The sequence below is a fragment of the Enterococcus raffinosus genome, assembly GCF_019175485.1.
Classification (GTDB): Bacteria; Bacillota; Bacilli; order Lactobacillales; family Enterococcaceae; genus Enterococcus_A; species Enterococcus_A raffinosus.
Genome location: NZ_CP072889.1, coordinates 921,698 through 1,037,040, shown reverse-complemented (window position 1 = coordinate 1,037,040; position 115,343 = coordinate 921,698). Strand labels below are relative to the sequence as shown.

The 115,343-nt window shown below is 40.8% G+C and carries 108 protein-coding genes (2 of these 108 running past the window's edge); 20 read left to right on the top strand and 88 right to left on the bottom strand.

Translation table 11 applies throughout. The features are described 5' to 3' along the window. The 5 genes from J9537_RS19605 to J9537_RS19585 form a co-directional block, all read right to left on the bottom strand. Positions 1 to 11 carry the beginning of an ROK family protein gene (locus J9537_RS19605; RefSeq protein WP_218257456.1) on the bottom strand. 856 nt of this gene lie to the left of the window's left edge, so 11 of the gene's 867 nt are visible here — the first part of the coding sequence; its start codon is at positions 9 to 11; its stop codon lies off the left edge, out of view. A 234-nt stretch (positions 12 to 245) separates the two neighbouring features. After that, complete coding sequence (locus J9537_RS19600; protein ID WP_028020655.1) at positions 246 to 2,480, bottom strand: alpha-galactosidase; 2,235 nt, start codon at positions 2,478 to 2,480, stop codon at positions 246 to 248. Beyond that, the gene (locus J9537_RS19595) at positions 2,477 to 2,935 is read right to left on the bottom strand and encodes a hypothetical protein (protein WP_028020656.1); all 459 of its coding nucleotides are present in this window, start codon (positions 2,933 to 2,935) and stop codon (positions 2,477 to 2,479) included. The genes J9537_RS19600 and J9537_RS19595 overlap by 4 nt, the downstream gene beginning before the upstream one ends. Positions 2,936 to 2,950: 15 nt before the next feature. After that, a complete protein-coding gene (locus tag J9537_RS19590) occupies positions 2,951 to 4,252 on the bottom strand; it encodes a PTS sugar transporter subunit IIC (RefSeq protein WP_028020657.1) in 1,302 nt (433 codons plus the stop codon). Positions 4,253 to 4,353: 101 nt separating this feature from the next. After that, positions 4,354 to 5,394, bottom strand: coding sequence for a LacI family DNA-binding transcriptional regulator (locus J9537_RS19585; RefSeq protein WP_028020658.1), 1,041 nt, complete (start codon positions 5,392 to 5,394; stop codon positions 4,354 to 4,356). A 238-nt stretch (positions 5,395 to 5,632) separates the two neighbouring features. On the opposite strand from J9537_RS19585, the gene J9537_RS19580 reads away from it, so the two are divergent. Beyond that, on the top strand, positions 5,633 to 6,040 hold the full coding sequence (locus J9537_RS19580) for a YjdF family protein (RefSeq protein ID WP_028020659.1): 408 nt from the start codon (positions 5,633 to 5,635) through the stop codon (positions 6,038 to 6,040). 102 nt (positions 6,041 to 6,142) lie between these two features. Here J9537_RS19580 and J9537_RS19575 read toward each other — a convergent pair whose 3' ends face one another. The 9 genes from J9537_RS19575 to J9537_RS19535 form a co-directional block, all read right to left on the bottom strand. Further along, on the bottom strand, positions 6,143 to 7,006 hold the full coding sequence (locus J9537_RS19575; protein WP_028020660.1) for a DUF6544 family protein: 864 nt from the start codon (positions 7,004 to 7,006) through the stop codon (positions 6,143 to 6,145). Positions 7,007 to 7,113: 107 nt separating this feature from the next. Beyond that, on the bottom strand, positions 7,114 to 7,884 hold the full coding sequence (locus tag J9537_RS19570; RefSeq protein WP_028020661.1) for a DUF1295 domain-containing protein: 771 nt from the start codon (positions 7,882 to 7,884) through the stop codon (positions 7,114 to 7,116). Further along, positions 7,881 to 9,698: a DegV family EDD domain-containing protein gene (locus J9537_RS19565; protein WP_028020662.1), complete on the bottom strand. Its 1,818-nt coding sequence runs from the start codon at positions 9,696 to 9,698 to the stop codon at positions 7,881 to 7,883. The genes J9537_RS19570 and J9537_RS19565 overlap by 4 nt, the downstream gene beginning before the upstream one ends. A gap of 6 nt (positions 9,699 to 9,704) precedes the next feature. Beyond that, positions 9,705 to 10,109, bottom strand: coding sequence for a DUF2177 family protein (locus J9537_RS19560; RefSeq protein WP_028020663.1), 405 nt, complete (start codon positions 10,107 to 10,109; stop codon positions 9,705 to 9,707). A 14-nt stretch (positions 10,110 to 10,123) separates the two neighbouring features. After that, positions 10,124 to 10,513 carry a hypothetical protein gene (locus J9537_RS19555; protein ID WP_028020664.1) on the bottom strand — a complete coding sequence of 130 codons (390 nt, stop codon included), beginning with the start codon at positions 10,511 to 10,513 and terminating at the stop codon, positions 10,124 to 10,126. A gap of 52 nt (positions 10,514 to 10,565) precedes the next feature. Further along, positions 10,566 to 11,174, bottom strand: coding sequence for a DUF2922 domain-containing protein (locus J9537_RS19550; RefSeq protein ID WP_028020665.1), 609 nt, complete (start codon positions 11,172 to 11,174; stop codon positions 10,566 to 10,568). Positions 11,175 to 11,221: 47 nt separating this feature from the next. Further along, complete coding sequence (locus J9537_RS19545; RefSeq protein ID WP_010743781.1) at positions 11,222 to 11,605, bottom strand: hypothetical protein; 384 nt, start codon at positions 11,603 to 11,605, stop codon at positions 11,222 to 11,224. 538 nt (positions 11,606 to 12,143) lie between these two features. Then, positions 12,144 to 12,419, bottom strand: coding sequence for a helix-turn-helix domain-containing protein (locus J9537_RS19540; protein WP_028020666.1), 276 nt, complete (start codon positions 12,417 to 12,419; stop codon positions 12,144 to 12,146). Next, positions 12,416 to 12,775 (bottom strand): type II toxin-antitoxin system RelE/ParE family toxin, encoded by a 360-nt coding sequence (locus tag J9537_RS19535; RefSeq protein ID WP_028020667.1) that lies wholly within the window; start codon positions 12,773 to 12,775, stop codon positions 12,416 to 12,418. Before J9537_RS19535 ends, J9537_RS19540 begins: the two co-directional genes overlap by 4 nt. Positions 12,776 to 12,962: 187 nt before the next feature. Here J9537_RS19535 and J9537_RS19530 point away from each other — a divergent pair, with 187 nt between their 5' ends. Then, positions 12,963 to 13,433, top strand: coding sequence for a MarR family winged helix-turn-helix transcriptional regulator (locus J9537_RS19530; RefSeq protein WP_028020668.1), 471 nt, complete (start codon positions 12,963 to 12,965; stop codon positions 13,431 to 13,433). A gap of 96 nt (positions 13,434 to 13,529) precedes the next feature. On the opposite strand, the gene J9537_RS19525 is transcribed toward J9537_RS19530, so the two are convergent. The 3 genes from J9537_RS19525 to J9537_RS19515 are packed head-to-tail and all read right to left on the bottom strand — an operon-like array spanning position 13,530 to position 15,469. Further along, a complete protein-coding gene (locus J9537_RS19525; RefSeq protein WP_028020669.1) occupies positions 13,530 to 13,712 on the bottom strand; it encodes a hypothetical protein in 183 nt (60 codons plus the stop codon). Between the two features lie 15 nt (positions 13,713 to 13,727). Further along, positions 13,728 to 14,615 (bottom strand): glycosyltransferase family 8 protein, encoded by an 888-nt coding sequence (locus tag J9537_RS19520; protein ID WP_148405783.1) that lies wholly within the window; start codon positions 14,613 to 14,615, stop codon positions 13,728 to 13,730. Then, on the bottom strand, positions 14,615 to 15,469 hold the full coding sequence (locus J9537_RS19515; RefSeq protein ID WP_028020671.1) for a glycosyltransferase family 8 protein: 855 nt from the start codon (positions 15,467 to 15,469) through the stop codon (positions 14,615 to 14,617). Before J9537_RS19515 ends, J9537_RS19520 begins: the two co-directional genes overlap by 1 nt. Before the next feature lie 299 nt (positions 15,470 to 15,768). On the opposite strand from J9537_RS19515, the gene J9537_RS19510 reads away from it, so the two are divergent. Beyond that, complete coding sequence (locus J9537_RS19510; protein WP_028020672.1) at positions 15,769 to 16,581, top strand: Cof-type HAD-IIB family hydrolase; 813 nt, start codon at positions 15,769 to 15,771, stop codon at positions 16,579 to 16,581. Positions 16,582 to 16,630: 49 nt separating this feature from the next. Here J9537_RS19510 and J9537_RS19505 read toward each other — a convergent pair whose 3' ends face one another. Together J9537_RS19505 and J9537_RS19500 are read right to left on the bottom strand one after the other, a co-directional pair. Then, positions 16,631 to 17,272, bottom strand: a complete 642-nt coding sequence (locus tag J9537_RS19505; protein WP_028020673.1) for a carbonic anhydrase family protein — start codon at positions 17,270 to 17,272, stop codon at positions 16,631 to 16,633. Positions 17,273 to 17,308: 36 nt separating this feature from the next. Continuing rightward, entirely contained in the window at positions 17,309 to 18,232 is a 924-nt protein-coding gene (locus J9537_RS19500) for an alpha/beta fold hydrolase (RefSeq protein WP_028020674.1), read from the bottom strand. A 103-nt stretch (positions 18,233 to 18,335) separates the two neighbouring features. Between J9537_RS19500 and J9537_RS19495 the strand changes: the two genes are divergently transcribed. Beyond that, a complete protein-coding gene (locus J9537_RS19495; RefSeq protein WP_028020675.1) occupies positions 18,336 to 18,704 on the top strand; it encodes a YccF domain-containing protein in 369 nt (122 codons plus the stop codon). 87 nt (positions 18,705 to 18,791) lie between these two features. On the opposite strand, the gene J9537_RS19490 is transcribed toward J9537_RS19495, so the two are convergent. Then, positions 18,792 to 18,962, bottom strand: a complete 171-nt coding sequence (locus J9537_RS19490) for a hypothetical protein (RefSeq protein WP_187373419.1) — start codon at positions 18,960 to 18,962, stop codon at positions 18,792 to 18,794. Positions 18,963 to 19,031: 69 nt separating this feature from the next. Then, entirely contained in the window at positions 19,032 to 19,286 is a 255-nt protein-coding gene (locus J9537_RS19485; RefSeq protein WP_010743792.1) for a TfoX/Sxy family protein, read from the bottom strand. 294 nt (positions 19,287 to 19,580) lie between these two features. On the opposite strand from J9537_RS19485, the gene J9537_RS19480 reads away from it, so the two are divergent. Then, on the top strand, positions 19,581 to 21,032 hold the full coding sequence (locus J9537_RS19480; RefSeq protein WP_028020676.1) for a helix-turn-helix domain-containing protein: 1,452 nt from the start codon (positions 19,581 to 19,583) through the stop codon (positions 21,030 to 21,032). Between the two features lie 71 nt (positions 21,033 to 21,103). Next, positions 21,104 to 21,640, top strand: coding sequence for a prolyl-tRNA synthetase associated domain-containing protein (locus J9537_RS19475; protein WP_028020677.1), 537 nt, complete (start codon positions 21,104 to 21,106; stop codon positions 21,638 to 21,640). Positions 21,641 to 21,787: 147 nt separating this feature from the next. Here J9537_RS19475 and J9537_RS19470 read toward each other — a convergent pair whose 3' ends face one another. Then, entirely contained in the window at positions 21,788 to 23,689 is a 1,902-nt protein-coding gene (locus J9537_RS19470; RefSeq protein WP_218257455.1) for a fibronectin type III domain-containing protein, read from the bottom strand. Between the two features lie 494 nt (positions 23,690 to 24,183). On the opposite strand from J9537_RS19470, the gene J9537_RS19465 reads away from it, so the two are divergent. Continuing rightward, a protein-coding gene (locus J9537_RS19465) for an IS3 family transposase (protein WP_376713219.1) occupies positions 24,184 to 25,604 on the top strand; the annotation gives its coding sequence in 2 pieces (ribosomal slippage) (positions 24,184 to 24,661 and positions 24,661 to 25,604; 1,422 coding nt in all). 85 nt (positions 25,605 to 25,689) lie between these two features. Here the strand turns inward: J9537_RS19465 and J9537_RS19460 are convergent. Continuing rightward, complete coding sequence (locus J9537_RS19460; RefSeq protein ID WP_028021120.1) at positions 25,690 to 26,640, bottom strand: hypothetical protein; 951 nt, start codon at positions 26,638 to 26,640, stop codon at positions 25,690 to 25,692. Between the two features lie 181 nt (positions 26,641 to 26,821). On the opposite strand from J9537_RS19460, the gene J9537_RS19455 reads away from it, so the two are divergent. Together J9537_RS19455 and J9537_RS19450 are read left to right on the top strand one after the other, a co-directional pair. Continuing rightward, entirely contained in the window at positions 26,822 to 29,389 is a 2,568-nt protein-coding gene (locus tag J9537_RS19455) for a transglycosylase domain-containing protein (protein WP_028021121.1), read from the top strand. Between the two features lie 64 nt (positions 29,390 to 29,453). Beyond that, positions 29,454 to 29,888 carry a hypothetical protein gene (locus tag J9537_RS19450; RefSeq protein ID WP_028021122.1) on the top strand — a complete coding sequence of 145 codons (435 nt, stop codon included), beginning with the start codon at positions 29,454 to 29,456 and terminating at the stop codon, positions 29,886 to 29,888. Between the two features lie 58 nt (positions 29,889 to 29,946). On the opposite strand, the gene J9537_RS19445 is transcribed toward J9537_RS19450, so the two are convergent. The 8 genes from J9537_RS19445 to ptcA form a co-directional block, all read right to left on the bottom strand. Then, on the bottom strand, positions 29,947 to 31,341 hold the full coding sequence (locus J9537_RS19445; RefSeq protein WP_028021123.1) for a glycoside hydrolase family 1 protein: 1,395 nt from the start codon (positions 31,339 to 31,341) through the stop codon (positions 29,947 to 29,949). Positions 31,342 to 31,463: 122 nt separating this feature from the next. Then, positions 31,464 to 32,426 (bottom strand): LacI family DNA-binding transcriptional regulator, encoded by a 963-nt coding sequence (locus J9537_RS19440; RefSeq protein WP_218257454.1) that lies wholly within the window; start codon positions 32,424 to 32,426, stop codon positions 31,464 to 31,466. A 63-nt stretch (positions 32,427 to 32,489) separates the two neighbouring features. Next, complete coding sequence (locus J9537_RS19435; RefSeq protein WP_218257453.1) at positions 32,490 to 34,787, bottom strand: glycoside hydrolase family 3 N-terminal domain-containing protein; 2,298 nt, start codon at positions 34,785 to 34,787, stop codon at positions 32,490 to 32,492. Next, the gene (locus tag J9537_RS19430; protein WP_028021125.1) at positions 34,780 to 36,114 is read right to left on the bottom strand and encodes a PTS sugar transporter subunit IIC; all 1,335 of its coding nucleotides are present in this window, start codon (positions 36,112 to 36,114) and stop codon (positions 34,780 to 34,782) included. The genes J9537_RS19435 and J9537_RS19430 overlap by 8 nt, the downstream gene beginning before the upstream one ends. A gap of 166 nt (positions 36,115 to 36,280) precedes the next feature. Next, on the bottom strand, positions 36,281 to 37,210 hold the full coding sequence (gene arcC, locus J9537_RS19425; RefSeq protein WP_028021126.1) for a carbamate kinase: 930 nt from the start codon (positions 37,208 to 37,210) through the stop codon (positions 36,281 to 36,283). A gap of 9 nt (positions 37,211 to 37,219) precedes the next feature. Then, positions 37,220 to 38,317 carry an agmatine deiminase gene (gene aguA / locus J9537_RS19420; RefSeq protein ID WP_028021127.1) on the bottom strand — a complete coding sequence of 366 codons (1,098 nt, stop codon included), beginning with the start codon at positions 38,315 to 38,317 and terminating at the stop codon, positions 37,220 to 37,222. Next, positions 38,271 to 39,692 (bottom strand): APC family permease, encoded by a 1,422-nt coding sequence (locus J9537_RS19415; protein ID WP_028021128.1) that lies wholly within the window; start codon positions 39,690 to 39,692, stop codon positions 38,271 to 38,273. The genes aguA and J9537_RS19415 overlap by 47 nt, the downstream gene beginning before the upstream one ends. 115 nt (positions 39,693 to 39,807) lie before the next feature. Beyond that, positions 39,808 to 40,827 (bottom strand): putrescine carbamoyltransferase, encoded by a 1,020-nt coding sequence (ptcA, locus tag J9537_RS19410; protein WP_028021129.1) that lies wholly within the window; start codon positions 40,825 to 40,827, stop codon positions 39,808 to 39,810. 272 nt (positions 40,828 to 41,099) lie between these two features. Here ptcA and J9537_RS19405 point away from each other — a divergent pair, with 272 nt between their 5' ends. Further along, positions 41,100 to 42,065, top strand: coding sequence for a helix-turn-helix domain-containing protein (locus tag J9537_RS19405; protein WP_028021130.1), 966 nt, complete (start codon positions 41,100 to 41,102; stop codon positions 42,063 to 42,065). A gap of 16 nt (positions 42,066 to 42,081) precedes the next feature. Here J9537_RS19405 and J9537_RS19400 read toward each other — a convergent pair whose 3' ends face one another. After that, positions 42,082 to 43,059, bottom strand: coding sequence for a GumC domain-containing protein (locus tag J9537_RS19400; RefSeq protein ID WP_028021131.1), 978 nt, complete (start codon positions 43,057 to 43,059; stop codon positions 42,082 to 42,084). A 306-nt stretch (positions 43,060 to 43,365) separates the two neighbouring features. On the opposite strand from J9537_RS19400, the gene J9537_RS19395 reads away from it, so the two are divergent. After that, on the top strand, positions 43,366 to 44,760 hold the full coding sequence (locus tag J9537_RS19395; RefSeq protein ID WP_028021132.1) for an amino acid permease: 1,395 nt from the start codon (positions 43,366 to 43,368) through the stop codon (positions 44,758 to 44,760). Between the two features lie 80 nt (positions 44,761 to 44,840). Here J9537_RS19395 and J9537_RS19390 read toward each other — a convergent pair whose 3' ends face one another. The 3 genes from J9537_RS19390 to J9537_RS19380 all read right to left on the bottom strand — a co-directional run bounded on the left by J9537_RS19390 (position 44,841) and on the right by J9537_RS19380 (position 47,824). Continuing rightward, a complete protein-coding gene (locus J9537_RS19390; protein ID WP_028021133.1) occupies positions 44,841 to 45,959 on the bottom strand; it encodes an AI-2E family transporter in 1,119 nt (372 codons plus the stop codon). 210 nt (positions 45,960 to 46,169) lie between these two features. Further along, positions 46,170 to 47,333 (bottom strand): aminotransferase class I/II-fold pyridoxal phosphate-dependent enzyme, encoded by a 1,164-nt coding sequence (locus tag J9537_RS19385; RefSeq protein ID WP_028021134.1) that lies wholly within the window; start codon positions 47,331 to 47,333, stop codon positions 46,170 to 46,172. Further along, positions 47,330 to 47,824 carry an Lrp/AsnC family transcriptional regulator gene (locus J9537_RS19380; RefSeq protein WP_010743813.1) on the bottom strand — a complete coding sequence of 165 codons (495 nt, stop codon included), beginning with the start codon at positions 47,822 to 47,824 and terminating at the stop codon, positions 47,330 to 47,332. The genes J9537_RS19385 and J9537_RS19380 overlap by 4 nt, the downstream gene beginning before the upstream one ends. Before the next feature lie 237 nt (positions 47,825 to 48,061). On the opposite strand from J9537_RS19380, the gene J9537_RS19375 reads away from it, so the two are divergent. Beyond that, entirely contained in the window at positions 48,062 to 48,391 is a 330-nt protein-coding gene (locus tag J9537_RS19375; protein ID WP_010743814.1) for a hypothetical protein, read from the top strand. 81 nt (positions 48,392 to 48,472) lie between these two features. On the opposite strand, the gene J9537_RS19370 is transcribed toward J9537_RS19375, so the two are convergent. From J9537_RS19370 to J9537_RS19355, 4 genes are all read right to left on the bottom strand, one after another. Then, positions 48,473 to 49,021 carry a hypothetical protein gene (locus tag J9537_RS19370; protein WP_028021135.1) on the bottom strand — a complete coding sequence of 183 codons (549 nt, stop codon included), beginning with the start codon at positions 49,019 to 49,021 and terminating at the stop codon, positions 48,473 to 48,475. A gap of 97 nt (positions 49,022 to 49,118) precedes the next feature. Further along, positions 49,119 to 50,093, bottom strand: a complete 975-nt coding sequence (locus J9537_RS19365; RefSeq protein ID WP_028021136.1) for a TMEM175 family protein — start codon at positions 50,091 to 50,093, stop codon at positions 49,119 to 49,121. An 88-nt stretch (positions 50,094 to 50,181) separates the two neighbouring features. Then, positions 50,182 to 51,090 (bottom strand): DMT family transporter, encoded by a 909-nt coding sequence (locus tag J9537_RS19360; RefSeq protein WP_028021137.1) that lies wholly within the window; start codon positions 51,088 to 51,090, stop codon positions 50,182 to 50,184. Positions 51,091 to 51,286: 196 nt separating this feature from the next. Beyond that, positions 51,287 to 53,677 (bottom strand): Xaa-Pro dipeptidyl-peptidase, encoded by a 2,391-nt coding sequence (locus tag J9537_RS19355; protein WP_218257452.1) that lies wholly within the window; start codon positions 53,675 to 53,677, stop codon positions 51,287 to 51,289. A 211-nt stretch (positions 53,678 to 53,888) separates the two neighbouring features. On the opposite strand from J9537_RS19355, the gene J9537_RS19350 reads away from it, so the two are divergent. Then, positions 53,889 to 54,164, top strand: coding sequence for a zinc ribbon domain-containing protein (locus J9537_RS19350; protein WP_028021139.1), 276 nt, complete (start codon positions 53,889 to 53,891; stop codon positions 54,162 to 54,164). 207 nt (positions 54,165 to 54,371) lie between these two features. Here the strand turns inward: J9537_RS19350 and J9537_RS19345 are convergent, their stop codons facing one another. The 7 genes from J9537_RS19345 to J9537_RS19315 all read right to left on the bottom strand — a co-directional run bounded on the left by J9537_RS19345 (position 54,372) and on the right by J9537_RS19315 (position 64,387). Next, positions 54,372 to 54,737, bottom strand: a complete 366-nt coding sequence (locus J9537_RS19345) for a PqqD family protein (RefSeq protein WP_010743820.1) — start codon at positions 54,735 to 54,737, stop codon at positions 54,372 to 54,374. Then, a complete protein-coding gene (locus tag J9537_RS19340) occupies positions 54,730 to 56,649 on the bottom strand; it encodes an OPT/YSL family transporter (RefSeq protein ID WP_010743821.1) in 1,920 nt (639 codons plus the stop codon). Before J9537_RS19340 ends, J9537_RS19345 begins: the two co-directional genes overlap by 8 nt. An 85-nt stretch (positions 56,650 to 56,734) precedes the next feature. After that, positions 56,735 to 58,153 carry a dipeptidase PepV gene (pepV, locus tag J9537_RS19335; RefSeq protein WP_010743822.1) on the bottom strand — a complete coding sequence of 473 codons (1,419 nt, stop codon included), beginning with the start codon at positions 58,151 to 58,153 and terminating at the stop codon, positions 56,735 to 56,737. Between the two features lie 621 nt (positions 58,154 to 58,774). Continuing rightward, positions 58,775 to 61,393: a pyruvate, phosphate dikinase gene (ppdK, locus tag J9537_RS19330; RefSeq protein WP_218257451.1), complete on the bottom strand. Its 2,619-nt coding sequence runs from the start codon at positions 61,391 to 61,393 to the stop codon at positions 58,775 to 58,777. 189 nt (positions 61,394 to 61,582) lie between these two features. Next, on the bottom strand, positions 61,583 to 62,083 hold the full coding sequence (locus tag J9537_RS19325) for a YehS family protein (protein ID WP_028021141.1): 501 nt from the start codon (positions 62,081 to 62,083) through the stop codon (positions 61,583 to 61,585). Positions 62,084 to 62,191: 108 nt separating this feature from the next. Then, positions 62,192 to 62,563: a DUF1304 domain-containing protein gene (locus J9537_RS19320; RefSeq protein WP_028021142.1), complete on the bottom strand. Its 372-nt coding sequence runs from the start codon at positions 62,561 to 62,563 to the stop codon at positions 62,192 to 62,194. 75 nt (positions 62,564 to 62,638) lie between these two features. Continuing rightward, a complete protein-coding gene (locus J9537_RS19315; RefSeq protein ID WP_028021143.1) occupies positions 62,639 to 64,387 on the bottom strand; it encodes a glycoside hydrolase family 13 protein in 1,749 nt (582 codons plus the stop codon). A gap of 644 nt (positions 64,388 to 65,031) precedes the next feature. Between J9537_RS19315 and abc-f the strand changes: the two genes are divergently transcribed. After that, positions 65,032 to 66,525: a ribosomal protection-like ABC-F family protein gene (gene abc-f / locus J9537_RS19310; protein ID WP_028021144.1), complete on the top strand. Its 1,494-nt coding sequence runs from the start codon at positions 65,032 to 65,034 to the stop codon at positions 66,523 to 66,525. 44 nt (positions 66,526 to 66,569) lie between these two features. Here the strand turns inward: abc-f and J9537_RS19305 are convergent, their stop codons facing one another. The 13 genes from J9537_RS19305 to J9537_RS19245 all read right to left on the bottom strand — a co-directional run bounded on the left by J9537_RS19305 (position 66,570) and on the right by J9537_RS19245 (position 81,321). Next, positions 66,570 to 67,157: a DUF3841 domain-containing protein gene (locus J9537_RS19305; RefSeq protein ID WP_187373416.1), complete on the bottom strand. Its 588-nt coding sequence runs from the start codon at positions 67,155 to 67,157 to the stop codon at positions 66,570 to 66,572. Next, positions 67,133 to 67,690: a DUF3841 domain-containing protein gene (locus J9537_RS19300; RefSeq protein ID WP_028021146.1), complete on the bottom strand. Its 558-nt coding sequence runs from the start codon at positions 67,688 to 67,690 to the stop codon at positions 67,133 to 67,135. The genes J9537_RS19305 and J9537_RS19300 overlap by 25 nt, the downstream gene beginning before the upstream one ends. Positions 67,691 to 67,732: 42 nt before the next feature. Then, positions 67,733 to 68,431: a GntR family transcriptional regulator gene (locus J9537_RS19295; RefSeq protein WP_028021147.1), complete on the bottom strand. Its 699-nt coding sequence runs from the start codon at positions 68,429 to 68,431 to the stop codon at positions 67,733 to 67,735. A 201-nt stretch (positions 68,432 to 68,632) separates the two neighbouring features. Continuing rightward, positions 68,633 to 70,096, bottom strand: a complete 1,464-nt coding sequence (locus J9537_RS19290) for a glycine betaine uptake BCCT transporter (RefSeq protein ID WP_028021148.1) — start codon at positions 70,094 to 70,096, stop codon at positions 68,633 to 68,635. Between the two features lie 62 nt (positions 70,097 to 70,158). Further along, positions 70,159 to 71,478 (bottom strand): betaine reductase selenoprotein B, encoded by a 1,320-nt coding sequence (gene grdH, locus J9537_RS19285; protein WP_148405764.1) that lies wholly within the window; start codon positions 71,476 to 71,478, stop codon positions 70,159 to 70,161. Positions 71,479 to 71,528: 50 nt separating this feature from the next. Then, a complete protein-coding gene (locus J9537_RS19280) occupies positions 71,529 to 72,854 on the bottom strand; it encodes a glycine/sarcosine/betaine reductase component B subunit (protein WP_028021151.1) in 1,326 nt (441 codons plus the stop codon). 96 nt (positions 72,855 to 72,950) lie between these two features. Then, complete coding sequence (grdD, locus tag J9537_RS19275; protein WP_028021152.1) at positions 72,951 to 74,108, bottom strand: glycine/sarcosine/betaine reductase complex component C subunit alpha; 1,158 nt, start codon at positions 74,106 to 74,108, stop codon at positions 72,951 to 72,953. Between the two features lie 4 nt (positions 74,109 to 74,112). Continuing rightward, positions 74,113 to 75,648 carry a glycine/sarcosine/betaine reductase complex component C subunit beta gene (grdC, locus tag J9537_RS19270; RefSeq protein WP_218257450.1) on the bottom strand — a complete coding sequence of 512 codons (1,536 nt, stop codon included), beginning with the start codon at positions 75,646 to 75,648 and terminating at the stop codon, positions 74,113 to 74,115. 80 nt (positions 75,649 to 75,728) lie between these two features. After that, positions 75,729 to 76,193, bottom strand: a complete 465-nt coding sequence (gene grdA, locus J9537_RS19265; RefSeq protein ID WP_148405765.1) for a glycine/sarcosine/betaine reductase complex selenoprotein A — start codon at positions 76,191 to 76,193, stop codon at positions 75,729 to 75,731. A 43-nt stretch (positions 76,194 to 76,236) separates the two neighbouring features. After that, entirely contained in the window at positions 76,237 to 76,554 is a 318-nt protein-coding gene (gene trxA / locus J9537_RS19260) for a thioredoxin TrxA (protein ID WP_028021156.1), read from the bottom strand. 50 nt (positions 76,555 to 76,604) lie between these two features. After that, complete coding sequence (gene trxB / locus J9537_RS19255; protein WP_148405766.1) at positions 76,605 to 77,534, bottom strand: thioredoxin-disulfide reductase; 930 nt, start codon at positions 77,532 to 77,534, stop codon at positions 76,605 to 76,607. 577 nt (positions 77,535 to 78,111) lie between these two features. Next, complete coding sequence (hypD, locus tag J9537_RS19250; protein WP_028021158.1) at positions 78,112 to 80,514, bottom strand: trans-4-hydroxy-L-proline dehydratase; 2,403 nt, start codon at positions 80,512 to 80,514, stop codon at positions 78,112 to 78,114. Positions 80,515 to 80,541: 27 nt separating this feature from the next. Beyond that, the gene (locus J9537_RS19245; protein WP_028021159.1) at positions 80,542 to 81,321 is read right to left on the bottom strand and encodes a 4Fe-4S cluster-binding domain-containing protein; all 780 of its coding nucleotides are present in this window, start codon (positions 81,319 to 81,321) and stop codon (positions 80,542 to 80,544) included. 177 nt (positions 81,322 to 81,498) lie between these two features. Here J9537_RS19245 and J9537_RS19240 point away from each other — a divergent pair, with 177 nt between their 5' ends. Continuing rightward, the gene (locus tag J9537_RS19240) at positions 81,499 to 82,041 is read left to right on the top strand and encodes a helix-turn-helix domain-containing protein (protein ID WP_028021160.1); all 543 of its coding nucleotides are present in this window, start codon (positions 81,499 to 81,501) and stop codon (positions 82,039 to 82,041) included. A 74-nt stretch (positions 82,042 to 82,115) separates the two neighbouring features. On the opposite strand, the gene J9537_RS19235 is transcribed toward J9537_RS19240, so the two are convergent. From J9537_RS19235 to J9537_RS19210, 6 genes are all read right to left on the bottom strand, one after another. After that, positions 82,116 to 82,439, bottom strand: a complete 324-nt coding sequence (locus J9537_RS19235) for a PTS lactose/cellobiose transporter subunit IIA (protein ID WP_028021161.1) — start codon at positions 82,437 to 82,439, stop codon at positions 82,116 to 82,118. Positions 82,440 to 82,554: 115 nt separating this feature from the next. After that, a complete protein-coding gene (gene celB / locus J9537_RS19230) occupies positions 82,555 to 83,910 on the bottom strand; it encodes a PTS cellobiose transporter subunit IIC (RefSeq protein WP_028021162.1) in 1,356 nt (451 codons plus the stop codon). 26 nt (positions 83,911 to 83,936) lie between these two features. Then, positions 83,937 to 84,266: a PTS sugar transporter subunit IIB gene (locus tag J9537_RS19225; protein WP_010743834.1), complete on the bottom strand. Its 330-nt coding sequence runs from the start codon at positions 84,264 to 84,266 to the stop codon at positions 83,937 to 83,939. Positions 84,267 to 84,289: 23 nt separating this feature from the next. Further along, entirely contained in the window at positions 84,290 to 85,243 is a 954-nt protein-coding gene (locus J9537_RS19220; protein WP_028021163.1) for a glycosylasparaginase, read from the bottom strand. 162 nt (positions 85,244 to 85,405) lie between these two features. Next, positions 85,406 to 86,707 (bottom strand): M20 family metallopeptidase, encoded by a 1,302-nt coding sequence (locus J9537_RS19215; RefSeq protein ID WP_028021164.1) that lies wholly within the window; start codon positions 86,705 to 86,707, stop codon positions 85,406 to 85,408. Positions 86,708 to 86,743: 36 nt separating this feature from the next. Next, positions 86,744 to 87,475, bottom strand: a complete 732-nt coding sequence (locus J9537_RS19210) for a GntR family transcriptional regulator, LSA1692 subfamily (protein WP_028021165.1) — start codon at positions 87,473 to 87,475, stop codon at positions 86,744 to 86,746. A 260-nt stretch (positions 87,476 to 87,735) separates the two neighbouring features. Between J9537_RS19210 and J9537_RS19205 the strand changes: the two genes are divergently transcribed. Both J9537_RS19205 and J9537_RS19200 read left to right on the top strand, forming a co-directional pair. Then, positions 87,736 to 88,479: an epoxyqueuosine reductase QueH gene (locus J9537_RS19205; protein ID WP_028021166.1), complete on the top strand. Its 744-nt coding sequence runs from the start codon at positions 87,736 to 87,738 to the stop codon at positions 88,477 to 88,479. A 195-nt stretch (positions 88,480 to 88,674) separates the two neighbouring features. Then, complete coding sequence (locus tag J9537_RS19200) at positions 88,675 to 90,768, top strand: LTA synthase family protein (protein WP_218257449.1); 2,094 nt, start codon at positions 88,675 to 88,677, stop codon at positions 90,766 to 90,768. A 43-nt stretch (positions 90,769 to 90,811) separates the two neighbouring features. On the opposite strand, the gene J9537_RS19195 is transcribed toward J9537_RS19200, so the two are convergent. From J9537_RS19195 to J9537_RS19165, 7 genes are all read right to left on the bottom strand, one after another. Beyond that, positions 90,812 to 91,606: a Cof-type HAD-IIB family hydrolase gene (locus J9537_RS19195; RefSeq protein WP_028021167.1), complete on the bottom strand. Its 795-nt coding sequence runs from the start codon at positions 91,604 to 91,606 to the stop codon at positions 90,812 to 90,814. Continuing rightward, on the bottom strand, positions 91,603 to 92,541 hold the full coding sequence (locus tag J9537_RS19190; RefSeq protein WP_028021168.1) for a glycosyltransferase family 2 protein: 939 nt from the start codon (positions 92,539 to 92,541) through the stop codon (positions 91,603 to 91,605). The genes J9537_RS19195 and J9537_RS19190 overlap by 4 nt, the downstream gene beginning before the upstream one ends. After that, on the bottom strand, positions 92,534 to 93,448 hold the full coding sequence (locus J9537_RS19185; RefSeq protein WP_028021169.1) for an AraC family transcriptional regulator: 915 nt from the start codon (positions 93,446 to 93,448) through the stop codon (positions 92,534 to 92,536). The genes J9537_RS19190 and J9537_RS19185 overlap by 8 nt, the downstream gene beginning before the upstream one ends. Before the next feature lie 138 nt (positions 93,449 to 93,586). Continuing rightward, positions 93,587 to 94,186, bottom strand: a complete 600-nt coding sequence (locus J9537_RS19180) for a short chain dehydrogenase (protein ID WP_028021170.1) — start codon at positions 94,184 to 94,186, stop codon at positions 93,587 to 93,589. Between the two features lie 6 nt (positions 94,187 to 94,192). Beyond that, positions 94,193 to 94,672 carry an isochorismatase family protein gene (locus J9537_RS19175; protein ID WP_028021171.1) on the bottom strand — a complete coding sequence of 160 codons (480 nt, stop codon included), beginning with the start codon at positions 94,670 to 94,672 and terminating at the stop codon, positions 94,193 to 94,195. A 181-nt stretch (positions 94,673 to 94,853) separates the two neighbouring features. Beyond that, positions 94,854 to 95,042 (bottom strand): CsbD family protein, encoded by a 189-nt coding sequence (locus J9537_RS19170; RefSeq protein WP_010743845.1) that lies wholly within the window; start codon positions 95,040 to 95,042, stop codon positions 94,854 to 94,856. Positions 95,043 to 95,122: 80 nt separating this feature from the next. Beyond that, on the bottom strand, positions 95,123 to 95,290 hold the full coding sequence (locus J9537_RS19165) for a hypothetical protein (protein ID WP_010743846.1): 168 nt from the start codon (positions 95,288 to 95,290) through the stop codon (positions 95,123 to 95,125). A gap of 74 nt (positions 95,291 to 95,364) precedes the next feature. On the opposite strand from J9537_RS19165, the gene J9537_RS19160 reads away from it, so the two are divergent. After that, complete coding sequence (locus J9537_RS19160) at positions 95,365 to 95,544, top strand: hypothetical protein (RefSeq protein ID WP_028021172.1); 180 nt, start codon at positions 95,365 to 95,367, stop codon at positions 95,542 to 95,544. 80 nt (positions 95,545 to 95,624) lie between these two features. Here J9537_RS19160 and J9537_RS19155 read toward each other — a convergent pair whose 3' ends face one another. The 14 genes from J9537_RS19155 to gad all read right to left on the bottom strand — a co-directional run bounded on the left by J9537_RS19155 (position 95,625) and on the right by gad (position 109,441). After that, positions 95,625 to 96,362, bottom strand: coding sequence for a sugar isomerase domain-containing protein (locus J9537_RS19155; protein WP_028021173.1), 738 nt, complete (start codon positions 96,360 to 96,362; stop codon positions 95,625 to 95,627). Beyond that, on the bottom strand, positions 96,363 to 97,613 hold the full coding sequence (locus J9537_RS19150; protein ID WP_028021174.1) for a PTS ascorbate transporter subunit IIC: 1,251 nt from the start codon (positions 97,611 to 97,613) through the stop codon (positions 96,363 to 96,365). 4 nt (positions 97,614 to 97,617) lie between these two features. Continuing rightward, positions 97,618 to 97,899: a PTS sugar transporter subunit IIB gene (locus J9537_RS19145; RefSeq protein ID WP_028021175.1), complete on the bottom strand. Its 282-nt coding sequence runs from the start codon at positions 97,897 to 97,899 to the stop codon at positions 97,618 to 97,620. Next, positions 97,899 to 98,345: a PTS sugar transporter subunit IIA gene (locus J9537_RS19140; protein ID WP_028021176.1), complete on the bottom strand. Its 447-nt coding sequence runs from the start codon at positions 98,343 to 98,345 to the stop codon at positions 97,899 to 97,901. Before J9537_RS19140 ends, J9537_RS19145 begins: the two co-directional genes overlap by 1 nt. After that, positions 98,342 to 99,982: a BglG family transcription antiterminator gene (locus tag J9537_RS19135; protein WP_028021177.1), complete on the bottom strand. Its 1,641-nt coding sequence runs from the start codon at positions 99,980 to 99,982 to the stop codon at positions 98,342 to 98,344. The genes J9537_RS19140 and J9537_RS19135 overlap by 4 nt, the downstream gene beginning before the upstream one ends. Positions 99,983 to 100,166: 184 nt before the next feature. Continuing rightward, a complete protein-coding gene (locus J9537_RS19130) occupies positions 100,167 to 101,360 on the bottom strand; it encodes a MalY/PatB family protein (RefSeq protein ID WP_028021178.1) in 1,194 nt (397 codons plus the stop codon). Continuing rightward, a complete protein-coding gene (locus tag J9537_RS19125) occupies positions 101,347 to 102,393 on the bottom strand; it encodes a M42 family metallopeptidase (RefSeq protein ID WP_028021179.1) in 1,047 nt (348 codons plus the stop codon). The genes J9537_RS19130 and J9537_RS19125 overlap by 14 nt, the downstream gene beginning before the upstream one ends. Further along, entirely contained in the window at positions 102,377 to 103,459 is a 1,083-nt protein-coding gene (locus J9537_RS19120) for a M24 family metallopeptidase (protein WP_218257448.1), read from the bottom strand. Before J9537_RS19120 ends, J9537_RS19125 begins: the two co-directional genes overlap by 17 nt. A 59-nt stretch (positions 103,460 to 103,518) precedes the next feature. Next, complete coding sequence (locus tag J9537_RS19115) at positions 103,519 to 104,868, bottom strand: PTS sugar transporter subunit IIC (protein ID WP_028021181.1); 1,350 nt, start codon at positions 104,866 to 104,868, stop codon at positions 103,519 to 103,521. A gap of 15 nt (positions 104,869 to 104,883) precedes the next feature. Next, the gene (locus tag J9537_RS19110) at positions 104,884 to 105,222 is read right to left on the bottom strand and encodes a PTS sugar transporter subunit IIB (RefSeq protein ID WP_028021182.1); all 339 of its coding nucleotides are present in this window, start codon (positions 105,220 to 105,222) and stop codon (positions 104,884 to 104,886) included. A gap of 18 nt (positions 105,223 to 105,240) precedes the next feature. Next, entirely contained in the window at positions 105,241 to 105,567 is a 327-nt protein-coding gene (locus tag J9537_RS19105) for a PTS lactose/cellobiose transporter subunit IIA (protein WP_028021183.1), read from the bottom strand. Positions 105,568 to 105,571: 4 nt separating this feature from the next. Then, positions 105,572 to 107,497, bottom strand: a complete 1,926-nt coding sequence (locus tag J9537_RS19100) for a BglG family transcription antiterminator (protein ID WP_028021184.1) — start codon at positions 107,495 to 107,497, stop codon at positions 105,572 to 105,574. Positions 107,498 to 107,699: 202 nt separating this feature from the next. Beyond that, positions 107,700 to 108,017, bottom strand: a complete 318-nt coding sequence (locus J9537_RS19095; protein ID WP_010743853.1) for a DsrE family protein — start codon at positions 108,015 to 108,017, stop codon at positions 107,700 to 107,702. 23 nt (positions 108,018 to 108,040) lie between these two features. Next, on the bottom strand, positions 108,041 to 109,441 hold the full coding sequence (gene gad / locus J9537_RS19090) for a glutamate decarboxylase (protein ID WP_028021185.1): 1,401 nt from the start codon (positions 109,439 to 109,441) through the stop codon (positions 108,041 to 108,043). Positions 109,442 to 109,708: 267 nt separating this feature from the next. On the opposite strand from gad, the gene J9537_RS19085 reads away from it, so the two are divergent. Then, entirely contained in the window at positions 109,709 to 111,475 is a 1,767-nt protein-coding gene (locus tag J9537_RS19085) for a Na/Pi cotransporter family protein (protein ID WP_218257447.1), read from the top strand. Positions 111,476 to 111,610: 135 nt separating this feature from the next. Next, entirely contained in the window at positions 111,611 to 111,868 is a 258-nt protein-coding gene (locus J9537_RS19080; protein ID WP_028021187.1) for a hypothetical protein, read from the top strand. A 44-nt stretch (positions 111,869 to 111,912) separates the two neighbouring features. Here J9537_RS19080 and ade read toward each other — a convergent pair whose 3' ends face one another. Both ade and J9537_RS19070 read right to left on the bottom strand, forming a co-directional pair. After that, the gene (gene ade / locus J9537_RS19075; protein WP_028021188.1) at positions 111,913 to 113,652 is read right to left on the bottom strand and encodes an adenine deaminase; all 1,740 of its coding nucleotides are present in this window, start codon (positions 113,650 to 113,652) and stop codon (positions 111,913 to 111,915) included. Between the two features lie 331 nt (positions 113,653 to 113,983). Beyond that, positions 113,984 to 115,343: the 3' portion of an FGGY-family carbohydrate kinase gene (locus tag J9537_RS19070; RefSeq protein WP_028021189.1), read on the bottom strand. It continues 86 nt past the right edge of the window; only the last 1,360 of its 1,446 coding nucleotides appear in the window; its start codon lies beyond the right edge, outside the window — the gene reads right to left on this strand; the stop codon is at positions 113,984 to 113,986.

Genomic DNA, 115,343 nt, shown 5'->3' with positions numbered 1-115,343 from the left:
GCACCAATCATATTTTCTCTTCCCTTCGATTTATTTACATTATATAGACTAAGTTATTATATGTCTATACTTTTATAAATAAAAATCCAGTCATACTATTGTACAAACCATACTTATAGAGATAAACCTTATAAGAATAACGTTTCTTCTCGATAAAGGATAAAAATTAACCTTCACGATAAAAATCATGAAGGTCAACTTATGGAATACGACACTAAAGCTGAAGAAGTAGAAAAAAATTTCTCTCATTCATCCCTTTGCAGCTCATAAATAAATGATTGATAATCTCCCATCACTTGTGCTTTATCCTTATTAACACTATTAAATTGATACGGCTTTCTAATCCCCATTCTTTTCAACACACTACCGGATAGCTTTTCACCATTTACGAGGTAGCTTTCAGTCTCTTTTAGAAATGGGAGCTTCATGAACTCTCGATTACTGCTGTTCGCTTCAGTTAAAATACGGTAGAAACCAATCATCCCTTTGCCGTTCTTTTCATCGAAAACTGCCCAGCCATATTCATTGGGACGATCGAGAATGTCCGTCAGCTGGTAAAACCTACCGAAAGTTAGCAGTCTTTGATTCTTTTTATAAAAGGAGATATCTTTTTTTATCTGTGCCTGTTCTTCAGTAGAAAGCTCAAACAAATTCAGCTCATAGCCTAAAGGGCCAAACAGTGCTGCATTCGTTCGCATCTCTAAAGAAGTGTGACGATGGACTTGATGATTAGGCGCAGCTGAAACATGGTTGCTAAATGATGATAAAGGATACCCTAATAACGTTCCTGATTGAATGGCTAAACGCTCGACTGGATCACTGTCATCACTTGGCCAAATCTGAGGGCTATAAAAGAGGATTCCAAGATCATATCGTCCGCCTCCTCCGGCACAGCCTTCAATTAAAACATGTGGAAACTCTGATAATATCCTTTCGTACAGGCGATAAACACCCAGTATATAGCGGTGGAAAAATTCTGACTGATGGATTCCCTGCTGTTTTAAATACGTCGAATAGGCTTGAGTAATGTTACGATTCATATCCCACTTGATATAGTCCAATTTTGTCGAAGAAATAATTTTTCTCATTTGCTGGTAAATGTTTTCCACCACCTCTGGATTGGAGAAATCAAGAACATACTGACCTCTGCCAATAGCCACCCGTGAAGAATCCGTGTGTCTTACCACCCATTCAGGGTGAGTGTTGTATAAGTCGCTGATTGGCGAAACCATTTCTGGTTCAAACCAAAGGCCAAATTGCAATCCTAAATGATGAATACTCTCTGAAAATGCGGCTATTCCTTTTGAGAACTTTCTTGGATTTTCATCCCAATCACCAAGCGAAACCCGATCATTGTCGCGCTCTCCAAACCAGCCGTCATCGACAACAAAACAATCGATACCTAATTTTTTTCCTTTATCAGCTAAAGCTAGTAATTTATCCTGATCGAAATCAAAGTATGTTGCTTCCCAATTATTAAGAACCACAGGTCGTTTCTTTTGGTACCAGGTCGGATTGATGACGTGCTTCTCAATAAATTGGCCAGTCTCGTGCATAAGACCGTTCAAGCCCTCCGCTGAATAATGCAATAACAGCTCCGGCGTCTCAAACGTTTCATTCTGCGCTAACTCCCAAGAGAATGAACTCGGATGAATCCCTAGCATCATGCGTATGTTGTTCCATTCATCAACCTCTGTTTGTGCTAAGAAATTTCCCGAATATATCAAATTCGCTGCATACACATCGCCTTGATTATTAGAAGAACATTCTGGCAGTAGGGCGACAAAAGGATTATGCTGATGACTGGACGCCCCTTTTAACGAACCAATACTAACCGTCCCTTGTTCTAAAGAGTGTCGCTTTATGTGTCGTTCTTTTAGCCAGGCGCCAGAAAGATGAAGAAACTCAAACTGCTGATTTTTCATGTCTAAAGCGCCACTTAAAAATCGAAGAACCTGTCGCTTGTTTGCTCCAAGATTGGTAAGCTTTTGCCCGCGAGAAACGGTTCCTTGGTTTTCAAATATTGAGTAAGTCACTTCTAACCTTAACTGATTGAAAGAATCCTCAAGACAAAACGTTATACTTTCAACCTGCCCCTCTTCCGCAAATGTTGCTGGAACGCCCAACTCTCTTTGTTTTTTCTTTTTTATTGTATGAGAAACATATTGGAAGTCTAAATATAAGCACTCCTGTTCCTCTGAAACCTTCAGTATGCCTTCTTTAAAATCCGAGGTTCCATAAACAGGGACTTCCTGATATTGATCTTGTAAGCTAAAATTCGGAATTGCCGGACTGAACTTGACCGTCCCGGCAGACTTGCTTTCTGTTGATGCCATGTATTGAATGTCCTCAATGGTAATCTTTCCCAGACTTCTTCCAAAATAGACATGTCCTAGGTGACCATTTGGCAAAACATTGATCACATAACTAATCTTTTCATTTCGCAGATGAAACATGTTTTTACTCAGAAGTTCAATCACTTTGCATCATCCTCTTTTTCATAACATTGTTTTTCTAGGTAAACCATCCTCTTTTTCATCCCTCTGTTATAAAAGAATTTGTACACAAAAGCTAGAAAGATAAAACTATACTGGTTTCTAGCATGGGTAAACGCGTTCTTTTCGGTATATATCACCTGTGTCTTAGAATCGGAACGCTCATCTATCCGATATTTTTGAGTGATTGTTCCTTTGCTATGAGAAGTGAGTAATTCAATTTCATTCTCATTAAGCTTTGATAATTGAATAGAGGCAGGAATGCTCGTTGCTCCAAGCTTTGAAGGCATAGAGAGAGTAACTGCCGCTCCTTCATTTAGCCCTTTTCCTACGTAACCCTTTGAGCGGAAATAAGTTTCCTGCTCTTTTCGAATAACCTCATATACTCGCTGCTTGCTTACGTCTATCTGGTATTTATAACTTAGTGTATCGATTCTCAACGCTCATTCCTCCCCTTACTCTGCCGCAGAGTGGGTCATTTCCAGGTCTTTCTCTTCTTTCAAGTACTCCCTATCCATCACAACAAGGAAAGGTACCCAAATTAGAACCATCACAGCTAATGTTACTGCTTGTAAAATAGCCCCCGCTATTGAGCCAGTCCCTATCCAACCAGAAAGAAATACTGGAGTGGTCCACACAACTGTAGCGCCAATCGGTCTGGGAACAAGTCCCATATAAATAGCAAGATAAGAAATCGTCGTTGATGCCAATGGCGCAAGTATCCATGGAATAAAGGCAATTGGGTTCATTACAATTGGCAGCCCAAAGGTCATTGGTTCAGATACATTAAAAATTGACGGCGCAATAATTGTCTTCATTAACTTCTTCATTCGAATAGAACGCGCAATGAAAAAGGCCATGGTGATCGAAATGCCTAATTGTAAGCCCTGATTGACAAATACCCCCATAAAAGTCGTATTAATAATATGAGGAAGCTCAGAAGCCCCCGCTTTATATGCTTCATAGTTCTCAATAGCTAAAGCGTTCATAATTGGATCGATTACGGCATTGACAACCAACGTTCCATGAATCCCAAACCACCAGAAAAATTGCATACAGAATACAGCAATCAACACTGCTGGTAGTGTACCTCCAAGCCCCATCAATGGTTTTTGAAGAATTTGATAAACAAAATCAACTGCGTTGCCCCATTCTGTAAAGGTAAACAAATAGCGGATAATATTAAAAATGAATAGTGGGACCGCCCCTGGGATAATCGCTACAAATGATTGTGCAATCATTGGAGGAACAGAATCCGGCATTTTGATAGTGATTCCTGCCGCGCTGATTCTTGAATAAATAATCGTCGCAATCATTGCTGTCACGATACCAACAAACATACCTTCCGCACCTAATTTTGATATTGGAATGACTGTCCCTAATTTCTCCTGGCTACTGAATGGCAACAACATCAAGAAAGAAGATAACGAAATTGCTCCTGCAAATAACTTCGGCTGTCCGAATTTATCTGCGAGCTGATATCCGATACCAAAAACGATAAAGAGCGTTCCAACACTCATTGTCGCATTTCCGACTGGACCAAAAAAATCATTCAAAAAAACATTGACGCCTTCCGGCAGCTTATCGGCAAAGCCAAAGGTTGTCGGAAAATTTTGAATAATGATCATGATGGAGGCGAACATGGTCGCGGGAAACGCTACCATAAAGCCATCACGAAGACTTAATAAGAACTTGTTGTCAGCAATAATTTGTGCTAATGGAACAATTTTTGCGGCCATTTTATCTAAGAACTTCATTTAAAACACTCCTTTATTAGTATGTAAACGTTTACTAACATCAGTATAGTTGTTTAGTTAACGTTTACACAAGTAAAAAAATAAAAAAGTTTGAAAGAACCTCAAACTTCTTTATCCGCGATATCTTTTACTGAGTCACGGAGCACTAACTCGCTTGTACAAATGACTCGGACGGGCATTGCTCTAACATTCAATAATTTTCCACGAACTAACTCTACACCAATTTTCCCCACTTCTTCTGCATTTAATTTCACCGTAGATAAAGATGGTGACATGAACTTTGCCATCTCAATATCATCAAAACTAATAATTGAAATATCGTCAGGAATAGACAACCCCGCATTTGTTATTGCTTTGTAGACACCGACAGCCATAGGATCGCTGGCTACCACGATAGCGGTCGGTCTCGGCTCCATCTGCACTATCTGATTGCCAAGCTCTAGCCCAGTATCTGGAGACCATTCCCCCTGTAGTACATTTGTATATTCATCAAGATGGTTTAAAATCATCCATTGTCGATAATTTTCAGCACGAATCTCCTCTTTATAATAGACGACCTCTCCGTCAAGAGCGACCTTACTTCCCAAGCCGCCGACAAAGGCGATATTTTTATGCCCCTTGCTCTTTAATAAGTCAAGAATTTCATGTGTTTTTTGGGCAAAATCCGTTTGAACACAATCAAACTCCGCATATTCTGAATAGGAATCAATTAATACAATATTATCATTAATCTTTTGGATTTCCTTCAAGGCAGCTAACGTCATCTCTCCAATAATTACTACGGCACCATATTTTTTTAGCTGGTAAACTTCTTTCTTTTTATCGCGCATTGAAAATGCCCGAAAGGTTTTTAAGCGCCATTTTTTTGCCTCCGACTCCACGCCTTTTCGGATAAACATAAAATAGGGGTCACTTTTTTCATCATCTATTTGATGACGTGTTATAAGAGCAATCGTGTTCTTATCCCCCACGTCTCGATTTTTTCTATTTTCGTTTTTCGAATAATTCAAGCTAGTCGCTATTTCAATTACTCGTTTACGTGTATTTTCGTTAATACTAAACGTTTCATCATTATTGAGGATTCTAGAAACACTCGCGGCTGAAACCCCGGCTAATTTAGCAATGTCTCTGATGCTAGCCATATATACCCTCCTGTCTTTTTACTGTTTACTAAACTATCTATAGAGTAATGACCCTGGAATGAAATGTCAAATAGCTATTCATCAGCTTTATTGACACGCTTGTATTTCTTCTCAAAGCTAGTAAACTAAAGACAAGCATAAAAACACATGGTGGTTGGTAGTCCGCCGCATGAAAATGTCAGTAACCTGCCCTCCCGGGTTGTCCCTTGCTTGAAATTCATTTAAGGGAGGTGTCATCATGAAGTTGACGATCTACTTCGATGGCAGTTTTTGGTGCGGCTTGGTGGAAGCTGAATTCGACGGTCATTACCAAGCCATTCGATATGTCTTTGGTCCAGAGCCAAAGGATGCGGATATTTTCGCATTTATCGCGACGCGCTTGCCTAAATTATTATCGCAGTCAGGAACTGTTTCTTCTGAAAAAAAGCCGGAGAAAAAAGTGAATCCGAAGCGAATGCAACGATTAATCAATCGTGAAAAGCGGCAGCCAGTGGTTTCGACCAAAGCGCAGCAGGCTATCAGCGATTTGAGAGCAGAGGCTAAAAGTGAAAGCAAAGTTCGGCGTCGGCAGAAAAAAATAGCAGATGCAGAAGCTCGTTTTCAGCAAAGGCAAGTCAAAAAACGCGAAAAGCATAAAGGACACTAAAAATAATTTCTAGGAATATTCTGGTTTTATGCGAATTTCCTTGAAAGAAAGTACAAAAAACGAGGTATTACTCTCGTCATTGAGAGTGATGCCTCGTTCTGTTTACGCTTGTTTTATTTCCGCTACATCAACTGAGTACTTCACGTCAATCTGATCGCTAACAAAATAGTTATCGATTCCTTCTGGCAGCCTCCAATTAACACTGACACAACCAGGTCTGCGGTACGGTTGATCACTTTCGTAATTTTCATACAGAACAAACCAAGGGATTAATGAGGTGCCCTTTCCATTTTCGTCCATGTATCGATCCTCAGTATCAAAGCGAACAATGTCCCCAGAATCATCAAAGGTAAACCGCCCTTTTGCGTTCACGCCATTCCATTTGATCGTCCCTTCGATCGTGCGTTCGTCATGGGTACGCCACGTCACGTAATCCTGTAAAAATAGGCTTGGCAGAAAAACTGCGTCAGCCAAGGACGTAATCAGCTGTCCCTGATCCATCTCCGGTCCAGTTGAGTGAAATAATTTGAAATGTTTTGCCAACACTCCGATCATCGCGCCGCGACCATTCTGGACTTGATCTGTCACTTGGATGGGAAGCCCAAACATCCGCGCCTTCAAGAAGGCATAGCGATCGGGTCTTTCGACAAAATTAACCTGACAAAACTCAATTGGGATCGGGGCCTTGTCCGCAGCTATTCGAAACCTCGTATGCCCAAAGCGAATAAACATGTTCCGCATCAATGGTTGATTCACGTACCCATTCTTCCTGAGGTATTTTTGCAGCAGTGGCGGCAGCTCCGCTATCGCCTCTTCAGTAATCATTTGTGGTTCCTCTGAAACTGGTTCCTGTCGAAAAGAAGATTCAACCTCCGCCAAATACTTTTTCCAGGCAGTACCACCCGGTAGAAAAAAATAAAGAACGATTAATGCAATAACAAGTAATAAGCAGCCTAGAAACATCATTCATTGTCCTCTCCTTCCTTCCCCCTAACTATACCTGAAATCATAAAAAGAACCATCCGCCCAAGGACGTAGAAAAGCAGCCGATAATCTCGACTGCTTTTCTCCAATTAAATCCCTTTTTTTCCAATGAAAGGGACAAATTTCGGAGTTTTATTCGCATACGTTTGATATCCGGGCTTCTCTTTATTTTTCTTTTCTAGCAGTGGGACACCTGAAATAAAAAGCAATAACAGCGTAATTGTGACAGGACCGATAATCCCCCAGAGGTTGCGTGGCTCATTCAAACTGATCAAGAAAATTCCCCACCAGCTCAATGCTTCTCCAAAATAATTTGGATGTCTCGTTAAAGACCATAGACCTGTCGTCAGCAGTGTTCCCTTTTCAGCATGACGTTTAAATACCGTTAACTGATAATCTCCAATAGTTTCAAAGGCAAAACCGATCCCCCAGACGATGATTCCTAGCCAGTTCCACCAATAAAAAGCTTTTTCTGAGCCAGTCACAACTAAGAAAATCGGTAGTGCTACCACACATAAAAGAACCCCTTGCAAAACAAAAACATTGAGATAGGCTTTTAATTTGGCATACCGTTTCCCCCACCGTTTACGCATATTCACATATCGGTAGTCTTCCGGCTTTCCAATATTTCGTTTCGCCAGATGAAAGAACAGTCTGAGCCCCCAAACAGTCACAAGAATCACCACAAAAGCCGCCGCTGTTGTTTTCTCAGGCATCAATAAATAGCCCACCAACGCAACAATGACAAAACCAATTCCCCACGCCAAATCAACGATAGAATTATTATGAAGTGCCTGTGCCAGAAAAAATAAGGCCGTGAAATATATAAATAGAATGACGACTATTGACCAAACAATCATCCTTTTTCATCCCCTTCCATTTCATACGCTACCGCTATGCTTCCTTCTCCGGCGCTCATGGCAATTACTGTTGAGCTATCCGTAATAAAGCTTGGTGGAAATCCAAGCTGCTCAGTAAGTTTTCGTCCCCAAAGAATGGCTTTGTCTTCGTTACCCACGTGAATGATTGCATATCGCTTAAGTCCGTGCTCATTATTAACCTTTACCAATTTACGGAAGATTTTTCTTTCGTTTCCGTGCCGACTCAAGGCGAAGCTGCTCAATTTCCCTTCACCATACTCATCCAAGCTGACGATCGGCTTCAAATTGATTCCTTTTGCGACCCTGCCTACTGCTTGAGGAATTCGTCCAGAACGGATCATGGGATTTAAGTCATCTACACTTACTAGAATCTCGATCTCTTCTCTTTTTTTTGCAAGTCGTGACTTCAACGTCTTAAAGGGAATTCCTGCTTGAATCCATTCATTTGCCTGCATTACTAACAAGCCTTGCGCTGCAGAATTCTGTCTAGAATCAATGACCTCAATTGGGATTGCGTGCTTCCGCTTGGCTGCTTCCTTCACTGTAAAATAGGTCCCGCTTAATTTACCTGCGACAGTAATTACTAGGATTGCTTCATACCGAGTCTCCAGGAAAGAAAAAAGCTGCTCTACAGTTTTTAATGCTGGCTGTGAACTGGTCGCAGGCTCTTCCGTCTGCTTAGACAGCGTAAGAAATTGCTTCGTTAGAAGGGTAATCTTGTCGATATAACTAGTATCGCCCATTAAGATATTCATTGGTAAAACGTGAATTTGATGATCCAGCAGGTACTCCGCTGGAATATCTGCGATAGAATCAGTCACTAACGCAATAGGGGCCTTTCGACGCTGATTGACTTGGTATTGCAATAGCATATCATCCGCCTTTTGCTGTATAGGTTTTCCAACACTACTTAAATAGCCTAAAACCTCTGCAGGTTGATTGGAATGAATATGCACACGTGCCTTGCCTCGGTTTACTGCGACAATCAATGAATCGCCAAAAGAGCGAAGATTATTCTGCAATTCTTCTTTAGTCAACGTCACATGATCGAGTAGAATCTCTGTACAATACCGATAAACAGGCTCTTCAGTATGCATATGTGTCTCCATCGATCGCTCGATAGAAACCGTACTAATTGCAGACTGTACTAAGTGCAATGCCGGCTTTTTAGCCACAAGAGCCTCTGTGAAGCCTTCGAGAAATAGGTAGAAGCCTTTCGCTCCCGCATCAACGACTTGATTTTTTTTCAGAATCTTCAATTGATTCGTGGTATTATCTAACGCCTGCTTCGCCTTAATCAAGGCATGGGGCAATAATGTCTCCAAAGTAGCGAAGGAGTCACTGACATCCAAAGCTTCCGCCCAAGAACGGATCACTGTAATAATCGTTCCTTCTACTGGTCGTTCAATAGCTTGATACGCCTCTGTGATCGCTGATCTTACACTTTGAACAAAACTTTGTACAGTCTCCTTCTCTTCCATCTGCAGTAGATGATTGTATATGCCATTAAAGTATTGAGCAAAAATAATCCCTGAATTTCCTCTTGCTCCTAACAAAGAAGCATCCGCTACCTGCTCAAAAACCTCAACGACCGTACTGCTTTCCTCGGATGTCTCCTCCAAAATAGTTTGCATCAGTGATGCTAAGTTGCTGCCGGTGTCCCCATCCGAAACAGGAAAAACATTTATCTGATTCAGGACTTGCTTCTCATTGATTAGCTGGATCGCTCCTTGATGAAAAGCAAAAAGTAATTTCTTCGGATCAATGACTGAATTTGTTTGACGAACTTCCATCTTCTGTTACCTCCAGTTGAACTGCTGTGCTACATAAACAGTGACTCCTGACACTGCGGCTGTAACAGCTGTACCCCAAATTAAATCCACACCGGTAATGAAGGCTGGCCAATTATTCAGAGTCGCCAAATTGGTCAAATCGTACGTCCCGTAACATAACAACCCTAAGAACCCTCCTGCGGCCACCGCATAAAATAGACTATCCTTTTCTAAAGCAGGAGTAACGATAAAAAAGAGAATTCCTATCAAGTAAAGCAAATAGAAAAGCACAGCGGGTACAATCTTTGTCTGTCCCATCAAATGCCCCAAATGATCCTGATACATTCGTCGCGCAAATACAAGTAGCCAGAATAAATCCAAGACTAGAAAAGTTGTTGCCGCTACACCGAATAATTTCAATAGATTTCCCATGTTGTTCGCTCCCTTTAAAATAAGTTTTTGAGATCTCTCTCAATGATTAAATTGATCGTATCACTCTTCAGAAAAAGCAAAAAAACATGTGCCTGATCACTTGATAAAATTCGACAAAAAAACCTTAATAACACTACTATCACCTCTTCTTTCAAAATTATCTCAAAAAAAGCAAAAACAGATGCGCCTATTTCAGACTCATCTGCTTGACAAAATTTCTTATTTGATAACGAATTATGCCACAATTCACGACAAAGAGCCCACTGTGCTAGTGGACAAAATTTTTTACTATCAGCATTTATGACAGAAGTAAGCCGTTTTAAGAAATTTCGGCTTATTCCAGAAGAAGCTACTTCTGGAACATCGATTATTCGAGAACGGAAGATGTGATAGGACTTTTTCACACCTTCTTCCTCACCCAACGTTGGATTTTCGATAAGAATTCAGCATTACACGCTATTCTCGTTTTCGGATGCGCTCAAGTAGTCGCTTTCGCTTTCTCGAAGGGGCAGCAGGCAGTGTCTGCTGGATGTGTGTGGATGACACATTTTTTTCCTTCAACTTTTCTGTCAAGATTATCCGCGCTGGCTTCTCCTCATCCTCTATCTGAATGTTTTCCAACGTATACGTGTCCGGCATGCACGCTGAAATCAAAGACAGTGCTTGCTCCTGTGTCATTTCTCTTGGGTCTATTTCTTCCGGCAATTCGATTTGCTGGATCAGCATTCCTGGCTCAAGCCTTTCTTCTCGAACAACAAAATCCACCGTCTGTGGGCTTTCTTCCGCTATATCTGTTAATTGTGTCCCTTCTTTCTCCAGTTGAGCCGTCTCTGATCCTTCATCAAGGGTTTTATTAAACAGTTCTGTCTCAATGGTTTCAATCAAGGTCGCATGTTTGACCTTCTTAAATAAGCCGACACCCTTTTTTTCAAATAGGTTCAGCTTGGTTAATTTTGTTAAAGAGGCTTTTATTTCTTCCCCAGTCTTCGTAGGGTCAAAGTGTTTAATTCGCAAATGCTGGGATTTGCCATCGCTATTTTCAAATTCTGCATCTAATGTGAACATCGCTTTCTTCCTTTCTGATTTTTTCGTGTATTGCACTTTTTATCTCATCATGATTCCGCTACTCTCGCGAATGGTTCCTTAATCAATTGCGAATAAAGCGCTTTTATTTTGTCAGAAACAAATGTTTTCGCTGGAAATAATTTTACAGATAACAGACGCCATTCCTTTTTATCGAAGTATTCGGCAAAATACCCATAGAAACGCCGCATCAAAGCCGTTGAACGCATATGCAAAAAAATGTATTGCACGAGATCCTTCAGCAGCAGTGAAAAATCTCCTTCACACAATTCATCCCTTACCTGCAACGCAACTAAGAATTGAATCGTTCCATTGCTATCATGAGTTTCTTTGAAATAATGATTTATCCGTTTTTCCAACGTTCCTCTTGTTAACTGGAACAGCTGTTGCCGAGTTAAGCCATAATCTTTCATGGTCTCCTCCATTTTGATAATTACTTTCACCTGAGAGCTCTACACAACTAAAATAAGCCCTTTTTTACGGATTTTGCAATTCCAAAAGTTTTATTTGAAATTAACATAAAGGACTTGTGACTATGAATAGGATTTAATCGAGTTTTTGCTTTCAATAAATAACGATGATACTTTCATTTCTAATTTTTTATAACGTAAACACCCTTTAATAGAGTAATTTGCTGCAAGGCTCCACTACTAGCTAGTGACTTAAGATGCCAGTTCTCACTTTGTTCAAGCCCTATTGGTTATATCACCTTTGCTGGTTTTACCACTCTTTTCTCCTTAAAAAGGTCTTCATAATCTGAGACACTCAATACGCTTAGTAGCTACTTTGTAACGCTAGTGAAGAGATTTTTCCGTATAACTTTTAACTTCCATCCTCCGTAAAACAGCTGGTTTTCTGTTTCGCACGTTTGCCGATACCTGCAAAAAAACCAAACGATACTATCCTTCGCTTGGTCACTTACATGAAATATTCTTTTGTATTCACTTCAATCTATTTGAACTCAACATGCAGCTCTTTTCCAACTTTTGTTGCAATCTCATATAGAATATTTAGGCTGGGATTCATTGAGCCATTTTCAATTCTTGCAATCGTTGATTGAGGCTTTCCGACTTTCTCAGCTAATTCACGTTGCGTCACACCTAGTTCTTCTCGCAGTTTCGTCAAAGCAATAGCGATATCTAAACGTTGTGCTTCTTTTTCATATTCATCAGCAAATGTGGCGCTTTCCACTTTCTTCTTACTGATGAGGTCATCAATCTTACTCATCGTAGTTCTCCTTTCTCATACTGTGCTCTGACACTTTTTGCATGCTCTATCTCTGTTCTCGGTGTCTTTTGCTGTTTCTTAGTAAAACCATGTGTGATCAAAAACTCATTCCCGATTTTCTGAAAATAAATCGCTCGTTGAATGTTCTTACCGACTTTTGAGCGCAACTCGTATAAATCCGTCTCAAGTTTTTTCACCCACTCCATTCTCTGCGCTACCAGCAATCCATGCTCTTCTGTTTTACTGATTATCGCTAACAACTTAGCAGAATCTTTTTCAGGTATCGAATTTAGAAAATCTTCAAATTCACTTGTTCCGTCTTTTCTCCTAATGAAATCAAACTGAGGTTTATCCATATACATATGATAGCATATTCGCTATCGTATGTATATGGTCCTTTCTCTATTTAAAAATAAATAGCGACTATTCTCTCTTTCATTTTAAAATCATCGGTTCAGCGGATGTCTTTAATTTATTTCGGTAACCTGATAAAATATAGGATGAAGCAATCCCTACTATTCTGCTTATAGGAGTTATGAATCCATGGACGAAAAAGAATTAAATGTAACTGTTACCCAAAAATACTTTGATTTGAACGACTTATTTACGCAATTCTTCCGCGAAAACGCTCGTGGTCCCTTCAAGTTCGAAAACCGGAATCGTGGTCAGAGCCAAATTTTAGCGATTATCCGTGAACATGGAACGATCTCGCAAAAGGCGCTTGTTAGCCAGCTCGATATGCGCCCACAATCAGCCTCTGAAATGATTCGCAAACTGGAAAAAAAAGACTATATCACACGTGAAAAATCGCAGGAAGATCGACGTGTCATGAATATCCATTTGACTGCTCGCGGAAAAATCGCCGCTCAACAGAGCGATGACTTCCAGCCCGTTATACTGGATGTTTTAAGTCACGAGGAAAAGGAACAATTCGACCATATCTTGACCAAATTGATCAACGAGCTTGAACCCCAAGTCAAACACAAGCCTCGTGATCAGCGGGGCCGTCCATAACAGCAAAAAAATAAGCCTTAGAAGATTATTTTTCTTCTAAGGCTCTTGTCTATCTCATCGGGCCATACCAGACTTTCGCTGATAGGCCTCAATCAATTATTTATTTTTTCGATTGTTAAGCTTCTTTGTGATGAAACCAATGATAAAAACAGACAGAAGCTTCATTAACAATGAACGAACTGCGCTATTTTTTTGCGTAGATTGTTTTCTATTTGATTTATTCTTAGTAGAAAAACGACTTTTTGGTTGTTCCCACTTACTTTTCATCTTAGTCTTCATAAATGCGCTCCTTCTTTAGCCTAGTTTTCTTGTTGAAGCTGTGTTCAGCGAGGCCTTCTCACCCTCATCATCCTCTGTAAATGCCGTTAATTCTTCGTATTCTTCATAATACTTTTTCAACGAAGAGGTACACTCTTTACTCCAAGGTTTGATATGTCCAGAATAATGGATGATCTTAGGGTCGCGTCGGGTTTGAAAATATTCCTTTTCCCCCTCTGGATCTGGATGTTCAACTTCACGCTTCATGATATAGCTTTGGGCATTCCATTTTGGATGCAGTTGCAGCCATTGATCGTGGAGGATCGCATTTAATGCGTCTTGATCATGGAATTTCAATTTTTCAGGATTGTCGTGAATGTACCGCAGGACGCGTTTCGTCACGTTTTCCGAAAGCCATTTTTCCATGTTGATCAGCATAAAGCCCGAATTGAAATATTTTGTTGAGTCACAAGCGACAGCCATTTTCTCTAGACGATGATGGAAGCCAGCATCTTCTACCGCAGCTAAGATATAACCGGATAGATCAACCTCCCACAGCTCGGAAATATCCGTCAAAGCGATCATGTCACAATCAAGATAGAGAATTCTTTCAAGACCTTTGTCTCGGAATAATTCTGGAATCGCGATGCGATAATACGCGGTTTCCGGGATACGATCACTCTCCACCGCATCTGCAAAATACTTTTTATCAATCGTCATAAAGTGCAAGGATGCATCGTATCCTTTAATTGTTTCTCGCATTAAGCGTTTATTTGCAATCGTGATCTCATCATCAATCACGTAAAAATCAAAATTTTCCGTAGGTTGCTCAGCATTTTCTAGGACTGAAACAAATAATGCAGATACGTGTTCAGCGAATGCGTCGTTGCAGCTTGATACTACCGTAATCTTCTCTTTTTTCATCATTTTACCCTCACCGTCTTCATCAATATACTTTTATTTAATAGCTCCATGTACAAATCCTGATAAGGATGTCCTGCTAACGTGTTCCAAGGCTTGTCATGGCCTGTGAAATGAACGATGGCTGGATTTTCCCGTCCTTCTTTATATAAATCATCGTAGTGTTTTGTTGGTGCTGGATGCTTGTCGAAAATAAGCGACGATTGCATATTCCAGCGCGGATGGAATGGATGCCATTGTTCATACAGCACCGCATTTAACGCGTCTTGGTCATGGTAGATAATCTTATCGCCATGTTTTTTTAGATACTCAATGGTTTTTTCGGTAATGTGCTGTTGGTTCCAGCGCTCTACGTCAATGACCATTACGCCTGAATTAAAGTAATAATCTTGGGAGTCTACACCTAAACGTTCTAATGCTTTCGTTTGACCTGGATCAATAATAGCGCCGATCGTTTTTCCATCTAACTCTTGTTGATACAATTTCTGGATATCATCGAGAATCAATGTATCCGAATCAATATACAGAATTTTTCGATAATTTTTACCAGCCAGCATCTTAGGCATGGAAATTCTGAAGTAAGCAGTCGTTGTAATATGGTCGCTTACTAAAAAGTCTTCATAAACTTCCTCATCGACTTTCACATATTGAATAACAGCCGCCTCTGAATGTTTGTGGGCGGTTTCGATTAACTTTTTCTTACTTGAAACGGAAAGATCATCGTCAATAATAAAGAAACGAATTGGTGTAGTTTTTGAAGTATTGTCCAGCAATGTTGCAATCATTACACTCAGATAAGGAGCGTAATTTTCGTCAGCTGCTGTGACTACAGGGATTTCCTCAATTTTTGAGAACATATTCTTTCACTCCTATCTCATTTTTTCATATGTTTAATAACAGTTGTTTACAGATTCCAGACTAGACGCCTGACGGAAAATAATCAAAATTAATGCTTTGACACCCCTCTCATTTCTTCAAAAAATCGATGAAAAGACTTGTCATTTGCATCTTCTTGACAATTATTAATTTTTTCTAAAGAATAGTTTTAAATTCTTGCATATAGTTTGAACTTGTAATCACATGAGCGTTTAATTGTTCATTTTCTGAAAATTGGACTACTCTTATACTAGATTAATGAAAAAAAGGACGGATAGAGATGAAATTAGCAGCAATAGATCTCGATGGCACCTTACTGAACAGAGAGGGTGTCGTATCAGAGGAAAACGCGAAGGCGTTAAAAGCATTTGATCGTCAAGGAGGAACTGTTGTACTAGCAACAGGCCGTTCTATTCAATCAGCGAAAGAAGTTTTTGCTGAGTTAGAACTTAGTGGCTACACCTTAGCCTCCAACGGCGCATACGTTGCCCGAATCGAAAAGGGAGAAATTCAAGATGTATTAAAAAGCTATACTATTCTTCCAGAAACGGTCAACACAGCGTTTTCTCTTGCGATGAAAACGGAGGTGACGGTGGTAGCAAGTCGCGCGACTCAAGACGACCGCATCTCCTTTGCCCAGGATAAGAATGAAGTGAACAGTCCTTATTATGCGCAATTCAATTTGAAAGAATCAAAGGTTGAGGAGCTTTTGGAACAGATAGAACAGGAAGAAATCAGCTATTTTAAGCTGGCCTTTACTGATGGGGATACTAGCAAATTAGTAAAACTGCGTTCACAATTAGAAAAAAAGCAAATTAACAGCTCTTATTCCGATAAATATTGGCTGGAGGTCATGGCTGAAGGAGTAAACAAAGGGGCTGCCCTCAAATTTTTAACAAGCTATTTAACCATCGACCTCGCAGATGTACTGGCCTTTGGGGATCAGGAGAACGATCTAGAGATGCTGAAGCTTAGCGGCAAGAGTATCGCGATGGGAAACGCTGCTCCTGCAGTAAAGAAAATCGCTGATACCCTAACGAAAACAAATGAAGAAGCTGGCGTCGCTTATATACTAAACGACTATCTCTCTTGAGCTTTTTAACCGCAAAAAAAGTCGCTGCCAGAATGATCTGGCGGCGACTTTATTCGTTATAGCTTAATACTTTGCGCTCATTCATACATTGGCAATCACGATTATTTTTTCCATGAATAGAAATAAATCGTTGAACCTGCTCCTCAGAGACTTCTACCGTGTTTTTCAAGACATACCATTCTACACCTTCCGTCAAAGGCGGAGTCGTTAACGAACCAATATAGTGATAATAGCTTTTATCCTTAGGAATCAATTCTGAGACAGAGAAGGTCCCTTCCCCTTTTTCCTGCTCATACTGATTCAAGACTTGCTCAAAATCAGGGTTAAAAACGCCAATTTCGTAGAACACCCCCATCACACCTAATTGACCGTTGGGTGCTTGGAAAAGAAAGTGCCCTTCCAACGGAAAGCTCTTCCCATTGAGACGGTGCTCGGAGTCTGCGTGAAAATGGACTTGGACAAATTGAAACAAGCGATGGTTGAAACATGCCTGTCCCGCTGCCAAAAGTTGCAGATTCTGCCCATTATTTAGAAACGTAGCAGTGGATTCCGAAAAATTTACTTCTATAGTTGCAAGAGTATCATTGTTTTCAATTTGAGTTGTTTGGATATCGATAGGTGATTGGCGATGACCTCCCTGAGGTGCCCAATCTTCTTGGTGACAATAATCAATCAAAAATTCTGCCTTCATATGATCCCTCAATTACCTAAAATTTTTACAATGATATCATTTTTCAAAAATATTTTCCATCCATTTGCAAATATCATGAAAAACTGTAAGTTTTTGGGGTTCATTTAAGAGCTCATGGCGAGCTTTTTCGTATAGCTGAACGGTTACCTTCTCTACACCAGCTAACTGGTATGATTTCGCTGCCGCCATTACTCCTTTACCGTAATCACCCACAGGATCCTCTTTACCAGATAAAAAGAGCATTGGCAGCTTTTTAGGGACTTCTTTCAAAAGCTCCGGGTCTTGCGCGCGAATAATCAAAGAAAAGAGCTCCTGATAGCCACTTAGTGTGAATAAAAAGCCGCACATGGGATCGGCGATATACTTATCCACCTCTTCTGATAGACTGACCAGCCAGTCTTTATCGGTTCGTTTGTGAGTGATTCTGCGATTCATGTTTCCGAAAGCAAGCTGATCGATCAACTTACTAGGATGCTTGTCTCCTTGGATTTTACTTAGCAGATTCGCAGAGGTTCGACCAAAACGAGTTAACCAGATCGGCTGCTGACCGGTTCCGACGACAATCACACCTGCTATTTCATCAGCGTATTCATAAAGATAATTTCTCAATACAAAGGAGCCCATACTGTGCCCCAGTAGAAAAAAAGGCAATTCTGGGTATTTTGCTCTTCCCCACTGGCTTACTTGATACAAGTCCTGAACCAACCCATGTTTGATCGTCTCATCATGGAAATAGCCGTGAGGGTTCTCATTCACAGAGGCACCATGTCCTAAATGGTCGTGACCGATTACTGCAATGCCGTGGTCATTCAAATAATTCGCCAATGGCTCGTATCGCCTCAAATGTTCAGCCATTCCATGCGTCAATTGCAAGACTGCTCGTGGTTCTTCGCACGACCAATGATAGCCCTGAAGTACTGTTTTTTGATCCACGGAGTATAATTCAAATGTTTCTGCCATGATTGTCTCCTTTCTAAAAAAACGTAAATTATCGAAATCCATCTAAAGTTGGAGGTAACTTTTCTTAAAAATGGTACACTTAAACAAAATGGAGGAATGACTTATGTCTTGTATAGGAAATATCATTTGGTTCATCTTCGGCGGTTTGATCGGTGGATTGACTTGGTGTCTCGCCGGCATTTTATGGTGTATCACCATTATCGGTATTCCAATCGGACTGCAATGCTTTAAGTTTGCAAGTCTGAGCTTTGCCCCCTTTGGTAAGGATATCGTGTATCACACCACGGGAGTAAACTTTATCGTCAATATAATTTGGTTGATTGTTTCGGGGGTTCCTTTGGCGATCGGTCATCTATTCAGCGCTGCTTTGCTATGTGTCACCATTATTGGTATTCCCTTTGCTGCACAATCCCTCAAGCTTGCTCGCTTAGCTCTGATGCCTTTTGGCGCCCAAATTGTCTCCATTCGCTAAGAAGGCGGCGGGCACTTATGACTACTGTCAAAATTAGTGTAAATCTATCGTTAAAAAAAGAGGAACGACAGCTGTCTTCCTCTCTTTTTATCCAAAAATTAAGTATATCAGACCTGCTACAATCAAAATCAAATTCAGCGTTACCTGAATGTTCACCATCAAAGGGGTCACATTCTTCTTTTTCCGGCGGGCAAGATTGATAAAAATATTATATGCGCCGACAAGGATAACAAAAATCACTAATGCGATTAAATACAAAAAGCCACCTTCTTTTTTGTATTTAGTGTAACGTGAATTATTTCTCGCAGCAAGCAAAGCCGCTAAAATCTAATCTAATTTTTTGAAGAAATCACGCAGCTCTGCTTTTCGGCGCTCACTTAATTCTCGCTTAGGAATATCCTGAATAGCTCCTTCTAGTCCGTACAATAAATGCAAGCATGCCCCATCATCTACTAGATGACGAATCTTTAAAAATGCCGCCTCTGTTCCTAACTCCCGCAATTGATCCGGCGTTGTAATTCCTACCTGCTCCAACTTTTCCTCATTTACTACACCAATATTTTTCATTTCTGAGATTTTCATCGCTGACTCCTTACTCCTTTTAGATTCATTATACCTTAGAATAAAAGCGGAAACGACCGCTTTCATAAAAAGTTCGAGAAGTCATGATTTTTTCCAAATATCCTTACAGGATAAGAAAACTTAAATAATATAACTTGAGTTATTTTTAATAAAAGCGAGTTTTTTATGAATTCTTTAGAAAAAGACTTTATTTTTCGCCATTTATTAGGTTATTATTTGTATTAAATGATATTTCGATTTATTATATAAAATGATGCGATTAATTTTTATTAAATAAGAATGGAGGGATTACTCATGCTGGGAATGGATAAGAATACGTTATTAAAAATTCAGATCATTGATACATTAGATGGTCTGCAAGTGCCAATTTCTTTGAAGGAATTGCAGGAAAAAATTGGCTATGCCAGCCTCGGCACGATTCGTGTGAACTGCAAAGAGCTACAGTCTATCATTGAAGAGCTTTATACAGAAAAGGACTATTCTTTGAAGCTTCGCATGGATAATGGACGTGGAATACAATTGGATCGTTCCTCCACTAACCTCCAATCCTTAACCAGTTACCTGTATCAGCATGATCTCGCCTGTGAAATCATTCGCGACATTTTAACTCGACGGAAAATTTCTGCGATTCAATTCTGTATGGATAAGAATATCAGTGAATCAAAATTACGTCGAAAAATCAAAGAAATCAATAAAGAGTTGACGGATTACAACCTCTACATCTCATGCTCGACAAAGATCAGCCTGAAGGGACGCGAAGTGGACATTCGCCGCTTTTATTATATCTTTGTTCGCGGTTTATACCATCAATTCACTCAAGTAGAATGGATTAATACTGACAGCTATACGCAACAGGCGAATCAAATAGAAGAATACTTAAAGCTTCCCCATAACCCAACAAATCTGGAGATGATCTGCTTTTGGTTATTGATAACGAACAAATCTCTCAGTAAAAAAGGGGAACTCGTTTTTAACACTATCGAACTTGAAAGATTAAATCGCTTTAAATATCCGAAAAAACCAGGCTTTTTAAAAACTTGGAACACCAATGAATGGCGTTTTTTCCTGTATGCGATATACAGCTCATTGTTAAATGATTTTGAGCTTCAACCGAAAAATTCTTCCAGAGAACTTTTTTTCAATCAAGCTACTGCCCATTGGATCGGCTCTTTTTCTGCTCATTTCCGACAATTAAGCAGTCGCGAGCAAAGATTTGTTGGTCGAAAAATCAAACAGCATTATGCGGCGTTGTCTTTCTTCCGTTTAAATGATCCAATGATTGATGAGCTTAGAAACAGCGTAGCGTTAAACCACGTACAGCAGCAGTTTCCTTACTATTATCGACGCTTTGAAGCTTTTTGGAAAGACTTTATTCAAGCGATACCAAGTTATGATCATCGTCAATTACGTGTCTATTCGTTCCTGACCTGTGTAACACTCTATTCATTAGAAAACTGCCTACCGAAAATCTCGGTGTATGCGTTTTCTGAACATAGCGATCTCTTCAGCATTTTCATTCAAGAAAAGATCAATTTACACTTTAAAAACCGATATCATCTAACTTTCGTGGAAACACCGCAAGAGGCTCAGCTAATCATCGGAACCTCACCGACTTGTAAAAATTTCATCTCTGAAGGTCAAGAATCCGTGATCATTCGTTCGAATATCACGACTACGGATTTCATGGATATTGAAGTAATACTTGATCGTTTAGTAAAGAAAGATTTGGCTCAATCAGAGAAATAAATGAAAATATATTGTGGATTCGATTAAAAAATAGTATCGTAGTATGTATTACAGACAACAAGGAGGCCGTCATGGTTTACGTTAGCGAGATGCAGACTACCCCACCAACCGAATTTGGATCTGAATTAGAGGAAAAGACCTACGAAACACTAGCAAAGCTTGAAATTCCTTTTTATCAAGTGGCTACGGGCGAAGCATTGACGATGGAGGACTGTATCGATATCGATAATCGTTTAGGGATCGAAGTCGTTAAAACCATCTTTTTATGCAATCAAAAGAAAACCAAGTTTTACCTGTACATTACACCAGCCGACTTCAAGTTCGTCACAAAGGACTTCGGTAAGAAATTAGAAATTCCCCGAGTGTCATTTGCTTCAGCGGATTTACTGAAAGAACGCTTAGGCGTCATTCCTGGTGCAGCAACAATCTTCGGCTTATTGATGGACCCAGAACACGAGATTCAGCTGGTCTTCGACAAATCAGTAGCCGAACGAGAATGGTATGGCTGTAGTTCTGGGTCTGTCACCAATTATATGAAGGTGAAAACAGCGGATCTATTTGAGAAATTCTTGCCATATACCGGCCATGAGGCTCTTTTCATTGATTAATGAACAATAAAAAAGTGTTAGGAGACCCCTCTCCTAACACTTTTTTTGGACGATCTTCGCTGCATGAAGGTATATTAAAAACAGCGATTTCTTTTTTTTGATTGACGTTTTAGCGCCTCATTCTAATCTGACTGCTTTTTGGTCGGCTTACCATTTTACATATGCACAGCCAATTTCTTTCATTGGTCCGGTGATTTCTTTTCCGCCATCATAGCCAACAGCTTGAATTGCAAAATAGTACGTTCCTCTAGATAGGCACACTTTGCTTAATGTGTAATCCAAGTAGTAACCTTTACCAAATGAACCATTCATATATTTCGCATAGCGAACATCAATCGTTTTGTAAGCAGAGGTATATTTTCCTGAGCTCGTCCGACGATACACACGAACTTTTGTATAATCTGTTGGTTTCTTCGTTCCTAAGAAGATTTGTGCCCCATAGTAGCGAGTTGGAATGCAACCGCATTTAAGGTAATTCTTAACACAGCCCTTCAAGTCCGTACCAATATCTTTTTTCTTCAAGGTTGTCGCACAGCTTGGTCCCCATTGCGGACTCACCCAGTTGCTCCATTGACCATAATTTGCCTTAACCCAGTAGTAGTAGGTCGTGCATTGGTTCAAGCAATCATCTGTGTAGCTCATTTCAGAGCCGTCTTGTTTGCCGGCAACTGTAATCGCAGTTGCTTTGTTGATGTTGTTTGTTGTACTGCGGTACAATGTATAGCTTGTTGCGTAACGTGTTGACGCATTGTCACTCTTCGTATTTGTCCATGTTACTTTGATCGCCTTATCAGAAACGGCGGTTGCTTTGATCGATGGGTTCAATGTCGTTCCGCAAATAGTAAATTTACCGACATTCGAACTGCTCACTGTTTCGATCGTGTATGGGCAAATTTTCGGACGTTTTACCATTACCTTATAGCAATAAGTCGTATTGTGATTCAACTTGGTATCATTATACGTGGTTTGTCCTTTTACCGTAGCGATTTCTTTAAAGTCTTTTGAATTATAGTCGTTGCATTTTTTTGTCGCGCGGAAGATTTTGTATTCTGCATCGCTGCCTTTTGATTCCCAGCTTAGCTTCAACCAATGGTGCTGTGTTTCAGTTACACAGACATTTTTCACTGCATCCCATTTTTCTTTGTAGTTATTTTGGTTACATTCTTTTCCGTCATGCTTTTTATCGCAATCTTCGTCATGCTTCCAGTTATGGTTGCAGTTGTGGCCGCTATGCTTTTCATCGCAGTCTTTTCCATGCTTCCAGTTGTTTTCGTTACAGTTGTGACCGCTATGGTTTTTGTCGCAATCTTTCCCATGCTGCCATTTGTTTTCGTTACAGCCGTGTCCGCTATGCTTCTTATCACAATAGTCGCCATGCTTCCAGTTTTTCTCATTACATTTTTTACCACTATGTTTCTTGTCGCAGTAGTCGCCGTGTTTCCAGTTGTTCGAGTTACATTTTTTTCTACTGCTGTGCTTAGTATCACAGTCTTTGTCGTGTCTAGATGAGCTGTATGTTTGCACAGCAGCTGTTTGTTCTTCTGTTGTTTCTTCTGTCACTTCTTCTGCTTTTTCTTCAGTTACTACTGAAGGTGCTGCTGCGGCTTCTTCGATTTGATCATCACTAGCTTTTGTGGCAACGTCTTGATTAGCTACTGGACCAGCAGCTTCTTGTTCCTTACCCTCGACAACAGCTGACACTTTATAGTAGTAAAGATAATCAGCCTTCAGAGTCCCATCGGTCTTCAGCTCCGTATAAGGATCGACCGCATAGGTAGTATCACTCTTCAGTGTTTGAATATGTTCAAAATTTCCATCTTGCTCTTCTGCTCGATAAATCTTATAGCTGTCGGCATCTTCGACTTTATCGAACTGAATTACTGTCCATTTCTGCGTATCATTATGTTTGACTGTCAGATTCGCAGGAACGTTTCCCTCATCTGCTGCAAAAACTTGTGCTGGTATCCCTAACGAAGACACTGTCATAATCAACAGCGTTACCAACGACATGATCCCCTTTAACTTTTTCATTAACCCTTTTCTTTTCATTTCGCTCTCCTTTTCGTTCTTTGCCCTATGCAAAAATGCACAACAAATAAACCTACCCTAACGATTGAAACCACTGCCTTCAAAAGGAAGACAGTAGTCGATTTTTTTCGGAGTTTGTTTTTGGCCAAAAACAGAAGCACGTCTCATATACCACCCCCCATCAAGTAAAAAGCATACCAACAAATCTGTTGGATTACAGGAATTGCTCTCTCATGTTTCCCCGCCTCTAAGAAATGTGATCTTTGGGTAATTTTCCTGTTAAACAAAATATAACAATAATTGTGATATATTTCTATAATCTCTCAAAATTCAAAAAAAATATTTGGATTATGACGAAATATTTTTGCGAAACACCATATATTTTATAATATATTTAATATTATGATTGCTTTTTACGGTTTTATCCTAAAAAATAAGACCATCCACATGGATGGTCTTTGAGCCGACCCCCAAAAGTTAGACCAAAATCTAACTCTTGGAGGTCGGTACTTTTTATGGCTAAATATAGTTTTGAATTCAAATTGAAAGTCGTTCAAGAATACTTAGATGGGAAAGGAGGTTATAGCTATTTAGCAAAGATACATTCGGTTAAGGATAGGAAACAAATACTAGATTGGGTGAATTCCTACCGGGAATTTGGCGAAGAAGGTCTTCTCAGAAAACGTAAAAATGCGAATTATTCTGTTCAATTTAAGTTGGATGCGATAGAGTTATATCAAACTAGTGAGCTGTCTTATCGTGAAATTGCCAATGTACTTAAAATGAATAATCCGTCTCTCATTGCCAGTTGGATGAGAAAATTTCGGGATGATGGTATCGATGGACTCACAAAAACGAAAGGACGTCCATCTACCTTGGCTGAGAAAAAAGAACAGAAAAAGAAGCGTTCAATTGAGTCAACACCGGAAGAACGAGACCGTATTAAAGAATTAGAAAAACAAGTGCGTTCCCTTCAGATTGAGAATGCCTTTTTAAAAGAGCTGAGGAAGCTGCGAAAACAGGAAGCCCAACAAAGACGAACGAATCAATCGCACGAATCATCAACAGCCTCCGAGGATCATTCAAATTAGTTGAGCTTCTTGAGACGTTAAACTTTCCTAAAGCGACGTTTATGTACTGGCAAAAACGATTTGACAGAGACAATCCCGATCAAGGAATCGAAGCCGAAATGCTTCGTATTCGTAAAGAACATAAAAATTATGGCTGTTTACGAATGACGAATGAACTAAAAAATCGCGGATTTCATGTCAATAAAAAGAAAGTTCAACGTTTGATTCGAAAGCTAGGGATCGAAGTCCGTTCCTACACACGTAAATCACGTCGCTATAATTCTTATCGAGGAAAGATTGGAAAAGTGGCGAAAAACCGGATTCGTCGTCATTTTTATACGAGTATTTGTCATCAAAAAATTACGACAGATACAACAGAATTCAAGTATTTTGAAATAGATACCAAAGGCGTGATCCGACAAAGAAAGTTATACCTAGACCCGTTCATGGACATGTATAATAGCGAGATTCTTTCGTACCGCATTTCAGAAAAGCCGAATGCCTTGGCAATTATGGAAGGTTTAGAAGAAGCGATCGCGATCACGGCTGATTGCCCCTATCGTCGCACCTTCCATTCTGATCAAGGTTGGGCTTATCAAATGAAGTCCTATCGGCAAAAACTAAAGAAACAGAAAATCTTTCAAAGTATGTCTCGCAAAGGAAATTGTTTAGATAATTCAATCATGGAGAACTTCTTCAGTCTTCTAAAACAAGAAATCTTTCATGGGGAAACCTATCACAGTTTTGATGAACTAAAAACGGCGATTGATGACTATATCTATTACTACAACAATCACCGGATGAAACAGAAATTGAATTGGAAAAGCCCTGTTCAATTTCGAAAAGCTGCACAGAAAGCGGCGTAATTGCCATGTTAACAAACAAAAAACGGAGTAGATTTCTCTACTCCGAAATAAGTCTAACTTTTTGGGGTCACTTCACTTCCCATAATTACTGCTTATTAATAGAAACAATTTTTTGTTGTAGGCGATCATAGACGACTACAAAGGTAGCCACGTCCTTTTCAGAAGTAGGTACTCGGAAGTAATAATCCGATTGCCCATCTGTGGGTGTATTCGTATGATAAAAACCAGAAAGATACGCATGAGCAATATCTCCCCGAGTATCCTTGAATAAATCAAAGAACCCATTTTGATCCGTCACATTGATGCTTTTTTCCAACGCTTTGAATTCTGTCTGATTGCTGTCCATTCCCGCTTTTTGCATTTGACGGTAAAGCTGAGTATCTGTTCCGCGTCGTACCAGTTCCGTCCATGCCGTTTCAAAATCTGCCGACTTATCTAAATAAGTATCCTCTTTGGTGATGACCGACTTTACCTCGCTGCCGTCTTCAGCGGTTAATTCGTTCAGCTCCTTTTGGTTATAACGTATGTTAATGGTGTAATCGTGACGCGAACCGCTAGTATCGGTAAAGCTCCAAACCTGTCGCTGCGTCGTCATCGTCTGATCGTCTACAAGACGCTGCCCAAATCCAACTAAACTGACACTGACAAAGCCGCTTTCCTCCGAACTCACCATCGGATAAATTTTACGATAAAGGTTAAAGATGTTCTTCCCGTCTTTCGCCTTCCCGTAGACTTTTTCTATCGCGTCAGCCATCGCTTGAGAGCTTGAAAAGCTGTTATTGTCTTCAAATGCCTTATTCAATGCATCGATTTTCTCCGTTTGTTCTTCTAATAATGACTGATCGTTGACATCCTTCAACGCCAATACGTTTAACTTCGGTAGTTCTTCCTTTTTCTTTACCTTGTCATCGCTGGCAAAAACACTAAAGGGTATCGTGAATTGCGGAAAATTGCCGCTTAAAACGATCCCAAATGTCCCAACAAACAAAGCGGCCAGAATCCCCCAAAAGATCAACCATTTTTTCTTTGTCTCCATAGGTCACCTCATCTCCTTTACATTGTGGCGACAAATTAAGCAAGCGTCAAGTATTTCTAGTGAAATTCAGCCTATTTTTATGAAATAATCTAAATTTTTTCTTGGAAAAATATGAATATGATAGTTATTCTCGTCATTTTCTATTACACTAGAGGAAATGATTTTTTAAGGATAGGCGGATATGGCAAACAGACAAGAACGACATCAACAAAAAAAAGAAAAGAGAATAAAACCCACGAGGAAAAAGACGGAACGGGGAAAACTATCCCGGTCCACAAAAATCTCCTTGAGTATTTTAGCGGCGATGCTCTTAGTAGTGGTCGCAGGGACCATTTTCTTCTTCCAAAAATATGGAAAAGAAGTCACAGCGGCGATTGATGCTGGGGAAGAACATGCGGCGAAAATCCAAGAAAGTGACTTTAAGCAATACCATCCAACGACGATTTTGGATAAAAATGGGCAGGTTCTCAAGGAATTAAAGACCCAAGAACGGGACTACATCACCTATGACAAGATGGACCCTCTCGTCTCTCAAGCATTGATTTCTATCGAGGATAAACGATTTTACGACCACCACGGGGTAGATACCCAAGGGCTATTGACCGTTGGGATAAATGCAGCGACTGGACGCGGTGTCCGTGGGGCCTCTACCATCACTCAGCAGCTAGTAAAAAATATTTACTTAACGCCGGAGGTTTCTATTTCACGGAAGATCGAAGAAATGGTGATGGCCCAAGCACTAGAAAAACGCTTCACCAAACACCAAATTCTAGAATATTATTTGAACAATGTGTACTTCGGTCATGGTGCCTATGGGATTAATGCTGCGGCAAAGGTCTATTTTGGTAAGTCCATCAATGATACCAGCCTGCTGGAAAAAGCAACGCTTGTAGGGATCACCAATAACCCGGGAATTTTCGATCCTACGACCAATAAGAAAAATGCGTTAAAACGGGCGAAGCTAATTCTTAAACAAATGAATCAGCAAGGCTACATCACTAAAGATCAATACGACAAGGCTGTGGCGGATGATATTTCGGCGAAAATCCACAGCAACGCGTTGAACAATCAGCTAGACAATAACGAAGTCGCTTTGGCAGTGGACAATGCCACCAAGATTTTGATGGGACAGCAGGACTTCCGTTTCCAATACCAATTTGATTCCAAAGAAGAAGAGGATCGCTACAACGAAGAGTACAAATCTGCGTACAACAAAGTATATCAGCGAATTCTTTCCGGCGGTTATCAAATCAGTACCAACATTGACCCCGCTTTGCATGATCAATTGCAAGGGATCGTCAGCAACGTCATGAATGCTTGGCAGGATCAAAATGGGGAAAATAATTTTTACACTAAACAGGCGGCTATGACAGTCATTGACAATCAGACAGGAGACGTGGTGGCAAGTATTGGCGGTCGCGGTGAAGAAGGCAACCACTATAATCGAGCCTTTCTCTCCTATCGTCAGCCGGGATCGGCGATTAAGCCGTTGGTCTCCTATGCTCCCGCCTACGAACGGGGGTTGTTAGAAAGCAGTGCCGTTTCGGATGATCGACCAAATAATACGTATCCAAACAATGTATACAACAGTTCGAAAGGAAACCTGACATTACGCAATGCCTTGGCGATTTCCTCCAACGTCGTCGCCTATAAACTGGCTGATGAAAACCGGAATGAATTGAAGGAACCGGTGTATCAGCCATTGGCGCAAATGCAATTTACCGGACTCGATGTGGAAGACGATAACCCAATCATCGCAGTGGGCGGAATGACCTATGGGGCGACCACGCAAGAAATGGCCAGTGGTATCGCAACATTAGTAAACCAAGGAAATTACCGCGCACCCATAAATATCCAAACGATCAAGCGCAAAGACACAGGGCAGGAAATCTTCTCGCAAAATGACATCGCTCAACAAAAGGTTTACAGCGATGATGCGGCGTACTTGACCATTGATACGATGAAAGCTGTTCATCAGAACGCTGACGGAACCGCTGCTGGATTAACCTTGGCTCATAATCAATATTGGGCTGTCAAAACGGGAACGACGGATGAAGCGAAGGATCTGTGGACCGTCGGAGCGACCCCTTACTACACAGTAGCGGTCTGGGCCGGTGATGACACGCCTCAGCCACAGGACAACACCAGCGTAGGACAAGCAACAAAAGAAATCTTTAAGCAAACAATGGATCTTCTGAATAATGGCAAAGAAGATGTTGATTTTCAGATGCCGTCTTCGGTACAAAAATCCGGCGGTCAGCTAGTTACCCGTTCCAGTCAAACCAAACAGGTATTGGCGACACGGAAAAATGCGCTGCAGACAGCCACGACCAACATTGATACCTTAGCTAAGCAAAAGGCCAATGAGCTAACAGCAGCGAAGCTGAGCACACCAATGGTGGAAGAAGCCTCCACCTTTAGCAACCAATTGATTTCTGAGCGAATCGATACGTTGAATCAATTTGAAATCATCGTGACCGATACACAGGATAATTGGCAAACCTTTGATCAATATGCACAAGAGGTCTTCGCCCTGGTTCAGCAAGTCGAGCCTTCTGGCGGCACTCTTTCAGAGCAATACACCAGTGTCTATCGTAACAAAGAAGCCGAGTACGCCCACGAAAAGGCTGCTCGTGATTCTGCCATCAACACGGTCAAGGATCAAATCAATGAGACAAAAAATCAAAGCAAGGACCTTGATAAGCGGATCAATGAGCTAAAGAAACAGCTTGAAGAGGAAAAAGATTAAAGAAACAGTCGCCAAATCGGCGACTGTTTTACTCTACTTATACTAGGAGAAAGGACTGAAGTCGATGGAAAAAGTTTATGCACTCTTAACCGCAAAGGATACGAAAGAAGCCTTGGCTAAGTTCAATCAATTGCAAACAGAATGTCTGAACGAACCCATTTTCGCGGATAAGCTGGAACAATTTCTACCTGCCCTTAAAACGGAAGCTTCGTGTGGGCGAGGACGCACCTTCAAATTCTTTATGATCAATGCCCGCTGGGATACGCAAGGCGTCATCGAGAAACACTTGGAAGATATTTTAGGCGTTTTGGACGATTCTAAAGCCCCAGTCGTACGTCAATGTATTCCCTATTTGACCTATTTAGCTAAGGCAAAGCCCAAAACAATTCCCCACATTCGCCACAAGCTAGAAAATTTGACCCTCGATCACTATAAAGAAAGCATGCAGAGCTTGATTCAGCGAGACATTGAGAAGATATTGCAAACATTGATTATATAGACAAAAAACTCCTGAATACTTGGACGATTGTTGCCAAGTATTCAGGAGTTTTCTCTTTTTAGCGTTCCACGTTCTCAAAACCGTTTCTTTGGATTGTTTCTGCCATCCAGAAGCTGGACTTTTTAGGCACTCGCTTATACTCTTCTTCTAGTTCAACTCGGTAAAAACCATAACGATTCTTGAAGGCATTCAACCAGCTCCAGCAATCGGAAAATGTCCATAAATGATAACCAAAGCAATTGGCGCCTTCTGTGATCGCTCGATGCAATTCTACTAAATGGTCTTTTATAAATTCGATACGGTAGTCATCTTGGATGATCCCTTCTTCATTTTCAAAGACCTCCTCTTGAGAGACACCCATGCCATTTTCAGAGATATACCACGGAATTTCACTATAATCATTTTTCAGCCGCATCGCGATGTCGTAGATGCCCTTTGGATAAATTTCCCACCCTCGATGAGGATTAATCTGTTTTTCAGGCCAATCATACCCTTGATACAGATCCTGCGGTCCTTCTATTGTTGCTTTCATCTCTTTTGATACAGCTTGTACGCGTAATGGCTGATAATAATTACAGCCAATGAAGTCAACGGTATTTTTTGAAAAGAGCTGCTTATCCCCCTCGTTTGTCTTAGGCAATAAGTCTGAAGTTTTCAACATATCTACAAATTCCTCAGAGAAACTGCCCTTAACAGCGCAATCTAAAAAGCTTCGAATACACAGATGATCTGCCCATTTAGCGGCTTCCCTATCCTCTGGTGACTCACTTTTAGGATAAACCGGCGATAAATTCAAGATAATCCCTATCTTCCCATCCTTGAGGGCGGCTTTTCGGAAAGCCTCTACCGCTTTCGCATGAGCCAGCATCGTATGGTACCCTACTTGCAAAGCACGCTTAAAATCTCGCACTCTCGGCCAATGAGCATCCCCATAATACCCGCATTCAATATGCACCAGCGGTTCATTGAATGTCGCCCATTTTTTTACAATATCACCAAACTGCTCAAAAGCCACACTAGCATAGTAGGCAAAAGAATCCGCAGATTCTCTAACTTCCCAGCCGCCCTTCTCCATCAACCACCAAGGCATATCGAAATGAAATAGATTGATTATCGGCTCGATCCCATTATCAATAAGCGCTTGAAAATAGGCACGATAAAAGGAAACAGCTTTGGGATTTAAGGTCTTCCCATCTGGCAGTAATCGTGTCCAAGCAATTGATGTCCGATAAGAATTCAGGTTCATTGCCTTCATATTGGCGACTTCTTCCCGATACATTTCATAAAGGTTTGACGTATTTTCTGGTCCGACCTGATCATAAAAGGCCTCTGGCTCCATTTCAAACCATTTATCCCAAGTCGAAGGACTTTTCCCATCCTTCAACGCAGCTCCTTCTGATTGCGGTGCGCTTGTCGCTGCTCCCCATAAAAAATCTTTTGGAAATTGATGCATAAATAACTCCCCTTTTTAATAAGTTTACGTTTTTCGATTGCTTCTGTTCATAAAAACAGCGACTCATCTATTTATGAATCGCTGCGATATATTCTCTGTTTAGATAGGTTAAGAACGGGCAATTACAGTCCAAAAATCTCATTCTCAATAATTTCTTCTTTCCCTGCCTCCGCGTCTTCATTCATTCGATCTAGCAGCAGCTGTGCAGCGCGTTGACCAATCAGCTTAGTAGGTGCTTTGATCACAATCCGATTCTCCAACAGCGCAGCCATCTCACTCGTATAGTCATAGTGAGCCAAGACCAGCTCCCTTTGATCGGATGAGACTGAGGACAGATACTCAAGGACTCCCGTCATCATATTGTAGTTGGTCACTATCAGGGCCGTTATCTCTTTAGCGATCAATTTCTTTCCGCCTCGATACCCGCTGATCCGAGAATAATCGCCATATTCAATTTCTAATGACACCTCAGGATGATTCGCAATTGCCTCTTTCGCTCCCGATAAGCGTTCCCTTGCCACATAATCATTTTGCGGGGCCGCTAAAAGGCCAATCTTTGTATGGCCTTCCTGAATAAGATGCTCTACTACTTCATGGACGCTTTTTCGGTCCGCTACCTGTACACGATCCACGCCCGGCAGCTGAATTGGACTGTTTATAGTCAGTACAGGAATCGGCAGCTCGGCTAAGCGCTCCATTCCGTCCCAATCTTGTTCTGACATAAACACAATCAACCCATCCACCGCATGCTGGACAAGATAATCAATTTTTTGATCAACCAGAGAAACGTCACCCTTGAACCCGCTTAACAAAACAGAATAACCATTTTGCTCCATCACACCTTCAATCGCACTGACAATTTCAGCACCAAATTGACTGGATATGCTATTCATCAAAAGGCCGACAGAAAAACTGCGATTGTTCTTAAGCCCTTTAGCAATGATATTTTCCTTGTAATCCAGCTCCTTGATGGCAGCAGCAATTTTTTTCATATTTTGTTCTTTCAGCTGATGACCATTAAGATAGCGCGAGACACTTCCTAATGAAACACCCGCCAACTCAGCAACTTTTCGAATAGATGACATCTGATCGATTCCTTTCCTGTTCTGCTATTGTTACTGTCTGAAAAGTTAACTAGACAAAGAGAATCAGCTAGTAAGCGACACTTCCTGCGATAGCTCCTGCACCATAATTCGACAGCTCTCCGCCTGCTTATAGTTTCCATCGAAATCTGTAAAGCAAAGCGCCTCTAAAGGAACACTAAAGGTTACCTCTGTTGACTCATTCGGTGCCAATTCTACCTTGATAAATTCCTTCAACAGCTTGTGTCGTTGAATCACGGCTCCACCCAGTAAACGAACAAACACGAGCACCGATTCTTTCCCAGCAATTTCTCCGTCATTTTTGACAGTAAGACTTATAATTATTTTGTCAGACTCTGGGGTGACATGCAAGTTCTCATAGGAAAAACTCGTGTAACTCAATCCATAGCCAAACGCATGTAGAGGTGCCCCCGGCTCATCATAATAATCGTCTTTTTTTGAAGCCGCTCGTTGATAGTAATAAACGGGCAATTGTTCTGAATTCAGTGGATAGCTGACGCTTAAGCGACCACTAGGATTGTTGATACCCAGCAAGGTTCGAGCAATAGCGCCTCCTCCTTCTTGACCAGGAAACCACCCAACTAAAACAGCGTCAGAAAGCTGTTGAACCTCTTGAAGATCATAGGTTCTGCCCTGGATCATCACAGTTACAATTGGTATTCCTATTTCTTTTAGCTTTCTTAGTAACGTTAACTGCTCCCCACCCAAAGACAAGGAAGCCACATCTACATTTTCGCCAGAATCCATGTTAATTCCTTTAGAAGAAACAGCGCCATTGTTTAAAAATTCCATATCGAAATTCCGTGCGCTAGATCCGCCCAAAACAATGAGAATCGTATCTGCGCCTCGACAGACTTTTATCGCTTCTTCAATTTTTTCGTGCTGGTTCTCCTTGTTGCGCACCTCACAGCCTTCTGCGTAAACAACTTCTGATTCAGAAAATGCCTGTTTCACTTGTTGATAGATTGTTTTCTCAGCCATTTCTGACGACTGCGGTGCTGAATAATCGCCTAATAGCGCATAGACACTATCTGCGTTTGGACCTATTACAGCTAATTTTCTTATAGACCGATCCAGTGGAAGAAGACCATTGTTTTTTAGCAGCGTCAATGATTCTTCAGCAGCCTGAGCATTGATTTTTTTTGCAGCACTGAGTACTTTCGTCAGTTTCTGGCTAGGATCCTTTACAAACGGCTGCTCGAATAACCCTAATAGAAACTTGATACCTAAAACGCGGGCACAGGCGGCATCAAGAGCCGATTCCGTAATTTTTTTTGCTTTTACTCCATCAGCGATCTGCAAATATGTTTCGTCCCACAAACTCAAGTCAACACCAGCCTGCAATGCAGCATTGGCACTGGTTACCTTGTCAGAAAAAACATCCTGTAATCGATCTAGCGCAATTCCGTCAGCCATGACGATTCCCTGATAGCCCAACTGCTTACGCAGGATGTTTTGGAACAATTGCCTATTGATATGACAAGGAACACCGTCCACATCGTTGTAGGCTGCCATTACTCCTACGGCATTTCTTGTACTTGCTAGTAAGGGAAAGTACACGTCTTGAAATTCTCTTCTTCCAAGCGTCACAGTTCCAGAGTTATGTCCCCCTAGCGCCTCTCCTTGTGCAATACAATGCTTTAATACCACTCCGATTTGATCCGGTTGTCGATTGATTTCATCAACGGTAAGATCGAGATAGCTTTTTTCATCTGTGATTAAATCCCCTTGAAAACCTGCAACTACCGCTTCGCTCATTTTTGCGGCTAGTATCGGATCTTCTCCAAAGCATTCTTCCGATCGTCCCCAGCGTGGGTCCTTCACTAAATCCAACGTCGATACAAGTGCTAGGTGAACACCTTTAGCTGCAAGCTCCTGTGCCATTAACTGACTGGATTTTTTCGTAAGCTCTGTATTGAAGCTGTTTCCGCGTCCGATATTGGTTGGATAAGACGTTCCCTCTAGTCCTTGGTGACCATGAGGACATTCTTCCACGAGTAGAGCCGGGATTTTCCAGCGGGAATGATTGATCACATATTCTTGTACTTGGTTGGCAAGCTTCCAGCTATCTGCTGCAGCTATCCCATTTTCAAATCCTACCTTTGACCATGGGTCGGCACGAAACAGGCCGTATAAGGCCCCCAATCCTCCGCCCCATTCTACATGTGCTTTGAATTTGTCTGTTAACGAGACCTGTCCATTCGCCTTCTTTTCATAGCATTCCCAGCCATACAGGTGTTGATTCACCTGACCCGCTTTTTCTTCTATACTCATTCGGCTTAACAGATCCGCCACACGTTCTTTAATAGGCAGGGCTGGATCTTGGTACGGATACTTACTCAAGCAATTCTTCTCCTCTCAATTGAGCTTCCTTATTTGATGCGATCACAAAAGGCATAAATAAGAAAACATCCAATACGATTAGTAGTATTGTCAAAACACTCGCCATGATATTTCCACCTGTTGCGATAAAGGACTGAATCACCGGTGGTGTGATCCACGGTGCTGCTGCCACTGTTTTTCCTACTAAACCGATACTTGTAGCAAAATAGGCGATAATCAAATTAATAGACGGGATAATCGCACAAGGAATCATAAAGATTGGATTCATCACGACTGGCAGGCCGAACATCACTGGTTCTGTAATATTGAACATGCAGGTAGTCAATCCAAGCTTCGCTACTTGACGTTGATCCTTTCTGCGAGATACCCAAAGAATAGCAATAACTAAAGGAAGAATACAGCCGCCTCCGCCAATCAAGCCAAAAGCATTGGCAAAGGGCTCGGTAATAATATTTGGGATATCCTGATGATTTTGAAAGGCCAGCATATTTTCTTCGATTGACTGCAGCATCGGTGCTTGCTTGATTGGTGCCAAGATACTAGAGCCGTGCATTCCAAATACCCAAAGAAAATCAGAAAAGAATTGAATGAACAGCATTCCTGGTACAGATAGTACAAATCCTTTTAATGGCGTTTGAATGGCTAAATTGATCAAATCGGGAACATTTAACCCCGTCGCTTTCTTCAATACAAAAACGAACAGTCCAAAAATCAACACAACGAGTACTTCTGGAACCAAAGAGTTGAATGACGTTGCAACTGCTGGAGGAACACCATCTGGCATTTTTATTTTCAGCTTTTTGAATTTTGCGAACCGAACAAACAGCTCGGTGCTCACTAATGCGCAGATCATTGCAGTTGCTAAGCCGGAACTAGAGGTTAAGGCTTGTGAGAAGACGCCTCCAACTTCAGCTGTAGCACCATCAGCAAGAGTCACTAAGGTATTTACAGGCATTAAAATAAACATAGTCGCTAAGCTTAATACCCCAGCGTGAACAGAATTGAAGGCTGGATCATCAATCGCTTTTGATTGAACATAAAAATTTGCTAGATTCACACCAATATTGTAACAAACGATGATCGCTAAAATACTCATTGTCCCATTGTTAACAATGACAGCCAATTCTGACAAAAAACTCAAATCAACTATTTTCTGTACGGCGGCATTCGAAAAAATTAAGGCATTCAATAAGACCATGAAGGATGCGGCCATTACTAACGGCATCGTAATAATAAAGGCATCACGAATGGCCAGAAGATGACGCTGATTATTGATTTTTGACACAATCGGCAATAATTTCTCAGACAGCTTATCTACGAGATTCATAATAAAACTCCTAACTATTTTCTTTTTTGAACCGGTTCAAAAAAAATAATAGCAAACGATTTCAATAATTACAATAGGTTTTGAAAAATAATTGAACCGGTTCAATTATTTTGTAAAAAAACTCGTATACTGGGTGATATTTACCAAGCATACGAGCTTTGATTCTTTACATTTGTACCGTCGTTCCACTATTGCCCTTCACTGCTTCTGACGCTTGTTCTAGAGAAGCTATAATGGCTTGTCGACCGGCTTTTGATTCAGCGAAGTCGATAGCGGCTTCGACTTTCGGCAGCATACTGCCTGGAGCGAATTGTTTTTCTTCGATATATTTCTGCATATCCGCTACACTAGTTGTTTCTAGTGCTTTCTGTTCTGGCTTGCCGAAATTGACGAAGACATGATCTACCGCAGTTAAGATAATGAACACATCCGCATCGATCAGTGCCGCCATTTTCGCTGCCGCGAAATCTTTGTCGATGACTGCATCGACGCCTTTATATCGGGTACCTTCATATACTACCGGAATGCCTCCTCCACCACAGGCGATCACGACTTGCCCCGCGTCGACGAGGGTTTGCAGACTGACTTTTTCGTAGATATCGACAGGTTTTGGTGACGGCACTACACGGCGCCAGCCTCTTCCCGCATCCTCTACATAGACATCCTCCGTTTCGTCCATCAGTTTTTTGGCTTCTTCTTCGCTGTAATAGCCTCCAATCGGTTTTGTCGGATTAGAGAATGCTGGATCATTTGGATCTACTACCACCTGCGTCAGCATGGACACTACCGGAATGTCTGCCATTCCTCGTGACACCAATTCTTCATCAATCGCCTGTTGCAGGTGATAGCCAATATAGCCTTGACTCATCGCTGTACATTCTGGAAACGGCATCGTATCCTCTGGTTTTTGGCTGGTTTCCTCAAAGGCCAAGCGGATTTTGCCGACCTGTGGGCCATTCCCATGAGCGATGACCACATGATGTCCTGCTGTGATCAGATCCGCGATGGATTTTGCCGCTAATTCAGCTTTGGTTAATTGTTCATTGGCAGAATTTCCTAATGCGTTTCCGCCCAATGCGATAACGATTTTTGACATGGGTCTCTCCTATCTTTGTGGCTGCTGCTGCGTAATACAGTGAATGTTTCCGCCGCCGTAGACGATCTCAACTGTATTTACACCCACAATTTCTTTATCTGGGAAAATCATTTCTAATTGTTCTAATGCGAGAGCATCGTTTTTGTCTCCATATTGCGGCACGATTACTCCATTGTTGGTGATCAAGAAGTTCATGTAAGAAGCGATACAGATGTCGCCGTCTTCACGCGGCATCGTTCCTTCTACATAGTCAATCTTGAAATTGCCGTCAATTGTCACTGTTTCGATTGGGCAGCAAATCTTGTGAACTTTTAGCTTGCGGCCTTTAGCATCTGTCATTTCATTTAGACGTTTGTATGCATCCTGAGCGGCTTCATAAAATGGACTGTTTTCATCTTCTGTATAGATACATGCCACTTCACCTGGTCGAACAAAGCAGGCAACGTCATCCACATGCCCATTTGTTTCCTCTGGATCGATCCCATCACCCAACCAAAGAACCTTTTCACAGTTCAAATAATCGCATAATTTTTGTTCGATCTCTTCTTTACTCATGTGAGGATTGCGCCCTTCACTTAGCAGACACATTTCCGTCGTTAACACCGTACCTTCTCCATCTACGTGGAAAGAACCGCCTTCTAAAATGAAATCATCTGTGCGATAAGAATCCACATGTTCAATTTCACAAATTTTTTGTGCCACTAAATCATCTTGATCCCATGGGAAGTACAAGCCGTCGACAAGACCGCCCCAAGCATTGAAGCCCCAGTCGTTCCCACGTAATTCTCCTTTGCCGTTAATGACAAAGCTCGGACCACAGTCACGAATCCAGGCATCGTTGTTGGACATTTCATAGACCGTAATCTCTTCCGGTAATTGACGACGACAGTTTTGGAATTGCTGCTGAGAAACCACCACATTCATCGGTGTGAATTTGCTGATCGCTTTTGCTACCTCTGTGAAGGCTTCCTGTGCTGGCTTGCCACCATCACGCCAGTTATCTGGACGCTCCGGCCAAATCATCCAAACCTTTTCCTGTGGTTCGTATTCGCCAGGCATTCTAAACCCGTCTTGTTTCGGTGTTGTCTTTTCGATTCTCTTCGCCATTGTAAATTACTCCTTTTTTCTTGATTTTTTTCACCCATATAATCGCTTCACCAAAGAGTGTGAAGACGACAGCTCCGATCGTAATCGGTAGTTGTTGACTTAACGTTTCAGCATCAAATTGCAACGGCAATGCGGTAAAGATCAATGAAATCACGATCATAATCATTGGTAATGCAACCAAAAGCTTCAAGAAACCATCGCTTCCGCCCACTCTGAATGGTCGTGGTGTATCTGGATCAATTTGACGTAATTTGTAAAATGCTGGAAAAACTGGTACATAGGACATTAAGAACATTACGAGGTTCAATGAGAAGAATGCCCAGAATAAATCTTGATTCGGTAAAATCGGTGCAATCACAACGACAACTGAAGCAACCACTCCATTCATAATTGCCGCACCAATTGGCATCTCATCTTTTCCGCCACGTTTCGCGAAAATTTTTGGCATATCGCCATTTTCAGCTGCGTAACAAGCGGTATTGTTAACCCCTAAGGACCACGAAATCATGTTACCGAACAACGTCAGTAAGAACAGGAAGGCCATCGCAATAATGAACCAACCGCCAGTTGACCCCGTCAATAGCTTGAAGCTGTCCATCAAGCCGCTACCGGTACTGATTTGATCCGTTGGAATCGCCACACCGATCCCGAATGCTGAGAAGATATAGATCGCCGCAATCACTAAACCACCAGCGATAATTGATTGCGGAATTTGTTTCTTAGGATTTTCCATATCATCCGCAAAGGTACAAATAACCTCAAAACCTAATAAGTTAAAAATGATAACCGAAATAAAGGATAAGCTGTTCAGATCAAAACTTGGCAGCATCGAAGACAAGGTAAACTCATTCGCCGCGCCTTTTGTAGCAAATGTATATAGTCCTAATGCCCCGATTAAGATCGCCAACAGCATCTTAATCACTGCCGCACCATTTAAAATCCATACACTGTCAGCTACTGGATAAAAGCTAATCCAAACAATGACCCAAATAAAGACCAACTCAATCAAAATAGCTGGTAGAGTTGAAAATTCAATCCCTGTGATTGTTGTTAATAAATCTGGGCAAACAACAGCTAGTGAAGCTAGCCATAGCGGATAGTTAATCCAATAGTACCAAGATACCCGCGACCCCCAACGATGCCCGAACGCTTGAGTCACCCAGTCATAAATCCCACCATCACCAATATACGTAGTCCCTAATTCTGAAGAAATCAAACCATAGGGTAAAAGGAACGCGATCAGTAGGAAAATCCACCAAAAAAACTGGGAATTCCCGATCGCCGCAACCGGCGCCGCTGCCTCTGCCACGAATACGACACAGATAACGGATAATATTGCACTCATCAAACTAAATTTTTTCTTTTTTTCTTCCATTTTTTCTTCCTTTCCGGTAGAAACAGGGATTGAGGATCGCCTCAATCCCCGAATGGAAATAATCTTGATGATTTTTACATAAAGCTGCAGATCATTTCCGTCCTCACCTCTGAGTCTATAGTGCTTTGCCTAAAAAGACTTCCAAGTCTGCTTTGGCTGCTGCTTTTTTCTTTTCATCAATTGGGTTCTTCTCTGCATAATCGTGCATCAAGTACACCAGCAAGCCGCGAATCGAAGTCAAGCGATTTTCTGCTTCATCGAAACAAATTGAATTTGGTCCATCCATCACTTCATCGGTTACTTCTTCTCCTCGAGTTGCAGGTAAGCAATGCATGAATTTCGCATCTTTGCCGGCACGAGCCATCAACTCGTCATTTACTTGATATTTTGGATAGAACGTGCTCATGCGCTCTTCTTCTGATAGTTCTGCTTCATATAATCCATACCATACATCGGTATAAACGAAGTCTGACCCTTCAATAACCTCGATTTGATCAGAGACAGTATATGAACCGCCAGATTCTTTGCAAATGGCATCTAATCTTGCACGATGGTCTTCATTCAATTGGAACCCTTCTGGACCAAATTGTACAAATTCCATGCCCATTTTCGTTGCGACTAAACCTAATGAGAAACATACTTGTGTCGCATCGCCAATGAAGGAAACTTTGCAGTCCTCGATTTTTTTGCCTTCAGGTAAATGCTCGATCATTGTACAAAGATCGCCTAATTCCTGTGTTGGGTGATTAAAATCGGACATACCGTTAATGACTGGAATCGTCGCATTGTTTGCCAAGTCATAGACACTATGATGACGTTCTACACGTGCCATTAAAATATCGACTAATCGAGAAAGTACACGACTTGTATCTTCAATCGTTTCGTGTCCGCCTAATTGGATTTGTCCTGGTGCTAGATATTCAGCGTGTCCGCCTAATTGCGTCATCGCTGTTTCAAATGAAACTCGAGTTCTCGTAGAAGATTGTTGGAAGATCATGCCTAACACTTTATCTTTTAATAATGGCGGATAAAAACCGTTCTTAATAGAAGCTTTGATTTTCAATGATAAATCAACGATGTACTGAATCTCCTCCTTCGTGTAATTTTCTGTTGTAATAAAATCTCTCTTTGCCATGTTGACGCCTCCTAAGTAATTTGTTTGCTTTACATCCCATACTTTAGAGATAAAATCCCAAGTTTACGATAAGCTAAAGGATGTAAACGCTATCATTTAGCTTATCACCTGTTTTAAGCTGGTTTATTTTTGGATGTAAACCTTTTATTTTTCAAGGGTTTAGAAAAGTTTAGGTAAAAGTTTAGCGTATTTTGACACGAAGAGAGAATAAATGATGTTATACTTAAGTTGAGAAATGAGATTTTTGATTCTAAAATGAAAGGGGATTCAATATGATAGCTATCTTCGTTTATAATATTCTTTTGATCATTCTATATTCCATCACTATGGCGTTTGCAATAAATTCCTATCTAAAAGAAAAGAACAAGCTGTTTTTGCTGATCAGTCTCTATTTGGCCTTCTTCATTTTTGACAATATCATTATTTATATGACCGAGTTCATCAACTCCTTCGCTCAGAGCTATGACCAAGCGTTTATGAGTGCACCTGCTGTCAAGACCATCATTTTCATGGGAAATGCCTTTTTCTCTGTCTCAATTATTGCGGAATTACGAAAAGAAAAACTGAAAACACTCCATTATGGTTTATTAATCATCTTAGCAGTATGGATGATCACCACGCCATTAATGCCCAACTCAGCCTTTAAAGTCTGGCTTTATTATTTGGGGAATCAAGTGTTTCTCTTCTATTTAGGCTTTTATTGCTGGCGCGGCACAAAGAAAGAGCTTCCTGACTTAAACAAAGGCTATTTAAAGAAACTCGCGATCATTAATATCCTATTTAGCATCTTAATCGTGATCGAGGACAGCTTCGTCATCTTCAATGTTGATCAATATAGCTCGCTTGCTACGAAAATCAATAATCGGAGCCTCTCAGAAGATATTTTTTCTATCATCGTTTGTCTGTTACTGCTGCACTTCTTCTTGAAGGAGCGTCAAGTAGATGGAGAAACGTCACCAGAAGAACAAGAACAATCGATTCTGATCCAAAGATTTTGCCATGCTCACCAATTCACGCAAAGGGAAACAGAAATTTTTGAATTGCTGCTGTTCCATCATACCAATCAGGAGATCGCCGATCAGCTCTTCCTCTCATTAGGAACGGTCAAAACGCATGTCCACAACATTTTTATTAAGCTGGAGATAAAAAAGCGAACGCAGATTTTCGCATTGTTTGAGGACTTTCAGGCCTCTTCAAATGAAAAGATGACACTAAAAAAGAGCAACGACTTTATGTAAAGTCGCTGCTCTTTTTTTAGTCTCCATCTTGATGATGCTCCGCTGAAGAACTGGAGCTTGAGCTTGATGAGCTAGAGGATCGAGAAGAATCGGACTCTCGCGAACGAGACTCTGACTCCGATTTTTTCCGAGAAGACTCATCATTTTTGCTATCTTCGATCGAATCGAGGATCTCCTTATAGGAATCATAGGTCTCCTGCTTCTCAGCAAAATCTTTTTTCAGTTCATTTAGTTCTTTTGTTCGTTCGGCTAGTGCCTTCGCTTGGCGTTCCTGATAGCTTTTCTCTGCTGCCGCCATTGAAGCATCACTTTGCTGAATCTGAGCTGCAAAGCTGCTGTTCTCGTTGGAGAGTTGATTTTTGACTGGTTCCAATTTATCTAGCAATTGCTGCTTGTATTTTCCATCAGGTAAAACGGCTAATGTTTTCACGCCAGCTAAATAATCAGACAAGGTCAAGCTGTCTCCCTTATTCAGCAGATTCGTCACGTCGCTCTCCGCATTCGTAAAATCCTTCGACTGAGTCTCCGCAATGCGTAAAAGCATGCTGATATCTTGTCCCCAGTCCTTATCCTTCGCGGTACTTTCACTCAATTGGTCCTTCAAATTTTTAATCTTTTCCTGTTCAGGGTCTTTCAAAATTGGATGTGCAGACAAGTCTAATCCATTTAACACGTCACTTTCAAAAAGCTGGTTCAATGCCTCTTGAATCTCAAAGTTTTTCTTAGCATGGTCAATGTCTTCTAGCGTTTGACTCTCACCTCGTTGATTTTTTACCTCTGTCGACAGATCATCAAACGCATCCTTTGAGATGTCCGCTTTAAAATAGCCTGCCTTTTGATCTTCATACAGGTCGGCTAAACGCTCATTCAGCACTTTCTTGGTCTCTTTTTCTGACTGGATCATTTTCTCTTGGTAGATGTGATAGCTTGCAAAACTTACGGCGCCAAACACAACCAGTCCTAATACTACCCAACCGATTGTTTTTTTGTTCAAACCGGCTCCCCCTTATTTGTTTTAGTAAAGTCCTTTTTCGAAAAGCACGAAAAAGAACGCTTCATTTGATGTTCCATTCTCTCTCGATTAATCTTGTAAAAAAATCTTGGCAATTTGTCAATATTATAGCATTTTAATCCTGGCAAAGTACAAGTGATAGGAAAAACTTTAGTAACTCTTTTTATTTTTATGTTATTTTACAATTATTAGAAAATTCCAGTTCTTCAGCGTACTCACAGAAAATGTTTCACCCTCAGATTGGTTTCTGATACACTCATTCTATTCTTAAAAAAAGGACTGATTCTATTGGAAACACATGAAGAATTGGATAGAGGATTGAAAAATCGCCATGTCCAATTAATTTCAATTGGGGGCGCTATTGGTACAGGACTCTTTCTCGGCGCCGGAAAAACCATCCAGCTGACTGGTCCTTCCATTCTTCTTTCATACACTATCACCGGCTGTATTATTTTCTTGATCATGCGAGCACTGGGTGAACTGATGCTCTCAAATTTAAAATACCATTCATTTTTAGATTTTATCGCAGATTATTTAGGAAACAAAGCGGCTTTTGTCACTGGCTGGACCTACTGGTTTTGTTGGATCGCCATCGCCATGGCGGACCTGACCGCGACTGGGATGTATGTCAGCTATTGGCTGCCAGATATTCCTCAATGGTTGCCGGAAATCATTGCGTTAGCTTTACTACTCGGTTTGAATCTTGTCGCCGTAGGACTTTTTGGTGAAATGGAATTTTGGTTTGCCTTGATCAAGGTCGTTGCGATCATCGCTCTCATTATCGCTGGCGCTTTTATGATCTTTACCGGTTTTAAGACTAGCGCAGGTTCCGTGCGGATCAGCAACCTATGGCAGCATGGCGGCTTCTTCCCAAAAGGAGCAAATGGCTTCATGCTCTCTTTTCAGATGGCGACCTTTGCCTTTTGTGGTGTTGAACTGGTGGGACTGATCGGCGGAGAAACCTCTGATCCTAAATCCGTACTGCCTAAAGCAATCAATACGATTCCGCTGCGTATCATTTTATTCTACCTAGGATCACTTTTCATGATTATGTCAATCTACCCTTGGTCAAGCTTGTCTGCGGATCAAAGTCCCTTCGTTCAAGTCTTCTCCGAAATCGGAGTTGCGGTAGCGGCCTCGATCGTCAATTTAGTTGTCCTTAGCTCTGCCATGTCTGCCTGCAACAGCGCCATCTACAGTACAAGTCGGATGGTTCGCTCGTTGGCACAAGAAGGCAGTGCACCGAGTCGATTTACAAAATTAACACGCAATCGTGTGCCAGGAAATGCGTTGGTTTTCTCTACACTCGTCATTTTTCTCGCGGTTGTCATGAATTTCTTTGTCCCAAGTCGGATCTTTACAATGATCAGCTCGATTGCCACCATCTGTTTTCTCTTTATTTGGGGAATGATCGTCTTTACCCATATGCGCTATCGGAAAACAAACTCGAAATTGGCGAAAAAAAATACATTTAAACTACCACTTTTTCCCTATACGAACTATCTAGTCTTTTTATTTCTCGCCTTCGTTTTGTTCGTTCTAGCATTGGCGGAAGATACCCGGGAAGCACTGATCTTCTCACCCCTCTGGTTTCTTGCTCTTTTGGGAATTTACCATGTGAAATTCGAAAAAAGGAAACCGATATTCAATAAAATTTTTCATCTTTTTGACAACCAAAAGTGAAATCAGTTATTTTTTCTATATATACCACTTACAATAAAGATAGCCCTCCAAGTTTATAAACTTGGAGGGCTATCTTATTTTTACCCTTCTCCGCCATCCTTGAACAGATGACTTTCTCGGCGAAGTTGGTAGATTTTATGAATGTTGATAATCAATGTTTTGATCACTGCATAAACGGGAATGCAGATCAACATCCCGACTATACCAGCGACACTTCCCGCACCGATTAAAACAAGAATAATCGTTAATGGATGGATGTTCAATGACTTGCCAAACAGCAAGGGTTTGATCAAATTCCCATCTAATTGCTGAATCACCAACACAGAAAGGACCATATAAAGCGCCTGTAACGGCGAAATAAATAATCCAACGATGATTGCTGGCACCGCCCCGATAAAAGGACCGACATAAGGAATGATGTTTGTAATTCCGCAGAATAACGCCAACAGCAAACTATAGGGCTGCTTAAAGATCGTCATAGCAATAAAGCTTAAGATTCCAATAATGAAAGCATCTAGAACCGTACTGCTGATATACGCAGATAAGGTTTCATTCAATTCTCGTACCGTTTGACGCAGTTCTTTTCGGATAGACAATGGAAAGAATTGCGATATAGCATCCAAAAACTTATGCCCATCCTTGAACATAAAGATCAAAATAAAAGGAACCGTGAACAGCAACACGAAAAATTTCATCGCAAAGCCAACGATCCGTGACAAGCTAGACGTCACACTGACAATTCCTACTTTGATCAAATTATTAATCGTCAAGTTAGCTGAAGCAAGCTGTTCCTCAAGATTAAAATTTTTGAATTCATCACGCTTAGCCAGCTCGCTGAGCCAACGACCTGATTCTTCTGCATAAACAGGCAGGTTTTGCGTTAGTTGAACGGTTTGCTCAATGACCTTCGGAACGGCGTTCATCATAATCAGAACAATGATAAAGGCGATGACAATAAAGGACAGGAGAAAACCTACAACCCGCGGCAAACCGCCTCTTTCTTCTAAAAATACAACGATAGGATCGAACATATAGTAGAGAAAACCCGCAACTAATAGTGGCAGAATGATTGCAGAAATCATCCCCAACACTGGTTCGAAAATGTTAGGCATTTGCAGTAAAAAATAAATACCAATAATAGTCAAGACAATCTCCGCTGTCCAAAAGAATAACTTCGATTGTTTAAAACGTGTCAGCATAAACGCCTCCTTAAAAATTCTTATCCCCCAAGGATATGGCTTCATCTTATCATTTCTTGCAACAAGTAAGAATGCTTTTTGTAAAATTAAAGCAGAAGTTTTACAGAAAGTACAGAAGTTCCCAATAAATAAGAAATTTTATTTTCTTCAGCTAGAAATGAACTGCATTTTAGTCTTAAAAAAAGAAGCGGAATACTCCGCTCCTCCTAGTTATTTCAATCGCGTCACAAAACGCTCCAAACGTTGAATCGCTTCTTTTAATTCATAGATCGAATAGGCATAGGAAAGGCGTAAAAAGCCTTCGCCGCTTTTTCCGAAAGCCGAACCGGGAACGACGGCCAACTTTTCCTCATCCAATAGACGCAACGCAAACTCCTCACTGGTCAGCCCGAATTGACTGATTTGCGGGAAGAGATAAAAAGCGCCCTTCGCCTTATAGCATGGCAAGCCCATCTTCTCCAATGCATGGTGCAGATAGTTCCGCCGTTCTTCATAAGACAGACGCATCGGTTCTACCGTCTCCTGCCAATTGTTCTTCAATCCCGCTAGTGCTGCGTATTGACTAGCTGTTGGTGCTGCCATGATCGTGTATTGATGCAGCTTCAACAATTGCTCCATAAACATTTCTGGACCGGCCATAAAGCCCAAGCGCCACCCTGTCATCGCAAAGCCCTTAGAAAACCCGTTGATGACAATCGTCCGTTCACGCATCCCAGGCAATTCAGCAATACTTGTAAAAGGCTCATCATAAACCAGTTCCGCATAAATCTCATCTGAAATGACTAGTAGGTCGTGCTTTTTCACGACATCTGCGATCTTAATCAATGCCTCGCGATCCATCGTACCGCCTGTCGGATTGTTGGGATAAGACAAGATCAAAATCTTGCTTTTATCGGTCAATACCGCTTCCAACTCTTCAGGGGTCAGCATAAATTGGTTCTCTGCTTTCAGATCGATTGTCACTGGTGTCCCGCCAACGATTTGTGTGATCGGCTCGTAGCATACAAAGCTCGGTTGAGGAATAATCACTTCATCACCTGGATCAACAAAGGTACGCAGCGCAATATCGATCGCTTCGCTTCCTCCTACTGTCACCACAATCTCAGTCTTGGGATCATAAGCAACCTTGTTCCGGAAAAGCAAATAATCACTGATTTTTTCACGTAATTCGATTAGACCAGCATTCGCGGTATAAAATGTTCGTCCCTCTTGGATCGAACGAACTCCTTCTTGGGTCATGTGAGAAGGCGTATCGAAATCTGGTTCCCCTACTCCTAAAGAAATCGCGTCTGGCTGTTCTGATACGATATCAAAGAATTTTCGAATACCTGAAGGTTGGATATCCGTGATTTTTTTCGTTAAGAAATTTCTCATGGGCTCACCTGAATTCTAGGGTCGGAGTCATCTTGATACATATCAATGCCCCACTCCTTGTATTTGTCTAGCAAGAAATGCGTCTGCGTCCCTGAAACATCAGGAATCGACGCTAGATTGGTAGAGATAAATTTCGAGATTTCTTTAATATTCCGCCCCTGCAGCAGCAAAATAAAATCAAAGCCGCCGCTGACAAAGAAGAAGGATTTCACTTCAGGGAATTTACGTACCCGTTCCGCGATTTCACGATAGCCATCCTCCCCTTTTGGAATCGTTTGTACCTCAACTAACGCTTCAATCCAATCATCCTCTACTTTATCCCAATCAATCAAGGCCCGATAGCCGCAAATAATTTTTTCTTCTTCCAGTCGTTTGATTTCTGCAGAAACGATCACTTCATCTTCGCCTAGCATCACCGCGTATTCTTCCATACTTAACCGACAGTCGGATTCGATCAGCTTTAATAATTGCTTGCGTTTACTTTGTTCCATATGAACGTCTCCTTCAATTCACCTATTTATTAGGTAGTTTTAATCTTTCATTTATTATTCCCAAAAAAATTTAAACTGTCAAATAATTTTGAAAATTTGTTCCTCTCACTATAAAATTTCTTTATCTATGGAAACTATCATAAAAAAAACATTTTTTTATAACACAAAGAGGCGGTTTCATAGTACAATAAACTGGATGAGCAACAAGAAAAATGCGTTGAGGCAGGAGGATTGGGAATGGAACAAGTAGTTGAGCTTTTTATTGAAAAACAGCGGCAGCGGTTAGCAGATGGCAAGATTCGCCAAGAGGAGTATGAGGCGTTCTTGGATGGGATCAATGATGCCCTTTCATTTTTAGGGATGCATTATGTGAATGGGTCGGAAACAGTTGAGAAGGATGATCGAAAGCCCGCAACCTTTAACGAGATCGAAGAAAAATATAAGAAATTTCGCGAAGTGGCGATGTACAAGAACAGCTTCTTGCGCGTGTCAGATATCATTAAGCATTCCGGTGAAATGACTGATGAACTGAAGAAGATCACCAACACAATCAAAGAAGAGCTTTAATAACCAACCTTAAAGAAGCGAAATCTCGCTTCTTTTTTTATAGCTCATTTACAAAAAATAGACCTAGCGAACCCGCCAGGTCTATCCCTTCATCAATAACTCATTATAAAATGCTTGTCCAATTTCCTTCAGTTCACTTTTATTAAAGGATTTCACGATCCAAGTAGGCATAGGGATTTCGACTGTGGCATAAATCAAAATCATGACCTGAATAAAAGCCTGTACGTTCAATTGATCAATCGCTTTTCGCAAACGTCGAGCAGGCTCTAGTAACTGACTTTCCATTTTCCGCCCTCGATACTCACGATAAATCCTTCGTCCCTCTTCTGCAGCCAACGAAAACAGCGGCTGTTCCTCCGCAATCGCCTGTAAACTTTCCTGTTTATAGCGATCATAGCTTTGCTGCCATTTCAAAAGCTCACCATAGACGACTTCGATTTTCTGTTGACGAACCGTCGCCAGTGCGCTATAAAAATCAATCGGCAGCTTTTCAACACGCCGTTCCCGTTTGATCCAAGTAGCTAAGGTGGATTGAGGAATCCCTGCAAGTTTGCCAAATTGTTCAACAGTGATGCCTAGATCGCGACGAATATACATTTTAATTGGATGTTCAATGAATGCTCTTGTCATTTTGCCACCTATCTCTCCTGCGATATTTATACTTCATTATATAATTAAGACTAAAAAAATACCAAGGCGAAATGTCTCTCACATCTCGCCTTAGTCCTTATTTTTCTTCTTTTCGTCCTAAGCGTCGATTTGTCCTATCCTTCTCCTGATTTAAACGCTGCTCCGTCTTTGTCTTTTCCTGATCTAGGCGACGCTCCGTCATTTCCTTCTGAAAGGTCATCCGCTGCTTCTGTTTTTCTAAACGGTCGATCTCATTTTCTACTCGCCGCCGTTCCTTTTCATCCAATGAAGATAGACGCTGTTTCCGATCATTGATCTCATTATTGATACGGCCTTCCCAATCCGCCATTACTTGCTTCCAACGGTCAGGATCCTGATCCTGATTCGCTATCAATGAATCTCGTAGTAATGTTGAGTAACGGCGCATCGAGTTCCCCCAGACTTGATTCCGATCCTGAAAATAATCGGCTTGCTGCTGATCGTCCAAAGCAGCAACCAGATTGTCCTCCTCGCGATCAATAATGTTCTGCAAGAAGGCTAAAATCGGTAAGATCAGATAGATGATCAATGCTGGTCTTACGTAAAATAAACCAAAAATCAAGACGAGAACCCGAAAACCAATAGCCAGTAAATCTTGCTTGTTCAACTCATTGATTCGCCGTTTCCGCTGCTTCTCTTCTTTAAATGCTTGAGCTGTCAAGGCTACTATCAAACGACGCATGATTCCTGTAACAATCAATGTCAAAACACCATAAATCAAGAGCGTTTGCTTTGTTGTATCCTCAATTAGCAACCGCGTAGCCGATGGAACTAATGACAAGAAAAATAGCAGCAGTAAATAAATGACTAGCTCTTTATTCTTCACCTGATCGATTTTGTTAAAAGCATACCCCGTCTGAAACCACAGATTTGCTACAAAACAAAAACTTATAAAGTAAATTCCCACCGCTCTAAATAACGAGTACAGATCAACTGCCCCATTTGCAGCAGTCTGAATCGGCAACTCTAAGACGATGATCGTCAATATAATCGCAATGATGGCATCGCCAAAAACAACCACGCGCTCCTTCATCTATTCCACTTCCTTTTCGTTCTTCTGACCTATCATATACCAAGTAACTAAAAAAGAATAACGATAAGGGGAGCTTATGAAATTATTTTTACTCGACCCGTTCCTTCTTTGGCAAAACCTGTTTATCTGACAAACGAGTCAGCAGGAGAACAGAACCAATAACGACTGCAAAACCAATGATTTGAACGGCGACGAAGTGACTATTAAACAAAACAACACTTACTATCGTCGCCAAAATTGGCTCTACCACTGTCAATACACTTGCCAGCGAAGCCTCAATAAAACGTAAGCTCGATAACTGAAACAAAAAGGGCATTGCTGTTCCGAAAACAACGATACTTGCCACTAAAGCAAGCGAATAACCATCCATTTGAAATTCCGGATGCCAAATCGGGCGAATGGGTTGAAAGGCCACCCCTGCAATGAGCATGCCCAAGCCAGCAATTCGCATCTCGCCATACCTTACCAGTAGCTTTCGCGGCTGCAGCGTGTAAAATGCTAATGTGACCGCTGAAGCCATTCCCATTGCAAAGCCCATCGTTGAAATATTCAGTGTCTGAAGATTTCCTTCCGCCACAATCAAAAAAACACCGACGAAAGTCGCGACCATCAATAGGCCTTCTAAAACATTGATTTTCTTTTCCTTATTAAAGACCAAAAAAATAAAAATGAAGATCGGACCTGTAAATTGCAAAATCGTTGCAATCGCAGCCCCGCTATATTGAATTGCCTTAAAATACGTATACTGCACCCCTAACATGCCGATCAAAGAAAATAGCAAGAGGCCCATAAAATCTCGTGCCGAAAATTTTCTTCGCGGAGCCTTTGTTTGAAATGCATTTAATCCTGTTAATAACACTCCCGCCGTTAAAAGACGGACACTCGCCAGCCACTCTGGCGAAACCTGATATTCTTCAAAAAGAATCTGACACATGATTCCCGACAGCGCCCATAAAGCCCCCGCCGAACACGCTAAGCCAATCCCCCTAAGCTTCATTGTCTGCTCCTTTACTATGGATCTAATGATAATTTGCATTCTCTCATTTTACCGATAAATAATTATTACTTTTTAAATGAAAATACTAGGTGGAACAAAGAATTCTCTTCATTATAGCATTCATATACAAATCCTCCAGATCCTTTTTTGCCAAAAAAACAAGCCCAATAATTTGGGCTTGTTAGAAAGCGTTTACTTACTCCCCGATCGGCAAAATCAACTGTGAATCTGCTAACTCTAGAGTATAGGTGATATCCTGATTGCCACGAACCGTCATTCCAAAGTCTGTCCCATAAACGGCTAGACCGATTTGACGCCCTGCTGGTAGATGATACATCGTCGGATGAAGAGCCACTTCCACCTCAACGAATTCATTCGCCTTCAGATCATCATTTTTCCAAGGGTTTTCACGATTCTGTAAATTAATGTGGCCGCGACTGATCAGCTTGTAATCATCCTCTGCGCCAAGCTTAAATTCAACCAAATTATCCTCGCGCCAATTTCTGCCTAATGGCAACCCATGGAGAGCCACTACATCTGGCACCGGCTTCAAACGTTTTGCCGTACCGAAATCAATCAACTCAAAGCTTAACATTCCAAGATCCACACTAGAGGCAACCTTGATTTTCACCTTTGGCCGACCATTTAAAAAGATTGCTTCATTTAAAGCTTCAGTCTTCGCTAAATAGCGATGCCCGCTCATGGCGCCGTCTTCCTTCAATTCCTTCTCCCAAAGATCAATATTTTTTGTATAGCTTTGGTATTGTTTTTCCGGTAATTGATCATTGAAGGAAACTTGACCTGACACAGTGTTTTCAGATAATTCCTTTTCACCTAGGTGATACACTTTTTCACTTACTGGAGTCCAGTCCTTTAGACTTTCCCAAATTTCTGGAGTGGTATTGTTTTGATAAACGATATCAGGCAAGATTTCTTTGGCTTTGTTTTCCACACCATATAGTTTATGACTCAGCCATAAGTTCATCATATCTTGGAAATCCAATGACGGCATATTATTGATATAAATGTGCTGTCCTTGATGAAGAATCAATTTCTTCGCCACTGGCACCTCTTTCAAAGCATCCCATAGATCAGCGACCTGACGCGGCTTCACGTTCCAGTCATTCAATCCATGAACCATCACCACATCGCATTTGATGTCTTTGATAAACGGCAGATAATTGCGTTCATCCCAGAAGGTGTTGTAATTGCCTGTCTTGCGATCCTGCAGCTCCGCCATCTCCTTTAAATAATCTAAGAAAAATTTCTTGCTGTGAAGGTAGTCTCCGGCGTTACGCATCTTGCTGAAGGTCTCGATTGCCAGCACATCCGCGTCCTCTCCCGGGAAGCCGCCAGGTGCGATGACTAAGCCGTTGTCACGATAATACTGATACCAATCAGAGATCGCCGCTTCCGAAATAATTGTCTCAAGTCCATCCACTTGGCGGGTCGCACATGCCGTCGCTAAGGTCCCTAAGTAGGATTTCCCAGTCATCGCAACTTTTCCGTTACTCCACCAGGCTTTAATGGCGATATTATCGGTCCGATTGGTAAAGGCGCGACGATTGCCAGCCAACCATTCAATATAAGCTACCATCGCCGTCGTTTGTTCAACAGAGCCGCAGGTTTGAATCCCGTCAGAGTCTCTCGTTCCGATCCCTGATCCATACACTACCGCAAAGCCGCGAGCCAAGAAGAAATCATTCAAGCTATGGTTATTCTCGCGAACAAAGGTTTCGGTCGCATGAGTCGCTTTTCCCTTCACTTCTCGTTCAGCAGGTAAATCTGGCTTTACTGGTTGGTATTGAATTTCTTCATAGGTTGTTTCTGTCGGTTCTTTGCGTTCTAATGGCACATTCACATCATAGGTCAATTCTTCACCAGCAGGACCATTCACTCCTTGGCTATAAGGACTAGCGGTAAATAAAGTTGCGACCTGCAGCCCTGCTTCTGTTTCTGCTGGTCGTAAAATTTCTAATTTCAAAAGATCACGCTTGCCATCTTGATCCGTATCTAACGGGGCTTCCACATAGACAACTTCACGGATCAGGCGTGAGGTATCAAAGACCGCTTGTGCTTTTCCATTGAAGAAGAACGGCTTGCTGACTTCTTTATCCTGGTAAAACCCTTCAGAAGCTAATTTATCTAAATAGTTCAACCCATTTTTCGTATGGCTGGTTAATAACAAATACCACGCCTCAATCACTGTATTTTTATCGGAAAAATCGCCGTCGATCATGGAAATACCAATTTTTTCAGCCTCATCAAGAACTTTTTTAGGCTCGAAATCAATCGTCGGTTCGAAATCCAACTGCTGCAACCCCATTGTATAAAAAACTTCCTTAGTCAAAGGAGTATTCATCTGATAAAAAGCGGCTAGATCTGTCGTTTCGTCTGCTAAGAAATTGCCCAGCTTACTAATAAATCCGCTCTCTTCCTTCACAGTTAAAAAGCTCTTACGTAAAAATTCAAACCACAGTTTCGTAGCGTCTTTTGCTGAATCGATTGTCAGAAAGCCCGCCTGGGTCAACTCCTTCTTCGCTTCTTCAAGTGAGACACGTTTTAAACCAAATTGATTGATTTTCATTTACTTCTCTCCTTTTTCATCTTTGCATTTATTCCAGATAAAGCAGCTGCAGCATCATTTTTCTTCATCACTCGCTCAAAAAAAATAAAGACAATAGAAAAGCTGTATTAGTTCTGCTTTTTTTCTGATAAAATAATTATAACAAATCCTTTTGACCGGTTTGTTAAAGTTTAATGAAAACGATTACCAGTTTTATTAAGGAGGATGACCAATGACAGAAATGACTTATTGCCAAAGCTGCGGGATGCCCTTAACCGAAGGAACACACGGGACTGAGCATGATGGGGCAAAAAGCAGCGACTACTGTCTATATTGCTACAAACATGGGGCTTTTGTAGATGACCTCACCATGGAGGATATGATCACTATCAGTATTAACCATATGAAGGAAGCAGGAATCTTAGCAGAACAAGGAAAAACCGAAGAAGAAACGTTAGAATTTTTGAACAGCTTCTTCCCAGATCTGAAGCGCTGGAAAAAAGCTTAAACGGCTTAGATAATTTATTGAACTCTTGAAAAAGGTGAAGTCCGATCAACTAAAATTGATTGGTCTCCACCTTTTTTCTAATAATAGTGTGGATAGCGGCAAGATGCCCACGAATATGAACAACGATTAAAGAAAAATGATTAACGTAAAAAAATCTAACAATAAAGGAAAAAACCACTTCAAGCGGATTGCTTGAAGTGGTTTTCCCTATACTAACTCAATATATTTTTCATTCTTCTCTAAATGATGTAAATAAATCAATAATCGATCGTACAACTGATTATTGGCTTCCTCGATGGCTGCGCCAAGGTTTTCGCCAATTTCTTTGACTGTACGCTTCCCATCAATTTGTTGAAGAATAAAACTGCCATATTTGTCCAGCTCCATCTCAGTGGTTTCTGGAATCTTGTAATGAATCTTGCGTAAGACTCGTTGGATCCAGGCATTTTGTTCCGTGATAACAAAGACGATGCCGTCACGTACTTCATAATGCAAGCCTTCTTTGATGCGATAGACACGTTCTAACAGCTCTTGTGTTTCAGGGTTCACAGCATTTGGCTGTTGATTAGTCATTGTGTTTCACTTTCTTCACACTTAACAACGGCGCAATGATTGCAACGATTAAGATCGCTAGCAATAAGAATGCGGACCCGTTAGACCCTAAGAAGCCAGTTGGTGTTCCAGGTGTTACGACACCAGTTACTTGTAAAATAATTCCGATCAATCCGATGATTGAACCACCAGCGATTAAACCAGATGACAAGCTGACACCTAAAGTAATACGTTCTTCTGCAACTTCTTCTGTTTCCTTCTTGTTCAATACATCAATCAATTGACGGATCAACGCACCAACTAAGATGATTGAAGTTGTTGAAATTGGTAAGTAGAAACCAATCGCAAATGTCATGATTGGGACTTTCATGAAGTGTAACACGATCCCCATAACTGCACCTGCAATTACCATGTGCCATGGCAATGAACCAGATGTAATACCTGAAGTCAATGTTGCCATTAAGTTCGCTTGAGGCAAACCAAATGGAGGGTTCGAACCAGTGATCGCTAATTGTGGAGATAAGATCACCATCATACCAGTAACGATAACCACACCGACAATATTAGAGATTAAGAAGTAGCGACGGCCTTCGTTGAAGTTTCCGCCCATTACGAAAGTAACTTTTTGTGATTGTGAATAACCACCAGCTACTGAAATTGCAAGTACGATAAATGTACCAAACATTAATAATTGTTGTGTGTTTTCAGCTGAAGTCCAGCCCATCATAACAAAGACTAAGGTCAAGATTACCATTGAAGCGATCGTCATACCAGATACTGGCAAGTTTGACGTACCGATCGTACCAGTCAAACGGCCTGCAACGATAACGAACAGGAAGCTTAAGATAATTGACAATAGACCACCAACAAGTGCCATTGCAACACTTCCAGTAATGATGAAGCCCATTACGATACCGATAACCGCACCAACGATTAATGGAAGCATGCCGCCGCCTTCTTGTTCAACTCCATCTTTACGACCTTTTAAGGTTGCAGAGATAGAAGAAATGATGGTTGGGATCAGTTTGATCGCGCCGATCAATCCACCAGAAATCATCATACCTGCTCCGATGTATTTAACATAAGAACCAGAGATGACAGCGAAGTCTGATGCACTCAATAATTGAGCCGCATTGTCCCAGACATGGGCATTGCTGTTAGCCATTTCCATGAAGTAACCAAGTAATGGAGCGATCGCGAAGTTCGCTAAGATTGAACCAGCAAACATCAAGACAGAGACATCCATCCCAACGATGAATCCGATACCCGTTAATAATGGGTTTACTTCTGTTTCAAATTTCCATTTATAGAAGCTTTCATTGACATAGCTGATTACATTGTTCATAATACCGAACACTGAACCTGTTAAAGCAGTTAAAATCCCACCGATACCAAAACCGATACCCATGTATTTCAATGAGTCGCCACCAGTATCAGAAGCAACCAATGTTTCAGAAATAGCCATTGCTTCAGGGTAAACTAATTTACCGTGTTCACTAACCAACATGTAATCTTGAACGATTGAGAAAACACCGACACCTAGTAAAACAGCACCGATACCTAACCCAACACCTTCGATGAAGTTCACCTTACCGCCAACTAAAATTACGGCTGGTAATACGAAAATCATCCCTGATGCGACAGATTCCCCACCACTTGACATCAATTGCAATAAGTTCTTCCCTAAAATAGTTTTAGGTTTTACAAATAGAGCGACTAGCCCTGATCCAATAATTGCACCTGGGATACCTGCGGCTACAGTCAAACCAGCCTTCATACCTGAATAAGCGGTTGATGCAGCGAATAGCGCAGCTAGCAAAATACCTAAAATCATGATGATTGGTGAGCCTGATTTTTTAGGCTTATCAGCTACATACGGGACATAATCTTTCCCTGCTACTCCACCAAAAGCGTCTTTTGAGAGTTTTTTCATTATCTTTGAAATTCCTTCCTTACTATCTTTTCCCCAACGAGATGAGGAATCCTGTAAAGACAGGATTCCTGTCTCTCATTACCGACTATTTAACTAAGCGATAAATAGCGTCAGCATAAATAGCTGTTGCTTTGAACAAGCTATCAATAGGCATAAATTCGTTTGGCTGATGCATTACGTTTTCTTCCCCTGGGAACATCGCGCCGTATGCGACACCACGTTCTAGGATTCGACCGTAAGTACCTCCGCCGATTGATTCTTCGTGGCCTTCAAGACCCGTATGTTCTTCGTAAACGTCCAATAAGGTTTTCACTAATGGATCACTTGCTGGAACATAATGAGGAGTTTTCACGTCACCAATGATCGCGATTGAAACGTCTGCAGCTTTAAGGACTTCTTCCATGTTAGCTAAGATGGTATCTTTGTCGATGCCTTCTGGATGGCGAACGTTGATCGTAATCTTCTTGTCGCCTTCTGCAGTATAATCGAACAAGTTCGCTGATGAAGTCGTTTCACCCATTACATCGTGTTTTGTGTAAGCATTGATTTTCTTACCGTTGTAATCTAAGTGAAGGTATTCAGCGGTTGTTTGAATATAGTTGGCACCATTGCCGTCTAGGTTGTAGTCAGCTAAGAATGCTGCTAAGAATGTTGCAGAGTTTACACCGAATTTAGGTTCTTGTGCGTGAGCACCTTTACCAATCACTGTAATAGTGATTTCGCCGTTACTTTCCGCGAACTCGCCTTTGATTTCAGATTTTTCAACAAATGCATCAAATGCAGCTTTCATGTCTGCAACTTTTGCTTCGTTGTTAACCTTAAGTACAGCTGTTGCATCCCCTGGTACCATGTTGGTCCGCAAGCCTGATTTGAAGCTTACAAGATCAAAATCGCCAGCTTCAGCGTTGTCTTTGTTTGCGAAAGTCACTTCATAAGATAAGATTCCTTTTTCACCGTTGATGATTGGGAATTGTGCATCTGGAGAAAAACCAACTTTTGGCATTTCTTCCACTTCCATGTAACGATGAATTCCAACCCATTCACTTTCTTCGTCGGTACCGAAGATAAAGCGAATTTTTTTAGAAATCGGTAATTCTAAATCTTTGATGATGCGCATTGCATAATAAGCAGCGATTGAAGGTCCTTTATCATCGGCTGACCCACGTGCGTACAATTTCCCATCTTTGATCACTGGTTCGAATGGATCTGTATCCCAGTTATCATCGACAGGAACCACGTCAACGTGTCCTAAAAGACCAAACATTTCTTCTCCGTCACCGTATTCGATATGGCCGGCTACGTTTTCGATATTTTTCGTAACGAATCCGTCGCGATCGCCAATTTCTAATACTTTACGTAATGCGGCAGCTGGTCCAGGTCCAAGAGGTTCTTCTTTTGTTCCATGTTCCACGTCGCGAATACTGTTGATACGAATAAGATCGCCTAAGTCTTTCAGTAAGTCGTCTTTGCGTGCTTCTACTTCTTTTTGCCAATCAATTGTCATTGTTTAATCCCTGCTTTCTTTTTTTTGTAACAAGTTCAAGAACCTGTTAGATTCATTAGAAAGATCATGTCTAAATATAGTTTTCAAATTTTGACAGCTTAGAATAACCTTCTTAAAAAGACGAATTCACGGTCCCTTTTGAGGATGCAATACGTCAAAACAATCAACGGAAAAGACCGCTCATGAATGTCAAGATGTTATTCTATGATTCCTAATTCCGCAGTTTGTTTCACCTCCCAAGTCAGCATTATACCGTATTTTTATTCATAAGTCATTGTGAAAAAACCATCATTTAATAGAAAAAAGTTGATTTTCATTAAAAATAAAGTTTTCTCGTAAAGAACCTTTGTTATTCAAGCTAATCAAAAAAAAGAGGCTATTTTATTGTGACATGACATATTTAAAGTCTATAAGAAGTATAACGAAGGTTGTATCCGTTTACAAATTATATTTCATTAATTTAACTGCTTTGTTTCTCATTTATTTGTTATCTATTATTAATATTAAATTTTTGAATTTTCCAGATAATAACAAAAAAGAAACAACCTATCGAAAGGCTGTTTCTCTTTAAAATCATTTTGTTTTTTAACCAAAAACTCATATTACTGTTTTTTTATTTTCCTACTGGTCGTTCACTGCGGCTTGTGCCAATGTCATCTTCGCCTGCGGAATTCTGAATGGCGAACAAGAAATATAATCGATCGCTAGATGGTTTAAAAAGGCAATGGATTTCGGATGGGCCGCTGCTTCACCGCAAATACCAATCTTCAGCTTCGGATTGACACTTCTTCCACCTTCTATCGCAAGTTTCATCAAGGCACCGACCCCTGCTTCATCTAACACTTGGAACGGATCATCCGCAAAGATTCCCGTTTCCATATATTGATTGATGATTCGTGGTGAGTCATCACGGGATAGCCCTAAAGCCATTTGAGTCAAATCGTTGGTTCCAAAGCTGAAGAAGTCTGCATGTTTCGCGATTTCAGCAGCCACAAAACAGGCTCTTGGAATTTCGATCATCGTTCCGATTTGATAGTCCAGCACCTGTTTATACTCTTTCAGGCTTCTTTGAATCGCCTCTTCGATAGATGCACGAACACGAGCAAATTCCTCTGCATCAATCGTAAATGGAATCATGATTTCTGGTTGGATGGTAAACTCATTTTCCTTCGTTACCTCGCAGGCGGCTTCAATAATGGCCTCAGCCTGCATCTGATAGATTTCTGGATAGGCCACACCTAATCGAAGCCCGCGGAAGCCTAACATTGGATTGACCTCTGCTAGATTATCCGTTTTGCGTTTCACTTCATTGAAAGTCTTGCCTAGCTCTTTTGCTACTTCGCGGCACTCGTCTGCACCTTTTGGTAAGAATTCGTGCAATGGGGGATCCAGCAAACGAATCGTTGTTGCTTTGCCTTTGGCTGCTTCATACATAAACTTGAAGTCTTGCTTTTGCACTTCTTTTAGATTCTTCAATACTTCTACACGTTCCTTCAAACTATCCGCCAAAATCAACTGACGGAATTGCAGCAAGCGGCTCTTTTCAAAGAACATGTGCTCTGTCCGTGCCAAACCGATACCGACTGCGCCTAAAGCCATCCCGGTTTCGATATCATTCGGTGTTTCCGCATTGGCTCGTACCTTGATTTCCGCGTGTCGATCCCAAATCACATGCAGCTCATCCAGAGCCACTGTATTGGTCACTTCCTCCATTGGTATTTCACCAAAATAGATATTGCCACTTGTTCCATCAACAGATAGAATGGTTCCCTCTTCGATTACCTTGTCTCCGACAGTTGCTTTATTTTCTTCTAATACGTCTAAACGCTCACAGCCAACTACTGAACAAATGCCCATTCCGCGAGCAACCACCGCCGCGTGGGAAGTCATGCCGCCACGACTAGTAATAACCGCTTCGCTGACTGCGATCCCTTCAATATCCTCTGGAGATGTTTCTTCTCGTACCAATACCAGTCTTTCTCCGCGGGCTTTGGCCTCGGTCGCTGCTTCGGCAGTAAAATATGCCGCTCCTGTTGCAGCGCCGGGGCTAGCCGCTAAGCCGGATAAAAATGATTCATGCAGTTTTAGTTCTTTTTCATCAAAGTTTGGATGCAGTGCTGCTTCCAAATCCTTCGCTTCGATTCGGCTGATTAGTTCTTGTTCGTCAATGATCCCTTCTTTATAAAAATCCAATAGGATGGTTAATGCTGCTTTTGATGTACGCTTCCCACTACGAGTTTGCAGGATAAATAATTTTTCCCGTTCAATGGTAAATTCAACATCCTGCATATCATGGTAATGCTTTTCCAAGTTCTCGCAAATCGTTTTTAATTGTTGGAATTGTTCTGGCAATTCATCCGCTAAAACTTGGATCGGTTTTGGTGTTCGTACACCGGCAACCACATCTTCTCCCTGAGCGTTGATCAAGTATTCCCCGAATAGACCGGGATCGCCTAACGATGGGTTCCGTGAGAACACTACCCCGGTGCCCGAAGTATCCCCAAAGTTTCCAAACACCATCTCCTGAATGTTTACGGCAGTTCCCAAATCATCGCTGATGCTGTGGAGACGGCGATAGGTTTTCGCACGCTGATTGTTCCAGCTTCCAAAAACTGCTTCGATTGCTAGATACAATTGCTCAATCGGATCCTGCGGAAAATCACGCTGCAGTTTCTTACGGTAGATTTCTTTGTACTCGCTTACAATTTGTTTCCAATGCTCTGCTGTCAGTTCATTATCGAAAGACAGGCCATTCACTTTTTTTAAAGCAGTAATTCGATTCTCAAAGTCGCTATTGTCCATTCCCATCACGACGTTTCCGAACATTTGCAGCAAACGACGATAGCAATCATAAGCAAACCGTTCATTCTGGCTATTTTCAGCTAAAGCTGCTACGGTTTGATCATTTAAGCCTAAATTCAAGACAGTATCCATCATACCCGGCATCGAAAATTTAGAACCGCTTCGGACGGAGACCAACAAGGGATTCTCCAGATCACCAAATTTTTTCCCTGTTTTAGCAGATAGAGTCTCAACAGCCTCCATCACCTGATCCTTCATTTCTTCAATCAGTTGATTGCCATGATTCAAATAATATAAGCATGCTTCTGTTGTAACCGTGAAGCCGGTTGGCACTGGTAGACCTAATTTTGTCATCTCAGCAAGATTGGCTCCCTTGCCGCCTAATAAATCCTTTTGTTCTTTTGAACCTTCTGAAAATAAGTAAACCCAACGATTCATGCGCTTCTCCTCTTAAAATAATTTTATTTAACCTGATTCCAGTGTAATACGATGATTATATAAAGTCAATAAGATGTTTATATAATTTTATTACGCACATATAAGCCGTGTTAAAAACCATTCTCTAGAATTGATTTGAATCTAGGTATAAAAAAAGACCTCTCTCCTAAAAGATTGGTCTTCCTAAGCTTACTCTCGATAATACAGGGCTAACCCTTTTAAAAAGTTCCGAGCATATTTATCACCACAGGGTTTAAAATTGCGATGCCCTTCCTTTCGCAAAATTGCGCCAAGCTCGCCCTTAGAAGGATAAACCTCCGCTTCAGCAAAAATATCCAATAGATCCTCACTGGTCAGTGACAACGCGATCTTCACCTTCTTCAATAGAACGTTATTGATATGCTTGATTTCACCACTTTGCGGTTGCGGCGCTGGATTCTTTGGCTGTCCTCTTTTCAACAAAATAAAGCCATTTAAAAATGCATCGAATGCCTGATTGTTCAGCATCTTCTCGTAGACATTCTTTTCAAAAGGTGCCTTCTCTTTGTCTTGTTCATACACTTTCGTCAAGAGAGCTCTTTCTTCTTCTCTAGAAATCTCCACGCCGCCTAATTGAAAAGCTTCTACAATATCGCTGTCCTTAATATCCAACGCGTATCTTAACCGCAGCAATAAATCGTTATTATTCATTTTTTCCTCCATACTTCCGACTAGTTTTCTAACTATACCATATCCTTCAGGAATCCTTCGCTAAATAAAAAAGATTCGACTAAGAAATCACTCTTAGCCGAACCCCTTTTATATTGATTGAAACAGAATAAGCAATGCTGTTACTGCTCCGAGTAGTGCTTGGATCAAATAAATCATTTTGGTAACTGTTTTTCCGCCATAAAGACCGACAATGACTACGAAAAGATTAAATAGCAATAAAACCATCAAACGTACTTCCCCTTGAAACAGCAATAAACTTGTCAGCATCGCTAATCCTAAACAACCATTATAGATTCCCATGTTCTTCAAAGCGATTTGAGCATTTGCTTGAGTGACAAATTCATACGGCATATCAAAAGTTTTCGCCTGTTTTTCCTTTGATGCAAACATTTCTAAACCCATGATAACTAAATGAAGCAGTCCAATAAGTCCAGAAAGTAAAAAAATGATACTTTCCATAAATAGAACCCCTTTATCCTTGATTCATTTACTATATTCATCTTTTTACTTTTTTCCAATTAAAGCGACTCGTAATCAACGTTCTTCAATGATAAATCCGTTTGGTTGCAATTGGTAACCGTTGTTTTCACGGTAATTTTGACCAAATACCCGTCGTCCTTCTTTTTCTACTTCGTAATACTCTCCTTGATTAAAGGTCGCGGTTAACGTTGTCTCTTTATAACTACGTGTTAGTGAGAATGTTTTTTTATCATCATCATAATGCCAAGTCATTGTTCCATAGCTGAAGACTTCAGAGAATTGTTTTCGCAATGCAATCAGCTGTTTGAAAAAGTTTCTTAGGTCTTCATCCTGATCCTCCCAGACCATACACCGTCGACAGTCAGGGTCCATCTCGCCTTCCATCCCGACTTCCGTCCCATAGTAAATACAGGGGGTTCCCTTTTGGATAAACATGAAGGTCAGCACCGATTTCATTAATTCCTTGTTTCCTTTACATAAAGTCAAAATTCTTGGTGTATCATGGGAATCTAAGAGATTGAAGCTGACCTCATTGGTTTGATCGCGATACAACAGCTGTTGCCGATTCATACCAAAAATCATTTGTGAGATCGAGATCGTCTCCTCAACAAAGAACGCCTTGATATTGTCGGTAAATGCGTAATTCATTACCGCATGAAACTCATCTCCCTCTAGCCAACGCTGTGACGAGTGCCAAATTTCTCCCAAAATGTACAAGTCTTCCTTTTGGCGTAAAACGGCTTCATGAAATTCCTTCCAAAAGTGATGATCCACTTCGTTGGCCACATCTAGCCGCCAGCCATCAATATCAAACTCCCGAATCCAATAGGTGGCAATTTCCAATAGATATCTCTGAACTTCAGGATTCGCCGTATTGAGCTTCGGCATATTAGGATTGAAGCTGAAGGTGTCATAAGTGATTTCCTTAGCGTATTCTGAATCAGGAATTGCTGTATAACGCGGTGGAAAGGAATCAATATGAAACCAGTCTGCATACGCTGAATCTTCACCGTGCAAAATGACATCTTGCCATTGATGGGAACTCGACCCTAAATGATTGAAAACCGCATCCAGCATCACACGAATGCCGCGTTCATGAGCCTTTTCCACTAATTCACGAAAAAGCTGCTTCGTTCCAAAGTGCGGATCAATCTCATAGTAATCTACCGTGTCATACTTGTGATTCGAAGGTGAGGTAAAAATCGGACAAAGATACAGCCCGTTCACACCTAAATCCTCTAAATAATCTAATTTATCAATAATCCCCTGCAGGTCACCACCAAAAAAATTCGTGCGCGTCGGTTTTTCACTTCCCCAAACAAGAGTATCCTCTGGATCGTTAGAGGGATCGCCATTGTAAAAACGCTCTGGAAAAATTTGGTACCAAACGGTTTTAGCTACCCAATCTGGCACTTTAAATCGATCAATCTCTTGAAAATAAGGCATTCTGAAGTACAAATAATCCCGTGCCAAACGATCTTCTTCTTTTTCAAAGATACCTTGATCAGTGTAAAACACCTGATTCCCAGAAAAATCTGTGATACAAAAAGCATAAGCCAAGCGATGATGCGGTGCTGTTACTTCGATTTCCCAATAATCATGTGTAGCTGTCGTATACGTTTTAGCCATTGGTTGATCCTTTTGATACCATTTTTCTTCAGCAAAAGTGTAAAAATCGCCGCTGATCAACCCCACTGTTTTTATCTCATTACGAGCGGTTTGTAAGCGAATCCGCATCACGTCTTTGCTATATAGAAACGCATACTCACTCTCGGGACGATGATAAATTCCTGCATCGTTCATCCCTACACCTCCATTTCTGGATCGATTATACCAAATTTTCTAATAGCTCCTCCACTCTAATCAATTCCTAAGTGTTCAAAAACCATTTTTTAGCCAAAATATGCTACTATAATAATAGAAGAATAAATTTTTCTTCGCCTCGTATATCGAGGATCACTCCAGGGCGTAGCATGTTTGGGGAAGCGGCTGCGTCCGTATTTTTTTGACAAAGCCAGTAAATTTTGCTTTAATAAAGACAACTATTATTGAAACGAGGGATTATGCCATTGAAAAACTAAGCGAATGTTGGAAGTTGCAAGCTAATCTTAGATTAACGTATATCAAAGGGATTAGTGGGCAAATTTTCAGGATTGGCTTAGGGTTTCAAGGGATGGTCTCTTTTTTGCCAGTTATGCTTTTCGCAGTTTGCTTCATATGAGAAGGAAATGACCCTTTCGTGAATGTAGCGAACAAGCTTTTTTAGCAGAATGGCGAGCACAAGAAAATAGAATCATTTTTCACTTTTTGAAAAACGAATTCTTAAGCAATGAGTTAGCTGTTAGCAGTCGACTCAGAAAAAGGCTACCACCCACCCCCTAGTCCTTTCCTGAAAATTGGAACGGATTTTTTTGTTTCCATAGTGAAACAAAGAGGGGGAATTTTTTATGTCTACAATTAAAATTACACATTTGACCTTTGGCTTTGACAAGCAAGTAGATTTATTATTTGAGGATGCTAATTTGACAATTGATAGCATCTGGAAATTGGGCTTAGTTGGCCGGAACGGTCGCGGAAAAACAACATTACTGCAGCTATTGCTAGGGAATCATGCCTATCAAGGAGAAATTCAGTTTCCCCTGCAGCCGGTCTATTTTCCAGCGGCTGTTGAGGAGCCTGAACAGCTGACTTATTATGCCTTATTGGAACTGGCGGATTTTGAATTATGGGAATTGGAACGAGAAATGAACTTGATTCAATTAGACCCGCAGATTTTATGGCAGCCGTACCAAACCCTTTCTGGAGGCGAACAAACCAAGGTTTTATTAGCACTGCTCTTTACTCAAGAGAATTTTTTCCCATTGATTGATGAACCAACCAATCATTTGGATTTGCAGGGTCGCCAGCATGTTGCAGAGTATTTGCAACGGAAAGATGGCTTTATCGTCGTCAGCCATGATCGTCAATTTTTAAATCAAGTAACCGACCACACTTTAGCGATTGAAAAAAGTCAGTTAGTGCTCTACCAAGGAAATTTCGCCACTTACGAAGAACAAAAAGAACTACGAGATGAATTTGAATTAGCTCAAAATAAAAAAATCAAAAAAGAAGTGGGTCGTTTGAAGAAAACAGCCGCTGAAAAAGCCGAATGGTCTCGCTCTCGTGAAACCGACAAATACGGTAAGCCCTCCGAAAAGGGCAGCGGCGGTATTTTTGATACTGGCTTCATTGGTGCTCGTGCGGCGCGCACAATGAAGCGTTCCAAAACAATTGAACAGCGAATGTATGATCAAATCGAAGCCAAAGAAGGTCTTTTAAAAGACTTGGAAGATGTCGATCGCTTAACGATGAACTATCAGCCTAGCCGACATGGACAATTACTAAAATTAGAGAATCTAACACTTCGATATGCGGACCAGGAACCACTTTTCGCTCCCTTATCTTTTGAATTGAAACGTGGAGAAATCACTGCTTTAACTGGACCGAACGGGATAGGAAAATCCAGTGTCCTCCATTACCTATTAGGTACCTTTGAAGGAGAGGCCGACGGTGGGCTTCTTCGACCATCTGCTAGAGTCAGTTATGTACGCCAAAACTACGAAAACAATAGCGGGAATTTACAAGACTTCGCTGAAAAAAATCAGTTGGATTATTCTGCCTTTTTAAATAATCTGCGAAAGCTCGGCATGGAACGAAATGTTTTTCAAAACCGCATTGAAGAAATGAGTATGGGACAACGAAAAAAAGTGGAATTAGCAAAATCCCTCGCTCAGGAAGCAGAGCTTTATATCTGGGATGAGCCGTTGAACTATCTCGATGTCTTCAATCAAAAGCAGCTGGAAGAACTCCTGTTGCAAATCAAACCTACGATGCTGATTGTCGAACACGATCAAACCTTCCTAGAAACAGTCCAAGCTCAGCAAATTGCTTTAAAAAAATAAAAGGAACCGTCCCGAAAAAGGGCGGTTCCTTTTGTTCTTCACATTTATCCGTTCAAAAAAGAGGCTATCCAGCTACGGCGGATTTCCCATAGTCCCCCTTGAATATCCTCAAAAGGCAGCATCCTTGTTTCTTTGATTTTAGAGTCATATTGAAAAAGTTTTTGCCAGCTCTGAACCAGCTCTGATTTCAAATGTGGATAAAAGGGCGTAGTAAAGACGTCCCCTTCATAGGCCACATTAAACTTTTTCAACTTATTTGCATATTGGCGCTCTTCCTCAGTAGTTCCTAACAGACGCAAATTCAAAATCTTATTCCAATCAGACATACGAAAAAATACAATTTTTTCAATTGGAACATGCAGCTTAATGAGTTGTGCATCAGCAGAACAATCGAGATATTTCAAACTTAAGAAGGTCCAGATTCCAGATTCGGCATCCGTGGGCCGTTCAACAATTTGAGAAGCATTTTGACAGTACCATGAATACACCTGCAAAAAAGCTTGTGACACCTCACCATATTTTTCTTGAATAAAAGTACGCTCCACAATGTGTCGATCCCTTTTCAATAGCTTCTCAATAACTACTTGGCTTTGCGAAGTATAGAGTATCACCTGGTTATCTTTGTAATCCATTCTTTGCGAATTTCCCATATTGTCCCTACCTTCATCTCTCCTAGTACACTCGTGTCATCAAAAAGGCGTTCATGGCTTCGCTGAATCTTTCGTTTAATATTAGGATAAAAGGGTGTCATAAAGGCAGTGACGTCATCAATCCCATAATTATCCATCATTTGTGAATGTTCTTTCTGATCTTCTAAATCTTTAGGAATATACAGGTGATTCACAATATTCCCCCATTTATACAAATCGACAATAATTAACTGATCTTTGTCAATCTCGATTTCTATAAGGGCATTCCCTTCACTATTTTGAATGCTGTCTTCTTCCGATAAAGACACCCAAATTGGATACATCACATCTGAAGGCGGTGAGACAAAATGTGAGGCCGTATGAACATACCATTCATAGACACCTAAATAAAGACCGCTGTGGTCTTCCATTTTTTGTTCGATATACTCTTTTTTCACAATATATCGACCTTTTTCCTCCAACACATCCAAAATAGCGCTATGTTGTTTGGTCCAAACCTTTATTTTATTTGTCATATTTCCTCCAAAACTCAGAAACTGGCAAGGAGAATTACTGTTTTAACAATCCAAACAGAAGTTTTGTTCTTCTTCTGGTAAAGTTGCTCGCACATAATCTTGTATATGCTTATGGAACGCACGGACCACTAAAGGTAGCTCATTCTTCCGTAAAACCCCCACAAACGCTAGATGTTCTTCCGATTTCTTTTCAAGGATTCCCAATGAAGACAAATCTTCATTCATAGCAATTAGTAATTGATAGAATAGACTCTCCAGAATTTGAGCCCTTCTTACACTCCCAGACAACTCCCAAAGGTATTTATGGAATGAAATATCTAGCGTATTCAATAAAAAGACCTTATCCTCTTCATTGCGACAGCGGTTTTCTCCATCTTTCATTTCCATCGCGATTTCAGTCAACTGTTGAAAATCTTCTTCCTTGATCATTTGATTTCGTAAGATTTTTCTTAAAATCTGCGTTTCAAGTGACGTTCGAATTTCAAAAACTTCCATTATTTCAGCCGGTTCCATTTCAATCACATGGTTTCCTTTACGGGGAGAAAATGTAATCAATCCCTGTTCATTCAAGATACGCATGGCTTCCCTTACCGGAGCTCGGCTAATATTAAAATGATTTGAGATATCCGTTTCAATTAATCGATCGCCGCCTTTTAATGTCCCCGACAAGATTCGATTTTTAACATAAGATACGACCATATCGCTCAAACTCTGTTTTTCGTATCTAGGCATAATATCCATAAATAAATCAGCTCCCCTTCCGATATATCCAACTAATTATATCAGAAAGCCTTTACTAAGTCTCTTGTCGTTCGGCATTTGATCGCTTCATTCACTTCAGTCTCGCTGAGAATCCACTTTCAGCAACCTGATAGCCACGTTTGTGTTTAAATTCACATGTTGGTTTGATCTGTTATCAGTTCATCAATTAAGTAGAGGTAATCATTCTGCTTGCTTTCTCGTTTCCTGTATCAAAGCCTTCACCAGACAGACTGCACACAGCAGCATGATTACTGTTAATGGCAAGGCCGCTACGATCGAGCAGGTTTGCAGCGCATCCAATCCGCCTGTCATCAGCAAAACCAGTGCTAACAAAGCTTGAATCACTCCCCACAAAATCTTCTTGTCGTTACCAGGGTTCAAGTCGCCCTCTGAAGAAAACATTGACAATACAAAGATTCCTGAGTTAGCTGAAGTGATAAAGAAAGTACACAGCAGGCAAATCGCAATTATTGAGAAAAACATACCCAAAGGATATTCAGCAAAGACCACGAAAAGTGCGGTTTCCGTCACTTCCTTGGCCTTGTTGATAATCTCCATCTTCAGGTTCAGGCCTAAACTACCAAAGATTGAAAACCAAACAAAGGAAACCATCGATGGCGCAACAATTACTCCTAAAACAAACTCTTTAATGGTTCTTCCTTTGGAAATTCTGGCAATGAACGTTCCTACAAAAGGCCCCCAGGCAATCCACCACGACCAGTAAAAAATAGTCCATGAACCAAGCCACGAATTGTCACCAAATGGATTGATTGAAAAGCTTTCTGATACAATATTATTGATATAACCGCCAAAAGAATTAGTAAAAATGTTCAATGACATAATTTTTGGTCCCACTAAAAAAGCGCCTAAAAGAAGTGCAACCGCTAAAAACAAATTGATATCCGATAGCAGCTTAATCCCTTTATCAATACCACTAACCGCTGTCCAAGTATATATAACTGTCAAAACAACAATAATCACGATTTGCACCAGTCGCGTTGTCGGGATATCAAACAAATAGTTCAAGCCCGAATTAATCTGCAGCGTTCCTTGACCAAGTGACGTAGCGATACCAGCTACAGTTGCAAAGACAGCACAGATATCAATAAGTTTTCCAATAGGGCCTCTGACACCCTCTTCTCCTAAAATTGGTAGAAAAATGCTGCTAATTAACCCTGGCGTCTTTTTCCTAAATTGAAAATAAGCTAAGGCCATGCCAATAATTGAATAAGCAGCCCAAGGATGAAATCCCCAATGTAAAAAGGACTTCTGCATGGCTAAATCCGCAGCTTTTTCGGTTCCGCCAAACGTAGTAAAATGATTTAGCGGCTCTGCGACGCCCCAAAAAACCAGTCCAATTCCCATTCCTGCGCCAAACAACATCGCAAACCACGAACGGTTGCTGTATTCAGGAACAGAGTCATCAGGTCCTAGTTTTATTTTTCCAAATCTGCTAAACGCAATAAGCAGCGAAAAGACGACGAAAGCAAACATAGCAATCAAATAGAACCAGCCAAACGTATCAACTAAAAAGGCTTTTGTATTGTTCATCGCTAGTGCAAATGGTTCGGGCGCAATCAAACCAACTAGCACGATCACAGCAGTAATTAAAAGAGAAACATAAAAAACGATATTTTTTTTCATATAAACTCTCCTCTTCAAAGTTTTTATCAGACGAGCCGGCAGTGCGGCTCGTCATTTCACTGTTAAATTTTCACTTCAAAGAGTCGAGGTTCTTCAATTTCAGTTGACAAAGCATCTAAAGCGACACCAACACGATGATATCGAAGAGCATGCTGAACCTCTTTCGGTGTGGCTGGATCTCCCAAAGGATAAGGAATTGAGATGGTTGGTACAATACGATTCACGCCTACTGTACGAGCAACTGGAATCAAGTTCGCCATTTGAACGATCGTAATTCCGGCTTTTTCAATTTCTCTGGTCATCGTTGCACCGCAACGAGTACAGGTGCCTCAGGTAGAGGTGAGAATAACGGCCTTAACACCATCTTCAATCAATTCTTGTGCGATTTCTTGTCCCATCCGAGTAGCTTCTGCTTGAGTGGTTCCTGTTCCAACTGTTGCATAAAAATATGGATAAACCCCACCAATTTTTCCTTCCTCTGCGTATTCCTTCATGACATCCAACGGCAGAACCACATTAGGATCATCATTCGCCGCAGCTGGATCAAATCCAGCGTGGATCGTCATGAACTCGCCTTTTTTCAGCTTGTCCATTGAATCCACGTTATATTTTCCCCATTTGGTTGCCGAAGCCGATTGAATTCGGTCAGGATTTCCAACGGGAACAATCCCCCCAGAAGTAACCAATGCTACTTTGATTTTTGTCAGCTCTTCTGTTGGAATAGCTGGAGCAATAGGTGCCCGTTCGGATTTTGGAATCACCAATTCCGACTGGTATTCTTCCCCTTTTATTTTTTTCAGCAGCATATTGATGACACGATCAGTCGCAGGAATCGGCGGATCTAGCCAAATTTGATCGCGAATACCGCGTCCAAAATATCCTTCCTGTTCTGCCGAATGAAGTTTTTCTCCATACAACAACCGCAACGAAAATTCGGTCATTTTTGCGACATCTTTTCGCATCGCTGCCGCACTAGCACCGCCTTTAAAAATATACATTTCCTTCTGATACATCTCGACACCAGGATTTTCTTCATTCATCGAAGTAATTGCTGGAACCCCGAATTTCTTTTGAACTGCCGAACAAATATGTCCACAGGCTGCACCGTATCGTCCTGCACGAAATGCTGGGCCGGCAAAGAAGAGATCAAATTCTTTGTCGTCTAAAAATCCTAGAATTCGTTCAATCGCTTCCTCTGTCTTTGAACCCATAAAATTGTCTCCGCAAATAACCGTATGAGTGATCTCAACCTCATCCTTCAAGGCCTTTGCAAAGGCCATTCCAGGTCCAACAATCCCTTCTCGAATTTCAGGTTCGTGACCAGCGAATTCCTCTCCGCCGATTTGACCGAAAAACTGATTAATATATAAAATCGCTTTCATATTTTTCCTCCTTTTTTCAATGGAAAGAGCCACTTATCAATAAACTATCCTTAGAATTCCACCATCGTTTTTGTCGACCAACCAACGACTTGATCTCCGCAGAACATAGCATTATTTTCCATGATGATCGATCCATCAGGTTTTACTGAAGCACCTAAAATCTCATCATTGGCCCATCCTCCAGAAAGCCCATCACGTGCCAAAGCTTCTAATTCTCCCAATACAGTTTTCATTGGAGGTAGTTCGATCAAAGTAGAAACATTTCCTGTTGATACAATTGCGTCACATTTTTCATCCATAGATACCAGTGGTTGACTCGCTCCATCACGACCGGTACATTCATTGGTTAATCCAATCGTTTTTACTCCGGCATCCTCCAACGCTACATAACAAGCAGTGAAATCAGCATCCGGGTTCCCATAACCTTCTTCAGCAACTACTGCACTGTCAGCCCCTAAACTTTTAGCCATTTGGGCAACAAACAAAGCCGCACGCTCTTTCTGCTCCAAGGCAACATTCAGATTCGACATAATGATTCCTAGAAAATTGATTGTTTTACCATGCTCTTCGTATAAGCGTTTGATCATAGGGAAATTCTGAAAATCATACGTAGACCACTTTGATGAGCATGGCATAAACGAACCGGAAATCATCGCACCATCCAACACCTCATTGGGATGCATAAATGTTGGTAACATTAAATTGCAATCCCAACCATAGTTCAAATCGTTATAGCCACTGTCTTCCATTTGCGATTGCGGCTGTAAAACAAAAACCACACTTGGTAATTTGTTCACCGCCGCCTCGCGCTTCGTAATCGGTGCTAATTCATAGGTTTCAACTTCATCTGATTTTAAGCCTTTTGTACAAGCGCCAAGATATTCTGCTAAACGCATACCTGCCCAACGTAACGCATGGTTTTTCTTTTGCTGCTCACGCCATTCAAACTCTTCATCAGTATCTGCCACCAGCACGACATTTTTTAATTGAGAATAATACGTATACTTCGCACCTTCACCGCTCATATCGATCAATCCATCTTGGAACCCACCCCAATGTTGACCGACCACTAAAACACTCATCTCCTTTAAAGCATGCGTGACACCATCACCTGCCTGCATTAGTTTTCCTGTTACACCAGGAAATACAGGACCGCCACCCACGCGATAACGAGGTTCTACAGCTTCTTTCACAGGAACTAATCGGACCTCATCACCTGGCTTTACAATATGCAAATCTGCTTCAGTAATATGTTCATCTTCAAAAACAACGTCTAACGCTTCCTTCTTATTTACAGTCAAAATTCCATCGACATATTCCGTTTTTTCACCGAATTGAATATCTTTAACATGAAAATTTGCGATATCTAATTTCATTTGCTTGCTCCCTTCTCATTTCATGCAGCTCTTCTAGAGCCCCTAATTGCCTCTATTAATATCTGAATGGATTCTTTTCCATCCTTTCGGACAAAGTCAGCGTCCTATATATCCTGAATCTGCCAAAATATTCTTAGCCTCTGACAAACGTTTTTCTGCAATCATTACCACTGGCCCCGTACACCCCATACCGCTCTCAGCGTAAATTCCATGCTTCCACAACTGTTGAACCGCATCCTCAAGATCAAGAATTTCAACCCCATGAATCTCTTCGGTAACAATCTCTTTCTCAGGTTGAGCAACGGTTTCTTGTACTTCTTCTTTTTGCGCTTGAACTCCCTTTAATAATGCATCCAATGATGCTCCTTTCAGCTTTTCAAATTCCGTTTTTTGGATCTGGATAAAGTCTCCGCGAATCAGCTCATCTGCAAATTCGATTGCACCACTCACCACTGGCGCACCTGATGCACGGGAAACAATCATAATCAATTTATCCATCTCCTCTCCTACACCAGGTCCATACCCAAACCCCAGAGCTTCATAATTGCCACCAGTATTATAGGAAGAAAAGATTTTTTGTAAAATATTTCCCGTCAGAGAATCCATCACCATGACATCGCAAGTTCCAGCAAGCAAATCATTTCCACGCATGATTGCTCCGCCATCACTGCGATTAGACTGCGCAAAATGAATCGGATAACCATTTTCTGCTAGCTGCTTTAAGACAAGCTCCGCCTGGCGTACACCGTCAATATTCAATAAACCTATGGTTGGTTCTGCAACACCACAGGCTTTGGCTGTAATAATGCCATATAAGGCATTTTTCACTAATGCTTCTACCCTATTCAAAGCGGATGTACCTGTAGTCGTTGCCAGATACATATGCTTTCCCTTAGCCGGAGTAATAACACGACCAACAGTAGAAACACCGATTGGAAATGAATAGTGCATCGTTACCCCCGCATCCACTATTCCCTCTGCCAAAAGCGCTTCTAGCTTTTTATGCCCTTCATCCGCGTCTGAAACTAAGCAGCTTTCAATCCCTGAATAATCAATTTTTCGTGTTCCGATAACCTTCACAGAGATACCTTTGTCCGCGGCATTTTTTGCTGCTTCGACCAATTCTGCTTCGTCATGCTCACTGCCTAAAGCAGTCAAGGCTACTGTTGATGAAACACTTCGACCAGTTTCTAGTGTATCCGCGAGCTCTTGAAACACATCAGCGATCATCTGTTTTGTCTCTTTTCCGGCCATAGAGTTATTCCTCCAACTTTCCAGCAAGATGATTCGCAAAATCTCGTAAAGATTCACCAATCATTTGCTTAATTTGTGCTTCAGAAACTGACTCTTCCTGTTTCCCACTATTTTTTTGCATCACGAAGGATATACCGTCAAACAAATTAGTCATTCGTCCTAAGAATAGACTCCCTTTTCCTACAAACATCGCTCGATTGATCTCACCGGAAAGAATATCTTTTTGAGCGAAGCCTAAATACGGAATACCAGAAGGAATATGACCTTGCGTTGGTGCCCAACCAACCATTCCGTGTTGCTTGACGAAATCCGGGAGGTCAGCTTTTTGTATCTGACCTTTCATTACTGCCAGAGCACCGATCATTTTGTAATTTGCTTCAGGTACATTCCCTGCACCTGCCGGTTTTGTAATATCTGGATTCTGCATTTCTACAGAGTACTTATCAATGTCCGTTAGTTTTAACCCTGCCTTCTCTAATGGTATGCTCGTCAAGGAGGAAATCACTTTTTGTGGAGAAGCCCCAGTGCCAACAGTATGCCGTCCCACAATATCAATGTTCAACTCTGGGCTAACACCGTCATTTTCGGAAATCAATACTGCGAAACTTGCGACGCAATCCTCTAAGATTGGAATATCTTTACTTAAATGATCCTTCCCGTTCATCCCTAATTTCGCCGTCGAACCGCCCGCGCAAACGATTACATTTTTAAATACTCCAGATTTCACCAAAGATGCCGCCTGAATCAGTGCATGGGTCGGGCCAGCACAAAAACCGCGAACATCGCTGCCTGTTGCATTTTCCAAGCCAGCCATTTCCGCTGCTGCTTTTGCAAAGTTCCCGCCCCCGCGCTGATTCATGTCGCCGCAGGCTTCTTCAGAACATTCCAAAACATATTCAATATCCGTTTTATTGATCCCCGTCTGTTGAAGCAAATGTAAAATCGCCATTGTACAAGAAGCTTTGGAGACAAGATTTTCAAAAATAACATGAGCAAATAAAGTATCGTCTAAATTATGAGCGGCTTTTACACAGCCGACTATCTCTCCATTAAAATAAATTGGTTCAGCCTTCTCATTTTCGATGAAACCCGAGATTTCTTCGAAAGAAACCTCCTCTGCCAGCTTTTCCAAGATCTTCTCATCCAATAATGGATGCTTTGCCAACTTATTTTTTACTGCCTTGCTGAAATCATCAGCCAATTTCACCAAGTCAAAAACATCGACATACTTCATCATGCCTATAAATTCATCTTCGGGCATGATTTCACCAAATGTTCCCTGACGTTTTTCATCAGTCTTTTTGTTATACCAAGGTGTTTCAATTGTTTCCAGTTCTTCGGGTGTCATATTGCCAATATAGACTTGGTTAGGTGGATAAGACACACAAGCCTCGTAATCTCTTAAGTGTTTCGTTATGCTTTTTAAGTATTCTGAATCAGGATCAATTTTTCTTTGAAGTGTTTGAGTAGTGCCATTGTGTACTACCATATCTGGCGTATGCGCCAGAAAATAACTCGACCCTTTCAATACGCTATACATAGAAACATCCTTTCTTTTCAAAATTGTGGAATGATACTGAACAAATCAATGTCCAGTATCATAAAAGCTGTACATTGAATCTATTCACTTACCTGACTTCGAATCGAAGACATCTCGTCAACGATATCGTCAACGTCTAATACCATTTCCATCATCCCAACTTGTTCCTCGTATAGCTCAGAGTCGATTACTTCTTTGATTTCTGGTTCAACGATATGATATACGTCAAGTCCTAACTGGACTCCTGCTAATGGACCGGCATACGTAGGGTCGCCTAAAGTTACAGTCTCAGCTGCTAATCCAGCAGCTTCACCTTCTGATGCGCCAAGAAGAACAACAATGTTCTCCGCACCAAACTCCTCTGTAAACTCTTTGACCCTCTTTTGATTTTCCAGATCCATCGCTCCCGCGGCCGTTCAGACGAAGCATTCTGTGGATGAGAACACTACATCTGCGCCTAATGGTTTCACGCATTCTTCAATGGCTTGACCAGGAACACCGTCTCTGTCGCCGAGGATGATTACTTTTTTGTCTTTCAGCAACATAATATTTCCTCCTTGTTTTTTATTATTTAATCGGGACTTCCCGTTAAATATACTTTTGAATCATTGCCTCTACATTTTCAGGTGTAGCATCATCTTTGACCAACTCTTCGATTTTCTCACCCTCTTTATAAACCGCAATCACTGGGATACCAAGAATTTTTTGGCCGATAGCCACTCTTCTTGCTTTTGCAGTATCTAGTTTTGCAAATGGTAATTTCTCTCCATATTTTTCAGCGAATTCTTCAATACTTGGCATCAAGGCCTGGCATGGCTCACAGCCTTCTGAAAAGAAATCTACCAACATTGTTCCTTTACTTTGTAACACCTCTGTTTCAAAGTTCTTTTTATCTAAAACTTTCATCGCTTAACACTCCCTATCCAAATTTCTACTCCACTTTTCAATAAAAATTATTAATGACGCAAATACTTCTCCACTGCAACTGCTGCTGTTGCACCATCACCACTAGCAGTTACAACTTGTCGCACATTTTTCACACGAACGTCTCCTGCCGCATACACACCTGGAACACTCGTTGCCATTTTTTCATCGGTTTTAATATAGCCGCTTTCCATTTCAACCTTAGATTCAAAGATTTTCGACTGAGGTAAATAACCAATAAAGCTGAAAATGCCGATCAGTCCATCTTCTTCGTCCGCTTCGAAGCGGGTCGTTTCATTTGTTTCTGTATTTCGAATCGTGATAGCTTCAACAATACCGTCACCTTCAAGGCTTTCTACTACAGAATTGTAAACATAATGAATTTTCTCATTAGCCATTACCTGTTCAACTGCGATTGCATCCGCGGTAAGCTCAGCCAAATTTTGAATGATGGTTACTTTGCGTGCAAAGGTAGATAAGAACATGGCTTCTTCCACAGCGGAATTTCCGCCACCTATGACAAAGACTTCCATATCTTCAAAAAAAGCAGCATCGCAAGTCGCACAATATGATAGTCCCTTGCCCATGAAATCTTTTTCGTTCTCACAGCCGATGGGCCGAGGGAATGCTCCTGTAGCTATAATGATCGAACGCCCATGATAGTCATCTTTTTTCCCTTTGATGACTTTTGTGTCTTCTGCTAAATGTACCTCGGTGATTGTATCAGAGACTCGTTCAACACCAAATGATGCGACTTGCTCAGTCATCCGCTGAATCAGTGAACGTCCAGATTCTTTTTCGAGACTTCCAGGATAATTTTCAATCTCAGAAGTCAGTATAATTTGTCCGCCATCCTTTCCTTTTTCAATAAGTAATGTTTTTAGTCTCGCCCGACCCCCATAAATTGCTGCTGACAAACCTGCTGGTCCAGCCCCGATGATAATAACGTCATACACTTGCATAATTCTCCTTCATCCCTTTCTTTATAAAATACGATAAAATTTCAATCCCCTCCCATGTTAGCGCTTACTAAAAAAGCTGTAGTCCGCAAATATTGTGACCAAACGAACATGCATAAATCCTACTATTCAAAACCTACAACTATTGTAATACTGATCATTAAGGTCGATTGTCGACAAACGACTTTATCTTTCGGAACCCATTCTACCAGCATTTAGTTAACTATGCAATCCGTTTTAAATTCAATTTTTTCGTTATTTATTTTATATTTTAATATTTCAAATTTATTTTCCAAGGCAAAATTTCTTTCTAATTTATCCCTTGTTATCCTAATAACTTTTTAAAAGTTATTGTTTTCACATTATATGTCTCTTCTAAATATATGAGATTGCCGATTCATTTATTTGTCCTCAACACATCCTATTTTTCCTAAAAAATAAATCAGTTTTACCTAAAAGTTTTTTTGTTCTGTTTTGAAAGGGTTCTCTGTTTTTTTATTTAATCTGAATTACAAAGTTAATAAAAATCTGCATAAAAAAAGTCAGAGAATTTTTTTCTCTGACTTAATAAAACGATTCTTTAACCAAACGCCTGCTCGGTTCTTGAGATGATCTCATCCTGTAAGGCTTTCTCCAAATTATTGAAGTAATCACTGTATCCTGCGACGCGTACAATCAGGTTCTCATACTCTTTCGGATGCTTTTGCGCTTTTAGCAAAGTTTCGCGATTGATTACATTGAATTGAATATGATGACCATCTAAAGCAAAGTAACTACGAACCAGTGAGGCCATATTGGTAATTCCCTCTTCTCCTGCCACTACACTAGGAGTGAACTTCTGATTCAGTAAGGCGCCACCTGTTTTGGTTTGATCGATTTTTGAGGCCGATTTGATTACCGCCGTCGGTCCATTACGGTCAGCTCCTTTTTCCGGTGAAATACCATCCGGTAATGGAATCCCTTTATGACGACCATTTGGTGAAGCTTCCATGACTTGACCGAAGTATACGTGACAAGTCGTCGGTAAGAATTCAACCACTGTTTTCGAGCCTTTTGGCGTTGGACGTCCTGCGATTACTTCCTGCAGAGATTCTGCTACATCCCGCAGTAGAGTATCTGCATATTCATCGTCATTCCCGTATTTAGGTGTTTCGTTATACACTCTGTCATAGATTTCATCATAGTTCTCGAAATCCGCTTCGCATGCATCTAATAATTCCTGCATTGTCATCGTTTTTTCTTCAAACACATTGTGTTTTATCGCGGCTAATGAGTCAGTGATTGTTGCAATCCCCACACATTGAATGTAGCTTGTATTGTAACGAGCACCACCAGCATTATAGTCTTTACCAACTGAAATGCAATCATCAGACATCACTGAAAGTAAAGGAACTGGCATGAATTCCATGTACATTCTTTCAATCATATTATTCCCAGCGACTTTCACATCCACTACATACTGCAATTCTTTATGGAAAGCTTCAAAGACTTCTTCGTAGGTTTTCATTTTCGTGAAATCTCCTACATCGATTCCTACTTGCTTATCCGTATAATGATCGTATCCACGATTCATTGCTAATTCAAATACTTTCGGAATATTAAGGTAGCCAGTCAACACATAGGCTTCTTTACCTGCTACACCAACCTCTACACAGCCTGAACAAATACCGCTTTCTCTGGCGTCGTCCACCGATTTTCCTAAATAGCTTAATTCAGCCAAGATGGCTTCTGAATTGTACATCGCAGGCTGTCCCCAGCCTTTGCGAGAAACTTTTAGCGCCTCACGTAAAAATTTCTCAGGTGATTTTCGAGAAATCTGAACATTCGAACTTGGCTGAAGCAGCTTCATTTCATCCATTACTTCTAGAATCAGATAGCTGACATCACTCACCCCGCTCGTTCCATCGGGGCGTAATGCTCCTGTGTTGAGATTACAAAAGTCAGTGTAGGTCGCACTTTCTTTTAGCGTAATGCCTACCTTAGGTGGTGCTGGCTGATTATTAAACTGAATCCACAGATTTTCTAATAATTCTCGAGCTTCTTCTCTAGTCAAACGCCCTTCTTCAATATCTTTTTCGTAAAATGGTTCTAAATGCTGATCTAACTTTCCAGGAGAATAAGCATCCCAATTATTCATTTCCACAGTCACGCCGATATGAGTGAACCAGTACATTTGAATCGCCTGGCGGAAGGTTTGCGGTGCATGTTCAGGTACAACATCGCAGACCTCAGCTAGCTCCAGCAATTCTTGTTTCCACTGTGGATCTGTTTCAGTTTCGGCTAAATCGCGGCATTGCCGGGCATAACGTTTCCCATAAATGATCATGCCTTCGCAGACTAATTTCATTCCTTCTAATTCTTCTCGTTTATTTAACGCTTCCATATCGTTGTTATAATCTAGTTGATCAATTTCTTGTTGAATGTCTGCTTTAAAATCGGCGAATCCTTTTTGATACATTTTTCCATCAGCTACAGTGTGGCCCGGTCCCCGCTGCATCAAAAACTCTGTATATAATCCTGCATCAAACAATAAGTGCCATTCTTCAGGTAGTAAACGATTCATCCGTGTCATCATCGCACGATCATGCCAATAAGGAATGATTACCTCTTCTTGGATTCGACGATCCTCTTCGCTTACACGGAAGAAAACTTTTTCACGATTGTGCATATTATCGAAGTCTTCTAACGTGTGACAGCATAACTCAGGAAAAGTCGGAGCCGCCCAAGGTTTGTCTCCCTTTTCACCGAGAACCAGTGAGCCTTTTTCAATGTAGTTTGTTCGATTTTCCATAATATACTTGAAGGCCAATCCACGTAAAACCGGTGCGGAAACTTTGCCTTCCCACTTTTTGTATGCTTCAGTCAGCAAAACGGCCCGTTCCATCGAAATACTCGGTGTACATTCTTTGTCACTGATTTCCCGCAATCGTTTGATGCGCTCTGTACTTCCCCTTCTTGTTGGTTCCAGTGTTAATTCAGTCATTGCTTTTCCTCCTGTTTTAAACTATTTTTAGCCGCCGATCGTCACTTGATAGCCAGCTTCTTGATAGACTTTTTTTACCATTTCTACTTTTTCATCCGCAGGTTTGATAAAATTTTGTGTACAAACCCGCTTCAAGCGCTCATACTTATCCCGACCGAAATCATGATATGGAAGGAGTGATATTTCACTCACGTGAATTTTTTCAATTGTTAACCAATCGATGATTGCTTTCGCATCCACTTCCTCTGCATTAATTTCGTCTAATAAAATCAAGCGTAAATTTATCTCTGCCTGCTGCTCCGATAAGAAACGTAAATTCTCTAAAACCAATTGATTCCCTGCACCGGTATATAGTTGGTGATCATGTGAATTTATGAACTTTAGATCATACAAGAATAAATCCGTATAAGGTAAAATCTGGCGATAATTCTCAGTTGGTGCAACACCACACGTATCGATTGCTACAGAAATCCCCAATCGTTGGCATTCACTCGCAAGCTCGATGACGTAATCCATATTTTGCGCCATCACTTCTCCACCGGAAAATGTCACTCCTCCGCCAGATTGATCATAAAAAATTTGATCTGCTTGAATTTTCTTTACCAATTCGCGGATGGAGTACTCTTTTCCAATCAGCTCCTCTTTCCCATATTTATTCAACATAACCTCTGGTGCAAAAACTTGGCTCTCTGGATTGTGACACCATTCACATCTGATGGGACACCCTTTGAAAAAAATCGTTGTACGAATACCTGGCCCGTCATGGGTCGAAAATTTTTGTATATTAAATATCGTAGGCTTTTTCACGTGCTTCCCTCCCATCTCTCATTATAAAGTCCTTCGTCAGCACTTGCAAGCGCTTAATTCACAATAATGAACATTTTAGTTTTTTTTATCTGTATTTTTCATTGAAATGATGGTTAGGAATTTGATCTTTTTTCGGGTATACTAAAAATAGCGAAAAAGATGTAAGGGAGTAAATGAATGAATATCGGTGAAAAAGTAAAAAGTCTGCGCAATGAACGGGGAATGACTCTTAAGCAGCTTTCCGAAGCGACTGGATTATCAACGGGCTTCTTGTCTCAATTCGAACGAGGAATTACTACTATTGCAGTGGAACATTTATCAACAATCGCTGCTTTATTTGAAGTCCGAATGAATTATTTTTTTGAAGAAGAAATAGAAGTAGAACCCATCATACGTGGGTACGATCAGCCGGTAATCCATGAATTGAACAACATGATCTACAAGCAACTGAGTCGAACGCCTCAGGATAAAAAAATTGCTCCGAAAATGATTGAGATTATGCCTCATGAAAGACGAGAATTACCTACTACTTACCCCCATCAGGGCGAAGAATTTGTTTATGTTTTGGAGGGAATTTTGACACTGGTGATCGAAGATAAAACGTACCAGCTCTATCCTGGCGATTCTGCTCATTATTTCTCTACGATTGATCATAACTGGGATAACCAAACAAGTAATGTCGTAAAATTTATTGTCGTACACTACCCGAATGATTATTAAAAAGCGCTCGATCATATTTGATCGAACGCTTTTTAAATAGGCATATACTTTTTTTAAATTATCTTCTTGTAAGACTATTTATCAGATTCGGCTAATCGCTTATAAACATCGATTAATTCTTGTGTTAATCCGATATAAGAGATAGCATTCATTAAATGGTCTTGACTATGCACCATTAGTAATGTGACTTCGGCATTGTTCCCGCTGGCTTCGGCAGTCAATAAACCTGTCTGAGTGTTGTGCGCCTCCACCAATGCTTCATTTGCAGCAGTCATTCGGTTTTCCGCCTCAGAAAAATCGTTGCTCTTTGCGGCGGCTAATGCTGCAACTGCCTCCCCCTTTGCATTTCCTGTATTCATGATTAAGCCCATCACTATTTGTAGTTGCTCGTCATTCATTGTCAAAAATCCCTTCTACATGTAAAAATAAATCCGTCCTACTAACTTTTTACTATCTTTTCATGGTGCTTTGTTCGTTACAAGTTACTAGCATACTTTTAGCTTTTCGATTATCTTAGATTTCGTCAAAATCAAACGTATCAAAGTCGATTTCTTCTGCATCAAGTTCTTCTGCTTCTTTTTCTTGTCGTAAATATTGATCGTCTAATACTTTAATGAAGGGATAATAGATCGCCATACCCAATACAATAAGTAGTGCCTGCAAGACAGACGCCTGCCAGCCGCTGACTAAGAAGCCAGAAATAATCGGCGGTGTCGTCCATGGTAGCTGAATCCCATTTGTATAAGGAACGATTCCCCAATCCATTGCGAAGTAAGAGATAATAATATTAATAGTAGGAACAAGTGCAAAAGGAATCAGAAGAATCGGATTCAAGACAATCGGCAATCCAAAGATAATCGGCTCATTGATTCCGAAAATACTCGGTACTAGTGATAATTGAGACAATTTTTTTACTCGCTGACTCTTACAGAAGATGACCATCACAATAATCAATGATAAGGTGGAGCCGCCACCGCCAAACGTTGCGAACATATCTTGAAATTGCCCTGTGATGATATTTGGAATTGGGTGTCCATCTTTAAAGGCTTGCATGTTTTCAACTGACAGCGCACGTAAAACGGGATTAAATACCGCACCTACCACGCTGCTTCCATTGATACCAAAAAACCAGAAGAAATGTAAAAACAGATAAGAAATAATCATGGCGCCTAAAGTGTTTCCTAAACTTAGTAAAGGCGTTTGTAAAAACTTAAAGATGACATCCTGCAAATTCCCCATTGGAGTCAATGAAACTAGCCAGTTGATCACAAACATAATCGTCACAACCACAAAACTCGGAATTAATGCTTCAAAGGATTTTACTACGGTTGGTGGAACCCCTTCAGGCATTTTGATCGTCCAGCCGCGATGAATAACTGCTGCAAAAATTCGTGTAGATACTAAAGAAATAATCATCCCTAAAAACAAACCACTTGAACCCATCCATTTCAGCGGTAAGCTAGTAACATCAAAAACCTGTGTGCTGTTTTCTGGCGTAAATTGGGTTGTAAAAGGGGTCAAAATGAAGAAAGATACTAGAGCTAACGCACCGGATTGTATCGCATCAATGTCCAATTGACGTCCCAAGCTATAGGCAATTCCAACGACAGCTAAAATCGTCATGACATCAAAACTGGCTGACGCAGGAACAGACATCAACGATTCCCAGTTGCTTCCTAAAATTGGAGTAATGATGTTGCTCCAATTAGGAATTGGAAAGTTCGCCAGTAATAAGAAAAAAGAACCAACAATTAATAATGGCGTGGAAATCAAAAATCCGTCACGAATCGCAATCAAATATTTATTTTCCCCGATAATTTTAGCCAATGGGGTCAAAACTCTTTCCAACCAGTTTAAAAACTTCTGCATCTTTTTTTCCTCCAATCAATCAGGTACTATTTTTTATTTTGTTTAATTAATTTCAAAACTTCTTTCATCGCTTTTTCGCCATCCATCATCCCGTAAATCTCTGGAGCGATTACAGCGACGGGTATGCCTAATGGTGCGAATTGCTCCTTGGTTTTTTCCAATAGAAATTTTACTTGTGGACCTAAAAGAATAGCCACAGGTTTTTCCTTTTCAACAACTTCTTGTGACCGTGCGACCGGAAAAGCAGTGATTTGAAGAGGCATGTTATGTTTATTTACAACCTCCATCATTTTATTGACCATAATACTTGTGGACATTCCTGCATCACAAAATAGATAAATTTGTTTTTTACTCATAGTATTCACTCTCCTAAATTTTTTTATACAATTGGTGCCTTAATCCGTTTTTCATAAGCGTCTAGCCAATCTTGTGTAATTGGCTCAATAATAGTAGTATGCTCTGCCCCCATATTAGCGATAAAAATTTGCGGTTCTTCGTGATCATTTCCAACGCTAAAGGTGAATTCAACATTCGTCGCTACGCCCCATTCGGCTTCTTTGTTCATCGCAATCAATGAGAAGGCGCCAGCTTTTCCATAACGCGCCGTTAATTTATCATGGAATTCATAAACCGCTTGATCACAGGCAGCCTGTGGCTTTAGACCTTCTCCCATCAATCGAACGATCTCATAAGATAAGCAGCCCTTCATTAAATCTTCTCCTAACCCTGTCGCGGCCGCGCCGCCAATTTCACTATCTACATAAAAACCAGAACCAGATAATGGTGAATCTCCTACACGCCCCGGTTTTTTCATGAAGAGTCCCGAGCTAGAGGTTCCCGCAGTCATGGTGCCCATTTGATCCAATGTAATAGCTCCGACTGTATCGTGACCGTCGTAAGGGTTCAAATTGTTTTCCTGAATTTCTTTCAAACGCTTCTCCCATATTTTATGAGCACGCTCCGTCAGCATACTTTTTCTTTCAAACCCCTCCAGCATTGAATATTTCGTTGCCCCTTCACCTACGCGAAAGCTATTAAATTTATCCTTGCTCAATTTTCGTGCGACAGAAATTGGATTTTTTACATCTGTGATGCCCGCCACCGCGCCAATTTCAAACGTGTCTCCATTCATAAAGGCTGCATCCATTTCTAGGATACCTTCCGCATTTGGCAGCCCTCCAAATCCAACTGATTTATAATAGGGATAATCCTCCACTGTTTTGATTAAAGCCTCCACAGCATCTCCTGCATTTGCTTTGTTTTCTAATAATCGCATTGCTTCAACTACGCCATCGTGCGCCATACGCCATGTGGCAATCGCTCCCCACGCCATCTTCATGCCCCTCTCGTTACCGTTTACATTTAAAAATCTGACCTCATTATAAATAGTATATACTGTTTTGTATATACTAAATTTAAATTTTTTTTATTTTGTTCCCAGAAAGTATCACGCCATGAAAAAAGACCTGACAATTCATGTCAGGTCTCATTGGTTTTATTCAATTAGTTTTAACATGGCACGCATATAGATTTCCATATTCAGCAATAAATCTTCTTCATCCATATATTCATCTTGATTGTGGGCAATCCCCTTTTGTCCAGGGAATGACGGCCCAAATGCGACGATATTGGGTAAAAAACGTGCGTAAGTGGCTCCTGTAGTTGTTACTGGCGTCCCATCTAGCTTTGTAACGTCTTCATAAATCTTTGACAAAGCATGAACGTTCGGATCATTTTTTGGAAAATGACTGCTTTGAATGCGGCGAACCACTGATAGTTGACTCTTAGGTGGAAGATGTTTTTCTAGTGCTTTCGTTACCTCTGCTTCTGTCACAGAAACTGGATAGCGAATGGCTAATGAAAGAGACAACTGATTCCCCTTTTTGAGCAGCTCATAAGGAGTGACCATTAGTTTCCCACTGTCTGTATCCGAAAAATCAATACCAAGTCCTTCCCCATAATGCTTGTTCGCCAAACTTTTTTCTAGCCATAAAAAGTATTCTTGCAGTTTTCCTGAAAGTCGTCTTTCCTGATTGATTTTTTCTGCTAATAACGTAATGGCATTCATCCCAAGCTCTGGCGCATTCGATGGAGCTCTTTTCCCTGTAACACGAACCTCTTCCCCGTCGATCCTCACCGATAAGTCATCGGGCACATGATCTCTTGCTTGATCCCCGACAAATTCTCCTATAGGCTCCAGCATTTCCTCAGCAAATGGGGTTAAAATCTCATAATTTACAATCCCACGTTCGCCATAAACTACTGGATATTTACAGTCTGGTGTAAAACCAAACACTGGTGCTGGTTCCTCACTTAGATAAAGCGGGATATCTGAACTGCCGCTTTCTTCATCGGTTCCAAAGACAATTCGAATGGTTTTTTTTACTGGTAAATCCATATCCTTTAATAATTTCAATCCAAACAAACAGGATAAAATCGGGCCCTTATTGTCTAAAATGCCGCGACCATAAAAACGCTGATCCTTTTTGCTCAATTTGAAGGGGGGAAAGGTCCAGCCTTCCCCAGTAGGAACAACATCCAAGTGTCCTACGACAGCAATATAGTCTTCCTCTTCCCCCCATTGCGCATACCCAACAGCATCATTGACGATTGCGGTCTTAAAACCATAGGTCTCGGCCAATGCCATAACCGTTTCTAAAGCTGCTTTTGGTCCCTGACCGAATGGTGCGTGTTCTGCAGATTCCCCTTTCACACTCTCCACTCGCATCACCTGATCAAGATCCTGATAAAACTGCTCTTTCTTTTCTTCAATTACTCTTCTAAAATCAATGGTCATGAGAAGTCTCCTCGTTTCTATCAACAATGTATTTGTTTAGTGGTTGTATCGAGTCAGCGTTGTTTTAAATACATAGCGATCTGATCGATAGTATGAAATATCATAAAATATTGGTGTCGCATCTAACGCATAGGTTACGGAATAAACCTGTAACAACGGATCACCCATTGGCACATCCAAAAGTTTTGATAGTTCTGGCCGTACTAAAATTGCTTCTACTTCTTGATGGGAATAAGCAATCTCAGTTTTTTCTTCTAATAGCTGGAATAGGGAGCCGTTGAAGTCCTCCTTGGTTAAGCCCTTGACATAATATTCGGATAAATAAATTTTTTCCACCGTCATTGGTTCATTATCTAGAATTCGCCGCCGAACAAGTTCATAAATTGGCTGATCTTCTTCTAATTGCAAGGCATTCAATATCTCTTCTGAGGGTTCGGTAACATGCTGGAAAGAGATAACTTCTGTGCTGCTGGTTTTTCCATAAGCTTTCGCTGCTTCAGTAAAGCCTTGCAGCCCGGAGCGTCCGCTTTGAATTTTTGGCTGTGACATCACATAGCTGCCTTTGCCTCGTCGTTTCACTAAAATGTTCTTAGTGATTAAATCATCAATCGCCTTACGTATCGTTAATCGGCTACAGTCAAATTCCTTTGCCAAATCGTATTCAGAAGGCAATTTCTGCGAACTGACATACACACCCTCATGAATGCGTTTTTCAATTTCGGCGGAGACTTGATCAAATTTTGCCTTTGTTGATTTTTTCTCTTCCATACTTTCTCCTTCATTCGCTTTATGTATTTCGTTTTTAATCATCATTTTCACTATACTGATTCTTTCATACCTTGGCTAGGCTAATCTTCTCAGGAATCTATTCGGTATATACCTTCTAGTATATACTATACTGATAATGGATAAAATTCAATCATCTAAGAGACTTTTAACGTTTAATCTAGCTTGTTTTAAGATAGTGGACTACCTATCACCGCTTTCCTTCTAACGACATTTCACTTATAATACCTTCAGGTGATTTTATGAATACAATTGATGCAACGGAAATCGTTGAAAAAATGAGCAATCAAAAAATAAATTATGATAGAGTGCTTCACAAAATGATTCAAGCATGGGAAAAAGAGAAGGTTCGCCCACGCATTCTGATTCATTCTTGTTGCGCGCCTTGCAGCACATACACACTAGAATTTTTAACTCAGCATGCAGATGTAACTATTTTCTTTTCCAACTCAAACATTCATCCAGAGAGTGAATACCAACGACGCGTGCTCGTCCAAGAAAAATTTATCAATGATTTTAACGCGGCGACAGGCAATCATGTGGAGCTGATTATTGATGATTATAAGCCAAACGACTTTATTCAATTCATGCAGCAAAACAATCTAACTGAAGAACCTGAAGGCGGCAAACGCTGTACTGCATGTTTCAATATGCGCCTCGATTTAGCAGCAAAAGAAGCATTGGAACGAGGATATGATTACTTCGGTAGCGCTCTGACGATCTCTCCGAAAAAAAATAGTCAATTAATCAATCAAATCGGCATGGATATTCAAAAAATCTACAATACACATTATCTGCCTAGTGATTTTAAGAAGAATTCTGGCTATCAACGCTCTATTGAAATGTGTAAGGAATACGATGTGTATCGTCAATGCTACTGCGGCTGTGTTTTTGCCTCAAAGCAACAGGGCTGCGACCTCAAAACGATCAATAGAGAAGCAAAAGCCTTCGTCAAGGAGCATCAACAGCAACCCAAAGAAGCATAAGTTAAGAACGATAGAAAAACCTATCGTTCTTTTTTTTCTGCAAAGAATTCAAAAGATGGAAATAATTTGTTGTTTCGCCATCCACTATTGCTTTTTTTATAAATTTAGCAAGTTGCATTTATGATAGCCTTTACATAGCCACTCAATCTTCGGTACAATAAACTAATTACAAAGCTGATTAAGAGAGGTTTCTGTATGTTCAAAGCTAAAATGAATGCACGCTTCGGCTTCTTTCTACTATTGACATTGCTGTTATGGGGAAAAAGCGTATTCGCCTACTTTATTGATTTTGATTTGCGGTTAGATAATGCCTTACAAGTATTTATTCTTTTGATCAATCCGATAGCGACAACGATGCTCTTTTTATCGATTTTTTTGTTTATCCGAAGAACAAGAGCTGCTTATGTTACAGGCTATCTGATTTACTTATTATTAAGTATTTTGCTTCTTGCGAACGTCGTTTATTATCAGGAGTTCACTGATTTTCTTACCATCGATACGATACTAGGTGCTGGAAAAGTCGCAAGTGGGCTGGGTGAAAGTGCGATTCGGCTATTTAGGCCGCATGATGTTCTTTATTTCCTGGATTGTATCGTTGTATTGGTGGCCTTGCTTTTAAAAAAGATTCCGCTGGATACCCGTCCGGTACGTGGAAAGTTTGCTTTTATAACTACGATTGCTTCACTGCTATTTCTATTAGGAAACATTGCTTTAGCGGAAACAAGCCGACCTGGACTACTGACACGAACCTTCTCTAGAGATTATTTAGTGAAATATCTAGGAATCAACGCTTACACCGTTTATGACGGGATTAAGACCTATCAAGTTTCCCAAATCCGCGCGCAAGCCAGTCCAAATGATATGGCGGTTATAGCAGACAAGCTGAAGCAGCAGCCTAAAGAAAAGAATGAAGAAACCTTTGGCCTTGCAAAAGGGAAAAATATCATCTATGTACACTTGGAAAGCGCCCATCAGTTCTTGATCGATTACAAACTAAAGGACGAAAATGGGGACGAACATGAGGTGATGCCCTTCGTAAATAGCTTGTACCACAGCAACAATTCCTTTAGCTTCGATAATTTCTACCATCAAGTGAGCGCAGGAAAAACCAGTGATGCGGAAACCTTATTGGAGAACTCATTATTTGGACTGAATCAAGGCTCTCTTTTTTCACAATTAGGCGGGAAAAATACCTTTAATGCAGCTCCGGCACTTCTTGATCAAAAATTAGGATATACAACAGCGGCTTTCCACGGAAACGCTGGGAATTTTTGGAATCGAAACGAAACCTATAAAAAATTTGGCTACCAGCATTTCTTCGACGCCAGCTATTACAAATTGGACGATGAGAATTCTTTCCAATATGGGTTGCATGATAAGCCCTTTTTCCAACAATCGGTAAAATATTTAGAGCATTTGCAGCAGCCTTTTTATGCAAAATTTTTGGCTGTTTCAAACCACTATCCTTTTTCAGAACTACCGGAAGCTGAGAACGGTTTTCCAAAGGTCAATACTGGCGATTCAACAATTGATGGTTATTTCGCGACAGCTAATTATACAGATACGGCCATCAAGGAATTTTTCGATTATCTAAAGGCAAGTGGGCTCTACGAAAATTCTATGATCGTTTTATATGGCGATCATTACGGTATTTCAGATTCTCGTATCAAGGATACAAAAGAATTGTTTGGCAAAGAGGACTGGACCACCTTTGATGCGATACAAGCACAAAAAGTCCCCCTCATTATCCATATTCCTGGTCAAGATAAGGGAACGATCAATCACACCTATGGCGGACAAGTGGATGTGTTGCCAACCCTTCTGAGCCTAATTGGTTATGAGTCCGATCATTTGATGCTGCTAGGGCAGGATTTACTTTCGCCCAACAGAGACGAAGTAGTGGCCTTTCGCAACGGCAATTTCGTTACAAAAGATTACTCCTATCACAAAGGCGATGTTTACGATAACCAGACGGGAGATTTACTAAACTTTAGCCATCCTGAAATCGTTGAATCGGCTAAAGAAGTGAAGAAGAAAGTAGATGAGCAATTAGCCACCTCCGATCAAATCAATAATGGCGATTTGCTGCGCTTTTATTATGACAGCGGGATCAAACCTGTAAAAACAGAGGACATTAATTACAAGAACTCGATAAAAGACTTAACAGACATCGAAAAAGAGCTTGGAGAAAAATCTACCAGCGTTTATTCTCACAACAATCAGCATTCAACAGAAGAACTATATAAAACCCGATCGTATAAGGAATATACAGAAGAAGCAGACAAATAAAAAAGGAGTGAAAACAGCGAAAGATAGCTGTTTCCACTCCTTTTTATTGAATTAAATCTTCCAACACCTGCAAAACACCAGATTCATTATGAGACGGCGCTTGATGCTTGGCTGTCGCTAAAACTTCTGGACTACATTCTTTCATGGCATAACTGTACTCTGTCAAGGCGAGCATCTCCAAATCATTGTTCGCATCGCCAAAGGCCGCGAGTTCGTTGGGCTCGATTCCCCATTCATCTAGTAAGCTTTTGATTGCTCGACCCTTCGTCACCCCAGGGATGATAATGTCGATACTGCCATGACCGCTAGTAACCGCTGTGATTTCTCCGCCAAAGGCTTCATTCAAATGAGCGGCGATCTCATACGTCTTTTCAACTTCCACATCTAACGCAAATTTCACAATCGGATCTTCTGGAAGATCCTCAAAATCCGCCAGCTCTTCTAGTCGATAGCTATAAATTCTAGCAAATTTTTTGAACTCTTCGCTGGCACTTTCCAATAAATAAGAAGACTTGACCCCACACGCAACAAACTCTAAATCATGGGCGCCCTCTACTAAAAACGTCATGATTTTTTCTGTCAATTCCTTTGAGAAATGACGTTCCCATTGTAGGCCTTGGTCGTTAAAGATCAATGCGCCATTTTCCGAAACGTAAGTAATTCCTCGGTCTCCGCTAAAAAACGAGCGGAGCTGATAATACTGATTTCCACTAGCCACAATGAAACGAATCCCCTTCTCCTTCATCCGAGAAAAAAGTGCTTCAAATCGCGTACGGTCATAATCATTTTGACTATTTAAAAATGTCCCGTCCATGTCTACTGCTACAGCCTTAATCATATATTTCCTCCTCTAATAAGCTGCTGTAAAATATTCAACTGCAGCTCAAAATTTTGTCGTGCTTTTTTATTCTCTGTATCCAAAATGAAGCCACAGGATAGATTCAGTAAAGCAGCTAGCATCAAAAATCCTGCGGTGATCAGTGTTGGCATTCGCTCTACTAACCCAGTACGTAAATAGGCTAGAAAAACAGGACTACCTAAGATAATCGACAATCCTGCTAAAATCGTTGCCAATACACTGAAAAACACTAGCGGACGATAATCCTTGAATAGTTGGAAGATTGTTTTGATCACTCGCAGCCCATCAGAGATCGTGTTCAATTTTGAATCGCTGCCTTCTGGTCGATCACGGTAATCGACTTCTATATTTTTGATCACAAAGTTTTTATCTAAGGCATGAATGTTCATTTCCGTTTCGATCTCAAAGCCTTTGCTCAAGACCGGCATACTTTTAGCAAACAAGGGACTCAACGCTCGATAGCCCGTTAGAATGTCCTTGATGTTCCCATTAAAAAAGTAATTGATTAGGTTACGAACCACAACATTCCCAGAATTATGAAATGGTCGCTTATTCTCTGAAAAATACGTTGAAGATAAGCGATCACCGATGACCATATCCGCACCATTCTCTAAGACTTCACGACATAAATGGCGCGCATCTTTTGCGGGATAGGTATCATCTCCATCTACTAGCAAATAGCATTCTGCTTCAATTTCGCGAAACATCGTCCGAACAACGTTTCCCTTTCCCTGTCGACTTTCCCTCTTGACCTTTACACCTGCCGCTTTGGCAATCTCATAGGTATCGTCAGTGGAATTGTTGTCATACACATAGATTGTCCCTTCTGGCAACTCCTGTTTAAAATCATCGATCACTGCTTGAATGGTCTGTGTCTCATTATAGCAAGGGATCAATACTGCAATCTTATCCAATTGATCGTTCCTCTTTTCTTTGCTTTGTCCGATAGCTTTTAGGTGTTTGATTAAAACGGGCCTTGAACAGCTTGCCAAAATAGCTGGCATCTTTAAACCCACATTCTTGCGCGATTCGCTCGACTGTCCACTTAGTATTCAGCATCAACCCGATAGCCATTGATAGTCGATAATCATTGATATATTCCATGGGCTTCTTTTGGGTAAAACGAGCAAAAATCCGAAAACATTCTGAACGACTAATCTTGCTGTGTTCACAAATTGTTTGAATCGTCACACGCTTCATATAATTTTGCTGAATATAGTTCATAACCGCTTTTATTTCTTTCTCGTATTTTTCCGGGCGTTTGTTCAGTGGAGTCTTGTCTTTTTCCAGCAGATATAGGAATAGTTTTTCCCAAATTGAACTAAGTTTAGAGAGGATTCTCAGCTCATAGCCCGCTCCTTCATCGACAGTCGCTAAATCGATGAGTCGTTTATACATTTCTTGTCCCATCTTTCCAGAGTGTTCAATTTTTTCTCCAAGAAAGCCTTTTTCACTCAATGATTGAAAATACTTTTGATAGATAGTTCCTGCACCGCCGCCTGTCAGCAGATCTGGCGAAAAGACAATGGTCAGCATCTCAGCAGTCGTCTCCTTTTTACTTAGAGCCGCTCCGTGTAAACTATTTGAATAGACAATCATAGTATCTCCTTCTTTTAAGAGAAAGCATTGGTCATCTAAACGATAGTCCAGTGTTCCCTTTAACAGGACATTCATCTCAATTGTTTCATGCCAATGATAGTTCAACATTTGGCCTACCGTTTCATTAAAGTCATCCTGCCAAATACCAAAAGGAAACGCATTATCTGGAAACTCCATCAATTCCTTTAAATGACTATCTAAGTAAAGCTTTTTCGCTAACATCGCAACACCTTCGAAACTATTTTTATAGTATTAATTTCTATTATAGGCTAATCAGACAATATATGAAACTATTTTTCCATAAAAAGCAATAACGTTTACAAAAAACTCACCTCCGCTCATGCGAAAGTGAGTCTCTTGTTAATAAACTTGATATTCTTGACCCGTTTGTTTTCCTTCAACGCTTTTAACATAGGCCATTGCTACACGCTCTGCCGGCACTGGTACAAATCCTTTAAAAGAATCTTTGTATTTATCATAAGATTCCACCAAAACGTTCGGACTGACACAGTTAATACGAATCCCTTGAGTAAAGTCAATCGCTGCTGATTTTACAAAAGCTAAGACACCGCCATTCGCCATCGCTGCCGAAGCACCGCCAGGAATAGGATCGTCCTTCATGATCCCTGTTGTAAGAGTAATACTCCCATCACGTCGCAAGTATTTCTGTCCGATCAATGCAAGGTTAATCTGACCAAGTAATTTACTTTGCACAGCTACCATATTGTCCTCCGGTGTCATCTCTTCTACCAGCTGAAATTTTGCGGTTCCTGATGCATTGACGATCGCATCGACGTGCCCCACTTTTTTGAACATTGTTTCGATACTGTCCACCGATGTCAAATCTACCTGCACATCCCCGCTTGTTCTCCCCGCAAGGATGAGTTCGTGATTGTCCTTTAATTTCTTCACAATTGCTTGTCCGATTGTTCCTTTACCACCGACTACTAAAATCCGCACAGTCTGTCACTCCTTTTTTAGCTTTTCAATATATTCTTTTGTGGTCATTGTCATTACACCAGCGTTTTTCAGCTTTTTATTCCAAATATTCCGCATAGGCTTTAGTACAGAGTCATGAGCATCCTCGATCAATGTCACAGGAAAGCCTTCTGCCAAAGCTCCTTTACAGGTCGCTTGAACACATGCATTGCTCATCAAACCAACCACAACGAAATTTTCGAAATCATTTTCCTCCATTAGCGTCTTAAACTCTGCTGCCTTGAAAGTGTTCATCTGGACTTTCGTTACTACTAAATCACAGGCTTCTTGATGCAGCTTTGGTGATAACTCTCCATAACCTGCCTTCTTAATCAGAACCACAGGCAAACGTTTTTTATGAAACTGATCAATTACCGCATTCACGTTTTTCAAAAAAGGCTCTTTTCCAATCAACGGTGCTATAGTTCCCGTCTGAACGTCTACTACCAATAATGCGCTTTTTGACATGTACCTCCAACCTTTCCCCTTTCATCTTTATCTAATTATAATGCAAATAAAAAAGGCTTTCATTAGAAATTATATGTCAAACACTAATAGACTCTTACTACGAGACAATAATGTCACGTTCACTGTTTATCGCCCCTGATAGAAAATATAAAAATAGACCTGCCGCGGCAGGTCTAAAAGACTAATCTTCTTTTTCTTTGTCAATTTTCTTGTTGATCTTACCAGCAACATCATCTGCGGCTTCTTTGGCTTTATCCTTCGCTTTACCGAAACCTTGTTGGATTTTGCCCTTTAATTCTGTTGATTCATCGTCTGTAACTTTTCCTTTTGCTTCGTTTACTTTTCCTTTTAATTCATCATTGTTAGCCATAATAAGCCCTCCTCATTCATACCGATGATTACTTCTAACAATAGTTTACCACCCGTAAATTTAGAAGGCTAAGAATCTGCTTAGCCTTTCAATAGGCGCTCTGCCTGTTGAATTTCTTGCTGTAGCGTTTTTATACGCTGATTCTTTAATTCACTAGAGAATTCTAACTGCTTCAATCGTTCCAGCTCGATTTTTGCCGCAGCTAATTCTGTTTTTATCTCGCAAAGAACGCTTTCATTCAATTCCATTGTATTTCTCCTCTCAAGCATCACGCACCGACTACTAATTAATTCTATGCTACACTGCTTTTGAGGTGAAGTAAATGCGAAATACATGGTTGCAAGAACAATTGGCTGCGATTTCCAATGAGCAGAATAAATTTGTTGTTGATGAAGTAATTAAATACATCGAACAGCTAGAAGACGACAACGAGAGTCTTCAAGTAGCATTAGAGGGGAATATTTGGAGCCCCAAAAAATGGAACGAAAAAGCAGAGAAGTAGCCAAAATTTGTTGGCTGCTTCTCTGCTTTTTTCGTAATAATCCCATAATCATCAAGATAATTAAAACGGACTTCTTTTCTTTAAAGACTGTAATTGATAACTTTTTCATATTTCTTGAATAGTTGCTGATTCAATTGATCACCGCCATCGATGTTTGCAGAGTAGAAAATTGGTGGATATTCGATTCCTTGCTCAATTAATTTACGAGTTACTTCAACAATAATCGTATTTAGCATTGTTGCTCCTACGACTGTTGAGCTAGGACCAACTTTTTGTTCGATACCTTCGATTGAGCAGCAGGCATCACCAATATCTCCATGATTATCCAAAATAACATCCACTAATTCAAATAATCGTTTTCCTGAAGAATGTCTACTAGTAATCTGCTTTGAGTAATTTACGTTGGTTAAAGCAACAATCTTCACTTTTTTTTCTTTTGCCGCAAACGCTAAATCAATCGTTACCGGATTTCGACCAGATACTGAATGAAGAATCAACACATCCCCTTCATTAAAAGGAATCGTTGAAGCTAATGTTGTACCATACCCTTCCAATCGTTCCATTTTACTAGTTACTGTTATGGGAGATTGATCCAACATCAACTCTCTGCCAAAGATTGCATTGATCGTCATCATCCCACCTGCTCGATAATACAATTCTTCAGCTAAAATCCCTGCATGACTAGCACCAAAAATATAAATTCCTTTTTGATTTAAATTTGCTTCTGTCAACAGATCAATTGTTTGATTGATGGCGGAAGCTTCCGATACTTCAACCTCATTTAAAATCTCCTGTATACGATCAAAATATTGAAACATTTAAAACCCTCCAAACAAACTACTGATAAATTTTCCAACCATGCCCCATAAAGAAAGATCATTTCCGCCGAAAATCAGTAGCCAATTCTGAATTGTGGTACTGAAGACAACTGCTGAAAAACCCACTAACAGAACCATAGCGATAGCTGACACAGCGGTTCCTATGATTGCTCCGCGAAGCCCTCCTTGACCTTCACCAATTACAGCTGCGCCACCACATTCAAAGAAACTAGTGATAACTAATGGAACGATTAAAATACCGAATAAATCAAAACTATTTACAACAATGACTAAGACTGTTGAAGTAATCATAGCTATGATAAAACCAATAATCACAGCATTTGGACGATAATTGAAAAGAATTGGTACGTCAAAAGCCGGTTTCGCCCCAGGAACAACCTTTTCAGCAATTCCTTGAAAGGCAGGAATAATTTGATTAATCAATAAACGAACGCCATAAAGCATTATCAGCAATCCTGCGCCAAAATTCAAACCTGCTTCAACCGCAAACATAATTAAATTTCCGTCATTTGGAATTAGAACTGGTGCAATGACTCCTACAACTAAGTTCATTAGAAACATAACTAATCCACCAGTAATTGATATTTCCCTAAAAAACGATAGGCTTTCTGGTATATTTAAATCCTCAGTGGAACGTTCTTTATTTCCGACACGCTTAGCAACAAATCCCGAAATCAATGATAAGATTCCGGTTGGATGACCAATCAAGAAAGAATCATCTCCGGTAGCATCCCATACATATTTTCGCATAATCCATGGCATAACTGACCAATAAATTGCTGACAAAACAGCACTGACAATAACTAACATCATCCCTTTTAAACCAGCCTCAACACCACCAGCGACTAATACAAATGGAAACCACCATAGCATATGACCAGTTAAAAAAATTGTTTTAATTGGCGTAAAGCGAGCAATCAGTAAATGTAGAATCAATCCTAAGAACATAGCTAGACCAACTGTTCCACCATAATCTGCAGTGAAAGTAACATCAGACAATCCCTCAGCAACTTTTACACCTAGCTGCGTTTGAACAGCAGCATTGATTGGCGCGATCGTTCCTACCAACATATTGACACCTGCGGTCAATATGACCATTCCAAAAGCCGCAGTCATAGAACCTTTAACAATTTCAGAAATTGATTTTCGTTGAACGAGCAATCCAATCATTGCAATTAATCCAAGTAAAACAGGCGGATTTTTTAGAATATGATCTGTAATAAAACTCATTTTCCTACCCCTCTCTTTCGTTTAGATATTTTTCCATTTGTTCGCGTATTTCTACGACATCCATATATTTTTTGATTGGATAGACAGGTGATTTGACGGCTCCCTTCAATTCTGGCAATAACTCATTGCTGGTAAAATAAACATCTGCTGGTGTCGCTTTTGCTGTTGAAAGATCCGTATTTTCTACAGTTGCTTTCAGCCCTAATTCCCTCACAACTTTATCAATTGACATTTTTAAAACCATTGAACTGCCGACCCCAAATCCACATACTGCTAAAATTTTCATCATTCAATTCCCCTTTCACTAAAAAGTGTAATTATTTCTTCTTTACTTCCATTTAAAATTATTTGATAGTTTTTCGGCTCCATAAAAATTGCCATAATCTTCTGTAGACTATCTAAATGACTTTGGTTATCTTCTGCTGCCAAAACCATAAAAATTTTAACTGGCTTACCCAGCATATCTACTGGCTCTTTTATAACCAGCAGGCTCATGCTTTGTTGATTGACTCCTTCACCTGGACGAGCATGCAACAGCGCAAAATAATCGGCTATGACCATGTAAGGTCCATAATCATTCACACTTTGGATCATCGATTGAATATAATTCTTCGTAATAAAACCCTTTTTCAATAGTGGCTGTCCAGCAAGTTTAGCTGCAGCCTGCCAACTGTCCATTGTTTCAATAACTTGAATTTGTTCTCTTGGCAGTATTGTATTTATTGAACTCATGCCTTAACCTCCATCATTTTTGATATAAACCATTCCTTATCCTCAATCCCCTGCATTACAAGCTCCATCACAGGTTCAACTTTTTGGATGTCTTCTTCCTTAATCATTAGTAAAATGAGAATATCGACTTTTTGATTGCCCCAATTAATTGCCTTATCCAAAATCAAGATTGCAATCGCTGTTTTCTCAACAAATTCTGGCGAACCATGAGGAATCGCAAAGCCGTTATCTAGATAGGTCGATTGCAATCTTTCACGCTCCCAGACAGAAGCCCTAAATTTATCCGCCAATCGTTCATCCGAAAATTCTTGTCGATCAATCAAATAATTGAGGGCGTCCTCTTTGGTAGAAAAATGATGAAATAGAATATTTTGAGCAATAAAATCCTTTGTCTCACTTGCTACCTCCAATTTAGGAGCATTTTTTTCTTCTCGTGCAATAATCAGATCAATATATTGGTTCATGATCCGTTTCATATCTTGAACCGTCACCATCGGACTTATGCGAACGACTGGTTTTTCAGTATCAGGAATTTCTACCGTTGAAATAATAAAATCGACATCAGAAAGATCCATATCTTCAAGTTTTGAAGTTGAGGCTGTTTCAATGCTATTCACATCTGGTAGAATTCTTCGAATCTTTGCTGATACGAAAGAGCTGGTTCCGATTCCATTTGGACAAACGAAAAGGACTTTATGCATTTTCTTGACCCGTTCCATCGCAGCTTGGAAATGAATGCTTACAAAACCAACTTCATCATCTGTCAAAGTAATTTGGTAATGCTTACAAAATTCAACCAACCCAAACCATACGACGCCGTAAAGTGCTGGATACGTTTGCTTAATTTCATCAATCATCGGATTTATGACAGAAGACTGTGCCTCAAGACGTAAGATTAGCTGATATAAGTGAATCACTAAGTCTTCCTCTAACCGACTGTCTTGTGTTAAATCAGTTTGTAGGCCTTCGCTGACTTTTTGAATTAGAAACCGAACTTTTCCACGAAAAGCAAATGGAATCGCTTCGTCTTTCATAAAGAATCGCAAGCCACTCCCTACAATCAAATAGGTCAAATATTGAATCTCTTCTTGCGAAAAAGTATAAATATTCTGTTCCTCCAATTCATTCAAGAGCCCATAAACTAATGGATATTTATCAAATTCTAAGAAGAATTGTCCGTATTGATTAGATCCTTCTAAATGAATATGATGATCTTCTTTAGCTCTCTGAATGATCAAAACGATTGAAACAATAATATTTTGCATATAGCTTTCAGGAATCTCGATTTGTTTTTCGGTTAATGATTTATAAAAACCTTGTGATACTTTCTGCATCAACTCACTATCAATAAATATCTCAACTGATAGATCACTATTAAGTAAGTGCAAAATAGTGCGTTTCAAAATCTTTTGAATCTGAACCTCGCTTCCTTTAAAAAACGTTCCTGAATTGTCAAAGGTAAGAGCCAAGTCCTCCTTAGAAAATAGTTCCTTAATAAAAGAAAGATCGTTAGCGATACTACTCCGAGAAACATAGTATTCATCTGATAATTGCTGATAACTCAAGTGTTCTTGATCAAGCAACCGCTTTACAATTAAAAATTTTCGGTACTTACTATCTACATTTTTATTCGTCATTATCATCCTCACCTTCATCCATAATGTAGCACGCCGCTCTTTTTGCTAGTAGACCAAAAAAATAGTCTGAAAAATAAAAAAACACTGAACACTCAATTGAACATTTTTAAAGCCATGCAAAAATGTTTCAAAATATAACAAGTTTTCAACAATTATACTTCCTTTCTTAAAAAAAAAAGACCCTCTATTTAGAGGATCTTTCATCTAAAGATCGAATCGCACGTAGGAGTCGCTCGGCACCATCGACGATTTTTTCTTTAGGTGCACCAAGATTAAACCGCAGATAACGCTGCCCTTCCACCCCATAAGTCTCACCCTTCATGATGGCTACTTTTTCTTTCTTTACTAACACGGTTTGCAATTCGTCCATCGTGTATGGCAGCTTAGCGATATTGATCCAGCCTAAATAAGTGGCTTCCGGTACCCTAAAATCAATTCGCGGGTCCTTTGCTAAAATTCCTTTTAAAGCGGTGAAGTTTTCGTCCACCGTTCGATTTAGTTCTTCTACCCACTGTTTTTGATTATTATAGCAATCCATTGTCGCTAGCAATGCGGGATAAGGAATAGAGGATAGACCATCCCGCCCCTTTAGAATATTCAGAAATTTCTCCCGCAATACTTCTTCTGGAAAAATCCCATAGGACCCACCAAGTCCTGGAGAATTGAAGGTTTTTGAAGCAGAAGACAGCAACACTACAGGTACTTCGATCTGATTAATAAACGCTAGAATCGGCAAATGTTTTTTACCAGGTCGGCGCACATCCATATGAATCTCATCGCTAATGATTGCCACAGAGTATTTGTTGCACAATGTAATCAAATGAGTCAATTCTTCCTCTGTAAAAACGCGACCAGTAGGATTGTGGGGATTACACAACAGGAAAATTGCGGGCTTTTCTGCAGCAAAAATTTCTTCTAAAGCAGAGAAATCAATGGTAAAACGCTCCTTATCGTTCGTCAGTGAGAAAGTAATCAATGCTCGTTCATTGCCACTGATACAATTGAAAAAAGCGTCATAGCAAGGTGTGAACGTTACAATTTTTTCGCCTGTTTTACTCAGAAGTTGAAGACAAACGGATAAACTATAGATCACACTTGGTGAATAAACACACCAGTTCGGATCAATCCAGCAAGTGAACGCCTGTTGGAACCAACGACTGATACTTTGTTTGTAGTCCAGATGATTCCATCGTGTATAGCCAAAAAATCCACGTTCAACCGCGTTAGACAAAACATCAATCGTTCCACCAGGAATCATAAAATCTGTGTCTGAAATGGAGAAGGGCAATAAATTTTTCACACCAAACCGATCTTGCACATAATCCCATTGGGTCGAATAGGTGTCATAACGAGACCGTTGCTCCCTAAAATTGCTCAAAATCAATTCCTCCCTCGTCGAACGAACGAACAACTGCTGATAATAACTCGATCGTTACCTCTATATCGGAAATTTTTACGATGGAATTCCATGAATGACAATAGCGGACAGGAATACAAACAACCAGTGTCGGTTTTCCAGCAAACAATTGGACCGAGCCTGCGTCTGTGCCGCCGCCACCTAGTAAATCATACTGCCAAGGGATATTCTTCTTTTCAGCAATTTCTCTGCAATAGTCCAATAATTTTAGGTTTACCAACGCGGTTTTATCCGCCAAAACTAGTCCCGGGCCATCGCCTTGAATTCGATTTGGCACCTCTGCGGCTTTCGGTGTGTCTTTTCCATTGGCGACGTCAATCACGATGTTTATATCCCCATCGACCTGAGAAGCAGCCACTTTCGAACCTCGAGTTCCAGCTTCTTCTTGAACAGTCGCTACGCCGATAAGTTCAATCTTTTTTGTCTGAACCTGATTCTTTACCTGAGCCATAATTGTACAGGCTACTCGATTGTCTAACGCCTTACCAATGATGTTTTCATGATTGAAGCTTTTCTTCGCCTGAGTGTTCGGCAAGATCATATCTCCAATTTGCAGACCTGCTGCTTCTAATTCTGCTTTTGAGTGGACGCCGAAATCAATATACATTTCACTGATTGATACAACATCATTCATATTATGACTTGCTTTGGGTAACGTTCCCACAACACCCTCCAAAACAGCGCCATTTTTACGACAGGTCGCCCTTACCTGTTGCCCTAATACCACATGGCCCCACCATCCGCCAATAGGATAAAAGTAAACAAATCCATCCTCCGTGATTCGATGGACGAAAAAACCAACCTCATCCATATGAGCATATAATGCAACTTTCTTCTTTTTTACCTCCAAATCACCAAAGTACACATTCCCAAACGTGTCTTTTCTATTGGGGCCTTCAATCGTTTCTTGTAACGCTCGCTGGACCTGCGTCTCTTGTCCCGGTAAAGCATCTAGATTGGAAAGAGCCATCAATAAGCTATCCGTTGCAACCAATTGTCATCCACTCCTTATTAAATCGTGTTAAACTCTCAGCGTCTCCACTATCGTTCACGACCACATCGTCTTCGATTCGAATGCCAAAGCCTGCTTCTGGCAAATAAATGCCTGGCTCGATGGTAAATGTCATATTTTTTTCAATGGTCACCGTTTCTTGTGGCGCTAATGCAGGATATTCATGACAAGAAAGGCCAAGTCCATGCCCTAAATTGTGGCTGAAAAATTGATCCAGTCCTCTTTGCTCCAAAACCATCCGTGCCATTTGATCAATTTCTCCAAGCTTTTTCCCTGGCGAAACTGCGGCAATGGCTTGTTTTTGAGCGGATAGCAGGCTTTGATAAGCTTCTTTAATCGACTTCGGTACTTCACCAAATCCAAAGGTTCGAGTGATGTCCGAATAATAACCTTGATAGATCGTCCCAAAATCAATCATAATCAGTTCATTTTCCGCAATTTTTTTCTGACTGGCATGAGCGTGAGGCAAGGCGGTTCGTTCTCCTGAAGCCACGATTGTCTCGAAGGCCGCACCTTCACTTCCTAGTTTTTTGCTGTGATAGTCAATTTCGTTCGCTAGTTCCAATTCGGTCATTCCGACACGGATCATTGGCAGAATTTTTTCTAAGGTTTGATCAGCGATCAATGCCGCCTGCTTGATTGCCGCGATTTCTTCCGGTCGTTTGACCATTCGCAATCCTTCTATCATATTCTTTGTTTCGACTAAATGCCCCTCTTCTTCAGCTACTGCTATTTGAAGGGTACTAAACAACTGATATGAAATCGTTCCAGCTTCAAATCCTAGGGCTAACCCTTTTATAAATGGCCGCAGCGTTTCAATTAGGCTGCCTCCTACAGGTATTTCACAAATCTCGACATTACTAGTCTGCTGCTGCGCCTGTTTTGTATAGCGGCCATCCACAAATAATCGCAGCGTATTCTCTGTAACCAGCAACAAACCATTCGATCCAGTAAATCCGCACAGATAGCGGCGATTGATCTTATCTGTCACGAGTAATCCTGCTAAATTAGCTGCAGCAATTTTTTTACGTAATTCATCCACGTTCATGTGACACTCTCCCTCATTTAAAAAAGGTGCGACAAAACACTCGTCACACCCTTTTTTGACTAAAAGTCAATATCCGTTAAATATTGTTCATCGTCATCGGAAATGACGGAATTGGCTTTTTCGGCTTCTAATTGTGCTTCTCGCTCTAATTCTTGTTTTTCTAAAACCTTAAAGAAGGGTAGATATAAACCAAAGGACATGGCTACCTGGATCACCTGAATGACGATGGCACGCCAGTCAAAACCTGTTAAAAAGCCCTCCATAAATACTGGAACATAAGGCGGGTCGAAAATTGGGAAATTCAATAATCCTAGTTTCATACAAATCATTGGGAACATTCCAACTAAAGCGCCACCAAAAATAAATGGAATCATTAACACCGGATTCAAAATGATTGGAACCCCAAAAAGTACCGGCTCATTAATCCCGAACAAAGATGGCAATAAAGCCACTGCTCCAACCTTTTTATAGCGTAACGACTTGCTGATCAGCATCGCCAACACCAACCCGATCGTCACTCCTGAACCAGAAAAATTCGCAAACGCAGATAACGTACCATTCGTAATCACGTGCTGTAACGGTTCGCCTGCTTCATGAGCAGCGATATTTTCTGACAAATACTGCACGGCAATTGGTGAAAGGATTGGTGACAATACTGCTGAATGAATCCCGAAAAACCAGAAGACTAAACGCAATACCAAAACAAAATAAATGATCCATAATGAATCCAAGCTACCAATTGCTGGTGCCAAAACATCCATGATAACCTGCGGAAGAAGTACGCCACCAGATAAGCTATCGGTAACTGACCGAATCACAATGAATAAAACGCCGATAGCGGCCGTTGGTGTAATCAACTCAAAAGAACTAGAAACAAAATCAGGTACCCCTTCAGGCATCTTAATTACCAGCTTGTGCTTCGTAAAAAACTGATACAGCTTCACTGAGATAATTGCTACGAAAATAGCGGTGAATAACCCTTTTGAATCAAGATATGAAGCAACAATATTGCCATTATCATCGACATCCATCGCCACGATCAAAAACGCGATGGCAGAAAGCAACATAGAGCCTACGGTGTATAGTTTATAGTGCTCACTTAAGAAATAAGAAATTGCTAAAACCGCGTATAAACCAACTAACCCTAAGGAAACTTTAGAAATAATACCAAATATATACCCGTAATTCTCGAACCAATTTGCTACTGCCTGTGTTTTGATAAATTCTGGAATAGAGGGGAAGATCGCCGCGATAGAACCTAGCAATAGCACCGGTGTCATGACGACCATCCCTTTTTTAATAGCCGTTAAGTAAGGATTGCTGTCAACTTTGTTAGCAACTGGAACCAATGTTTTACGAATAAAGGCTTCTACTTTTTCAAAAGCACCCTGTTTCTTTGGATTTTCCATTTTTTTCTCTCCTAACTATTGCGTTTTTAATGCTTGATTTTTTCGGTAGGCAACTAACGCTTGCTTCATCACGGTAGCTCCATCCATTGATCCATAAATATCTGAGGTTAATAAAACCGTCGGCTTATCCGCCTTCTCCGCTTCACCTTTGATAAAGTCATATTTATGACTTAATTGTGGACCAACTAAAATCACGTCATAATCGTTGATGTAACGCTCAAGCTTATCAACACCAATTGCTTCCATGGGATAATCCTTTTCGTCTAAGCTTTTTGACTCCTTGACCACCTTTTTCATTGACTCCATCATCATGGTGGTTGAGAAGCCCCCTGCACAAACTAGTAATGTCTTCATTCCTTTTTCCTCCTATTTTTAATGCAAAGCCTTGGCTTCGCTTTGTTCTTTCAACATTCCGATCATTTCTTCGATCAAGTCACGTGCTAAGATACTGGTCATTAAGTGATCCTGCGCATGTACCATTAATAAGCTAGTTTCCGTTTTCTCGCCGTTGATCTCACTGGTAATCAATTGAGTCTGTACATCATGTGCATCGATGCTTTTTTCTTTGGCTTCTTGCATTTTTGCTTCTGCTTCATCAAACTTCCCTTTACGTGCTAAGCGCAGGGCCTCAAAGGCAGATCCTCGGGAATCTCCCGCCGCAGAGATAATTTTGAAAATATCCATTTCTTGATCGTTCATTGTTTTATCCTTCTTTCATTAAGCTTTTCATGTAAGACATAAAGTCTTGAAAGTTTGTAATTTTTGTCAACTGGGTATCTAATGTCGGATCATCCATCATTTTAATCATCAACCGACTAATTTCTTTGTGCAGATTTAAATGATCCTTCTTGATATTGATCAAGAAAATCACTCTTACCTGCTTTTCCCGATATGTTAGTGGTCTTTTTAATAGAATGACATCAATGACTTCCTTAATCGCGGCCTGTTCCATGGGATGAGGACCAGCGATGCCATGCTGATAAATCGTGTCAATCAGTTTTTCCCGCTCTAAGACACTTTGCTTGAACCCTTGCTCCACCCATTGCAGTTCTTCTAAGCGAGCGCCTTCATTTTCCAAAAGTGTCAGATATTCGGCAGGATGGTCAGGGATTTGGAACCATTTCCTATCAAATAAACTGAGAATGAACTGATGAACATCGAAAACCTTATTTCTTGATTCACGTAAAAGGTTCAGGTCCTGTTCAATTTTGCTGATCTCTGCCTGATTCAAGATTGTTTTGGTATAAATGATCGGAAGGTCAAACTCCTCCTGCTGCACTGGTACTGTCGAAATCAGTAAATCAAAGGTGTCATCGATCTGATCAATTTCATTTAAGGCAAAAGTTGCGACCTCCGCGTTGCTGAAAAGACGTTCCAGATTCACTTTCAATAAATAGGAAGCTCCTCCACCTGTGGAACAAATAACCGCGATCTTTTGATAATCTTCAATCACCTGATTGGATTGCTTCTCCAAGCTTGCTGCAAAGTAAATCGCGACATACCCAATCTCATCCTTACTTATATCTGCTTCTAAATCTTTATTCAGCTCATTAATAAAAACCATCGCCACATTAAACACATTGGCATACTGTGTGTAGATATCCTCGATAATAGGATTTTCTAGCTGATGGCCTGTATAAAGCCGCTGCAATAAGGGGGCCACATGCATCAGCAGTGCATTGGCTAATGCTTGATCCCCACAAAAATGCGTTTGATAACGCCGATCCACAAAATCTAGTGCTTTTTCGATTGCTTGCTTTAACTGCTGATTGTTCTCAACATCATCAAGTACAGCAAATTTTCCACGCAGCTGTTCTTCCAAATAATTTTTTTCTGCTTTAGAAAAAACAATGGAATAGGCAGCTTCAAGGTAACCCACCAATTCTTCCGTTAAATGATCGTACTTATCGACGACTCTCAGCGTTTCAGACTCTTCTTGGTTTAACGTATTCTCCTGCATGATTCGAAAGCACAGTAAACGAATATGCTGAACAATGTTTTCAAAGACGATATCACTAATTTTCAACTGATTCTTTTGTAGACGTTCCTGTAAAAAACGCCTTAAGTCTGTTTCATCGAATGTAAAATTGAACTCCTTATACCTTTCGGTCAATACGGGGGTGTGGATCGTGTTACGAAGCAGGTATAAAATCGCTCGTCTTTTTTTACTTTCGGTCCCGATAATTTTCAAGCCATAATGCGCTTTGCTAAAAAGCGTCAGCTCGTACTTTTCACAAAACTGTTCAACCTGCTTGATATCGGCTTTAACGGTTGATAGGCTGACGTCCAGCCACTCCGCAATCTGCTGCATAGTGACGTACTCTTCATGAAACAGCAAAAGCAGTTCGATATTCTTAATCCGTTCTTGTGGAAGAGAGGCATCAATGTGGGTTTGCTGCTCTGAACGAGAAAGATAGCTTTGAAACTTCTCCCGATCAATGACTTTTAGTTGATAACCCTTTGAACGAATTCGTTCGACGGTGAAGCCTTCTGTTGTTCCGATAGCCTTCAACCATTTAATATCACTTGCAAGCGTTCGCTCCGAGATTTGAAATGCAGCGGCCAATGCCTTGGGAGCAGTCGCTTGCTTCTTTGCATATAAGTATTCAACAATTTTTTCTTGTCTCATAACTACCTCCCGCTTACAGATTAACTATACAATGTAAGCCCTTTACTTAAAATGGCAACTTTTTCTATTAAAAAATGCAAAACTAGACTGAATAAAAAGATGCACTCCCTATTAAAGCACACTCTTCTCCCTCTCGATAGTGACTTTATTGCGATCCAAGCGAAAAAAAACAAGCCCTAAATAAATAGGACTTGATAACTGCTTAACACTTAATATAGGAATACCCCTGCTCCTGCAATTCAACCAAACCAATGACGCCGGATTCAATGATTTCAACTTGCTCATGCATTTGTTTTGAGCGAACATGGAAATTACGCATTGAATGATGACAAGCCTGATAGGTAATATGCGGGTATTCTTTCATAAACTTGATCACACGCGGCAATAAATATCCTTGGATGGCCTCGCCGTTCATTAGCAAGACAATATCTGCTTTTGGCTCCGATAACAAGATATGCTCAATATTGTGACGGGCCTCTCGGATCATTCCTAACTCATCGACATGAAAAACTACTTTCATTTAAAACGCCTCCTTATATTCCATTAATGGGTGAAGCCATAATTTTTAATTTCGGTCTCTTCATGAAATACCAAATGACTATTCTCCAGCTCTTTGATAGCCGCCTTCAAATCCTCAATAAAATCATGTGCCATACTCATGCCAAAATCACTTCGAACTACAATACGCTGAATAATCTGATGATCTAGGTTCTTAGGCAATGGGTAAGAAGGAACCTGCCAGCCCTTCATTAGCAGCCGATCAGATAAATCATACAATGTCCATTGACGTGTTGAATCTTCCGCTAATTTGTAGCAAACCAGTGGTAGCTGACTGCCATCATTGATAAGTGTAAAATGGCGCGACTGTTCGATTTCCTTAGCCAAATAAACTGCTACATCATGGGTTCGTTGATGAATACTTTGATACCCCTCAAAGCCAAAACGAACAAAATTATAATACTGTCCGATCATCTGAGACGCACTATGGGAAAAATTGATCGCCATGGTCGGCATCTCCCCACCGAGATAGCTGACCTTAAAGACAAGCTCTTCTGGGAGAAATTTCTCGTCTCGCCAAACGACCCAGCCAACACCCGGATAAACCAAACCGTATTTGTGCCCTGAAGTATTGATGGAAATGACATTCTTCAGTCGAAAATCCCATGCCAACTCCGGTTCAACAAACGGCGCGTATAACCCGCCTGAAGCTGCGTCCACATGAATATACACTTTATGTTCTGTCTGTTGATTGTATGCTTCCACCAGCTGATCCAATTTCTCGATGTCGTCATATTGTCCTGTGTAGGTGATCCCAAGAATACCTACGATACCGATCGTATACTCATCAACTGCTTCTATGGCTTTTTCAACATCTAGAGATAAATGATCCGCTGACATTGGAATCTCACGAAGCTCAATATCCCAATAAACACAGAATTTTTCCCAACAAACCTGATACCCCGACGAAACGATTAGATTCGGCTTTTTCGCCTGAACAGCAACACCCAGCTTTTCAGCCCGCTTACGCCAGGCAAATTTCATTGCCATACCGCCTAGCATACAGGCCTCGGATGAGCCGATCGTAGACGTTCCGATGTATTTTTCTGGTCCCCTAGCATGCCACAGGTCTGCAATCATATTCACGCAGCGGTTTTCCATCTCAGCGGTTCGGGGATACTCAGACTTGTCGATCATATTTTTATCGAGAGTCTCACTCATTAATTTCACTGCTTCTGGTTCCATGAAGGTTTGACAAAAAGTCGCCAAGTTCAAACGAGAGTTTCCTTCATCTAATAGATCGTCCTTAATCATCTGATAGGCGATCCGCGGTTCGATGGATTTTTTTCCTAAATGATAGGACGGCAATAGCTCATCCTCATTCTTTGATCCGAAAATTGGTTCCAAGTAACTCGCCTCACGTCGATCTTTCTTTCCATAAAGCATTTGACCACGTCTCCTCTATATAAATAGTGCCCTTATTTACCCGAGTTGAACAAAATCTTCTTCTATAATAAGAGTAGCTGAAAGCGCTAAAAAATACAAAAGAATTCCTTGCAATCTGCTATCAATCCGATGATTTTTTCGAATTAAACTAAAATTAGCGGATTATTTCGAAAAAATCAGCATTTTTTTAAATAAAAGACTTTCTTTTTACTTGTGAATCTATTATTTTGGTAGTAGCATGCAAAAAAAATTAGCGGAGGACGCATTATGTCTTATCAGGAAATGCTTTTTACTTTCTTAGGCGGATTAGGAATTTTCCTTTTTGGGATCAAATATTTAGGTGACGGCTTGCAAAAAGCCGCCGGAAATCGATTACGAGAAATCCTAAATCGATTTACCTCAACGCCCTTTCGTGCCGTTTTAGCCGGGATCATTGTCACAGGGTTGATCCAGAGCAGCTCAGGAACAACGGTCTTAGCTGTGGGATTAGTTAGTGCCGGCTTTATGACCTTAAAACAAGCAATCGGGGTTATCATGGGGGCAAACGTGGGAACGACTGTCACCGCTTTCATCATCGGTTTTAATTTGAGTGAATATGCGTTGCCGATTATTGGAGCTGGCGCCATTCTACTCTTCTTTTCAAAGCGAACCTCGTTGCAATCGATCGGACAAATACTTTTCGGATTTGGCGCGCTTTTCTATGGATTGAAACTAATGGGTACAGCGATGGACCCTTTGAAAGATCTCCCGCAATTTAATGAATTGATGATCAGTGTCTCCCATCACCCTGTACTAGGTGTGGGTATCGGGACCTTGTTAACCATGGTTTTACAAAGCTCCAGTGCAACAATCGGGATCTTACAGCAGCTTTACATGCAAGGAAGTGTCTCCTTAACAGCCGCCTTGCCGATTTTATTTGGTGATAATATTGGAACAACGATCACGGCTATTATTGCCTGCTTAGGCGCAAGTGTTGCAGCGAAAAGAACGGCTGCATCACATGTCATTTTCAACTTGGTTGGAGCGATTATCTTTACAATTTTACTGGCTCCTTTTACTAAACTCGTTATTTTTTTCGCGAGTTCATTAGGCTTGAATCCAGCCATGCAGATTGCTTTCGCACACGGACTCTTCAATATTTCCAACTTAGCGATTCAATTCTGGTTTATTCCGCAGATTGAGATGATCGTGAAGAAGATCGTCCCAGGCAGCGAGAAAAATTTGAATATTCGTTCTGTTACTTTGAGTGAGCCCATTATCCACACTTCTTCCGTTATGGCCATCGAACAGGCCAAAGGAGAAGTCATTCAAATGGGGAATTACGTGCTTTCTTCAGTAAAATCCGCGCGTAAGTATTACAACGACACGAAGGAAGAATGGCGGGACGACGTTCTACAGTACGAAGATGCTATTAATCAGTGTGATATAGAATTGACTGAATACCTCGTCAAAATTTCCGCGACTGAATTGACCCCATTAGAGAGTCAAGAACAAGCGATGCTGCTGGAATTTACGAAAGACTTCGAGCGCATTGGAGATCATTCAATGAACATTATCCACTACGTCGAAGAATCTATCGCATTAGAAGAAAAACAACGTGCAAAGGATAAAAGAAATAAGACGAAATCAACCAACAATCGGCAAACCTTCTTGCTTCATGATGAAGACCTTGAACGACTATTCGACAAAGTACTTAAAAATATCCGTGATGCCATGCAGGTATTAGAAAATGACGACATCGAGCTAGCGCAAAAGATGCTGGATCGTGAAGAAGAAATCAATCAACTCGTTGAATTGTTGCGTAAGAAATACATTCGCCTAATGACAAAAGGCGAAGGACGTGCAGCAGACGGCGTTCTCTTGATTGATATCAGCTCCAACCTTGAACGTTCTAGCGACCGGACGCTTCACATTGCGAAATACTTCTTAGGAAACAAATACAATTTCAAATACGATACTTCCAATTTCCATTACAAAGAACCACTGGAGTCATCTGACGATTCCCTTAGTGATGGCAAAGAAGTATTGGATTAGTGAAAAGCAATTCCTCGATTATTTGAGGGATTGCTTTTTACCTTTCACGATTGTAAGTTTAACTACTCTTTCGTAAGTATTTTCGCGCCCTATTCCTTGGTATGATTGGTTTATCAAAGAAAGGGAGTTGAAGAAATGGATACATTTACGATTGTTTTATTGGGTTGGGGACTTTATTCAGTGATTCATTATTTTGAAAAACGTGGGGAACGCGGAAAAGCAATTATTGCAACAGTGCTTGTAAGTTTGCTGATTATCTTATCAAATGTCTTTAGTAATTTTGCCAATGCCTCTCAGCTAGGCTGGTCAAAATTAGTTCTGACTGTTGGTGTGAGTGTGGTAATTTTATCCTTCTTTATTTTTCTGCCAGCTATTTTCAAAACAAAAAAATAGGCTAGTTGAAAGATTCTCGCAAGAATCTTTCAACTAGCTTTTTCTTATTCTGCAACTGATACGGGTACGACTTCAAACTTCGTCACATCTACCAATCCGATGTCGGTGATTTTTAAATTGGGAATAACGGCTAAAGACATGAAGCCTAGTGTCATGATCGGATCTACCTTTTCCGATACCCCCAATACATCATGAGCCAAGCGATTGATCTCCGCTTCTTGTTCTGCGACCTCTTCACCTGAAAGGTCACTCATTAATCCGGCAATTGGCAACGCCATACTTCTGATCACTTCGCCGGATTCGACTAATACCACACCGCCCTCTTGCTCTTTTAGTGCTTGCAGCGCTGTAGCCATATCCTCGTCATTGGTTCCAGTAACAATCAAATTATGAGAATCGTGAGCAATGGACAAACCAATCGCTCCTTTTTTCAGTCCGTAATCCTTCAATAGTCCGACAAATACATTTCCTGTATTGTGATGACGCTCAACTACTGCGATTTTTGTTACATCCTGCTGCGGGTCAAAGACAAATTGTCCCTCACCATCTCTTTGAACGGAGACGATTGCCTCATTTGTTAACGCTTCTTGTGGAATCACTTCAATCGCTCGTGCTTGATTACTGGCCAAGTTTAAGCCTAATTGCGCTTTATGAAAGGTATCAATATGCACACTTGATTGAACGTTTTCCGTTGACACACGGGTAATAGTTGGAAGATAGTTCCCTTTTTCAGCGATCAAGTCACCAGCAATATACGTTGCTTCGATCGCTATTTCTTTTAAATCAGAAAAAATGACCAAATCCGCTCTCAATCCTGGCGCAATCGCTCCGCGATCCGTCAGTTGACAGCATTGAGCCGCATTGATCGTTGCCATCTGAATCGCTCGAATCGGTGAAACTCCTTCCTCGATACAAATCCGAATGCTGTTATCCAAATGTCCTTTTTCCAGCATGGTTTTTGCTTGTAAGTCATCCGCCGATAACACACAACGCTGATAATTATTTTCGGTAACACCCTTCAATAAGGTTCGCAGGTTTTGCGTAACCGAGCCTTCCCGTAAAAAGACATACATCCCGCGAGCAACCCGATCCTTTAATTCCTGCACCGTTGAGCATTCGTGATCATTAGCGATCCCTGCCGCTGCATAGGCATTTAATTCTTTTTCAAACACCATTGGTGAGTGACCGTCAATCCGCAAATTCCGTTCTTTTGCGGCTAACAGCTTGTCCAGCACCTCCTCTTGTGCATTGATTACACCTGGGAAATTCATAAATTCTGCCAAGCCATCCACTTGATTTTTTTCAAATGCCGGAATCATATCCGAGGCTTCCACTACTGCACCAGCATTTTCCATATTCGTCGCCGGTACACAAGAAGGCATCATATAGCGAATATCTAATGCTGTTTCTTTAGCAGCCTCCACCATATAGTCCAACCCCTGCAACCCTAAAACATTCACGATCTCATGGGGATCCGCTAACACAGTCGTTGTGCCATGAGGAACGAGCAGACGACCAAACTCTTCCGGTGTTACATAGGAAGATTCTACATGGATATGAGGATCAATGAATCCTGGAGCAACAAATTTTCCTTGTAAATCAATGCTTTCTGCTCCCTGATAACCCTCACCGACTCCCGCGATTCTTCCATCCACAATGGCGACATCTCCCTGCAGGATTTCTGCCTGATAAACATCCACCACCTGGGCATTTTTTAAAACTAGATCAGCTGGTACTCGTCCCGCTGCTACATCAATCAGGCGCTTTAATGACTTTTTGTTCAATTCCCTCTCCCCTTTTTAAATATTTTTTCTATTATAGCAGGGTTACTCCCTCGAATCACTACTAATTTGAGTTCATTTTAAAATGATACTAATCTCTCCTGTTTATAAGTAAGTAGATGGATCACTATGAAAGGCTCTTTGATGTAATAAATGCTCAAAGTGTATTTTCCTTTATAAATAGAAAAAATCAACAGCCCCAATCGTAATACTTAAGATCATTTTGTCGAAAATTAGGTTAACCGTCAGTCTATCCAATTTCATAAGCTACTTTTTTTATCATAAGAAAAAGAAGTAGCTCCATTGGTTAACGGAACTACTTCTTCAAAATCTATTATCCTTCCGGATGCAAAACGTTATACGATTTTTTCAATACTTCATCCGTATAATCCGTCAAGCTTTGATACACTTCTTCGTTTAACTGTTTATAGATCGATACGTTTTCTGGCTTTGGAGTAAAGACGTCTTTTACTTTAACCATTTTTTCTACGGCTTCTTCATATGTTTCATAAATACCTAGTCCAACTGCAGCGTTAATTGCTGCCCCTACACTGGCACTGCCGTTCACCACATTTCGCTTGATCGGCAGGTTGAAGACATCCGCAAAAATCTGCATCAGTAAATCACTGTTTGACCCACCGCCTGTCACGATGACCTCATCGATCGGGTGTCCCAGTTCATCAGTCATATTCGTTACATTATTTTTCATCGTATAAGCGATACCTTCTAAGATCGAACGATACAAATAGCGATAATCATGATGGGCATTAAAACCAATCATCACACCACGCTTGAAGGGTTCCCACGGGTTCGCCAGCCAATCCAACTTCGTCATCAAGCCGTCACTTCCGGCTGGAATATTCGCTGCTTGTTCATTCAAATATTCTTCTTCGCTAATACCTTGATAGTTAGAGCGAATACTGATTTTTTCACCTAAAAGATCCTTGAACCAAGAAACGGTCCACATTCCTCGACGAATGCCATAGCCTTCATAGATATAACGTCCTGGCATGGAAGATAAAATTCCCCAATAATTCACCGCATCACTAGGCGGCATTTGTTTGCCCATCATCATGCTGCAAATATAGGTTCCTAAAGAAACAACTGCACTAGTATCTTGAATCAGCCCCGCTCCTAGTGCTTCAACAGCTTTATCACTAGTTGTAGCAAAAACAGGTACTCCTTCTGGTAAGCCTGTTTTTTTACTAGCTTCCTTAGTGATCGTCCCTAGATTATCCCCCGGCTTAACGGCTTCAAACAGCATCTCTTCTGGAAGATTATATTGCTTCAATATTTGTTCGTCGGTCGACCAGTCCCATGTCTCATAATCTACTGGCCATTGACCAAAATTATTTCCGATATTATCTTTAAATTCACCGGTTAATCGATGAGTGATATACCCACTTGTAGAGGTTACGTATTGAACGTCTGGATTGTCATGGACATACGGAGTTGAGGTCCGTTTATCCATCCAGCTAATCACTGGCTGTGCCAAAGTACCGTCTTTTTTTAATAATACACGACAGCAGCGGATAAAACCTAACCCGATTCCCACAATATTTTCTTTCCGTACACCAAACTCATCCATTGCTTTCATTGATGCACTGCATAACGCATCCCACAAGTCGTCACCGGGATGCTCAACAACGACATCCTCGCCTAAATGCATTGGACGCAACGCTTCTTTTCCTTCG

Coding starts and splice junctions, on each gene's coding strand:
- J9537_RS19590 (WP_028020657.1), bottom strand. CDS start 4,252: ATGAAGTTCTTAGATAAAATGGCCGCAAAAATTGTTCCATTAGCACAA.
- J9537_RS19585 (WP_028020658.1), bottom strand. CDS start 5,394: ATGGCTAGCATCAGAGACATTGCTAAATTAGCCGGGGTTTCAGCCGCG.
- J9537_RS19580 (WP_028020659.1), top strand. CDS start 5,633: ATGAAGTTGACGATCTACTTCGATGGCAGTTTTTGGTGCGGCTTGGTG.
- J9537_RS19575 (WP_028020660.1), bottom strand. CDS start 7,006: ATGATGTTTCTAGGCTGCTTATTACTTGTTATTGCATTAATCGTTCTT.
- J9537_RS19570 (WP_028020661.1), bottom strand. CDS start 7,884: ATGATTGTTTGGTCAATAGTCGTCATTCTATTTATATATTTCACGGCC.
- J9537_RS19565 (WP_028020662.1), bottom strand. CDS start 9,698: ATGGAAGTTCGTCAAACAAATTCAGTCATTGATCCGAAGAAATTACTT.
- J9537_RS19560 (WP_028020663.1), bottom strand. CDS start 10,109: ATGGGAAATCTATTGAAATTATTCGGTGTAGCGGCAACAACTTTTCTA.
- J9537_RS19550 (WP_028020665.1), bottom strand. CDS start 11,174: ATGTTCACATTAGATGCAGAATTTGAAAATAGCGATGGCAAATCCCAG.
- J9537_RS19545 (WP_010743781.1), bottom strand. CDS start 11,605: ATGAAAGATTATGGCTTAACTCGGCAACAGCTGTTCCAGTTAACAAGA.
- J9537_RS19540 (WP_028020666.1), bottom strand. CDS start 12,419: ATGAGTAAGATTGATGACCTCATCAGTAAGAAGAAAGTGGAAAGCGCC.
- J9537_RS19535 (WP_028020667.1), bottom strand. CDS start 12,775: ATGGATAAACCTCAGTTTGATTTCATTAGGAGAAAAGACGGAACAAGT.
- J9537_RS19530 (WP_028020668.1), top strand. CDS start 12,963: ATGGACGAAAAAGAATTAAATGTAACTGTTACCCAAAAATACTTTGAT.
- J9537_RS19525 (WP_028020669.1), bottom strand. CDS start 13,712: ATGAAGACTAAGATGAAAAGTAAGTGGGAACAACCAAAAAGTCGTTTT.
- J9537_RS19520 (WP_148405783.1), bottom strand. CDS start 14,615: ATGAAAAAAGAGAAGATTACGGTAGTATCAAGCTGCAACGACGCATTC.
- J9537_RS19515 (WP_028020671.1), bottom strand. CDS start 15,469: ATGTTCTCAAAAATTGAGGAAATCCCTGTAGTCACAGCAGCTGACGAA.
- J9537_RS19510 (WP_028020672.1), top strand. CDS start 15,769: ATGAAATTAGCAGCAATAGATCTCGATGGCACCTTACTGAACAGAGAG.
- J9537_RS19505 (WP_028020673.1), bottom strand. CDS start 17,272: ATGAAGGCAGAATTTTTGATTGATTATTGTCACCAAGAAGATTGGGCA.
- J9537_RS19500 (WP_028020674.1), bottom strand. CDS start 18,232: ATGGCAGAAACATTTGAATTATACTCCGTGGATCAAAAAACAGTACTT.
- J9537_RS19495 (WP_028020675.1), top strand. CDS start 18,336: ATGTCTTGTATAGGAAATATCATTTGGTTCATCTTCGGCGGTTTGATC.
- J9537_RS19485 (WP_010743792.1), bottom strand. CDS start 19,286: ATGAAAATCTCAGAAATGAAAAATATTGGTGTAGTAAATGAGGAAAAG.
- J9537_RS19480 (WP_028020676.1), top strand. CDS start 19,581: ATGCTGGGAATGGATAAGAATACGTTATTAAAAATTCAGATCATTGAT.
- J9537_RS19475 (WP_028020677.1), top strand. CDS start 21,104: ATGGTTTACGTTAGCGAGATGCAGACTACCCCACCAACCGAATTTGGA.
- J9537_RS19470 (WP_218257455.1), bottom strand. CDS start 23,689: ATGAAAAGAAAAGGGTTAATGAAAAAGTTAAAGGGGATCATGTCGTTG.
- J9537_RS19460 (WP_028021120.1), bottom strand. CDS start 26,640: ATGGAGACAAAGAAAAAATGGTTGATCTTTTGGGGGATTCTGGCCGCT.
- J9537_RS19455 (WP_028021121.1), top strand. CDS start 26,822: ATGGCAAACAGACAAGAACGACATCAACAAAAAAAAGAAAAGAGAATA.
- J9537_RS19450 (WP_028021122.1), top strand. CDS start 29,454: ATGGAAAAAGTTTATGCACTCTTAACCGCAAAGGATACGAAAGAAGCC.
- J9537_RS19445 (WP_028021123.1), bottom strand. CDS start 31,341: ATGCATCAATTTCCAAAAGATTTTTTATGGGGAGCAGCGACAAGCGCA.
- J9537_RS19440 (WP_218257454.1), bottom strand. CDS start 32,426: ATGTCATCTATTCGAAAAGTTGCTGAGTTGGCGGGTGTTTCATTAGGA.
- J9537_RS19430 (WP_028021125.1), bottom strand. CDS start 36,114: ATGAATCTCGTAGATAAGCTGTCTGAGAAATTATTGCCGATTGTGTCA.
- arcC (WP_028021126.1), bottom strand. CDS start 37,210: ATGTCAAAAATCGTTATCGCATTGGGCGGAAACGCATTAGGAAATTCT.
- aguA (WP_028021127.1), bottom strand. CDS start 38,317: ATGGCGAAGAGAATCGAAAAGACAACACCGAAACAAGACGGGTTTAGA.
- J9537_RS19415 (WP_028021128.1), bottom strand. CDS start 39,692: ATGGAAGAAAAAAAGAAAAAATTTAGTTTGATGAGTGCAATATTATCC.
- ptcA (WP_028021129.1), bottom strand. CDS start 40,827: ATGGCAAAGAGAGATTTTATTACAACAGAAAATTACACGAAGGAGGAG.
- J9537_RS19405 (WP_028021130.1), top strand. CDS start 41,100: ATGATAGCTATCTTCGTTTATAATATTCTTTTGATCATTCTATATTCC.
- J9537_RS19390 (WP_028021133.1), bottom strand. CDS start 45,959: ATGCTGACACGTTTTAAACAATCGAAGTTATTCTTTTGGACAGCGGAG.
- J9537_RS19385 (WP_028021134.1), bottom strand. CDS start 47,333: ATGAGAAATTTCTTAACGAAAAAAATCACGGATATCCAACCTTCAGGT.
- J9537_RS19380 (WP_010743813.1), bottom strand. CDS start 47,824: ATGGAACAAAGTAAACGCAAGCAATTATTAAAGCTGATCGAATCCGAC.
- J9537_RS19375 (WP_010743814.1), top strand. CDS start 48,062: ATGGAACAAGTAGTTGAGCTTTTTATTGAAAAACAGCGGCAGCGGTTA.
- J9537_RS19370 (WP_028021135.1), bottom strand. CDS start 49,021: ATGACAAGAGCATTCATTGAACATCCAATTAAAATGTATATTCGTCGC.
- J9537_RS19365 (WP_028021136.1), bottom strand. CDS start 50,093: ATGAAGGAGCGCGTGGTTGTTTTTGGCGATGCCATCATTGCGATTATA.
- J9537_RS19360 (WP_028021137.1), bottom strand. CDS start 51,090: ATGAAGCTTAGGGGGATTGGCTTAGCGTGTTCGGCGGGGGCTTTATGG.
- J9537_RS19355 (WP_218257452.1), bottom strand. CDS start 53,677: ATGAAAATCAATCAATTTGGTTTAAAACGTGTCTCACTTGAAGAAGCG.
- J9537_RS19350 (WP_028021139.1), top strand. CDS start 53,889: ATGACAGAAATGACTTATTGCCAAAGCTGCGGGATGCCCTTAACCGAA.
- J9537_RS19345 (WP_010743820.1), bottom strand. CDS start 54,737: ATGACTAATCAACAGCCAAATGCTGTGAACCCTGAAACACAAGAGCTG.
- J9537_RS19340 (WP_010743821.1), bottom strand. CDS start 56,649: ATGAAAAAACTCTCAAAAGACGCTTTTGGTGGAGTAGCAGGGAAAGAT.
- pepV (WP_010743822.1), bottom strand. CDS start 58,153: ATGACAATTGATTGGCAAAAAGAAGTAGAAGCACGCAAAGACGACTTA.
- ppdK (WP_218257451.1), bottom strand. CDS start 61,393: ATGAATCGTTGGGTTTACTTATTTTCAGAAGGTTCAAAAGAACAAAAG.
- J9537_RS19325 (WP_028021141.1), bottom strand. CDS start 62,083: ATGAATAATAACGATTTATTGCTGCGGTTAAGATACGCGTTGGATATT.
- J9537_RS19320 (WP_028021142.1), bottom strand. CDS start 62,563: ATGGAAAGTATCATTTTTTTACTTTCTGGACTTATTGGACTGCTTCAT.
- J9537_RS19315 (WP_028021143.1), bottom strand. CDS start 64,387: ATGAACGATGCAGGAATTTATCATCGTCCCGAGAGTGAGTATGCGTTT.
- abc-f (WP_028021144.1), top strand. CDS start 65,032: ATGTCTACAATTAAAATTACACATTTGACCTTTGGCTTTGACAAGCAA.
- J9537_RS19305 (WP_187373416.1), bottom strand. CDS start 67,157: ATGGATTACAAAGATAACCAGGTGATACTCTATACTTCGCAAAGCCAA.
- J9537_RS19300 (WP_028021146.1), bottom strand. CDS start 67,690: ATGACAAATAAAATAAAGGTTTGGACCAAACAACATAGCGCTATTTTG.
- J9537_RS19295 (WP_028021147.1), bottom strand. CDS start 68,431: ATGGATATTATGCCTAGATACGAAAAACAGAGTTTGAGCGATATGGTC.
- J9537_RS19290 (WP_028021148.1), bottom strand. CDS start 70,096: ATGAAAAAAAATATCGTTTTTTATGTTTCTCTTTTAATTACTGCTGTG.
- J9537_RS19280 (WP_028021151.1), bottom strand. CDS start 72,854: ATGAAATTAGATATCGCAAATTTTCATGTTAAAGATATTCAATTCGGT.
- grdD (WP_028021152.1), bottom strand. CDS start 74,108: ATGGCCGGAAAAGAGACAAAACAGATGATCGCTGATGTGTTTCAAGAG.
- grdC (WP_218257450.1), bottom strand. CDS start 75,648: ATGTATAGCGTATTGAAAGGGTCGAGTTATTTTCTGGCGCATACGCCA.
- trxA (WP_028021156.1), bottom strand. CDS start 76,554: ATGAAAGTTTTAGATAAAAAGAACTTTGAAACAGAGGTGTTACAAAGT.
- trxB (WP_148405766.1), bottom strand. CDS start 77,534: ATGCAAGTGTATGACGTTATTATCATCGGGGCTGGACCAGCAGGTTTG.
- hypD (WP_028021158.1), bottom strand. CDS start 80,514: ATGACTGAATTAACACTGGAACCAACAAGAAGGGGAAGTACAGAGCGC.
- J9537_RS19240 (WP_028021160.1), top strand. CDS start 81,499: ATGAATATCGGTGAAAAAGTAAAAAGTCTGCGCAATGAACGGGGAATG.
- J9537_RS19235 (WP_028021161.1), bottom strand. CDS start 82,439: ATGAATGACGAGCAACTACAAATAGTGATGGGCTTAATCATGAATACA.
- celB (WP_028021162.1), bottom strand. CDS start 83,910: ATGCAGAAGTTTTTAAACTGGTTGGAAAGAGTTTTGACCCCATTGGCT.
- J9537_RS19225 (WP_010743834.1), bottom strand. CDS start 84,266: ATGAGTAAAAAACAAATTTATCTATTTTGTGATGCAGGAATGTCCACA.
- J9537_RS19220 (WP_028021163.1), bottom strand. CDS start 85,243: ATGGCGTGGGGAGCGATTGCCACATGGCGTATGGCGCACGATGGCGTA.
- J9537_RS19215 (WP_028021164.1), bottom strand. CDS start 86,707: ATGACCATTGATTTTAGAAGAGTAATTGAAGAAAAGAAAGAGCAGTTT.
- J9537_RS19210 (WP_028021165.1), bottom strand. CDS start 87,475: ATGGAAGAGAAAAAATCAACAAAGGCAAAATTTGATCAAGTCTCCGCC.
- J9537_RS19205 (WP_028021166.1), top strand. CDS start 87,736: ATGAATACAATTGATGCAACGGAAATCGTTGAAAAAATGAGCAATCAA.
- J9537_RS19200 (WP_218257449.1), top strand. CDS start 88,675: ATGTTCAAAGCTAAAATGAATGCACGCTTCGGCTTCTTTCTACTATTG.
- J9537_RS19195 (WP_028021167.1), bottom strand. CDS start 91,606: ATGATTAAGGCTGTAGCAGTAGACATGGACGGGACATTTTTAAATAGT.
- J9537_RS19185 (WP_028021169.1), bottom strand. CDS start 93,448: ATGTTAGCGAAAAAGCTTTACTTAGATAGTCATTTAAAGGAATTGATG.
- J9537_RS19175 (WP_028021171.1), bottom strand. CDS start 94,672: ATGTCAAAAAGCGCATTATTGGTAGTAGACGTTCAGACGGGAACTATA.
- J9537_RS19170 (WP_010743845.1), bottom strand. CDS start 95,042: ATGGCTAACAATGATGAATTAAAAGGAAAAGTAAACGAAGCAAAAGGA.
- J9537_RS19165 (WP_010743846.1), bottom strand. CDS start 95,290: ATGGAATTGAATGAAAGCGTTCTTTGCGAGATAAAAACAGAATTAGCT.
- J9537_RS19160 (WP_028021172.1), top strand. CDS start 95,365: ATGCGAAATACATGGTTGCAAGAACAATTGGCTGCGATTTCCAATGAG.
- J9537_RS19155 (WP_028021173.1), bottom strand. CDS start 96,362: ATGTTTCAATATTTTGATCGTATACAGGAGATTTTAAATGAGGTTGAA.
- J9537_RS19150 (WP_028021174.1), bottom strand. CDS start 97,613: ATGAGTTTTATTACAGATCATATTCTAAAAAATCCGCCTGTTTTACTT.
- J9537_RS19145 (WP_028021175.1), bottom strand. CDS start 97,899: ATGAAAATTTTAGCAGTATGTGGATTTGGGGTCGGCAGTTCAATGGTT.
- J9537_RS19140 (WP_028021176.1), bottom strand. CDS start 98,345: ATGAGTTCAATAAATACAATACTGCCAAGAGAACAAATTCAAGTTATT.
- J9537_RS19135 (WP_028021177.1), bottom strand. CDS start 99,982: ATGACGAATAAAAATGTAGATAGTAAGTACCGAAAATTTTTAATTGTA.
- J9537_RS19120 (WP_218257448.1), bottom strand. CDS start 103,459: ATGAACGTGGATGAATTACGTAAAAAAATTGCTGCAGCTAATTTAGCA.
- J9537_RS19115 (WP_028021181.1), bottom strand. CDS start 104,868: ATGGAAAATCCAAAGAAACAGGGTGCTTTTGAAAAAGTAGAAGCCTTT.
- J9537_RS19110 (WP_028021182.1), bottom strand. CDS start 105,222: ATGAAGACATTACTAGTTTGTGCAGGGGGCTTCTCAACCACCATGATG.
- J9537_RS19105 (WP_028021183.1), bottom strand. CDS start 105,567: ATGAACGATCAAGAAATGGATATTTTCAAAATTATCTCTGCGGCGGGA.
- J9537_RS19100 (WP_028021184.1), bottom strand. CDS start 107,497: ATGAGACAAGAAAAAATTGTTGAATACTTATATGCAAAGAAGCAAGCG.
- J9537_RS19095 (WP_010743853.1), bottom strand. CDS start 108,017: ATGAAAGTAGTTTTTCATGTCGATGAGTTAGGAATGATCCGAGAGGCC.
- gad (WP_028021185.1), bottom strand. CDS start 109,441: ATGCTTTATGGAAAGAAAGATCGACGTGAGGCGAGTTACTTGGAACCA.
- J9537_RS19085 (WP_218257447.1), top strand. CDS start 109,709: ATGTCTTATCAGGAAATGCTTTTTACTTTCTTAGGCGGATTAGGAATT.
- J9537_RS19080 (WP_028021187.1), top strand. CDS start 111,611: ATGGATACATTTACGATTGTTTTATTGGGTTGGGGACTTTATTCAGTG.